The organism is Halorubrum coriense DSM 10284, assembly GCF_000337035.1.
GTDB lineage: Archaea > Halobacteriota > Halobacteria > Halobacteriales > Haloferacaceae > Halorubrum > Halorubrum coriense.
Genome location: NZ_AOJL01000026.1, coordinates 57438 through 169259, shown reverse-complemented (window position 1 = coordinate 169259; position 111822 = coordinate 57438). Strand labels below are relative to the sequence as shown.

At 66.9% G+C, this 111822-nt stretch carries 110 protein-coding genes, 3 tRNA genes and 2 pseudogenes (1 of these 115 cut by a window edge); 48 read left to right on the top strand and 67 right to left on the bottom strand.

The window, feature by feature from the left end; all coding sequences use genetic code 11:
• The first annotated feature begins 218 nt into the window (after positions 1-218).
• Together C464_RS05880 and C464_RS05875 are read left to right on the top strand one after the other, a co-directional pair.
• Complete coding sequence (locus C464_RS05880; protein WP_006112712.1) at positions 219-1544, top strand: 5'-deoxyadenosine deaminase; 1326 nt, start codon at positions 219-221, stop codon at positions 1542-1544.
• Between the two features lie 129 nt (positions 1545-1673).
• Positions 1674-2813 carry a DUF4382 domain-containing protein gene (locus tag C464_RS05875; protein ID WP_006112711.1) on the top strand — a complete coding sequence of 380 codons (1140 nt, stop codon included), beginning with the start codon at positions 1674-1676 and terminating at the stop codon, positions 2811-2813.
• Here the strand turns inward: C464_RS05875 and C464_RS05870 are convergent, their stop codons facing one another.
• The 4 genes from C464_RS05870 to hemC form a co-directional block, all read right to left on the bottom strand.
• Positions 2814-3215 carry a hypothetical protein gene (locus tag C464_RS05870; RefSeq protein WP_006112710.1) on the bottom strand — a complete coding sequence of 134 codons (402 nt, stop codon included), beginning with the start codon at positions 3213-3215 and terminating at the stop codon, positions 2814-2816.
• 215 nt (positions 3216-3430) lie between these two features.
• Complete coding sequence (locus tag C464_RS05865) at positions 3431-4189, bottom strand: uroporphyrinogen-III synthase (RefSeq protein ID WP_006112709.1); 759 nt, start codon at positions 4187-4189, stop codon at positions 3431-3433.
• Complete coding sequence (gene cobA / locus C464_RS05860) at positions 4186-5085, bottom strand: uroporphyrinogen-III C-methyltransferase (RefSeq protein ID WP_006112708.1); 900 nt, start codon at positions 5083-5085, stop codon at positions 4186-4188. The genes C464_RS05865 and cobA overlap by 4 nt, the downstream gene beginning before the upstream one ends.
• Positions 5078-6253, bottom strand: coding sequence for a hydroxymethylbilane synthase (hemC, locus tag C464_RS05855; protein WP_006112707.1), 1176 nt, complete (start codon positions 6251-6253; stop codon positions 5078-5080). The genes cobA and hemC overlap by 8 nt, the downstream gene beginning before the upstream one ends.
• A 165-nt stretch (positions 6254-6418) precedes the next feature.
• Here hemC and C464_RS05850 point away from each other — a divergent pair, with 165 nt between their 5' ends.
• From C464_RS05850 to C464_RS05815, 8 genes and pseudogenes are all read left to right on the top strand, one after another.
• Positions 6419-7450, top strand: coding sequence for a beta-ribofuranosylaminobenzene 5'-phosphate synthase family protein (locus tag C464_RS05850; RefSeq protein WP_006112706.1), 1032 nt, complete (start codon positions 6419-6421; stop codon positions 7448-7450).
• A gap of 56 nt (positions 7451-7506) precedes the next feature.
• Positions 7507-8343, top strand: coding sequence for an RAD55 family ATPase (locus C464_RS05845; RefSeq protein WP_006112705.1), 837 nt, complete (start codon positions 7507-7509; stop codon positions 8341-8343).
• Between the two features lie 133 nt (positions 8344-8476).
• Complete coding sequence (locus C464_RS05840; protein WP_006112704.1) at positions 8477-9469, top strand: hypothetical protein; 993 nt, start codon at positions 8477-8479, stop codon at positions 9467-9469.
• Positions 9466-10161, top strand: a complete 696-nt coding sequence (locus C464_RS05835; protein ID WP_006112703.1) for a hypothetical protein — start codon at positions 9466-9468, stop codon at positions 10159-10161. The genes C464_RS05840 and C464_RS05835 overlap by 4 nt, the downstream gene beginning before the upstream one ends.
• A 91-nt stretch (positions 10162-10252) precedes the next feature.
• Positions 10253-11335 (top strand): putative sulfate/molybdate transporter, encoded by a 1083-nt coding sequence (locus tag C464_RS05830; RefSeq protein ID WP_006112702.1) that lies wholly within the window; start codon positions 10253-10255, stop codon positions 11333-11335.
• Positions 11336-11410: 75 nt separating this feature from the next.
• Positions 11411-11740: a transcription factor S gene (locus tag C464_RS05825; RefSeq protein ID WP_006112701.1), complete on the top strand. Its 330-nt coding sequence runs from the start codon at positions 11411-11413 to the stop codon at positions 11738-11740.
• Between the two features lie 5 nt (positions 11741-11745).
• The gene (locus C464_RS05820) at positions 11746-12297 is read left to right on the top strand and encodes a ferredoxin reductase domain-containing protein (RefSeq protein ID WP_006112700.1); all 552 of its coding nucleotides are present in this window, start codon (positions 11746-11748) and stop codon (positions 12295-12297) included.
• Between the two features lie 187 nt (positions 12298-12484).
• Positions 12485-13729, top strand: a pseudogene (locus C464_RS05815) (glycosyltransferase family 2 protein).
• Between the two features lie 24 nt (positions 13730-13753).
• On the opposite strand, the gene C464_RS05810 reads toward C464_RS05815, so the two are convergent.
• From C464_RS05810 to C464_RS05795, 4 genes are all read right to left on the bottom strand, one after another.
• A complete protein-coding gene (locus C464_RS05810) occupies positions 13754-14377 on the bottom strand; it encodes an alpha/beta hydrolase (RefSeq protein ID WP_006112697.1) in 624 nt (207 codons plus the stop codon).
• Between the two features lie 34 nt (positions 14378-14411).
• Positions 14412-14810: a DUF5778 family protein gene (locus tag C464_RS05805; protein ID WP_006112696.1), complete on the bottom strand. Its 399-nt coding sequence runs from the start codon at positions 14808-14810 to the stop codon at positions 14412-14414.
• A gap of 73 nt (positions 14811-14883) precedes the next feature.
• Entirely contained in the window at positions 14884-15843 is a 960-nt protein-coding gene (locus C464_RS05800; protein ID WP_006112695.1) for an HhH-GPD family protein, read from the bottom strand.
• Between the two features lie 24 nt (positions 15844-15867).
• Positions 15868-16551: a DUF7384 family protein gene (locus tag C464_RS05795; protein ID WP_006112694.1), complete on the bottom strand. Its 684-nt coding sequence runs from the start codon at positions 16549-16551 to the stop codon at positions 15868-15870.
• 86 nt (positions 16552-16637) lie between these two features.
• Between C464_RS05795 and C464_RS05790 the strand changes: the two genes are divergently transcribed.
• Both C464_RS05790 and dpsA read left to right on the top strand, forming a co-directional pair.
• On the top strand, positions 16638-17474 hold the full coding sequence (locus C464_RS05790) for a carbon-nitrogen hydrolase family protein (protein WP_006112693.1): 837 nt from the start codon (positions 16638-16640) through the stop codon (positions 17472-17474).
• Positions 17475-17554: 80 nt separating this feature from the next.
• Positions 17555-18103: a DNA starvation/stationary phase protection protein DpsA gene (gene dpsA / locus C464_RS05785; protein WP_006112692.1), complete on the top strand. Its 549-nt coding sequence runs from the start codon at positions 17555-17557 to the stop codon at positions 18101-18103.
• 116 nt (positions 18104-18219) lie between these two features.
• On the opposite strand, the gene C464_RS05780 is transcribed toward dpsA, so the two are convergent.
• From C464_RS05780 to C464_RS05765, 4 genes are all read right to left on the bottom strand, one after another.
• The gene (locus C464_RS05780) at positions 18220-18765 is read right to left on the bottom strand and encodes a DUF1684 domain-containing protein (RefSeq protein ID WP_006112691.1); all 546 of its coding nucleotides are present in this window, start codon (positions 18763-18765) and stop codon (positions 18220-18222) included.
• An 88-nt stretch (positions 18766-18853) separates the two neighbouring features.
• Positions 18854-19555, bottom strand: coding sequence for a helix-turn-helix domain-containing protein (locus C464_RS05775; RefSeq protein ID WP_006112690.1), 702 nt, complete (start codon positions 19553-19555; stop codon positions 18854-18856).
• 61 nt (positions 19556-19616) lie between these two features.
• Positions 19617-19895, bottom strand: coding sequence for a DUF7521 family protein (locus C464_RS05770; protein ID WP_006112689.1), 279 nt, complete (start codon positions 19893-19895; stop codon positions 19617-19619).
• Positions 19892-20290, bottom strand: a complete 399-nt coding sequence (locus C464_RS05765; protein WP_006112688.1) for an ArsR/SmtB family transcription factor — start codon at positions 20288-20290, stop codon at positions 19892-19894. Before C464_RS05765 ends, C464_RS05770 begins: the two co-directional genes overlap by 4 nt.
• Positions 20291-20436: 146 nt before the next feature.
• Here C464_RS05765 and C464_RS05760 point away from each other — a divergent pair, with 146 nt between their 5' ends.
• The 3 genes from C464_RS05760 to rnhB all read left to right on the top strand — a co-directional run bounded on the left by C464_RS05760 (position 20437) and on the right by rnhB (position 23272).
• Positions 20437-22071 carry a potassium channel family protein gene (locus C464_RS05760; RefSeq protein ID WP_006112687.1) on the top strand — a complete coding sequence of 545 codons (1635 nt, stop codon included), beginning with the start codon at positions 20437-20439 and terminating at the stop codon, positions 22069-22071.
• A gap of 71 nt (positions 22072-22142) precedes the next feature.
• Positions 22143-22514, top strand: a complete 372-nt coding sequence (locus C464_RS05755) for a 30S ribosomal protein S8e (RefSeq protein WP_006112686.1) — start codon at positions 22143-22145, stop codon at positions 22512-22514.
• A gap of 50 nt (positions 22515-22564) precedes the next feature.
• Positions 22565-23272, top strand: coding sequence for a ribonuclease HII (gene rnhB, locus C464_RS05750; RefSeq protein WP_006112685.1), 708 nt, complete (start codon positions 22565-22567; stop codon positions 23270-23272).
• Positions 23273-23307: 35 nt separating this feature from the next.
• Here rnhB and C464_RS05745 read toward each other — a convergent pair whose 3' ends face one another.
• The 6 genes from C464_RS05745 to C464_RS05720 form a co-directional block, all read right to left on the bottom strand.
• Positions 23308-24009 carry a TMEM165/GDT1 family protein gene (locus C464_RS05745; protein WP_006112684.1) on the bottom strand — a complete coding sequence of 234 codons (702 nt, stop codon included), beginning with the start codon at positions 24007-24009 and terminating at the stop codon, positions 23308-23310.
• Positions 24006-24245 (bottom strand): metal-dependent transcriptional regulator, encoded by a 240-nt coding sequence (locus C464_RS05740; RefSeq protein ID WP_006112683.1) that lies wholly within the window; start codon positions 24243-24245, stop codon positions 24006-24008. The genes C464_RS05745 and C464_RS05740 overlap by 4 nt, the downstream gene beginning before the upstream one ends.
• Before the next feature lie 176 nt (positions 24246-24421).
• Positions 24422-26029, bottom strand: a complete 1608-nt coding sequence (locus C464_RS05735) for a preprotein translocase subunit SecD (RefSeq protein WP_006112682.1) — start codon at positions 26027-26029, stop codon at positions 24422-24424.
• Positions 26029-26913, bottom strand: a complete 885-nt coding sequence (gene secF / locus C464_RS05730) for a protein translocase subunit SecF (RefSeq protein ID WP_006112681.1) — start codon at positions 26911-26913, stop codon at positions 26029-26031. Before secF ends, C464_RS05735 begins: the two co-directional genes overlap by 1 nt.
• Positions 26914-26994: 81 nt before the next feature.
• Positions 26995-27465: a DUF5812 family protein gene (locus C464_RS05725; protein WP_006112680.1), complete on the bottom strand. Its 471-nt coding sequence runs from the start codon at positions 27463-27465 to the stop codon at positions 26995-26997.
• 60 nt (positions 27466-27525) lie between these two features.
• On the bottom strand, positions 27526-28119 hold the full coding sequence (locus C464_RS05720; RefSeq protein ID WP_006112679.1) for a hypothetical protein: 594 nt from the start codon (positions 28117-28119) through the stop codon (positions 27526-27528).
• A 75-nt stretch (positions 28120-28194) separates the two neighbouring features.
• Between C464_RS05720 and C464_RS05715 the strand changes: the two genes are divergently transcribed.
• Positions 28195-28818 carry an undecaprenyl diphosphate synthase family protein gene (locus C464_RS05715; RefSeq protein ID WP_006112678.1) on the top strand — a complete coding sequence of 208 codons (624 nt, stop codon included), beginning with the start codon at positions 28195-28197 and terminating at the stop codon, positions 28816-28818.
• Between the two features lie 29 nt (positions 28819-28847).
• Here C464_RS05715 and C464_RS05710 read toward each other — a convergent pair whose 3' ends face one another.
• The 3 genes from C464_RS05710 to C464_RS05700 all read right to left on the bottom strand — a co-directional run bounded on the left by C464_RS05710 (position 28848) and on the right by C464_RS05700 (position 31322).
• The gene (locus C464_RS05710; protein WP_006112677.1) at positions 28848-30014 is read right to left on the bottom strand and encodes an inorganic phosphate transporter; all 1167 of its coding nucleotides are present in this window, start codon (positions 30012-30014) and stop codon (positions 28848-28850) included.
• Between the two features lie 440 nt (positions 30015-30454).
• Positions 30455-30525: transfer RNA gene (locus C464_RS05705), tRNA-Gly, on the bottom strand.
• An 89-nt stretch (positions 30526-30614) separates the two neighbouring features.
• On the bottom strand, positions 30615-31322 hold the full coding sequence (locus tag C464_RS05700; RefSeq protein WP_006112676.1) for an enoyl-CoA hydratase/isomerase family protein: 708 nt from the start codon (positions 31320-31322) through the stop codon (positions 30615-30617).
• Between the two features lie 59 nt (positions 31323-31381).
• Between C464_RS05700 and C464_RS05695 the strand changes: the two genes are divergently transcribed.
• The 8 genes from C464_RS05695 to C464_RS05660 all read left to right on the top strand — a co-directional run bounded on the left by C464_RS05695 (position 31382) and on the right by C464_RS05660 (position 38716).
• Positions 31382-32047: a DUF7114 family protein gene (locus tag C464_RS05695; protein ID WP_006112675.1), complete on the top strand. Its 666-nt coding sequence runs from the start codon at positions 31382-31384 to the stop codon at positions 32045-32047.
• 98 nt (positions 32048-32145) lie between these two features.
• Positions 32146-32217 (top strand) — tRNA-Thr (locus C464_RS05690).
• A 137-nt stretch (positions 32218-32354) separates the two neighbouring features.
• Positions 32355-33356, top strand: coding sequence for a hypothetical protein (locus C464_RS05685; RefSeq protein WP_006112674.1), 1002 nt, complete (start codon positions 32355-32357; stop codon positions 33354-33356).
• A gap of 76 nt (positions 33357-33432) precedes the next feature.
• Complete coding sequence (gene lipA / locus C464_RS05680; protein WP_006112673.1) at positions 33433-34371, top strand: lipoyl synthase; 939 nt, start codon at positions 33433-33435, stop codon at positions 34369-34371.
• A gap of 146 nt (positions 34372-34517) precedes the next feature.
• Positions 34518-35639, top strand: coding sequence for a branched-chain amino acid ABC transporter permease (locus tag C464_RS05675; protein WP_006112672.1), 1122 nt, complete (start codon positions 34518-34520; stop codon positions 35637-35639).
• Positions 35636-36970: a branched-chain amino acid ABC transporter permease gene (locus tag C464_RS05670; RefSeq protein ID WP_006112671.1), complete on the top strand. Its 1335-nt coding sequence runs from the start codon at positions 35636-35638 to the stop codon at positions 36968-36970. Before C464_RS05675 ends, C464_RS05670 begins: the two co-directional genes overlap by 4 nt.
• Entirely contained in the window at positions 36963-37874 is a 912-nt protein-coding gene (locus C464_RS05665) for an ABC transporter ATP-binding protein (protein ID WP_049910889.1), read from the top strand. The genes C464_RS05670 and C464_RS05665 overlap by 8 nt, the downstream gene beginning before the upstream one ends.
• On the top strand, positions 37871-38716 hold the full coding sequence (locus tag C464_RS05660; RefSeq protein WP_006112669.1) for an ABC transporter ATP-binding protein: 846 nt from the start codon (positions 37871-37873) through the stop codon (positions 38714-38716). Before C464_RS05665 ends, C464_RS05660 begins: the two co-directional genes overlap by 4 nt.
• Positions 38717-38782: 66 nt before the next feature.
• Here C464_RS05660 and C464_RS05655 read toward each other — a convergent pair whose 3' ends face one another.
• The 5 genes from C464_RS05655 to C464_RS05635 all read right to left on the bottom strand — a co-directional run bounded on the left by C464_RS05655 (position 38783) and on the right by C464_RS05635 (position 44892).
• Complete coding sequence (locus C464_RS05655) at positions 38783-40183, bottom strand: ABC transporter substrate-binding protein (protein WP_006112668.1); 1401 nt, start codon at positions 40181-40183, stop codon at positions 38783-38785.
• Between the two features lie 279 nt (positions 40184-40462).
• Positions 40463-42121, bottom strand: a complete 1659-nt coding sequence (locus C464_RS05650; protein WP_006112667.1) for a gamma-glutamyltransferase family protein — start codon at positions 42119-42121, stop codon at positions 40463-40465.
• A gap of 76 nt (positions 42122-42197) precedes the next feature.
• Entirely contained in the window at positions 42198-42503 is a 306-nt protein-coding gene (locus tag C464_RS05645; RefSeq protein WP_006112666.1) for a putative quinol monooxygenase, read from the bottom strand.
• Between the two features lie 204 nt (positions 42504-42707).
• The gene (locus C464_RS05640; protein WP_006112665.1) at positions 42708-43658 is read right to left on the bottom strand and encodes a glycosyltransferase; all 951 of its coding nucleotides are present in this window, start codon (positions 43656-43658) and stop codon (positions 42708-42710) included.
• A 577-nt stretch (positions 43659-44235) separates the two neighbouring features.
• The gene (locus C464_RS05635) at positions 44236-44892 is read right to left on the bottom strand and encodes an HVO_0476 family zinc finger protein (protein ID WP_006112664.1); all 657 of its coding nucleotides are present in this window, start codon (positions 44890-44892) and stop codon (positions 44236-44238) included.
• Between the two features lie 129 nt (positions 44893-45021).
• On the opposite strand from C464_RS05635, the gene prs reads away from it, so the two are divergent.
• A complete protein-coding gene (prs, locus tag C464_RS05630) occupies positions 45022-45876 on the top strand; it encodes a ribose-phosphate diphosphokinase (RefSeq protein ID WP_006112663.1) in 855 nt (284 codons plus the stop codon).
• Between the two features lie 10 nt (positions 45877-45886).
• Here prs and C464_RS05625 read toward each other — a convergent pair whose 3' ends face one another.
• Positions 45887-46459 carry a maltose acetyltransferase domain-containing protein gene (locus C464_RS05625; protein WP_006112662.1) on the bottom strand — a complete coding sequence of 191 codons (573 nt, stop codon included), beginning with the start codon at positions 46457-46459 and terminating at the stop codon, positions 45887-45889.
• A 421-nt stretch (positions 46460-46880) separates the two neighbouring features.
• Between C464_RS05625 and C464_RS05620 the strand changes: the two genes are divergently transcribed.
• Together C464_RS05620 and C464_RS05615 are read left to right on the top strand one after the other, a co-directional pair.
• Positions 46881-47531 (top strand): LysE family translocator, encoded by a 651-nt coding sequence (locus C464_RS05620; protein WP_006112661.1) that lies wholly within the window; start codon positions 46881-46883, stop codon positions 47529-47531.
• A gap of 357 nt (positions 47532-47888) precedes the next feature.
• Positions 47889-49580, top strand: coding sequence for a Na+/H+ antiporter NhaC family protein (locus tag C464_RS05615; RefSeq protein ID WP_049910914.1), 1692 nt, complete (start codon positions 47889-47891; stop codon positions 49578-49580).
• Positions 49581-49675: 95 nt separating this feature from the next.
• Here the strand turns inward: C464_RS05615 and C464_RS05610 are convergent, their stop codons facing one another.
• The 5 genes from C464_RS05610 to C464_RS05590 form a co-directional block, all read right to left on the bottom strand.
• Positions 49676-50827, bottom strand: a complete 1152-nt coding sequence (locus C464_RS05610; RefSeq protein WP_006112659.1) for an ATP-NAD kinase family protein — start codon at positions 50825-50827, stop codon at positions 49676-49678.
• A gap of 459 nt (positions 50828-51286) precedes the next feature.
• A complete protein-coding gene (locus tag C464_RS05605; protein WP_006112657.1) occupies positions 51287-52042 on the bottom strand; it encodes a competence/damage-inducible protein A in 756 nt (251 codons plus the stop codon).
• 78 nt (positions 52043-52120) lie between these two features.
• Complete coding sequence (locus C464_RS05600; RefSeq protein ID WP_006112656.1) at positions 52121-52897, bottom strand: DUF5803 family protein; 777 nt, start codon at positions 52895-52897, stop codon at positions 52121-52123.
• A 13-nt stretch (positions 52898-52910) separates the two neighbouring features.
• Positions 52911-53606, bottom strand: a complete 696-nt coding sequence (locus C464_RS05595; RefSeq protein WP_006112655.1) for a DUF2110 family protein — start codon at positions 53604-53606, stop codon at positions 52911-52913.
• Positions 53606-54130: a transcription factor TFIIE subunit alpha gene (locus C464_RS05590; RefSeq protein ID WP_006112654.1), complete on the bottom strand. Its 525-nt coding sequence runs from the start codon at positions 54128-54130 to the stop codon at positions 53606-53608. The genes C464_RS05595 and C464_RS05590 overlap by 1 nt, the downstream gene beginning before the upstream one ends.
• 149 nt (positions 54131-54279) lie before the next feature.
• On the opposite strand from C464_RS05590, the gene C464_RS05585 reads away from it, so the two are divergent.
• Entirely contained in the window at positions 54280-55245 is a 966-nt protein-coding gene (locus C464_RS05585; protein WP_006112653.1) for a hypothetical protein, read from the top strand.
• A gap of 30 nt (positions 55246-55275) precedes the next feature.
• On the opposite strand, the gene C464_RS05580 is transcribed toward C464_RS05585, so the two are convergent.
• Positions 55276-56808, bottom strand: a complete 1533-nt coding sequence (locus C464_RS05580; RefSeq protein ID WP_006112652.1) for a PAS domain-containing protein — start codon at positions 56806-56808, stop codon at positions 55276-55278.
• A gap of 73 nt (positions 56809-56881) precedes the next feature.
• Between C464_RS05580 and C464_RS05575 the strand changes: the two genes are divergently transcribed.
• A complete protein-coding gene (locus C464_RS05575) occupies positions 56882-58372 on the top strand; it encodes an ATPase domain-containing protein (RefSeq protein WP_006112651.1) in 1491 nt (496 codons plus the stop codon).
• A gap of 33 nt (positions 58373-58405) precedes the next feature.
• Here C464_RS05575 and C464_RS05570 read toward each other — a convergent pair whose 3' ends face one another.
• Positions 58406-59053 carry a tRNA (cytidine(56)-2'-O)-methyltransferase gene (locus C464_RS05570; RefSeq protein WP_006112650.1) on the bottom strand — a complete coding sequence of 216 codons (648 nt, stop codon included), beginning with the start codon at positions 59051-59053 and terminating at the stop codon, positions 58406-58408.
• A gap of 168 nt (positions 59054-59221) precedes the next feature.
• Here C464_RS05570 and C464_RS05565 point away from each other — a divergent pair, with 168 nt between their 5' ends.
• Together C464_RS05565 and C464_RS05560 are read left to right on the top strand one after the other, a co-directional pair.
• Positions 59222-60289, top strand: coding sequence for a phosphoribosylaminoimidazolesuccinocarboxamide synthase (locus C464_RS05565; RefSeq protein ID WP_006112649.1), 1068 nt, complete (start codon positions 59222-59224; stop codon positions 60287-60289).
• Between the two features lie 95 nt (positions 60290-60384).
• Positions 60385-61089, top strand: a complete 705-nt coding sequence (locus C464_RS05560; protein ID WP_006112648.1) for a DUF47 domain-containing protein — start codon at positions 60385-60387, stop codon at positions 61087-61089.
• A 16-nt stretch (positions 61090-61105) separates the two neighbouring features.
• On the opposite strand, the gene C464_RS05555 is transcribed toward C464_RS05560, so the two are convergent.
• On the bottom strand, positions 61106-63802 hold the full coding sequence (locus C464_RS05555; protein ID WP_006112646.1) for an AAA domain-containing protein: 2697 nt from the start codon (positions 63800-63802) through the stop codon (positions 61106-61108).
• 148 nt (positions 63803-63950) lie between these two features.
• Here C464_RS05555 and C464_RS05550 point away from each other — a divergent pair, with 148 nt between their 5' ends.
• Positions 63951-64502, top strand: coding sequence for a hypothetical protein (locus tag C464_RS05550; protein WP_006112645.1), 552 nt, complete (start codon positions 63951-63953; stop codon positions 64500-64502).
• 86 nt (positions 64503-64588) lie between these two features.
• A complete protein-coding gene (locus C464_RS19160; protein ID WP_006112644.1) occupies positions 64589-64756 on the top strand; it encodes a hypothetical protein in 168 nt (55 codons plus the stop codon).
• A gap of 54 nt (positions 64757-64810) precedes the next feature.
• Here C464_RS19160 and C464_RS05545 read toward each other — a convergent pair whose 3' ends face one another.
• The 6 genes from C464_RS05545 to C464_RS05520 all read right to left on the bottom strand — a co-directional run bounded on the left by C464_RS05545 (position 64811) and on the right by C464_RS05520 (position 69822).
• Entirely contained in the window at positions 64811-65209 is a 399-nt protein-coding gene (locus tag C464_RS05545; RefSeq protein WP_006112643.1) for a hypothetical protein, read from the bottom strand.
• 65 nt (positions 65210-65274) lie between these two features.
• Complete coding sequence (locus tag C464_RS05540) at positions 65275-66453, bottom strand: DUF7118 family protein (RefSeq protein ID WP_006112641.1); 1179 nt, start codon at positions 66451-66453, stop codon at positions 65275-65277.
• A 3-nt stretch (positions 66454-66456) separates the two neighbouring features.
• On the bottom strand, positions 66457-66840 hold the full coding sequence (hisI, locus tag C464_RS05535) for a phosphoribosyl-AMP cyclohydrolase (protein WP_006112640.1): 384 nt from the start codon (positions 66838-66840) through the stop codon (positions 66457-66459).
• A 43-nt stretch (positions 66841-66883) separates the two neighbouring features.
• Positions 66884-67375, bottom strand: a complete 492-nt coding sequence (locus tag C464_RS05530) for a GNAT family N-acetyltransferase (RefSeq protein ID WP_006112639.1) — start codon at positions 67373-67375, stop codon at positions 66884-66886.
• 1 nt (position 67376) lies between these two features.
• Positions 67377-68711, bottom strand: a complete 1335-nt coding sequence (locus C464_RS05525) for a DUF92 domain-containing protein (RefSeq protein ID WP_049910887.1) — start codon at positions 68709-68711, stop codon at positions 67377-67379.
• Between the two features lie 331 nt (positions 68712-69042).
• On the bottom strand, positions 69043-69822 hold the full coding sequence (locus C464_RS05520; protein ID WP_006112636.1) for an HAD-IIA family hydrolase: 780 nt from the start codon (positions 69820-69822) through the stop codon (positions 69043-69045).
• A 161-nt stretch (positions 69823-69983) separates the two neighbouring features.
• On the opposite strand from C464_RS05520, the gene C464_RS05515 reads away from it, so the two are divergent.
• The 4 genes from C464_RS05515 (at position 69984) to C464_RS05500 (ending at position 72698) form a co-directional block, all read left to right on the top strand.
• Positions 69984-70757, top strand: a complete 774-nt coding sequence (locus tag C464_RS05515) for a GTP cyclohydrolase III (protein ID WP_006112634.1) — start codon at positions 69984-69986, stop codon at positions 70755-70757.
• Positions 70758-70861: 104 nt separating this feature from the next.
• Positions 70862-71101, top strand: a complete 240-nt coding sequence (locus C464_RS05510) for a hypothetical protein (RefSeq protein WP_006112633.1) — start codon at positions 70862-70864, stop codon at positions 71099-71101.
• A 197-nt stretch (positions 71102-71298) separates the two neighbouring features.
• Positions 71299-72210: a 1,4-dihydroxy-2-naphthoyl-CoA synthase gene (locus C464_RS05505; protein ID WP_006112632.1), complete on the top strand. Its 912-nt coding sequence runs from the start codon at positions 71299-71301 to the stop codon at positions 72208-72210.
• 44 nt (positions 72211-72254) lie between these two features.
• Entirely contained in the window at positions 72255-72698 is a 444-nt protein-coding gene (locus C464_RS05500; RefSeq protein ID WP_006112631.1) for a CBS domain-containing protein, read from the top strand.
• 481 nt (positions 72699-73179) lie between these two features.
• On the opposite strand, the gene C464_RS05495 is transcribed toward C464_RS05500, so the two are convergent.
• The 4 genes from C464_RS05495 to C464_RS05480 all read right to left on the bottom strand — a co-directional run bounded on the left by C464_RS05495 (position 73180) and on the right by C464_RS05480 (position 74509).
• Positions 73180-73264, bottom strand: a tRNA-Leu gene (locus C464_RS05495).
• A gap of 55 nt (positions 73265-73319) precedes the next feature.
• A complete protein-coding gene (locus C464_RS05490) occupies positions 73320-73676 on the bottom strand; it encodes a ferredoxin (protein WP_006112629.1) in 357 nt (118 codons plus the stop codon).
• Between the two features lie 109 nt (positions 73677-73785).
• On the bottom strand, positions 73786-74025 hold the full coding sequence (locus C464_RS05485; RefSeq protein ID WP_006112628.1) for a DUF7508 domain-containing protein: 240 nt from the start codon (positions 74023-74025) through the stop codon (positions 73786-73788).
• A 25-nt stretch (positions 74026-74050) separates the two neighbouring features.
• Positions 74051-74509 (bottom strand): DUF5796 family protein, encoded by a 459-nt coding sequence (locus tag C464_RS05480; RefSeq protein ID WP_049910886.1) that lies wholly within the window; start codon positions 74507-74509, stop codon positions 74051-74053.
• 157 nt (positions 74510-74666) lie between these two features.
• Between C464_RS05480 and C464_RS05475 the strand changes: the two genes are divergently transcribed.
• The 5 genes from C464_RS05475 to C464_RS05455 all read left to right on the top strand — a co-directional run bounded on the left by C464_RS05475 (position 74667) and on the right by C464_RS05455 (position 78430).
• A complete protein-coding gene (locus tag C464_RS05475; RefSeq protein WP_006112626.1) occupies positions 74667-76025 on the top strand; it encodes a hypothetical protein in 1359 nt (452 codons plus the stop codon).
• Positions 76022-76483 carry a hypothetical protein gene (locus C464_RS05470; RefSeq protein ID WP_049910884.1) on the top strand — a complete coding sequence of 154 codons (462 nt, stop codon included), beginning with the start codon at positions 76022-76024 and terminating at the stop codon, positions 76481-76483. Before C464_RS05475 ends, C464_RS05470 begins: the two co-directional genes overlap by 4 nt.
• Positions 76480-77091 (top strand): hypothetical protein, encoded by a 612-nt coding sequence (locus C464_RS05465; RefSeq protein ID WP_006112623.1) that lies wholly within the window; start codon positions 76480-76482, stop codon positions 77089-77091. The genes C464_RS05470 and C464_RS05465 overlap by 4 nt, the downstream gene beginning before the upstream one ends.
• 119 nt (positions 77092-77210) lie before the next feature.
• On the top strand, positions 77211-78104 hold the full coding sequence (locus tag C464_RS05460; protein WP_006112622.1) for a shikimate kinase: 894 nt from the start codon (positions 77211-77213) through the stop codon (positions 78102-78104).
• A gap of 32 nt (positions 78105-78136) precedes the next feature.
• Positions 78137-78430, top strand: coding sequence for a chorismate mutase (locus tag C464_RS05455; RefSeq protein WP_006112620.1), 294 nt, complete (start codon positions 78137-78139; stop codon positions 78428-78430).
• A 41-nt stretch (positions 78431-78471) separates the two neighbouring features.
• Here the strand turns inward: C464_RS05455 and C464_RS05450 are convergent, their stop codons facing one another.
• A complete protein-coding gene (locus C464_RS05450) occupies positions 78472-78867 on the bottom strand; it encodes a CopG family ribbon-helix-helix protein (protein WP_006112619.1) in 396 nt (131 codons plus the stop codon).
• A gap of 133 nt (positions 78868-79000) precedes the next feature.
• On the opposite strand from C464_RS05450, the gene C464_RS05445 reads away from it, so the two are divergent.
• A complete protein-coding gene (locus C464_RS05445; protein ID WP_006112618.1) occupies positions 79001-79903 on the top strand; it encodes an MOSC domain-containing protein in 903 nt (300 codons plus the stop codon).
• Between the two features lie 70 nt (positions 79904-79973).
• Here C464_RS05445 and C464_RS05440 read toward each other — a convergent pair whose 3' ends face one another.
• Both C464_RS05440 and C464_RS05435 read right to left on the bottom strand, forming a co-directional pair.
• Positions 79974-80888 (bottom strand): hypothetical protein, encoded by a 915-nt coding sequence (locus C464_RS05440; protein WP_006112617.1) that lies wholly within the window; start codon positions 80886-80888, stop codon positions 79974-79976.
• A gap of 82 nt (positions 80889-80970) precedes the next feature.
• On the bottom strand, positions 80971-81840 hold the full coding sequence (locus tag C464_RS05435; RefSeq protein WP_006112616.1) for a CheF family chemotaxis protein: 870 nt from the start codon (positions 81838-81840) through the stop codon (positions 80971-80973).
• Between the two features lie 241 nt (positions 81841-82081).
• Between C464_RS05435 and fer the strand changes: the two genes are divergently transcribed.
• A complete protein-coding gene (fer, locus tag C464_RS05430) occupies positions 82082-82471 on the top strand; it encodes a ferredoxin Fer (protein WP_006112615.1) in 390 nt (129 codons plus the stop codon).
• Between the two features lie 382 nt (positions 82472-82853).
• On the opposite strand, the pseudogene C464_RS17405 reads toward fer, so the two are convergent.
• The 10 genes and pseudogenes from C464_RS17405 to msrA form a co-directional block, all read right to left on the bottom strand.
• Positions 82854-83150, bottom strand: a pseudogene (locus tag C464_RS17405) (ADP-ribosylglycohydrolase family protein); the annotation flags it as partial.
• Positions 83151-83486: 336 nt separating this feature from the next.
• Positions 83487-84851 carry a restriction endonuclease gene (locus C464_RS05425; protein WP_006112614.1) on the bottom strand — a complete coding sequence of 455 codons (1365 nt, stop codon included), beginning with the start codon at positions 84849-84851 and terminating at the stop codon, positions 83487-83489.
• 253 nt (positions 84852-85104) lie between these two features.
• Positions 85105-87381, bottom strand: coding sequence for a phospholipase D-like domain-containing protein (locus tag C464_RS18900; protein ID WP_049910883.1), 2277 nt, complete (start codon positions 87379-87381; stop codon positions 85105-85107).
• A gap of 735 nt (positions 87382-88116) precedes the next feature.
• On the bottom strand, positions 88117-88488 hold the full coding sequence (locus tag C464_RS17400) for a cold shock domain-containing protein (protein ID WP_152420897.1): 372 nt from the start codon (positions 88486-88488) through the stop codon (positions 88117-88119).
• 814 nt (positions 88489-89302) lie between these two features.
• The gene (locus C464_RS05415) at positions 89303-89851 is read right to left on the bottom strand and encodes a hypothetical protein (protein ID WP_006112611.1); all 549 of its coding nucleotides are present in this window, start codon (positions 89849-89851) and stop codon (positions 89303-89305) included.
• On the bottom strand, positions 89848-90924 hold the full coding sequence (locus C464_RS19590) for a hypothetical protein (protein ID WP_239640202.1): 1077 nt from the start codon (positions 90922-90924) through the stop codon (positions 89848-89850). Before C464_RS19590 ends, C464_RS05415 begins: the two co-directional genes overlap by 4 nt.
• Before the next feature lie 150 nt (positions 90925-91074).
• Positions 91075-91983, bottom strand: a complete 909-nt coding sequence (locus C464_RS05410; protein WP_049910882.1) for an ADP-ribosylglycohydrolase family protein — start codon at positions 91981-91983, stop codon at positions 91075-91077.
• A gap of 77 nt (positions 91984-92060) precedes the next feature.
• Positions 92061-92918 carry an endonuclease/exonuclease/phosphatase family protein gene (locus C464_RS05405; RefSeq protein ID WP_006112607.1) on the bottom strand — a complete coding sequence of 286 codons (858 nt, stop codon included), beginning with the start codon at positions 92916-92918 and terminating at the stop codon, positions 92061-92063.
• Positions 92919-93145: 227 nt separating this feature from the next.
• Complete coding sequence (locus C464_RS05400; RefSeq protein ID WP_080510409.1) at positions 93146-94288, bottom strand: FAD binding domain-containing protein; 1143 nt, start codon at positions 94286-94288, stop codon at positions 93146-93148.
• A 229-nt stretch (positions 94289-94517) separates the two neighbouring features.
• Positions 94518-95141, bottom strand: a complete 624-nt coding sequence (msrA, locus tag C464_RS05395) for a peptide-methionine (S)-S-oxide reductase MsrA (RefSeq protein WP_006112605.1) — start codon at positions 95139-95141, stop codon at positions 94518-94520.
• A 361-nt stretch (positions 95142-95502) separates the two neighbouring features.
• Here msrA and C464_RS05390 point away from each other — a divergent pair, with 361 nt between their 5' ends.
• Positions 95503-98619: a UvrD-helicase domain-containing protein gene (locus C464_RS05390; protein ID WP_080510408.1), complete on the top strand. Its 3117-nt coding sequence runs from the start codon at positions 95503-95505 to the stop codon at positions 98617-98619.
• 60 nt (positions 98620-98679) lie between these two features.
• A complete protein-coding gene (locus C464_RS17385) occupies positions 98680-99855 on the top strand; it encodes a PD-(D/E)XK nuclease family protein (RefSeq protein WP_239640201.1) in 1176 nt (391 codons plus the stop codon).
• Between the two features lie 236 nt (positions 99856-100091).
• Here the strand turns inward: C464_RS17385 and C464_RS05380 are convergent, their stop codons facing one another.
• The 6 genes from C464_RS05380 to C464_RS05355 form a co-directional block, all read right to left on the bottom strand.
• On the bottom strand, positions 100092-101189 hold the full coding sequence (locus C464_RS05380; RefSeq protein WP_006112601.1) for an HNH endonuclease: 1098 nt from the start codon (positions 101187-101189) through the stop codon (positions 100092-100094).
• 130 nt (positions 101190-101319) lie between these two features.
• A complete protein-coding gene (locus C464_RS05375; RefSeq protein WP_006112600.1) occupies positions 101320-101982 on the bottom strand; it encodes a 3'-5' exonuclease family protein in 663 nt (220 codons plus the stop codon).
• Entirely contained in the window at positions 101982-102926 is a 945-nt protein-coding gene (locus tag C464_RS05370; protein WP_006112598.1) for a hypothetical protein, read from the bottom strand. The genes C464_RS05375 and C464_RS05370 overlap by 1 nt, the downstream gene beginning before the upstream one ends.
• A gap of 442 nt (positions 102927-103368) precedes the next feature.
• Entirely contained in the window at positions 103369-104196 is an 828-nt protein-coding gene (locus C464_RS05365; RefSeq protein WP_006112597.1) for a hypothetical protein, read from the bottom strand.
• Entirely contained in the window at positions 104196-105113 is a 918-nt protein-coding gene (locus C464_RS05360) for a hypothetical protein (RefSeq protein WP_006112595.1), read from the bottom strand. The genes C464_RS05365 and C464_RS05360 overlap by 1 nt, the downstream gene beginning before the upstream one ends.
• Positions 105113-105703 carry a hypothetical protein gene (locus tag C464_RS05355; protein WP_006112594.1) on the bottom strand — a complete coding sequence of 197 codons (591 nt, stop codon included), beginning with the start codon at positions 105701-105703 and terminating at the stop codon, positions 105113-105115. The genes C464_RS05360 and C464_RS05355 overlap by 1 nt, the downstream gene beginning before the upstream one ends.
• Positions 105704-105903: 200 nt before the next feature.
• Here C464_RS05355 and C464_RS17380 point away from each other — a divergent pair, with 200 nt between their 5' ends.
• Together C464_RS17380 and C464_RS05350 are read left to right on the top strand one after the other, a co-directional pair.
• Positions 105904-106116 (top strand): MarR family transcriptional regulator, encoded by a 213-nt coding sequence (locus C464_RS17380; RefSeq protein WP_006112593.1) that lies wholly within the window; start codon positions 105904-105906, stop codon positions 106114-106116.
• Positions 106117-106255: 139 nt separating this feature from the next.
• Positions 106256-107500 carry a hypothetical protein gene (locus tag C464_RS05350; protein ID WP_049910879.1) on the top strand — a complete coding sequence of 415 codons (1245 nt, stop codon included), beginning with the start codon at positions 106256-106258 and terminating at the stop codon, positions 107498-107500.
• Between the two features lie 40 nt (positions 107501-107540).
• Here the strand turns inward: C464_RS05350 and C464_RS05345 are convergent, their stop codons facing one another.
• The 3 genes from C464_RS05345 to C464_RS05335 form a co-directional block, all read right to left on the bottom strand.
• Entirely contained in the window at positions 107541-109562 is a 2022-nt protein-coding gene (locus C464_RS05345) for a tRNA-guanine transglycosylase (protein ID WP_239640200.1), read from the bottom strand.
• 73 nt (positions 109563-109635) lie between these two features.
• Complete coding sequence (locus tag C464_RS05340) at positions 109636-111186, bottom strand: ATP-binding protein (protein WP_049910877.1); 1551 nt, start codon at positions 111184-111186, stop codon at positions 109636-109638.
• Positions 111187-111822, bottom strand: partial view of a tRNA-guanine transglycosylase gene (locus C464_RS05335; protein ID WP_239640199.1) — the 3' portion only. It continues 603 nt past the right edge of the window; 636 of the gene's 1239 nt are visible here — the last part of the coding sequence; its start codon lies off the right edge, out of view; it ends in the stop codon at positions 111187-111189.

The window sequence follows — 111822 nt, the reverse complement described above, 5'->3', positions numbered from 1 at the left end:
ACCGCCCCGCACAGCACCTCACACCTCCCCAACCTCGCGGCTCCCTCCGGTCGCCGCGTCCCTCGCGCGTGTTCCTCGCGGCCGCCGGTGGCGGCCGCTCGCAGGCACGCGCCACCGCACAATTAGTTATCGGCTATCTCAGTAGCCCAAGACGCCGATCGAACAGAAATCACCGAACGGACAGCCTCTTACCGGTCCACCGTCAGGAACGGACGGACATGCTGATCGCCGGAACCGTCGTGGCCGACTCCGAGACCGTCATCCCCGACGGCGCCGTCGTCGTCGAGGGGAACACGATCGCCGCGGTCGGCGACGAGCGCACGCTGCGGGACCGCTACCCCGACCACGAGCGCCGCGACTTCGACCTCGTCGCGCCCGGCCTCGTCGGCGGCCACGTTCACTCCGTCCAGTCGCTGGGCCGGGGGATCGCCGACGACGCCGCGCTCCTCGACTGGCTGTTCGACGCTGTGCTGCCTATGGAGGCCGCGATGGACGCCGAGGCCACCCGCGCGGCCGCCGAGCTCGGCTACTTGGAGTGTCTCGAATCGGGGACGACGACCGTCGTCGACCACCTCTCGGTGAACCACGCCGCGGAGGCGTTCGAGGCCGCGATCGAGACGGGGATCCGTGCGCGGCTCGGGAAGGTGCTGATGGACCGCGACTCGCCGGACGGTCTCTTGGAGGAGACCGACGCCGCGCTCGCGGAGAGCGAGGCGCTCATCCGGGAGTACCACGGGGCCGCCGGCGGCCGCGTCCGCTACGCGGTCACGCCGCGGTTCGCCGTCACCTGTACCGAGGCCTGCCTGCGCGGCTGCCGCGAGCTGGCCGACCGGTACGACGGCGTGACGATCCACACCCACGCCAGCGAGAACGAGGACGAGATCGAGACGGTCGAGGCCGACACCGGGCGGCGCAACCTCCTCTGGCTCGACGAGGTCGGCCTGACCGGGCCGGACGTGACGCTCGCCCACTGCGTCCACACCGACGAGCGCGAGCGCGAGGTCCTCGCCGAGACGGACACGGTGGTCACCCACTGCCCCTCCTCGAACATGAAACTCGCCTCGGGGATCGCCCCGGTCCAGGACTACCTCGACCGCGGGGTCACGGTCGCGCTCGGCAACGACGGCCCGCCGTGTAACAACACGCTCGACCCCTTCACAGAGATGCGGCAGGCGAGCCTCCTCGGCAAGGTCGACGCCCGCGACCCGACCCGCCTCCCGGCGTCGACCGTGCTGGAGATGGCGACCGAACACGGCGCTCGCGCCGCCGGCTTCGACCGACTCGGCGCGCTGCGCGAGGGACACCGCGCCGACGTGATCGGGATCACGACCGACCTGACCCGCGCGACGCCGCTCCACGACCCCCTCTCGCATCTGGTGTACGCGGCCCACGGCGACGACGTGGTCTTCACGATGGTCGACGGCGAGGTCCGCTACGCGGACGGCGAGCACGTCGGGGTCGACGCGGCGGCGGTCCGCGAGCGCGCGACGCGCCACGCCGAGCGCGTGGTCGACGCGGCCGGCATCGACACGGCAGAACCGTAGTCCGCCCCGCCGAGCGCGGGCCGCTCGCCGCGAACCGCCGCGGGACCCGCTAAAACCGACTTTATTGGCCTGAATCCGGCCGGAGTATCTCCGATTTATACCCGTCCGCGGCCCGTCCGTCGAATCACCATGACGGACCGATCGCGGACGACGGGCGGCGACGGATCGCAGCTGACAGACGACGGCCGGCCGGCCGACGGGGCCACCGGCGGCCTCGACCGACGGAAGTTCGTGGCCCTCGGAGCCGGTGCGACCGCGACGCTGCTCGCCGGCTGCGCCGGCGAGGGATCGCTCCCGTCGTCGGGGGGTTCGGGCGATTCGGACGGTTCCGACGGTTCCGACGGTTCCGACGGCGGCTCGGAGACCCTCACCGGCACCTTCCGCCTCCTCATCAGCGACGCCCCGGCCGACATCGGCGACTTCGACCGGCTGGACGTGACTCTCGACCGGGCCCGCGTGTTCGAGGCCGGTGACGGCGAGGGCGAGGAAGGTGACGAAGAGACGGAAGGCGAGGACGACGACGCGGGAGAGTCGGACGACGACACCGAAGGGAACGCCACCGAGACCGACGACGACACCGGTGAGAACGCCACCGAGACCGACGGTGACGACGAGTCCCCCAACGGCACGGCGGACGAGGAGGACGACGGGGAAGGGGACGAGAGCGCAGACGAAGACGAGGGAGACGCCGAAGCGGACGACGACGAGGGAGACGCCGAAGCGGACGACGACGAGGGAGACGCCGCGGACGGCGGGGAGGACCCCGGCTTCCGGGTCGTCGACCTCGACGGCGCGACGGTCGACCTCACGCAGGTGATCGACGAGGACGCGATCGCCGTCTTCGACGGCGAGCTCCCGGCCGGGAGCTACGAGAAGATCGAACTGGCGGTCTCCGCCGTCGAGGGGATCGTCGACGGGAGCGAGGTCGACGTGAAGCTCCCGAGCGAGAAGCTCCAGATCACGAACGGGTTCGAGGTCACCGCGGACGAGCCGGTCAGCTTCGTCTTCGACATCAACGTCGTCAAACGCGGGAAGAACAACGGCTACATCCTCCAGCCCGTGATCTCGGGCAGCGGGGTCGCCGGCCGCGACGTCGAAGTCAACGAGATCGACGACGAGAGCGAGGAGGCGGACGAAGCGGACGGGGACGGCGACGACGAGAGCGAGGAGTCGGACGACGAGAGCGAGGAGACGACCGACGGCTCCGGCGACGCTACCGGCGGTAACGAGACGGACGACGCGGAGAACGGCACCGAGACCGGAAGCTAACTACGAGGAGGGTTCGACCGACGACGCGGTCGAAGACGGGCACCTCGCCCATTGTATCGCGGCGTCGTCGTCGTTGAACGCCTCGGTGTCGACTCCCTCGACGTCGATGGTCCGCCGGAGGTACCGGCGCTTCGAGCGCTGCCCGACGACGGCGAACCGGTCGACGCCGCGGGCGACCGCTATCTGCGCCGACTCGCGGAGCGCCCGGCGGCCGGCGTCGGAACAGGGACGGCTCGTCCGCACGACGATCACGACGGCGTCGACCACGTCCGGGTCGGTGGCGTTCCGCCAGCGATCGAGGAGCGCCTCGCCGTCTGCGGGGCTCAGTCCAGTCCCGTGTGGGAACTCGACGACGAGGACGTCGTCCTCGACCCGCAGCAGCCAGCGCTCGCTCGGTTCCATGACGCGTCGTCTCGCGTACTGAGGCATAAATCACACCACCCGAATATCCCGTCTGATATTTCGTGATCGCAGGCGGGCGGCGACGCTCCGGTACCGTCACGGCCGAATTACTGAGTCCAGACCTTCGACTCCCGCCTCGTCGCGGTCCGTTATCAGGGGATAGAGTCGAACGGCGAGCGACGGGTCCCTCCGCGGGTGCGTCGCCGGCCGGGGACTCAGCGTTCTCGGCCCGATCCCGCGTCGAGCGCGTCGACGACGGCGGTCGCGAGCGCCTCGAACGACGCCTCCTCGGGGATGACATCGACGTCGACGCCGCGGTCCGCGGCCGTCTCCGCGGTCGGCGGACCGATGACGCCGACGACCGCGTCCGCGAGCCCGGCGCGCGCCGCCGCCTCCACGCCGCGGTCGGCGGCCGCCGCGAGGAAGTTGTCGACGGTCAGCGAGGAGGTGAACGCGGCCGCGTCGAGGTCCCCCGCGGCGGCCAGCTCCGCGGAGTCGCCCGCGCCGGCCGGCCGCGCGAGCCGGTACAGCACGGTCTCGGTCACGTCGGCACCCGCGTCGCGGAGCCCGTCGAGCAGCACGTCGCTGCCGTGATCGGAGCGGGCGACCGTCACGCGCTCGCCCGCGACCCGGGGGCGGAGCGCCGCGACGAGGCCCGCGGAAGTGTACTCCTCCGGGACGAGGTCGACCGTCCACCCCGCCTCGCGGGCGGCCGCGGCGGTCGCCGGGCCGATGGCCGCGAGGTCGGCGTCTCCGGGCTCCCATCCCGCCTCGGTCGCCAGTTCCACGCCGGTCTTGCTCGTGAACACGACGAGCGGCGCGGCGGCGGGGGCGGCCCCCGTCGGGTTGACCTCGAGCATCGGGTCGGCGACCGGCTCCGCGCCGAGCGACCGGAGCAGTTCGCCGGCCGACTCGATCCGCTCGTCGTCCGGGCGGAAGACGGCCACGCGCGGCCCGTCCGCCTCGTCGCTCACGTCCCGTCACCCCCGTCCGGGGCGTCGTCCGCCCCGGATCCGTCGCTCTCGCTCGCCGACCGGACCGGCGCGGAGCCGGCGTTTTCGAGGAGGGTCACGACCCGGTCTCGGGTCGCCGCCACGTCGCCGATCACGGTGATCGCCGGCGGTTCGATCCCCGCCTCGTCGCGGACGTCGACGATGGTGTCGAGCGTCCCGGTGGCGACGCGCATGTCCGACCACGTGGCGCGCTCGACGAGCGCGACCGGCGTGCCGCCGTCGAGGCCGGTGTCGCGGAGCTCGGCGGCGTACGCCGGCAGCTTCCCGACGCCCATCAGCACGACGATGGTCCCGCCGGTCGCCGCGAGCGCCTCCCAGTCGACCGCGGACTCGTCCTTCGTCGGGTCCTCGTGGCCCGTGACGAACGAGACCGACGAGGTGTGGTCGCGGTGGGTGACCGGGATCCCGGCGACCGCGGGCCCCGCGATGGCCGAGGTGACGCCGGGCACGACCTCGAAGGGGATCCCCGCCTCGGCGAGGTGTTCGGCCTCCTCGCCGCCGCGGCCGAAGACGAACGGGTCGCCGCCCTTCAGCCGGACGACGCGGTTCCCCTCGCGGGCCAGCTCCACCATGCGACGGTTGGTGTACTCCTGTGGCGTCCACTCGCCGCCGGCACGCTTGCCCACGTCCTCGCGCTTCGACTCGGGGATCTCGCCGAGGATCTCCGGGCCCGGGAGCTTGTCGTGGAGCACCACGTCGGCCGACTCGATCAGGCGCTTCGCCTTCACCGTGAGGAGGCCCGGGTCGCCCGGCCCCGAGCCGACGAGGAAGACGGTGCCGACGGCGTCGTCGCGGCTTCGCGTCGGCGGCTCGTCCGCGTCCGTCTCCGGGCCCGTCCCGACGCCGTCGTCACTCATCGGCCTCGGCCTCCTCGCGGGCCGCTTCGATCAGGTCGTCCGCGCCGCGATCCGCGAGGTCCGCGGCGAACTCCGCGGCGGCCGTCGCGTGCGACCGGATCGGGAGGTCGCGGGTGCCGGCCACCTCCTCGGTGCCGTCGGTCGAGAGCACCCGCGCCCGGACGTGGACGTGCTCGCCCTGAACCATCGCGGAGACGCCGATCGGCGCGACGCAGCCCCCGTTGAGCTCGCCGAGGACCGTCCGCTCGACGGTGACCGCCACGCGGGTCCGCGGGTGGTCGACCGCGTCGCGCACCGCCTCGACCACGTCGGGGTCGCTCGCCGTGACCGCGATGGCCCCCTGTCCCGCCGCGGGGACGAACTCCTCTCGCGGGAGCCGCGTCGTCTCCACCTCGTAGAAGAGGTTCGAGCGGCGGAGCCCCGCCTCCGCGAGGACGACCGCGTCGTACTCGGTCTCGACCTTGCGCTCCATCGCGTCGCGTTCGAGGTCGGACAGCGAGTCGAACCACTCCTCGACGGTCCGCTCGAAGTCGGCGTCGACCGCCTCGTCGCCTTCGTCGTCACCGTCCGCGTCGTCGTCCGCGCCGTCGTCGCCCGCGTCCTCGTCCTCCGCGTCTTCCACGCCCTCCGCCGTCAGCGCGCTCTCCTCGCCGGCGGCGATCAGCCGCCGCTCGTGTTCCGCCTGAAGGCCGGGCGCGAGCAGTTTCTCCAGCCGCGTGTCGACGTTGCCGCGGATCGGCTCGACGGTGAGGTCCGGTCGGGCCGCCCGGATCTGGGCTCCCCGGCGGAGCGACCCGGTTCCGACGACGGCACCCGCGGGGAGCTCCTCGACGCCGAGCCCGTCCGGGTGGACGACCACGTCGCCGGAGGGCGCGCGTTCGGGGATCCCGGCGACGACGAGGTCCGCCATCTCCTCGGTGGGGAGGTCCTTCAGCGAGTGGACTGCGAGGTCGGCGTCCCCGGCGAGAATCTCCTCGTCTAAGGCGCGCACGAACGCCCCCGTCTTCCCGAGGCGGTGGATCAGTTCGTCGGGGATCTGGTCGCCGCGCGTCTCCACCTGTCGGAGTTCGACGTCGCGGCGTCGGCTCGACAGCGCCTCGCGGACGGTCTCGGCCTGCCGGAGGGCCAGGTCCGACCCGCGGGTCGCGAGCCTGAGCGTTTCGGTCATACCCGGACCGAGGTCCCCCGCGTTCAAAAGCGCACCAGTTCGGCTCCCTCGGCGACCGCGGCGGCTCGCGCCGGATTCGCGGGGACGACGACCGCGTCGGGTTCCGAGGCAACTCCCGCCACCGTCACGGGCCCTTTATCACTCGCCGCCCTAGCCGGAGGCGAGATGGCACGCGCGAGCGCCGGGGCGCGGCTCCACTTCGGCTTCTGTAACCTCAGCCTCTCGCACGAGCGGCTGTACGGCGCGCTCGGCGTCGGGCTCGCCGGCCCCCGCGTCGTCGTCGACGCCGAGCGCGACGCCGAGGTGCGCGTGACGGTCGAGGAGGCGGCGGCGGGCCAGTCTGCGTCGACCGATCCGCCGCAGAGCGTGTGCGACGACGTCCGCGGATACGCGACGGCGGCCGTCGACCTCCTCGGGGTCGACGGCGCTCGGGTCGCGGTCCGCGAGTCGCTCCCGCGCCACGCCGGGCTCGGCAGCGGGACGCAGTTGGCGGCGGCGACGCTCGCGGCGGTCGCGGCCGCCCACGGGCAGCCGGCCCGGGTGCGCGAGCGCGCTCCGGCCCTCGGCCGCGGCGGGCGTTCCGGCGTCGGCGTCGCGACGTTCGAGGCGGGCGGATTCGTGCTCGACGCCGGTCACCCGACCGCGCGCTTCACCACGGACCGCCCCGCGGACGGCGAGTGGACCGTGCCGCCGGTGGCCGCGCGCCACGCCGTCCCGGACGACTGGCGGTTCCTGCTCGTCGCGCCCGAGGCGGCCGCCGGCCGGAACGGAGCGGCGGAGGACGACGCGATGCGGACCGCGGTCGAGCGCGCGGAGCCGGGGCTCGCCGACCGCATCGGAGGCATCGTCACCCGGCGCGTCCTCCCCGCGGTCGCGGCGGGAAACGCGGAGGCGTTCGGGGCCGCGGTCGCCGAGATCGGCCGGCTCAACGGCGCGTGGTACACCGACGAGCAGGGCGGAGTGTACCGGCCGCCGGTGGGGGAGGTCGTCGACTCCCTGTCGGGGGCCGCGTCGGTGTACGGTGCCGGGCAGTCCTCGTGGGGACCGACAGTCTACGGCGTCACCGACGCGGCGCACGCGGACGCGGCCCGCGACGCCGGCGAGCGCGCGCTCGACGCGGCCGGCGTCGGCGGCGAGGTGGCGGTCGTCCGGGCGGCCGACGAGGGCGCGCGAGTCGACGAGGGCGCGGGCGAGTGAGGGCGGCACGGACCGGGAGAGGTAACACTAAGCCCCGGGGCGACGGGGCGTAAGCCATGTCTAGTCTTCCGTTCGGGGTCGCGCGCCTCGATTCGATCCTCGGCGGCGGCGCGCCGCCCGGCAGCGTCGTGTTGCTCGCCGGCGAGGCGGGCGCGGGCGCTCGGGAGTTCTGTTACACCAGCGCGGCGATGAACGCGCTCGCGCGGGCCGACGAGGAGCTGTTCGACCTGTACTACGGCGACATCGACGCGGGGGCCGCGCTGCCCGAGTCGGTCCACTACATCTCCTTCACTGCCGACACCGAGGCGATCACCCGAGAGATGGGGTTCACCATGGCCGACGAGATCGTCGACGCCGCGGTCGACGAGATATCCTTCCGCGACCTCTCGCCGGAGTACTTCCAGCTGTCGCCGGTGCCGCGCGACTGGTACGAGACGGAGACGGCCTCGATCACCGAACTCGGCGACCGCGGCGAGTACGAGGACGTCCTCACCGCGTTCGGCGACTACCTCTCCGAGCACGGGCAAGGGAGCCTCGTCTGCATCGACTCGGTCACCGACCTCGTCTCCATGGGCTCCGACGACACCGACTGGAGCGACGTCGCCATGGTGATGAAGGGGCTGAAGAAGGCCGCCTACGAGTGGGGCGCCCTCGTCCTCGTGTTGGTGAACACGGACTCGATCAGCGACCGCGAGTTCGGCACGCTGATGGACGCCGCCGGCGGGACGCTCCAGTTCTCTTGGGAGAGCGGCGGCTCGCAGCGCGCCCGGACCATGTTCGTCCGCGAGTTCCGCGGCGTGCTCTCGCGGCTGGAGGCCGAGAACATCGTCCGCTTCGAGACCGAGATCCACGAGGGCGGGTTCGACATCAGCGACGTGCGCAAGATCCGGTAGCGGGCGCGGCCCGGTTCGGTCCGCCGTCCGTCCCCCGATCAGACGACTTCCGCCCAGTATCGATTCGGAGAACGCCGCGGCAGGTTACTTAAGCCTCGCCGCTCAACGACACGTAGATGACGGAGGACCCGCGATGAGTGACCTCGACCCGGCGGCCGCCCTCGACGACGCCGCCGCGGACGCCGGCGTGAGCCGCGAGGAGTTCCTCAAGCGCGCGCTCGTCGCGCTCGCGGAGTCCGAGGAGATCGACGTCCCCAACGCCGAGGAGCTGGCGGCGGTCGAGGCGCGCCTCGACGACCTCGACGCGGAGCTAGACGAGAAGGTCACCGACCTCCGCGAGCGGTTCGTCGACCTCTACCGGGAGGTGGAGTCGCTCGACGCCGCGGACGAAGACGCCGGCGACGCGACCGCCGAGGGCGACGCGGAGCGCGCGACCGCGGCGCGGCTCGACGACCTCGCCGCCGAACTGGAGGAGGCCGCGGCGCGGCTCGACCGCCTCGACGCCGCCGTCGCCGACGCGCCGTCGTCGGACCGGGTCGCCGACCTCGACGAGCGGGTGACGGCCCTCGACGCCCGTCTCGACGAGCTGGACGCCGTCAGCGACCGGTTGGCGGCCTTCGACGAGCGTCTCGACGGGGCCGACAGCCGAATCGACGACGTCGACGAGCGGGTCGAGACCGTTGACGACCGGGTCGCCGCGGTCGAGTCCGACCTCGGCGACATCTCGGCGGACGAGCTGACCGAGATCGACGACAAGCTCTCGCGGGTCGCCAACGCGGTCGTCAGGGTCAAGCGGCGGCTCGACGCGGCCGAGCGCGACCGCGCGGACCGCGAGCGACTCGACGCGCTGACGCGGACGGCCAACCGACACGGAGTGCGGACCGCCGACTGCGACCAGTGCGGCGGCGACGTCGAACTGGGGCTGCTGTCGGCCCCGGAGTGTCCCCACTGCGGGCGGCGGTTCGAGGACGTCGAGCCCAGCACGGGCTTCCTCGGCACGTCCAAACTCCTCGTCGGCGACCGGCCGGCAATCGACGGCGACGTCGCGGACGGCGACCGCGCCGACGGCACCCGATCGCCGGACCGGACCGCGAGCGACGGCGGGGCCAGCGGGGAGAAGCGATGAGCGACGACGACCGGCCGGACCGCGACGACGGCGGGGACGACCCCTTCGACGACGAATTCTCTGACTCCGATCCCTTCGACGACGGAGCCACCGACGGCGACCCCTTCGACGACGAAGCCACCGATAGCGACCCCTTCGACGACGAGACGAGCGACGCCGTCGAGGACCCGTTCGAGGCGCTCGGCGAGGGCGTCGGTGAGGACGCGAGGCCGGCGGAGGAGAACGGTTCCGGCGGTGACGCGGAGGCGTCGCCCGCGGACCCGGAACCGGCCGCGCCGGCCGACGACCCGTTCGCTGAGTTGGACGCCGACGCGGGCGGCGCGGCGACCGACGGGGACCCCTTCGAGTCGATGGGGACCGGCGAGGTCGGCGACGAGGACGTCTGGGAGGCGCTCGACGAGGGGACGGTAGTCGGCCCCGACGCGTCTGCGTTCGACGCCGAGGCCGGCGGCGACCTCGGCGACGCCGCGGGACGGTCGGCCGATCCGACGGCCGGCGGGGCGGCGACTCCCGACGAGCAGGTGGTCGACAAGCGGAGCTACTGTCAGCAGTGTCCGCACTTCTCGGAACCCCCCGAGACCGCGTGTTCCCACGAGGGGACCGCGATCGTCGAGTCGGTCGACTTCTCGCGGTTCCGCGTCCGCGACTGCCCGATGGTCGACGCGGAGGGCCCCGCGTTCGACCGGGAGTAACCGGAATCGACCGCGCGACCCCGTGCGAGTACCCCTTCGACGTTTCTGAACGCGTTCAAGTGCGAGCGGTCGGTACGACGCACGTCACGCGATGGGACCCGTCTCAGGCGAGCGCCGATCGGTCGAGTTCGGAGCCGGTGCGCTCACCGGCGCGATAGGGGATTCGATTACGGTCGTCCCGCTCGTCGTCGCGCTGGCGCTGCTGACGGAGGTATCGCTGCCGCACGCGCTCGTCGCGTTCGGCGCGTTCCAGATCGTCTGGGGGGTCCGGTACGGCCTCCCGGTGTCCGTCGAGCCGATGAAGGCGCTGGCCGCGCTCGCAATCGCCGGCGCGCTCACGTACGCCGAGCTCGCGCTCGCCGGGATGGTCCTCGGCGGCCTCCTCCTCGTTTTCGGGCTCACGGGAACGCTCGCGACCGTCGAGCGGTGGATCGGCGAACCCGTCATCCGCGGCGTCCAGTTCGCCGTGGGGCTCGTGCTCTTGGAGACGGGACTCGGCCTCGCGGTCGACGACCCCCTCGTCGCGCTCGCGGGGGTCGTCATCGCCGTCGCGCTCGCGGGCCGGGGGAAAGCGAGCGCGCTGGCCGTCGCGCTCGTCGGCGTCGCGACCGCGCTCGTCGTCGCCGGCGTTCCCGCGCCCCGGTTGCCCGGCGCGCCGCCGACGCTCTCGCTCGGCGCGGCCGTCACGCGCGCCACCTTCGACGGGGTGATCGCGCAGCTCGCGATGACCATCGGCAACGCCGCGCTCGCGACGTCGCTCCTCTTCTCGGACCTGCTGGACGCCGAGGTCACGCCCGACGAGCTGTCGACGAGCATGGGCGTGACGAACCTGATCGCGGTGCCGCTCGGCGGGGTCCCGATGTGTCACGGCTGCGACGGGGTGGCCGGCAAGTACGCCTTCGGCGCGCGGACCGGGGGCGCGAACGTCGTCCTCGGCGTCGGCTACCTCGCCGCAGCGCTCTTCGCCACGCCCGCGCTGATCGCGGCGTTCCCGCTGGCGATGCTCGGCGCGCTCCTCGCCGTCGTCGCCGTCTCGCTCGCGCGCAACGTCACCGACTCGGGGAACCGCGCGCTCTCGGTCGGGATCGGGCTCCTCGCGCTGGCGACGAACCTCGGCGTCGCGTTCCTCGCCGGGATCGCGGTCCACCTCGCGTGGGAGCGGATCGGCCGGTGAAGTCCCGGCGAGCGCGACTCGACCGGGGCCGCACCCATCGGACCTAAACCGCTCGACGCCCTGTAATCCACCGATATGCAGTTCTGTGACGACTGCGGCTCGATGATGGTCTCTCGCGACGGGGAGATGGTGTGTCAGAACGACGACTGCGGCGCGACCACGGAGCGCGACGAGGCGCTCGCCGCCGAGTTCGAGTCGACGACCGAACAGACCGGCGACGAGGTGATCGAGACGGAGGAGGGCGCGAACTTCGAGGGGAAGCCGACCGCGACCGACGTGGTCTGCGACGAGTGCGGCCACGGGGAGGCGTGGTACACGATCAAGCAGACGGGGGCCGCCGACGAGCCCCCGACCCGCTTCTTCAAGTGTAAGGAGTGCGGCCGCCGCTGGCGGGGGTACAACTGACCGCGATGCCGCGGGGAGGCCCACGGACTCGGTCCGTCCGCGCGCTCGCCGCGCTCTCGGTTGCCGTCCCGCTCGCGTTCCTCGTCGGCCGCGGGCTCGGGTTCTGGCGCGTGCGACTCGCCGTCGGGAGGCTCCTCGCGCTGCTGCCAGACGACGGCGCGCCCGACCACGTTCAGGTGCTGCCGCCGCCGCCGGACGAGTACGCTGGGACGCTGCCGACGACCCCCGCAGAGACCCGCGAGCGACTCCCCGAGGAGGGCTTCTCGGAGCTCGTTCGGGCGTACTTCCACGCCTACGACCGCGACGGGGAGACGGTCCACGAGGTCGGGAGCTTCGTCCACCGCCCCGAGGGGCTTACCGGCGACTGGCAGGTCCACGTGCGGCTGTTCCCCGCGCCGGACGGCGCCACCGAGGTGTGGGCCCACTGGGAGCCGAACCCGTACGTGGCCCCGCTGGCGCACCTCCGGATGGAGGGGTACGACCCCGCCCGCGGCCGGCGGATGGCGGCCGAACTGATCGACGACCTCCGGTGCGCGCGCGGCGACGACGCGGCGTGAGCGGGCGCGGTCCGGCCGTTCTCGTTCCTCGGTGTCTCGTTACAGACTACCATCCACCACAGTGTCGCTGTCCGTCGATTTGTTCGAGTTAGTCGGATTTAACCCCGTGAACTCGGCCGAAACGCGACCGAATTCCGCTGTAGCGTTTGGACCGTTCATACGGCTCGGCGCGGGAGGTGGAGCCACGATGAACACCGAACGCATCGCACTGGTCGCGGTGACGCTGGCGCTCGTCGTCGGCGGACTCGCGACGCTGTTCGCACCGACCGTCGCCTCCGGACCGGGGGGCGCTCCCGGGCAGGCGGCAGTCACCACCGCCGTCGCCGACGCCGGACTCGGGTCGCTGTTCAGCGTCGCGCTGTGGGGCGTGACGCTCCTCTTCGGCGCGACCGCGCTCGTCTGATTCGTGCTCACCGGCGTCGTGGGCGCGGGCTACGAGTCGCCGCCGAACGAGTACGGTCTCGACGAGATCCAGGTCCGCATCATGACCGTCGACGCCGCCGACGTCGTCCAGGACACCGTCGACTCCCTGCCGGAGAGGCTCGACGACGTCCACGTGATCGCGGAGTCTCCCATCGACGTGCGCGGGGCGACGGTCCACGTCGTTCCGGACGAGTTCGCGTGTAACGCGGTCCGGAAGGGCCGGGCGCAGGAGTGGGCGCGGCGGTCGCTCGACTGCGGGAAGGAGTTCGTCCTCTACCTCGACGAGGACAGCCTCGTCGAGTCGCTCGACGGGCTCCCCGACGCCGACATCGTCCAGCTCCGCGAGAAGCCCCGGCGCACGGGGTCGAACCTCAGCTACCTGGCCGACATGTACCGGATGGGGGTCCAGATCGAGCAGCGCGTCTTCGCGCGCCTCTCGATCCCGCTGTTCGCGTGGGGCGGCGGCATCGCGGTCCGCAGCGAGGTGGAAGACGAGACGACGTGGGACCGCGAGACGCTCGTCGAGGACACCGCCTTCGTCTGGGCGGCCTTCCGGGAGTCGGACGTGACGTTCGCGCTGTCGGACGCGGTCTGTCGGAACGAAGCGCCCCCGTCGCTGTACGAGATCCTCCAGCAGCGCCGGCGCTGGGCGGCCGGCAACGTTCAGGCGTCGACGATGCTCCCGTTCCGCTACGAGCTGTTGACCAGGGTGCGCAACTACGCGTGGGCGCTCTCGCCGATCGTCACCCTGATCGTCGTCCCGCTGTCGCTTCTGAGCGTGACGATCGCGTACAGCGGGCTGTTCTTCGCGGCGTCGATGGGGCTGGCGGTGTGTACGCTCGGCTGGTTCCTCCTCGGCGTCGGCTACTACGGCGACGACCATCACCGGTGGGCGCTGGCCGTCCCGCTCGCACCCGTGATCACCGTCATCCACTCGATGGGGACGGTCGCCGGCATCGTCAGCCCGCCCGAGACGTTCCGGGTGACGACGAAGGTCGGAAGCGAGTAGCCGGCGTCGACTCACCGGTGTTTCCTACTCGTCGCGGAGCCGCGGCCCGAGAAACGCCGCGACCGCCTCTCCGACGCTCCCGCTCCGACCGACGAAGAAGTGGTCGGACTCGAACGCGACCGTCTCGACGCCAAGTTCTTCCGCGCGTTCGACCACCGGCTCCCACTCCGCCGTCGAGTCCCGCGTCGCGTACAGCACGCGGACCGGCACGCCGCGTTCGACGAGCTCGTTGAGCGCGGCGACCGCGTCGACGTCGGGGTTCAGGCGGGCGGTCGGCGCGAGCGCGCAGACGCCGGCGAGGGCCGGTCGAGAGGCGGCCGCGACGAGCGCGACCGTCCCGCCGAACGAGAAGCCGAACAGTCCGACGCGGTCGTAGCGGTCGAGCGCCCAGCCGACCGCCGCGTCCGCGTCCGTGGTCTCGCCGTACCCCTCGTCCCAGTCGCCGTAGTCGAACCGGAGGCAGTCGATCCCGCGTTCGGTCAGGGCGTCGCTCGCGGCCAGCAGGCGCTCGTCACCGCGGTGGCCGCGCTGCTGCGGGTGCGGCGGACAGGCGACGACGACCGCGTCGCTCCGAGCGCCGTCGCTCGCGGCGGTGTCGAGGGTGGCGCGCACGTCGCGGCCGCCGGGGATCAGAACGGTGTCGGTCACGGGAGGGAGAGTCGGCGGTCGTCGCCGGTCCCGCTCAGGGGACCTGCGTCACGCGGTCGACGTTGTCGAGGGCTTCGAGGTCGCTCGCGAGCGCCTCTTGATCGACGGTCGCCTCGTAGTAGAACACGATGTCGAACGTACCGCCGCGGAGCAGCTGCTGGCACTCCCAGACGAAGGCCTCGTCGTCGAGCGTCAGCCCCTGGAACTGGTTCGACGAGAAGTCCGTGTCGTCGTTGCCCGCCTCGATGTACGTCTCGCCCTTGCCCGCGTGGTCGGCGATGACCTCGTTGACGGCGACCGTCAGCTCGTGCATCTCCAGGTCCTGCTCGCCCTCGAGGTCCGTGTGGACGATACAGCCCAGCAGCTCGATGTCGCCGGGCTCTAAGAGGGCCTTCGTGCGGGCGTACAGGTCCGAATCGACGGTCTCGCTCATACGTTGCCTTCCGGCTCCCGTAATAAACGGGTGACGGTTCCCGCGGCGGACGGTGCGGGGAGACGACGCCGTCTCAGCGCCGGAGCGAGACGACGACGCCGTCTTCGCCGGCGTCGGCCTCGACCAGTCCGTCGTCGGCGAGGTCGTCGACGAGCCCCCGGAGCCACTCGCGGCCGTGTTCGCCGTCCGGCGCGTAGTCGACGCGGATCCGGTGGCCGAGGGCGTCGAGTTCCATCCCGTCGCGGTCGCCGAGAAGCCGGACGATCCGCCCGCGGAACTGCCGCCGACTCCCTTCGAAGCTCGGCTGCTCGGGCACGTCGGGCGCGGTGAAGTCGCCCGTCTGGTAGGCGTGACACCACTCGCGCCACGGGCAGCCACGCTCGTCGCAGCGGGGCTTCTTCCCGCAGGCGACGCCGCCGAGTTCCATGATCGCGTTGTTCCACACCCGCGACTCGCCCGCCGGCATGAGCCGCGAGGCGACCCGCTCGAACGCGTCGTCGTCGTCCGGCACGTCGAACGCGCGGTACAGCACGCGCTTCACGTTGGTGTCGACGACGGCGTCACCGTTGTCGAACGCGAACGACGCCAACGCGTTGGCGGTGTACGGGCCAACGCCCATCAGTTCGCTCAGCTCGTCCGGATCCTCGGGGAACGCGCCGTCGTACTCGGACTCGACCTGTCCGGCCGCCTCGTGGAGGTACTTCGCGCGGTTGTTGTACCCGAGCGAGTGATCCGACCAGAAGGCGACCACGTCGGCGCGGTCGGCGCCGGCGAGGGCCGCCGCCGTCGGCCACTCGTCGAGGAAGTCCTCCCAGGCGGACACGACGCGGTCGAGCTGGGTCTGCTGGCTCATCACCTCGCTGACGAGGATCTCGTAGGGGTCCTCGGTGCGCCGCCACGGGAACTCGCGGTGGTCGGCCGCGTACCAGTCGACGAGCGCGTCGCGGACCGCGTCGCGGTCGGCCGGGAGTTCCGGCGCGCCCTCGGGGCGGTCGCCCTCGTCGCCCGCGGTCGCACCGTCCGAGTCGGTCATATCCATGGTCCGGTCGGCGGCGGTTTATCGGTGCTGGTCCCCGTCGGCGGGGGGCGGGGCCATCGTTCGCGGGTCGCGGTCGGGACCGGGGTACTCCCCGCCGACCGCGTCCGGGTACAGCTTCGCCGGGTCGAACACGGTCGCGAACGCCCGCGGTTCCCGAACGCTCACGGGGAGGCGGTCGCGCAGCCCGGCGGCCGCCCGCGGCCCGGTCAGCGACGGGTCGAGGCTCACCACCTGCATCGCGCCGCCGCGGTAGGCGGACGCCAGCGCGGGGTGATCACCGGCTGGCTGGGCGACCGGTTCGCGCCACTCCTCGACGGCCGCGCGCCAGTCCGCCGCCAAGTCGGCGTCCGAGAGCGACCCGATCACCGCCTCGGCGTCGTCGAGGAGCGGGTCGCTGGCGACGAGCGTCGTCCACGCGTGCGACCGGAGCGCGTCGAGGGCCTCGCGGGCGTCGCCGCCGAGGAAGAGGTCGGCCGCGAGCGCGTCGGCGTCGACGACGACGCGGGCCGGACTGGGGTCGAGCGGGTCGGCGACGGCGCTCTCGTCATCGGAAGCCTCGTCACTCGCGGAGTCGACTTCGCCGCCGTGGTCGCCGCCCGCTCCCGGCGCCGAGCGCACGTCGTCGAGCGCGCGTCGCACGTCCGTCTCGTCGGGGTCGCCGCCGAGCGCGGCCGCGCGCTCGAACAGGTCGGCGAATGCCATACCCGCCGGTCGGTGCCCCGTCCGTATCGTCCTTGCGGCCGGGGCGGAGGCCGGACGTTATTGTCCGCCACGCCGAAGGCCGCGGCGTGAGCGACCGACCCCACGACAGCCCGACCGTCGCGGTCCCGCAGATCCCCGTCGACGACCTCGACGTCGACGCGAACCTCGATCGGATCCGACGCCGGGCGGCCGACTTGCCGGCGGCAGTCGACTTGGCGGTCTTCCCCGAGTACGCGCTCACCGGATTCGCGGCCGACGAGCGCCTCCGGGAGGCCGCACTTCCCAGAGACGCGGCGCGCGCACGGCTCGAATCCGTCGCCGAGGCCGCCGACGCGCCCGTGATCGCGGGGTACGCCGAACGGGACGGCGGGACCGTGTACAACGCCACCGCGTACGTCTCGCCGCCGGGGCGGTCCCCGAGCGACGGTTCGAGCGCGGACGCGACCGACGGCGTCGGAGAGTCCTCCGTCTACCGCAAGCGACACCTGTGGGACGAGGAGGCGGACTGGGTCGAGCCCGGCGGCGACCGCGCGGTCGTCGAGACGCCCGCCGGGTCGACCGGACTGCTGACCTGCTACGACCTCAACTTCGTCGCGGAGAGCGCGTGGTTCGCGGAGCGCGCGGTCGACGCCCTCGTCGTCGTCGGCGCGTGGCCCGCCGATCACGTCGCGAACTGGCGACTCCTCCTCCGGGCGCGGGCGCTCGACGGCGTCAGGTGGACCGTCGGTGCCGGCCGCACCGGGACCGCGGGCGGCGAGCGCCCGGCGGACGCGGCGACGTACGCCGGCAACTCCCTCGTCGCGCGTCCGGACGGGGGTGTGGCCGCCGAACTCGGCCGGGATCCGGCGACGCTGACGGCGACGCTCGACCGCGATACCCTCGCCGCACAGCGGGCGCTCGTCGCCGCTGTCGACGAGACGTAGAAAATAATTTTTCGAATACTGAAAGAGTAGTTTTCTCAGTAGCAACTATTAAGTAGGTTGCGCGCGTATGTATAGTTGAAATGAGTACACAGAAGCAGGCCCGTCAACGGTACGGCGACGTTCACGAGAGCGAAGCGCTCCGCGTCCCCGAGGAGAAGGCCGAACAGCTCGTCGACGCGCTCAACAGCGACCTCGCGGCGACGTACGTCCTCTACCATCAGGTCAAGAAGCACCACTGGCTCGTCGAGGGGGCCGAGTTCCTCGGCATCCACGAGTTCCTCGGCGAGGTCGCGGAGGACCTCGAAGAGGGGGCCGACATCCTCGCGGAGCGCGCGCAGGCGCTCGGCGGCGTGCCGCTCTCGGGCGGCGCGAACTACGAGGAACACGCGCCGGTGACCCCCGAGGACGCCGACGCCTACGACATCCGGACGTCGCTGGAACACGACCTCGAGATGTTCGGCGACATCACCGAGCAGCTCCGCGAGCACATCCAGCTCGCCAACAACCTCGGCGACTACAACACCGAAGAGCAGCTCCGCGGCATCCTCGAAGACGTCGAGGAACACGGCCACCACATCGAGCACTACCTCGAAGACGACACGCTCGTCACGAGCGAGACGCTCGAGTAGACGGCCCGCGGCGGACTGCTTCCGGCACGACCCGACGTTCGATTCTCCGTTTTTTCAGCACCGAGCGGCCGCACCGCCGATCGCGTCGCCGACCACACCGCCAGCCGCGTTCTCGGTCAGTCGAGGTCCGGAGCCCGCTCGCCCGCAGGGACGACGATCTCCAGCCAGTTCTCCTCCGGCGGCAGCGGACAGGAGAACGTCTCGCTGTACGCGCAGAAGGGGCTGTACGCGAGGTTGAAGTCGACCGTGACGGCGTCGCCGTCGTCGAGGTCGCGCTCGGGGGCCAGCTCCATGTACCGGCCCTGGTAGTACGTCTGCTGGCCGGTCGTCTTGTCGCGGAAGGGGACGAAGATGGCGCCGTCGTCGCCTTCCTGCCGGTAGCCGGCGAGCGTGTGTTCCGCCCCGTCGATCTCGAACGCGAACGTGACGACCCGGAGGTACCGGACCGGGTTGCTCGCGGTCGTCTCCATCTCGACCGGGTCCGGGTCGTCGTGGACGGTGACGGTCGCCTCGACGCGGTAGTCCGGGTCCGGCGGGAAGTAGTCCAGCCCGTCGAAGTCGTCGCGGTGTTCCGGCGGAATCGGGGACTGCGGGTGGTCGTCGAAGAACTCGTCTTTCTCCCGGCGATTTGCGCGGAGCCGCTCGGCGTAGTCCTCGCTCATGGGCGGTTCGACGGGCGCCCGCGGTTTCAGGCCCGCGGTTCCGGTGTCGGCGCCGGCAGCCTCCCCGACCGCGGCGGCCGCGACGCCGTCACAGCGCTTGGAGGTCCGCGAGACAGTCGTCGAGGTCGCGGTTCGACGTGGCCAGCGACACGCCGTCGACGCGGGCGAGGTCGGCGGCGTGGTCCCAGAGGTCGCCGTCCTCGATCCCGTGGAGCACGACCGCGTTCGGCGTCGGGCTCACGACCCGCAGCGCGACGAGCGGGGACTCGCCGCGCGTCACCCGGGTGAACACGAGCGCGCGGTTCGTCGACTGGCCGTACAGCCGGTAGAACTCCTCGCTGGAGAGCCGCGTGATCGCCTGGATCGAGTCGATGACGGTGTGGCCGTTCACGTGGTCGTGGTCGCCGCGGACGACCTCGGTCGCGCCCATCGCCTCGTAGAACTCCGACAGGGGGACCGCCGTGGAGTACTCGCGGAGGTCGTGGACGATGTCGCTCTCGAACCCGGCCGAGAGCACCCGGGCGTGCTGGCGGAGGCGGCCGCCCCCCCGACGCTCGTCGATGTCGAGCAGCCCCTCCACGGTCCGGCGGACGACGCCGATCCCCGGGCTCTCGCGGCGGCCGCTCTCGTAGTCGGAGACGACCGACGAGGAGACGCCGAGCTGGTCGGCCAGCTCCGTCTGCGAGACGTCGAAGTCGGTCCGCCACTTCCGGAGCGTCGCCCCCGGGTCGTCGCTCAGCGTTATCTCGCCCGCGATCCGGCGGGAGAGCTCCTCGCGTGCGTCGCTCATGCGGTGAACGGACGGCCGAGCGCCGCAAAAGGGTACCGTTCGTCGCGCGTCGAACCCGCCCTCACTCCAGGTACAGCGAGTAGACGATGACCCCGAACCCGACCGCCGTGAGGAGCCCGTCGATGGCGATGCCGACCGCGAGGTCCGCGCCGATGATCTGGTGGGAGACCCCGCCCAGAAGCGCGCCGACGGTGACGATGCCGAAGCCGACGCCGAGCTCGCGAAGCGACCGGTCGCCCGTCCGGTCGTACGCGCGGAGCGCGTAGTAGGTGATGCTGCCACCGAGTACCAGGATGGCGGTCTTTGCGGCGATGATAGTCAGGTCGATGTAGGGGTTCATGTTTCCTCTCGTAGCTCAGACCACAGGTCGGCCAGTCGCTCGTCTCGGGTCCGCTCCGGCCGAGAGAACTCAACGTCGAACTCGCGACCGTCCCCGTCGCCCTCCGCGCCCTCGTCGACGGAGACGGTGACGGCGTCGAACGACACCGAGTACCGCGTCGTGTGCTGTCCGTCCCGGCGGATGTCGGTCGACTCCGCCAGCAGGGAGGCGTCGGTGAGCTTCTCCAGCTTCCGGTAGGTCGTCGACAGAGGGATGTCGCACTCCTCGGAGAGCTCGCTCGCGGTCTTCGGCTCGGTGAGCGCCGCGACGATCCGACGGGCCGCGTCGTCGGCCAGCGCGTCGAGCACCTCGTCGACCGACGGGGGCTCCGGGTCTCGCGACGGGTCCCGCACCATAGGAGAGGGTTCGGCCCGCGGAACTTAAAGTATCGAACTTCGGTCCAGCGCCGACGCGGCGGCCGACCGCCGGACGCCGGACGGATCCCCGCTCCGAGCCGCGCGAGTCCCCCCGTTTTTGTACGGCCGCGTCGTACCGCGGACCGATGGACACGTGGAAGCGGCGAGTCGTGTACTACGCGGTGTTCCTCGGCGTCATGCTCACGTTCACCGCCGTCGCGTACCGGTGGGGGATGCGCGTCTACGAGAACGACCCGCGCACCCTGATCGAGTCGTTCCGGTTCGCCGTCGAGATGTTCTCGACGACCGGGTTCGGCGGCGACTCGCCGTGGCAGAGTCAGGAGATGAACGCGTTCATCGCCGTGATGGACCTCGTGGGCATGGCGCTGCTCATCGGCGCGCTCCCCGTCGTCGCGACGCCGCTGCTCGAGTCCGCGTTCTCGACGACGGTCCCCCGGTCGCTGGAGTCGGACCTGACCGGACACGTCGTGGTCGCCTCCGACACCACGCGCTCCGACGCGCTCTTGGACGAGTTCGAGTCGGAGGCCGTCCCCTACGTCGTCGTCGAGCCCGACCCCGACCGGGCGCTGGCGCTGTACGAGGCGGGTCACGTGGTGGTCCGGGCCGACCCGGAGACGACGGCCGGACTCGAGAGCGCCCGCCTCAGCGACGCTCGCGCCCTCGTCACCGACGTCTCCGACCGGGTCGACGCGAGCATCGTCCTCGCCGCGAAGGAGCTCTCGACCGACGTCCGCGCGATAAGCGTCGTCGAGGACCCGGCCCGCGAGCGCTACCACCGCCTCGCCGGCGCGGACGAGGTGCTCTCCCCGCGGTCGCTGCTCGGCGAGAGCCTCGCCTCCAAGGTGACGACGGCGGTGCGGACCGACCTCGACGAGGCGGTCGCCATCGGCGACTCGCTGCGGATCGCCGAGGTGTCGATCCACCACGGGAGCGGCCTCGCCGGATCGACGCTCGCCGGGAGCCGGATCGGCGAACGGACGGGCGTCGACGTGATCGGCGCGTGGTTCAACGGGTCGTTCGAGGCGGCCCCGCCGCCGGACGCGACGCTGTCGGCCGGGACCGTCCTCCTCGTCTCGGGGACCGAGGGACAGGTGGAGCGGCTCGTCGACCTGACCAATTCGGCGGCCCGCCGGTTCGGCGCGGGCGAGACGGTCGTCGTCGGCCACGGACAGGTCGGGAAGACCGTCACGAACGCCCTCGAAGAAGCCGACCTCGCGGTCACCGTCGTCGACCGCGACGACGGGGAGGCGATCGACGTGGTCGGGGACGCGACCGAGCCGGAGACGCTGCGGGCCGCCGGCGTCGCGGACGCGCGGACCGTCGTCCTCGCGCTCCCCGACGACACGACGGCCGAGTTCGCGACGCTCGTGGTCCGGGACCTCGCGCCGAACGTGGAGATACTCGCGCGCGTCGCGGACCCCGAGAGCGTGCCGAAGATGCACCGGGCCGGGGCCGACTACGTGCTCTCCCTCTCGACGGTGACCGGCCGGATGTCGGCGTCGGCCGTGCTCCCCGACCGGGAGGTACTCTCGCTCGACACGCACGTCGAGGTCGTCAGGACCGAGGCCCCGGCGCTGGTCGGGCGCACGGTCGGCGAGGCGGCCGTCCGCGAGCGCACCGGCTGTACCGTCATCGCGATCGAGCGCGGCGACGACCTCGTCACCGACGTGGGCCAGGAGACGCGGGTCGAGCGCGGCGACGAACTCGTCGTCGCGGGCACCGACGAGGGCGTCCGCGCGTTCGAGCGCGCGTTCGCCTGACCCCGCTCGCACCGGCGAACCCGCCGGGACGAGTCGAACGCTTCAAGTATTCGCTGGCTGTTCGTACCCGTATGAAAGACCAGGGACGCTCCACGCGCAAGCGGACCGGCGGCCGACTCAAGCACGCCTCGAACAAGAAGCGCCACCAGCTCGGCCGCGAGCCCGCCGAGACGACGGTCGGCGAGACCCGACTCCAGTACATCGACTCCCGCGGGACGGAGAAGAAGGTCCGTGCCCTCTCGACGGACGTCGCGCAGGTCGCCACCGACGGCGAGGTCAGCGAGGCGGAGATCGAGAACGTCGTCGACAACCCCGCGAACGTCAACTACGCCCGCCGGAACATCATCACGAAGGGCGCCGTCATCGAGACGTCCGCCGGCCGCGCCCGCGTCACCTCCCGACCCGGCCAGACCGGCCAGGTCAACGCGGTCCTGCTCGACTGAGGTCGCGGTCGTTCTGAAGGTATTTCCGCTCGCACACCCACTAGCCACGCGTGTATCTCGGCGTCGACGAGGCCGGCAAGGGACCCGCGCTCGGACCGATGGTCGCGGCGGCGGTGGTCGCCGACCAGGCGAGCCTGCCGACCGACGTGGACGACTCGAAGCGGATCGCACCGGACCGCCGCGAGGAGATGGCCGCGGCCTTCCGCAGTGACCCGGACGTCGCCGTCGGCGTCGCCCGCGTCGAGCCCGACGAGATCGACCGCCCGGACACCGACATGAACACCCTCACCGTCCGTGGACAGGCGCGGGCGGTCCGGCGCGCGCTCGCCGCCCTCCCCGCCGAGACCGACGGACCGATCCGCGTCGTCGCCGACGCGGGCGACACCAGCGAGGCGCGGTTCGCGCGGCGGCTCCGCGAGTTCGTCGCGGACGGCGGCGATGAAGCGGAACCCCGAGCCGACGGCGCACTCCCCGCGGTCGACGTGACGGCCGCGCACGGGGCGGACGAGGACGATCCGGTCGTCGGCGCGGCCAGCGTCGTCGCGAAGGTGGTCCGCGACGCCGCGATGACAGACCTCGACGCCGCCCGTCCGGAGTACGACCTCGGGAGCGGCTACCCGAGCGACCCGACGACCCGCGCGTTCCTCGCCGCGTACGTCGGGGACCACGGGACGCTACCCGACTGCGCGCGCGCCTCGTGGAGCACCTGCGAGGACGCGCTGGCGGCCGCCGAGCAGTCGGCGTTGGATGAGTTCTGACGGGAAACATCGGGGCCGTCAGGCGGGGAGGTTCCTCAGAACAGCCCGGCCACGAGCCCGCCGACCGCCCCGACGATGGTCTCCCACACCGAGAAGCCGGTCGCGATCGCTAACACGGTGTCCGCGCCGAAGAAGGCGAACAGCAGCGCGGAGGCGAAGTGCGCGAGCCGCATGTCGACCCGCCCGGCGAACGTGTGGAAGAAGTAGGCGTTCGCGAGGCTCACCGGGATGATCGCGAGCATCTCGCCGGCCCAGATGGCCGAGGTCGCGCCGTACTGGACCGCCAGCCCGATGGTGACGAGCTGCGTCTTGTCGCCGAACTCGCCGGTCGCGGTGAGCAGGAAGATGGGGAAGAAGCCGCCGAGCGACCCCGAGTACTCGTCGAGCCGCCCGGGGAGCGAGAGGTCGTCGAACGCCGCCAGCCCGCCGTCGGTGCGCTCCGACTCCGGGGTCGTCCCTCGCGACGGCGCGGACCGGTACAGCAGGACCGCGAAGACGAAGAACAGCACCGCGGTGATCGCGTCCAACACAACCGGCGGCAGCGCCGACTGGAGGGCCTGCCCGAACGCGATCTCCACGGCGGTCCAGCCGGCGAACGCCGACCCGGCGGCCGCGACGACGACCTTTGGATCGTACCGCGTGGAGAGCCCGGCGATCATCAGCTGTACCTTCTCGCCCGGCAGCACCGCGAGCTGCGTCACGAACGCGATCGCGACGATCTCGACGTAGCCGGTCATGCGTCGCCCGCCTCCTGACCGCCGGCGGCGGTCGACTCCGCGGCGCGGGTGAACTCGACGCCCTCGTACTCCTCGCGGGAGGGCAGTCCGTCGGTGAGCGTCTCGACCATGTTCGCCACCGTTCCGGGGGTCCTGCCGAGCGCCTCCGCGATCTGGGAGCTCGCGACGGGCGTCCCGCCCCGCGATTCGATCCGATAGATCGCCTTGAGATAATCTTCGACGGCGTCGGTCGGCATGTTCGTTTTTGACCGGTCTAAATTAACAGTTTGTCGGGTGCGTTTTCCGTTCTCGTCGAAGCCGCAACGCTAGTCGAGTCACTTCACTGATGACAACTGAGGTCGCCGAACGCGAGAGAAAATCGATCGAACGTCACATACGGTCGAGAATCGCGGTCTGCGACCCGCCCCCCGAGTTACCTGACCGTCAGCAGGCGACGCAGGATGTCGCCGTACGCGGGACGGGTGATCAGCACGCCGATCAGCACGCCGAGGACGGTGAAGATGGCGAACCCGGAGAGGTCGCCGAGCGACAGCACCATCAGCGGCGACATCGCGATGATGGTCGTGGCCGCGGCCGCGCCGATGACCCAGAACGCCTGTCGGAACCGGGAGTCGAACACCGTCCGGGAGTTCACGTCGCCCTCGCTCATCACCTGGTCGGCGATGATGACGAGGTCGTCGACGCCGGTCCCGACCACCGCGATGAACCCGGCGATGACCGCGAGTTCGAGCGGGTAGCCGAGCAGCGCCGCGAACCCGAGCAGGGCGTACACCTCCGCCAGCGCCGTGACGATCATCGGGAGCGCGACGCGGGGCTCGCGGTAGCGGAGGAACACCATGCCCGCGACCGCGAACACCGAGAGCACGCCGATGACGAGCGAGTACGTCCGGAAGTTCTCCCCCTGCGAAGCGGAGATGGACGAGGAGGTCCCCTCGCCGCTGATGTCGAGGTCGGCCGGGAGCGCGCCGGCGCGGAGGTTCAGCGAGATGGTCTGGGCCTCGGTGAACTCGCCGGTGGTGAGCCGGAAGTTCCCGGTGTCCGCCCACGACCCGGCCGCCATGCTGTCGGCGAGGCCGGGGTCCATCCCGAAGGAGTTGACGACCTCGCCGTCGACGACGAGCAGGAGACACGGGTTCCGGTCCCCGTTCACCGCCTCGATCGCACCGGTCTCCGGGTTGTACCCGCACCGGTCCGCCTGCGTCTGGTACGCGTCGGCGAACCCGCGCTGGGCCACGGCGTCTTGGAACGCGTGCGCCGGCGACTGCGATCCGTCCGCGGCGGTGTTGCGCACGGTGACGGGGACGTACGCGCCCGTCCCGCGGTCGCTCTGGGCCGCGGTCCCGATCTCCTCGAAGTCGTCTTGGATCAGCGCCCCGTCCTGAACGGCGGTCCCGTTCCCGTCGGGATACGCGACATCGATCCGCACGGTCCCGCGCTCCTCGAGGAGATCGATCACCTCCTGTCGGCCCTGCCCCGGCACTTCGACGAGGATGAAGTACTCCCCGGTGATCGACTGGATCTGCTGGACGCTCCCGCCCGAGAGACCCGCTTCGTTGATCTTCCCCTGGATGACGCTCATCGTCTCGTCGCGCGTCTGCTGGGTAACGCCCGAGCGAACGTCGGCGTACTCGTACCCCGCCGCGTCCATCGCCGCGCGGAACTGCGACTCGGTCACCGACAGCTCCGTGACCTCCACCGCGCGCTCCTCGGGGACGACGCCGACGTCCCGCGTCGACGCGTTGTCCAGTTCGGCGGCGACCGCCTCCGCGACCGCGCCCGGCGTGTCGCCGTCGAGCGCGACGTCGGTCGCGGTGTACCCCGAGAGGGGCGCGCGGACCCGCGTCCCGCCGGCCAGATCGAGGCCGTACTGGAGGTTCGTGATCCCCTGTTGGGCCTCGCTCGCGCTCTCGCCGGGGGCGGGCTCCGGACCGAACCCGGGGCCGAACAGCGCCACCGACGAGCCGATCACGACCACGACGAGCAGCAGGATCCGCCAGTTCTCTTTGATCGGTTCGAGCATCAGCGGGCCACCCCCTCGAACTTGTACCAGCGAAGCAGCGAGACGTTCATCAGGTACGTGTTCATGAGGTCGGCGCAGAGCCCGACCGCGAGGATGATCCCGATGTCACGGAGGAGTCCGATCCCGAACACCGAGGCGACGACCGCCATCACGATCATCGCCGCGATGGACGTGAGCGTCATCGTCACCCCGGTCCGCATCGCGCGGCTGACCGACTCGTAGAACTCCCCGGTCCGCCGCAGCACCGAGTCGTTCAGCAGGATATCCGAGTCGACGCTGTACCCGATGATCATCAGCAGCGCCGCGATCGTCCCCAGCGTCATCTGGATGCCGAGGAGGTTCATCGCCGCGACCGGGATGACGAGGTCGGAGAACGCGGAGGCGACGACCGCCAACGAGGGTACGAACGTGCGGAACAGCGCGAACACGAGCACGCTCATCCCGAGGAACGCGAGCGCCACGCCGAAGAGCGCGGTTCGCGCGGTGTCGCTCGCGAAGCTCGGCGACACCTGGTCGACCGCGGTCGTCGTCAGTCCCGCGGCGTCCGCTTGGTCTTGGAGGTCGTTCGCGAGTCCCTCCGGGTCGTCTTGAGCCGCCTGGAAGGTGACGACCACGACGTCGTCGCCGGGGATCGTGCGGACCGAGTCGGGCTCTCGGTCGAAGGCGGTCTGGATCTGTTGTTGGACGTCGCCGTTCGTGTCGTCCGCGACTCGCAGTTCGACGCCGCCCGTGAACTCCAGCCCTAGGTTCGCCGGCGCACCGGTGGCGACGACCCACCCGCCGATGATCGCCAGCGCGAGGACCAGGAACGCGAGCGGCACCGCCGCGAGCTGCCGGTTCGAGTAGTCGGTATAGTTGACCTCCGGCACCTCGATCGCTACCATAAATACCGCTTCCTCTGCGGGCGCGAATAAGCCTTCTTATCTACCGGGCCGACGGCGAAGACGGGGCCGTAACCGCCCGCCTCACGGCAGGTATCGCACGGCGACGACGCCCGGCTCCGAGCGGACCTCGACGCGGTTCACGCCCAGCCGGGCCGCCCGCGAGAGGGTCCCCTCGCGGTCGTCGATCACGTCGGCGACCGCCTCGGCCGTCTCCGGCTCCGGCGGCGTCAGCACGTGGACCTCGCCGACGCCCGCGCGTTCCTTCCTGGCGAGCTCCCCGGTCGCCGTCTCCGCGGCGAGTTCGCGCTCGTGGACGGTCGGCGGCTCCGGGCTCTCCTCGATCGACAGCGACCGGCGCTCCTCGACCTCGATCACCTGATACGTGACCTCCATCGGCGGATCGGGGGCGACCGTCGCCTCGACGGCGTCGTCGACGTCGAGACCGGGGTTCGAACTCAGCGTGTGTACCTGTCCGTCGTGGACGTCTTTCAGCACCGCGGAGTCGCTCTCGACGTGCGTGACGAGGAACGTGCTCTCCTTCTCATCGGTCATTGCGCCCGGGTAGTCGCTCGGGCGACTTCCGGCTTTCGAGCCGCGGGCGGGCGGCATCGCTCACGGCGAGCCGTCGGCGTCTGTCGGCTCCCCGGCGTCAGCGGACTGTTCGGCGTCGACCGCCCCGTCGTCGAGCGCCGCGTCGTCGGAGCCCCCTCGGAGTCTGAAGTGCGTCGCGAAGATGGCGAGCGCGGCCCCGACCGGGGGAACGAACCCCGCCAGCTGCGGGAGCGCGTACAGCGCGCCGATCACGACGGAGCTGCTCGGGTCGCGGAGGCCCTCGGGAGCCGAGATGATCAGCCCGAGGTACAGCGAGAGGAGGAACAGGAACCCGGCGATCCCCATCCACCGGTCGTACGTGGGTGCGACCCGGTCGCCGCGCCGGTGGCGGCGGGCGACGAACAGGATCGGTGCGAGCAGCGGGCCGACGGCACCGAGGCCGGCGACCACGAACAGCGACCGGGAGAAGAGGAACGTCCCCCCTTGCGCCGAGACGGTCTCGCCCATCCAGACGACTAGGGCGAGGGTGACGACGACCGCGACGAACCCCGCCGCGAGCGCACCGAGCGCGGCGTACGCGCGCATCGTCAGCGACTTCGTCGCGCGGAACGCGTACGGGATCGCGCCGAACACTCCGCGGTAGGCGTCTGCCATCGCCCGTGATAGGCGCGTCGGCGAATTAAACCCCTCGTCGGGAAGCCATTTATACGCCCGACCGGATCTCCAGACGTGGGCCTCTACGACGCGTACCTCGCGACGCGCCATCGCCTCCACGACGCCGAGCCGCCGGCGCACGTCGCGCTCGTCCTCACCGAACGCGACCTCCTCGCCGACGGCGCGTTCGACACGCTGTCGTCGGCCGTCGGCTGGGCGTTCGAGTACGGCGCGGACCGCGTCACGGTCTCCGTCTCCGTCCTCGACCGCGCGGTCGCCCCGACGCTCGTCCGGGAGCTCCGCCGCCTCGACGCCCCGGCTGAGACCGTGGTCCGCGGCCCCGACGAGGACGAGGCGGCGACCGACGCCGGCGTCGACGCGCCGGTCCGGATCCTCGTCGGCCTCGGCGGCAAGGCCGAGTTCGCGGGCGCGGTCCGCGAGCTCGCGAGCGACGTCGCCGCCGAGGAGATATCGCCCGACGCCATCGACGAGAGCGACATCGCCGAGCGGCTGCTGTTCCCGGAGGAGCCCGACCTAGTCATCAAGACCGGCGCGGAGCGGCTCTCCGACTTCGCCATCTGGCAGTCCGTGTACGCCGAACTCTACTTCACCGACGTGAACTGGCGCGACTTCCGTCGGCGCGAGTACCTCCGAGCGGTGTTGGACTTCCAAGACCGGCAGCGCCGGTTCGGTCGGTGAGCGGCGCGGGCGCGTCCCGCCGAGTCGACTTACCAGACGAAGCCGAAGAGGGCCGCGAACGTCACCAGCGCGCCGACCGTCGAGAGGATCGGCACGACGTTCTGCATCAGCACGACGCGCGCGCTCGTCCCGGGGTTGAACAGGTCGGACGCGGAGGGGACGTCGCTCGCGTCGCCCTCGCCGATCGGCGGCATCTCGTCGGCCGTCAGCGCGCCGACGGAGACCGTGGGCTCCTTCTCGCCTCTGATCCCCTGTCGGACCGTCACCGTGCGGGTCGCGCGGCCCCAGCCGAGCCCGACGATCGACATCGTCGCGATGATCACGAACGAGGCGGGGATGCCGACCGCGGAGAGGCTGATCACGATCCCCGACGAGACGACCGCGACGACGATGGCGGCCGTCAGCGGGAGGTCGGTGATGTCGTTGCCGAGCGTGTCGAGCGTCCGCCGGGCGATGGTGAACGCGCCGACCGCGACCGCGGCGCTGCCGAGGAGGATCATCGGGGTCATCTCCACGGAGTCGAGCGCGACGAGCGGCGCGATAGCGTTCGCGATGTTCGAGGTCCCCGAGGAGAACGCCATCAGGCAGCCAATGGCGATGACGACGATCCCGCCCGTCAGCTCGCGCCGCGTCGTGTTCGGGCCGAGGATCGGGCGCGGGATCGTTCCCGACCGGTCGAACTCGAACAGCGCGCCCTCGGTGCTCTCGATCGCCACCCAGCGGTCGATCGTGGAGTAGAAGTAGCGGCCGACGACGCCCGACACCCAGAACCCGATGATCGGCGCGACGAGCCACCAGATCGCGATCTCGCCCATCACCGCCCAGTCGAGGGTGTTCGTCGCGATGCCCAGTCCGGCGATGGCTCCCACCGCCGTCATCGATGTCGACGCCGGCACGCCGGCGAAGTTGCCGACGAACAGCGCGCCGCCGATGAAGAAGAGGACGATGATGCTCGTCTCCAGCGTGAACACGTTCGCGCCCGTGACGAGGTCCTCGCCGAGCGTCGTGACGACGCGCTGCCCCAACGTCCCCGCGCCGACGAAGAAGAACACGGACATCAGCCCCGCCGCGCCCGCCTTCGACAGTACATCCGCGCCGACCGCCGGCCCGAACGCCGGTCCCGTCGTCGCTCCACCGATGTTGTATCCGACGAACGCCGCCACCGCGACGCCGACGAGAAGAAGAACTTCGACCATATGAACGATCAGACGACGCACGCGCTGTTAAACGGACGGGGTCTGCCCCCGCCGGCGCTGCTCGTGTGACGCGCTCCGGTCGAACGGTTCGCGAGTTCGCCGAACGGCGCGACGCGAAGGCTACCCGAAACGGTCGCTCGCGGGGTTGTCGACTGAAAGGAGTGCACCGGCCGAGATTTGAACTCAGAATCAGACGTGCTCGCTCGCGGCTTCGCCGCTCGCTGCGCGCGACTGATAGCGTTCAAATCTCTCTCGGTGACTTCGCTCACTTCGTTCGCAAGTCCACCGAGCGAAGCGGACGCTGACCGGCATAGTCAGTCAGAAAATACACCGGCCGAGACTCCCGCGAGCAGCGAGGGACCTGCGGTCCCTCTGGTAGCCGGCGCGTAGCGCCGGCGACGCAGCGAGTGGGAGTCAGGCCGGGGCACGACTGAAAGGAGTGCACCGGCCGAGATTTGAACTCGGGTTGCAACCATGGCAAGGTTGCGTGATACCACTACACTACCGGTGCGTGCTTCGCATTTGCTAGTTTGTCGGAGACTCACTTAAGTCTGTCACATCGGGACGGCGGAACCGTACGGAACACACGGCGACCCCGTCTCACCGCTCGCGTCGCCGCGCGATCTCGTCGGCGTGGGCGTCGTGGAGGTCGGCGAACGCCGCGGCCTCCGCGGCCTCCTGCGTCTCGTCGTCGCTGCGGTCGCGGAGCCGCCGCTTGATCGCCGCGAGCGCGTCGGCCTCGCCCGCCGCTATCTCGTCGGCCACCGAGCGGGGGTCATCGACCACGCGCGAGACGAGCCCGGTCCGGCGGGCCGCCGCCGCGTCGAGGACCCGTCCCGAGAGCGCGAAGTCGAGCGCCTCCCCCTCGCCCATCACCCGCGGCAGCCGCACCGTCCCGCCCCACGCGCCGAACAGCCCCAGCGAGACGCCGGGCTCGGCGAGCGTCGCCCGCGGGGTCGCGACCCGGACGTCCGCGGCGAGCGCCAGCTCCACGCCGCCGCCGCGAGCCGCCCCGTCGACCCCGCAGACGACGACCGACGGCGACTCCTCGATCGCGGCGGCGACGCGCTGCCCCCGGCGCGCGAACGCCGCCGGGTCGTCGAGCGCGGCGACCGCGTCGAGGTCCGCGCCGGCGCAGAACGCCTCGCCCGCGCCACGGAGGAACGTCACCGGGGGATGACCATCGGTCTCCGGCGGTTCGAACGCCTCGCGCAGGGATGTCAGGTCCGCGGGTCGAAGCGCGTTGCGGGCCTCGGGACGGTCGATCGTGACGACGCGCACGTCGGCGTCGGTTCGGGTTCGGATCACGGGACGGAATCCCGTTCGTTTCCAAAGGTCTTTGCCCTTCGCTCGTCTACCGGATGACAATGGACGATGCCGCGCGAGCGCGTGACGCTGCGCGCGAGGCGCTCGCGGACGTCGAACCCGAACAGCTCCGCGAGGCCCTCGACGCTCGGATCCTCGACGCGGCGGTGACCCCCGGCGTACTGGCGCTGGTCACCGCTCGCGCGCTCGACCCGGACGTCGACCTCGGCGACGTGGCCGACCGCGCCGCGGGCGTGCAGCTCATCTACGAGGGGCTGCGACTCACCCGCACGGTCGCCCGCGAGGAGCCGTGGGTGACCGCGCCGACCGCCGCGGCCGAGGTCGACGCCGACATGGACATCCTCGCCGCCGACGTGCTCGTCTCTCGTGGCTTCTCGCTTCTGGCGTGTACCGACGCCGCCCGCCCCGCGGTCGACGTGGTGCGCGCGTTCGGCCGCGACCAGACGCTCCGCGACCGCGAGGAGACGGACGCCGACGCCGCGGCCGCGCTCGACCGCAACCTGGAGGTCGACGCCCTCGAACTCGCGGTCGTCGCCGGCACCACCGCGGTCGGCGGCGACCCGCCCGAGGAGCTGCTCGCGTACGCCCGCGAACTCGCCGCCGACTGCGACGGCGAGTTCCCCCCGGCCGGCCGGGCGCTCCCGGAGGCGACCGCCGACCGCATCGCCGACATCTCGGACCGCGCCGTCAGCGCGACCGATCGGTGACCGGCGGGACGGCGACGCCGGAACGGGTCCCGATTCCCGGACGCCGCGCCCGCGGATCGAAACCCATAAAGTCGAATCCGGTCAACGACTGATTGCGTGCCTGGGTAGCTTAGCGGTAAAGCGCGTCCTTGGTAAGGACGAGACCCCGAGTTCAAATCTCGGCCTAGGCTTCCTCCCTTTCCCGAACCGCGAGCGACGCGGCCGCGTCTCTCGCGTTCATCGACCCAGACCGGCGCCCCCGGCAGGCCGGACCGAACCCCGCCGCAGTAGGCGCTTTTTACCTTCCACTCTCTGACCGACAGACCACATGGGCAAACACGAGCGCGGTTGGGTCGAGGCCACGGAGAAGCTGACGGCGCGGCTCGCGAACGGCGCGGAGCCGGACGCCGACCTCGAAGACGAGGGCCGACCCGACCTCGCCGAGGCCCTCGCCGACCGGCTCCGGAGCGACTTCCCCGACCTGACCGCGGTGCGCCACGCCGGCAACTCCTACGACTCGCTGGGCGACCTGATCGTCGAGTCGCCCGACGGGGAGACGTTCGTCGAGGCGAAGTTCGTCGCCAGCGGCGGCACGCGGGCGAACCTCGGCCAGGACACGCTGACGCAGTTCGAACTGTTCGAGGACGCGACGGCGTGGAGCGACTTCCGCGACGAGATCGGGTTCCCCGAGGACCGCGAGGCGCTGCTCCGCGAGTTCGACGGCTACCCGGACGACGTCCGCGACTGGTCGTACAAGTCGGCGGTGTACGACCGCGCGAAACACCTCAAGAACGTCCTCGACGTCTCGCGGGGCCAGAACACGGGGTCGCGGGCGGACGAGGTCCTCGCCGACCCGGACGCGACGGAGACGGAGCGCGAGGCGGCGCGGATCGTCGACGCCATCCTCGACCTCGACCGCGAGGAGAAGCTGGCGTACTTCGACCACCTCCGCGAGGCCGAGCAGAACCCGCGCAACGTCGAGACGTTCGCGCACCTGATCGTCTGCGGCTACCACACCGCCGACGCGCTGGAGGAGCACTTCGACGACGACCTCGACGAGATCAAGCGGCTGCTCGAAGCCGACGCCTACCGCCTCTACGAGGTGAACAGGAACAGCGGAACGGTGTCGGTCGAGAACCCCTCGGCGCTGCTCGCCGGCTTCGACTGGGTCGACACCCGCGTCGAGATCCCGGAAGACGGGACCTCCGTGAGCGTGGTGACGGGACCGCCGGACGACCGGCGGCGCGTGCTGAACGTCGCGTACAACTGGAAGAACAAGTTCCAGGGGATCCAGACGCCGTCGATGAACGTGTTCGTCCCCGAGGCGTGAGCCCGCGGCCGGAGACGGCCATCATCGACGTCCGGTCGACCCGCACCCTTTTGCGCTCGGACGCCAAGGGACATCCATGTCACGCGGCCGCCGGAAGCCGGACTGGCTGAAGTCGCGCCCGCCGTCCGGGAGTCGGTTCACCGAGATCAAGTCCACCCTCCGCGAGCACGACCTCCACACGGTCTGCGAGGAGGCGAACTGCCCGAACATGGGCGAGTGCTGGTCTGGGAACGACGGTCCCGGGACGGCGACGTTCATGCTGCTGGGCGACCGCTGCTCGCGCGGCTGTAACTTCTGCGACGTCGAGACGGGCGGGATGGAGGCGCTCGACCCGGACGAGCCCGCTAACGTCGCGGACGCGGTCGCGGAGATCGGGCTGGACTACGTCGTCCTCACGTCCGTCGACCGCGACGACCTCGCGGACGGCGGGTCGGCGCACTTCGCCGAGACGATCCGGGCGATCAAGCGCCGCGACCCCGAGATCCTCGTCGAGACGCTCATCCCGGACTTCGGCGGGGACCCCGAGGCGATCCGGCGGATAATCGACGCCGAGCCGGACGTGATCGCGCACAACGTCGAGACGGTCGAACGCCTCCAGTGGCCGGTCCGCGACCGCCGCGCGAACTACGAGCAGTCGCTGGCGGTCCTCGATCAGGTCGACCGCGAGTCCGACATCCACACGAAGACGAGTCTCATGCTGGGCGTCGGCGAGTACGACCACGAGGTGTATCGGACGCTCGGCGACCTCCGCGAGGTGGGCGTCGACGTGGTCACCTTCGGCCAGTACCTCCAGCCCTCCCGCTCGCACCTCGACGTGTTCGAGTACGTCCACCCGGACGTCTTCGAGACGTGGCGGCGCGTCGCCGAGGAGGAGTTCGACTTCCTCTACTGCGCGTCGGGCGCGATGGTCCGGTCGTCGTACAAGGCCGGCGAGCTGTTCGTCGAGGCGCTGTTGCGCGAGGGTCGGTCGCCCGAAGACGCCCGACGCCACGCGCGGGCCGCGGGCGGCGACTGACCGGCGACGCCCCAGAGACCCGCGCGGAGCGCTCCCGGACCAGAGTGAACTTCCCAGCTGTCAGGCGTTTTTGAGGTCTCGATGTTTGTCCGAACAGCGAGTTATTTACCTCTCGGTACCTCACCCTGCGTCAGTGACACGCACACATGGGAACAACTGACTCGTCGATCGTCGACTCGGCGCGGGCCCGGCCGGGGCTTCTCTTCGTCGCCCTCCTCGGTGGCCTGCTCCTCGTCGACCTCGCGGCGAAACTCGCGGGCGTCGGCCTCGGTCCGATCGGGGGGTCGCTCTCGGTCGACCGGCTCGGCTCGAACCTCTGGAACGGCATCGTCATCGGCCTCGTGATCGGGCTCGCCGGCATCGGGCTCTCGATGACGTACAGCATCCTCTCGTTCGCGAACTTCTCGCACGGTGACCTCGTCAGCGTGGGCGCGTTCTCCGGGTGGGGCGTCGCCTTCCTGATCGCCGGCTTCGGTGACATCCCGGCCCGCGCGCTCCTGACGGTCCGCGACGCCGGGAGCGCGTCGCCGGGCGACATCGGCGCGCACATCCTCACGACGCCGGGCGCGATCCTCGTCGGACTGGTCGCGGCGTTCGCCGTCACGGCGCTGCTCGCAGTGGCGCTCGACCGCACGTTCTACAAGCCGATGCGGGACCGCGACGGGATCTCCCTGCTCATCGCCTCCATCGGCGCGGCGCTCATCGTCCGCTACCTGCTCCAGTTCGGCTACGGCTCCGACCGGCGCGGCGTGACCGCCAGCGTCGAGGCGTCGAACTTGGCGTTCGGCCCGCTCGGGCTCTCGGTGAACGCGCACGAGCTCACCATCCTCGTGGCCGCGGTCGGGCTGATGCTCGCGATGCACGGCATGCTCCAGCACACGAAGCTCGGCACCGCGATGCGGGCGATGGCCGACAACAAGGACCTCGCGCTCATCACCGGCATCCCGGCCGAGCGCGTCGTCACCGCCACGTGGGTCATCGGCGGCGGGCTCGCGGGGGCGTCCGGCTATCTTTACGTCCTGCTCCGCGGGACGATCCAGTTCGACTTCGGCTGGCTCCTCCTGCTCCTCATCTTCGCGGCCGTGATCCTCGGCGGGATCGGGTCGGTGTACGGCGCGATCGTCGGCGGACTCGTCATCGGGGTCGTGTTCACCACCTCGACGATCTGGATCCCGTCCGACTTCAATCAGGCCGCGGCGTTCGCCGTGATGATCCTGATGCTCCTCTTGCGTCCCGAGGGGCTGTTCAAGGGGGTGTCGACGGCGTGAGCGACGCCGACGTCCCCGACGGGGCCCGGCGCTCGTCGGACGCGCCGGAGAGCGCCACGGCGGCGCTGGTCGAGGCCGCCCGGGAGAGCGACCTCGGCCTCGTGGTCGGCACGCTGCTCGCGATCTACGCCGCCGCGACGCTCCTGACATTCACCGACGGCCTCAACAGCGTCGTCGGACTGTTAGAGACGCTGACGTTCCTCGGGCTCGTCTACGCGCTCACCGCGCTCGCCCTCAACCTCCAGTGGGGGTACACCGGGCTGTTCAACATCGGCGTCGCCGGCTTCATGGCCGTCGGCGTGTACACGATGGGGATGGTCGTGCGGTCGCCGGACCCCGCCTTCGGACCGCCCGGACTGGGGTTACCGCTCCCGGTCGGCATCGTCGCCGGGATGGCGACGGCGGGCCTGCTCGGCGCCGTCGCCGCCCTGCCGGCGCTGCGGCTCAAGGCCGACTACCTCGCCATCGTGACGCTCGGGCTCTCCGAGATCGTCCGCCTGTCGCTCCAGTCGAGCACCTTCGACAACTTCCTGCGCGACACGATCGGTGCCGGGACCGGGGGCGGTCGCGGGATGGGGATGCCGGACAACCCCGTCCGCGACCTGTTCCTCGTTGACGGCCAGGCGGGGACGCCGACCGCGTTCGGCGACCTCGTCTTCGGGATCTTCGGGACCGACGGCCTCGGGATCGCGCACCCGATCCTCATCGGGTGGGGGTACATCGCCGTGCTCGCCGGCTTCCTCGTCGGCTTCTACCTCCTGCTCGAACGCCTCGGGCGGTCGCCGTTCGGCCGGGTGATGAAGGCGATCCGCGAGGACGAACTCGTCGCCGACTCGCTCGGCAAGGACGTGAACCTCGTGAAGATCAAGGTGTTCGTCATCGGCTGCGCGCTGATGGGGCTCGCCGGGATCCTCTGGTTCGGCAGTCAGGGCAACGTCTCGCCGACGCCGCAGTTCCGACCGCTCCTGACGTTCTACGTCTTCATCGCGGTGATCATCGGCGGTTCCGGGTCGAACACCGGCTCGGTCCTCGGGGGCATCGTCTTCGCCGCGGTACTGTTCGAGGGGCCCCGGCGCGTCGGCGCGACGGTCCGGGGGCTCATCGACGCGCAGACGCCGGCGTCGTTCGCCGACGCCGTCGCGTCGCTGGACCCGGTGACGTTCCTCGCGTACGCGACCGACAACATCGCGCCGCTCCAGTTCGTCTTCCTCGGCCTCGTCTTGGTGTTCATCATCCACCGACGGCCCGACGGGATCCTCGGCGACCGGATCGAGACGGCCGCGGCCGTCGACCTCTCCGAGCGGCCTGCCGGAGGTGACGCCGATGAGTAGCGACGCCCCGGACCCGACCGACGGCGGCGCGCCCGACGCGGTCTCCGCCGCGGACGGCCCCGACGCCGAACCGGAGGCGAACGACAGCGAGGTCGAGGAGGCGGCGAAACACGTCCCGTCGGGGCCCCCCTCGGGGGATCCGCCGCTCCGCGTGGAGGGGCTCGTGAAGCGGTTCGGCGGCGTCACCGCCGTCGACGGGGCCTCCTTCGAGGTCGAGTCCGGGTCGCTGACCGGGCTGATCGGACCGAACGGCGCCGGGAAGTCGACGACGTTCAACTGTATCACCGGCGTCCACGAGCCGACCGCCGGGTCGGTGTACTTCGAGGGCGAGGACATCACCGGCCTCAGACCGCATCGGATCGCGCGGCAGGGACTGGTTCGGACGTTCCAGATCGCCCGAGAGCTCGCCGAGATGACCGTCTTGGAGAACCTCATGCTCGCGCCGCAGGGGCAGATCGGCGAGTCCGCGGTCCGCGCGGTCACGCCCGGGCTCCGCGGCGCGGTCGTCGCGGAGGAGACCGACCTCCGCGAGCGGGCGTGGGAGACGCTGGAGTTCTTCGAGATCGACCACCTCGCGCACGAACACGCGGGGAACCTCTCCGGCGGCCAGCGGAAGCTGCTGGAGATGGCCCGGGCGCTGATGACCGACCCCGAGATGGTGTTGCTCGACGAGCCGCTCGCCGGGGTCAACCCCACCTTGGAGGAGAAGCTCCTCGACCGGATCCACGAGCTGCGCGCCGACGGCTACACCTTCCTGCTGGTCGAGCACGACATGGACATCATCATGGAGAACTGCGAACACGTCATCGTCATGCATCAGGGGAGCGTTCTCGCCGAGGGGACCGGCGACGAGATACGGAGCGACGAGCGGGTCATCGAGGCGTACCTGGGTGAGGACCTATGACCGCCGACGCCGCGGCCGACGACGTGGGCGGGGTCGACGCGGGTGAGACGGGGGCGGCCGCCGACGAGGCTCCCGAGGGTCCCGCCGACGAGACGGAAACGGCCGCCACCGCCGGCACCGACCACGCGATCGACGGCGACGCGATCCTGCGTCTCCGCGACCTCGACGCCGGGTACGGCGACCTCCAGATCCTCTCCGACGTCGTCCTCGACGTGGCGGACGAGGAGTACGTGACCATCGTCGGCCCCAACGGGGCCGGCAAGTCGACGGTGATGAAGACCGTCTTCGGGCTCACGACGCACATGGGCGGTCGCGTCGAGTTCCAGGGGGAGGCGATCCAGGGGCTCGCGCCCGAGCAGATCATCCGCGAGGGGATCGGCTTCGTCCCGCAGAACGACAACGTGTTCCCCGGGCTCAGCGTCCGCGAGAACCTCGAAATGGGGGCGTACATCCTCGACGAAGTGCCCGAAGACCAGATCGAGACGATCTACGACCGGTTCCCGATCCTCCGGGAGCGCAGCGACCAGAAGGCGGGGACGCTCTCCGGCGGCCAACGGCAGATGGTCGCGATGGGGCGGGCGCTCATGCTCGACCCCGACCTGCTGCTGCTCGACGAGCCCTCGGCCGGCCTCGCCCCCGACCTCGTCGCCGACATGTTCGACCGGATCGACCGGATCAACGAGGGCGGGACGGCGGTGTTGATGGTCGAACAGAACGCGAAGGAGGCGCTGCGCCGCTGCGACCGCGGGTACGTGCTGGTGAACGGTGAGAACCGCTACACGGACCGCGGCGACGTGCTGCTCGCCGACGAGGACGTGCGGCGCGACTTCCTCGGCGGATAGCGGGGCGTCGCCTCGCGGACGGCGGTACCGAGTAAAAAATCGGTTCGGCGGCGGTCGGACGAGCCCTTACTGGTTCAGCACGCTCGACCACTGGCTGGTGTACGTCGCCTGGTTCGGCTCGAAGGAGACGCGCTGGTCGACCGTCCCGTCGCGCTCCTCGAAGGCGTTGACGTACGACTCCTCTAACGACTGGCCGTAGGCGTCGTTGAGGTACAGCGTCCCGGACGTCGACGCGCCGACCGTGTCGCTGACGGCGAGGTCGGCCATCGCGGGCCCCTGAAGCAGGTCGGAGGGCGCGGTCCGGAAGATGTAGCCGTTGTCCTCCAGATCGGTCACGTTCGGGTCGGTCGACGACGGCGAGACGCCGACGACGCCGTTGGGGATGAACACCTGCTCGGAGACCTGGAGGTTGACGTTCGACGACGCCGGGCCGACGACCGCGCCGAAGCCGGCGTTGACGAGCGCGTTCGCCCCCGAGATGCCCGCCTGCGGGTCCGTCTGGGTGTCCTCGACGCGGGTCTCGACGTCGACGTTGATCCCCGCGTCGTTGACCTGCGTGGCGGCGAGCAGCGCACCGTCGCGGATCGGGACGCCGAGCGGCCCGAGGTCGCCCGTCTCCGGCATCAAAACGCCGATCCGGGCGGTGAAGGAGTCGACGCCGACCGGGTCCGCGGCCGTCGCGTTCTGATCCTCGTCGGAGAGCTCGTTGCCGAACTCGACGGTGTCGAGGGTGACGAGTTCGCCGTCTTGGAAGTCGATGATGTCGTACGCGGCGGTGGAGATGTCGCCGTTGACGTCGAAGTCGACGCTGGAGGACGCGCCCACGTAGTGGACCGGGTCGCCGCCGGCGACCGTCTCGACCGCCTCGGGGAGGTCCGCGGGACCGAACTCCTCGCCGCCGGGGTTGGCGACGGTCCGGACCCGGTCGCGGATCGCCTCGCCGCTGTTCTCGCCCGCGGCGGTCGCCGCGAGTATCTCGACCGCCATCGCGTCGTACGCCTGCGCGGTGAACACGCCCGGCCCCTCGCCGTACTCCTCCTCGTACGACGACGTGAAGAACTCCGCGCCGGGACCGCCCGCCGAGGGGGCGGTGCCAATGACGTTGTTCATGTCGTTGTCGACCTCGCCGGGGAGGTCGCTGTCGATCAGCCCGTCCGGGACGATGATGTCCAGGTCCGGTGCGCTCCCGGCGAAGTCGGAGTAGAAGTCGCGGAACAGCTGGATACCGGACTGCGGGAAGCCGACGACCATCACGGCGTCCGGGACGTTGTTCTGGTCGCCGCCGTCGGAGCCGTCGTCGCCGTCCATCCCGTCGCCGCCGTCGGAGCCGTCGCCGCCGTCCATCCCGTCGCCGCCGTCGGAGCCGTCGCCGCCGTCGCCGCTCTCCGTCGAGCAGCCGGCGAGCCCCGCGATGCCGACCGCCCCGGCACCCTTGAGTACGTCGCGTCGCTGGATTCTTCGCTTCATCCTGTGAGCGTATACCATACGAGCCATTATAAGTGTATCCACGACCACAAATACCACCCCCGCGGAGTCGCCGGGGTCAGACGGCTTCTCACGCGGTCTGGCGTGCGCTCAGAGCGTTTCGGACAGCGCTGGCGACGGTCTGAAACGCCGGTCGTTCCCACCCGCTGATACGTGTTCGCGAGAGCGCGACGGGACGCGGACCGAACGACGTCTCGAACCGGGATCGACCGTCGCGGCGGCCGACACCGACGCCGCCGCTCTCCGCCACCCGCGGTCGCCTCAGTACCCCTGCGCGTTCCCGTCCTTCCGCGGCTCGGTGGCCGCCGAGAGGACCCCGTCGCGGTTGCGGGCTATCTGCGCCCCGCCGAACATGACCGGGGAGAGCGTCCGCACGTCGTGGTCCCTCCGAACCAGCTTCGCCGCGGCGTCGTCGTCGAAGTGCGGTTCGAGCGCCAGCTCGCCGCTCTCGCGGTAGCGCCACCGCGGCTCGTCGAGCGCGCGCTGGAGGGGCATCCCGTAGTCGACGAGGTTCGAGATCAGCTGGACGTGGCCCTGCGGCTGCATGTACCCGCCCATCACGCCGAACGCCGCCCAGTCGTCCTCGTCGAACCGGACGACGCCCGGGATGAGCGTGTGGAAGGGCCGCTTGCCGGGTTCGAGCGCGTTCGGATGGTCGGGGTCGAGCGAGAAGGACGCGCCGCGGTTCTGGAGCGCGATGCCGGTGTCGCCGGCGACGAGCCCGGAGCCGAAGCCCGCGAACCGGGAGTTGATGTAGGAGACGACGTTGCCGGCGTCGTCGGCGACCGTGAGCAGCACGGTGTCGGCGTCCTCCGCGTTCGCGTTCGGCACGCCGAAGGAGACGTCGTGGGAGGCGGTCTCGCCGACGCCGGCGGCGCGCTCGGCGGCCCAGTCGGCCGACGCGAGCGGTGGGACCTCCTCGTACTCGGGGTCGGTGATGTAGCGGTGGCCGTCATGGAAGGCTCGCTTCAATGCCTCGGCGAAGTAGTGGACGCGCTCGGGGGAGTCGTAGTCGTACTCGCCCGCGCCCAGCTCGGCCGCGACGTCGAGGGCCTCCAGCGCGATGAGCCCTTGGTTGTTCGGCGGGAGCTCGTACACCTCCGCGCCGTTGTACGTGGTCGACACCGGGTCCGGCCACTCGACCTCGAAGCCGGCGAGGTCGTCGACGGTCATGAACCCGCCCTGCGACTGGACCTCGTCGGCGATCGCCTCGGCGATCTCGCCCTCGTAGACGACGTCCGCCCCCTCCTCGGCGATCCGCTTCATCGACTCGCCGAGCCGCGGGAGCGTCACCGTCTGGCCGACGCCCGGCGGCTCGTCGTCGAACAGGAACGCCTCGCGGGCGTGGTCGTCGGTGAACAGCGCGTCGGCGCTCGCCCAGTGGGAGGCGATCACCTCGGACACCGGGTACCCCTCGGTCGCGTAGCGGATCGCCGGCGCGAGCGCGTCGGCGAGGCCGAGCCGGCCCAGTTCCTCGACGGTCGCCTCCCAGCCGCGAGCGGTTCCGGGGACCGTGACCGCGTGGGGCCCGTAGAACGGCATCCCGGCCTCGCCGGCGTCGTCGACCGCGTAGCCGCCGTCGTCGGGGTAGTACGAGTCCGCGTTCTCGTCCTCGGCGAGCGCCGCCCGAACGTTCTCGATCGTCGCGTCCGCGGGCGCGCCGCCGCAGGAGCGCATCGCGCCCACCTCGCCGTCGGCGGTCCGGTACAGCGCGAACACGTCGCCGCCGAGCCCGGTCGAGGTGGGCTCGACGACGTTGAGGGCGGCGGCGGTCGCGACCGCGGCGTCGAACGCGTTCCCGCCTTCGCGCAACACCTCGATCCCCGCCTGGCTCGCCAGCGGTTGGCTGGTCGCCACCACGCCGCGCTCCCCGTACACGGTCGATCGCCGCGAGGTGAACCGATCTAAGTCTGGTTCCATGGGTCTCCGTCCGACGCGCGGGAGGATAAACCACCGACCGGATCTATCCGGTCTCTGATACCGGGGGCCGCGCGGCTCAGGAGTGCTTCGCCGCCAGCACTTCGACCTCGTCGATCTGCGGGTCCTCGACGAACAGCTCGTCGGCGCGCTCCATCAGCTCCGCCGCGATCTCGCCGTCGAGGTGCGCCTGTCGCCCCGCCTCGTCGGGGAACGTGTCGAAGATGCCGAACGCGGTCTCGTCTAAGCGCAGCGCGAACCACGTCGTCGTCTGCTCCTCTGCCTCGGCCGCGGGAAGCGCGGACTCGAGGAACTCGGCCACCTCGTCGGCCTTCTCGGGCTTCGCTTCGAGCCGCGCCTGAAGCGCGTATTCGGAGTCGGACATTTCGTCTGAACGGTGGGCTGCGACGCGTAAAACCCCCGTGGCGCCGGGTATCCGGACGCGGCGACCCGGAAACGGTCGGCTCGGCTGACGGCCGACGACGGGCGGTGGCCCGTCGACCCGTCGACCCGGCTCACGCCGGCGCTCGATGCGCTCCGAACGCGTTGCCTCGGGACCCGCGGCTCGGCCGGGGGCCTCAACTGTCCGTCACTCCGCGTCGCGGTCGAGGACGTCCACGTCGTACAGCCCCGTCCAGCGGTAGCGGCGGCCCTGCCAGTCGAACTCCGTCCGCGCGAGCCCGTACACGAGCATGGGAAGGCTCAGGACGTAGGCCGGGACGGCGAGCAGGAACGTCCACCGCCTGAGGCCGAAGTAGGCGTACGCGAGGCCGGCGACCGCGGTCACGAGCGGCACCGTCACGAGCGGGACCAGCAGCGTCCCGGTCACGACGGCGAGCTGTATCAGCGCTCCGAAGGCCAGTCCGCCGGGATCGAGGTACAGCGCCGTTCGCGTCCACCGGACCTGACGATCGAGCGTCTCCTCGAGCGTGCCGGAGACCGGCATTTCCCGGACGAGGTCCGGGACGGACTCGACGCCCTCGACGCGGTCCGTGAGCAGGGCGTCGTCGCTGACCGTCCGCCTGAGGTCCGCGACGTACTCGTCCACGTCGACCGCCTCGCGGCGGAACGCCATCGTTCCGCCCCACGCGGTCGTGTTCAAAAGCGTCGTCAGCGCCGCGCCGATCGCGCCCGGCCCCTCCAACGGCTTCAGCAGCGGGCCGTCGCTGATCGGGACGGGAGCGGTCGAGACGACGCGGTCCGGCGGAGCATCGGCGAGGTGGCGCAGGACCCGCTGGAGCCACTCCGGGCCGTGTTCGAAGTCGGCGTCCGTACAGACGATGTGCTCGCCCGTCGCCCGCTCGAGGGCCGCGGCGAGCGCGTTACACTTCGCGGAACACCCTTCCGGCTCGCCGGCGACGACTACCTCCGCGGGGGTGCCCGCCGCGTCCTCGACCACCGGATCGTCGGGCCCGTCGCACGCGAGAATGAACTCGTCGTCCCGGGCCACCTGTTCGACCAGTTCGTCGCAGGCCGTCGTCCACCGCCGGGTCGGGAGGACGACGCTCACGCTCCCGTCGACCGCGCTCCGGTTCGACATCCTCTACCTGTGGATACGGCCGGAGCTACATAGACGTCCGGCCGCTCCCGGCGTGATACCTCCCGTCGCTCTCGGGCGACGAACGGGCACCCTTCCTCACGGGGGTGCGGATGAAAAGCGACGGCCTCGGTACTCATAGGGCTCGTCGTCGCCGGGTGCCGAGTCCGGCTCGGAGCGGTGGTTCGTCATCGGCCGCTCGTCGGTAGTCGCGCCGGAGGATAAAAGGATCCGGCCGCGCGGTCAGTGCGACGAACCGGCGTACTCGTTCCAGCGGTCGGTCCCGTTCCCGATCCGTCGAGTGTCCGACGGGCCGAACGTCGCCGCCGCCTGCGCGACCGCCTCCGCGGCGGTCGGAAGGTCGTCCGGCGCGTCGCTCGCGGCCGATTCCGTGGATGGACCCGATCGGTCGGTGGGCTGTTCGGTCCGCGTCGCCTCGCGCGTGCTCGGACCGCCGGGACCGGTCGTCCCCGCCGTCGAGCGTGCGTCAGTCGTGTACTACGGGCGGCACGTCACACACAACGTGCGTATCCTTCATAATTGTTTATGTTGGTATGAGGATCGCCGCGGGGAGGGGCTCCTACCAGGCCGACCACGCGGTCAGCGTCTCGTCGCGGGCGTACACCCGCTTGAGGTCCTTCGCGTAGGCGAGGTCGCCGGGGTGGTCGAGCTTCTCGTGGCGGTACTCGGGCGCGTCCTCGCGGATGTGGAGCCCCTCGACGGTGAACTCCTCCCCGCCGAACTCCACCGTCTCGTCGACGGTGAACTCGTAGTCGCCGGGGACGTTCACGCGCAGCGACCGGGTCTGGTCCGCGTCGCCGTCCTTCGGGTGGAGCGTGACCGGGACCGCGACGTTGTCGACCGCGCGGGTCCACAGCGTCTCCACGTCGGTGATGTCCGCCTCCTCGACGCGGTTCTCGGGACCGAGTTCGATCCCCGTGATCCGCACCTGCATCAGCGCCTCGTCGGTGTCGACGACGAACTCCTCGCCGGTGCCCACGTCCCCCTCGGCGGGCACGTCCATCGTCGTCGTGAACGAGTCGCCGTCCTGCGAGACGACGATCGTCACGGCGACGGTCTCCTCCTCGGGGATCTCGGTCTTGTGGGTGTGGTCGCACTCGGTACAGCGCACGGTGGCCTGCCCGCCCGGGCTGAGGACCTCGTGGACGGTCGGCTCGGCGGGCGAACACGACGGGCAGGGGAGCCCGACGCGCGCGCCGGCTTCGGTGTCGCTCATTAGGCGGTCGTATCCGCCGCGTCCGTAAATATCCGCCCCTGTGCGGTCGGTGTGGGCCGCGCTCGCGTGGCGCTCGGCGGCCGGCGCGGTAAGGAAACTGGTTTACCGGAGTCCGCGGAACGGTCGCCCATGATCGTACCCGGGTCCAGCTCACAGCAGCTCGCCGCCGCGCTCGCGGCGGAGGCGGGCCGGGCGCTCGCGACGCCGACCTACGACCGGTTCCCGGACGGGGAGCGGCTCGCGGCGGTGCCCGACTTCGACGCCGACGAGGCCGTGATCGTCGCCACGACCGACTCCGACGAGGCGTGGGTCGAACTGCTCCAGATCCAAGACGCCGTCCGCGAGGCCGGCGCGACCGACGTGACGACCGTGATCCCGTACATGGGCTACGCGCGACAGGACGCGTCGTTCGGCGACGGCGAGCCGGTCTCCGCCCGCGCGATGGCGAGGGCCGTCTCGACCGGGACCGACCGCGTCCGCCTCGTCAACCCCCACGAGGCGAGCGTCGCCGACTTCTTCGACGTCCCCGTCGAGGCGGTCGACGCCGCGGCCGCCCTCGCCGACCCGCTCCCGACGGACCTCGCCGACCCGCTCTTCCTCTCCCCCGATGAGGGGGCCATCGACGTGGCCGCGACCGTCCGCGACGCGTACGGCGCCGGCGAGACGGACTTCTTCGAGAAGCACCGCGACCGCGAGACCGGGGCCGTCGCGGTGTCGCCCTCCGACGCGACCGTCGCGGACCGGGACGTGGTCGTCGTCGACGACATCATCGCGACCGGGTCGACGATGAGCGAGTCGGTCGCCGTCCTCGCCGACCGCGGCGCGGCGCGGGTGCTGACCGCCTGCGTCCACCCGGTGCTCGTGGCCAACGCGGTGACGAAGCTCCGCGCCGCCGGCGTCGACCGGATCCTCGGCAGCGACACCGTCGAGCGGGGCTGTAGCGTCGTCAGCGTCGCGCCGGCGCTGGCCGACGCGCTGGACTGACGCCGCGCGACTACTCCCCTTTCTCTCCGTCGACGCGCCGGATCGCCTCGGCCGGGTTGCCGCCGACCACCGTCCGCGCCGGCACGTCGTCGACCACCACGGCACCGGCCGCGACGACCGCGCCGTCGCCGACAGAGACGCCGGGCGCGATCACCGCCCGCCCGCCGATCCACACGTCGTCACCGACCGCGACGGGGTCGCCGAACTCGCGGCCGGCCGCGCGCTCGTCGGGGTCGATCGGGTGCGTCGCGGTGTAGACGTGGACGCCCGGGCCGAGCAGGCAGTTCTCGCCGAACGAGACCGGCGCGACGTCGAGGAGGACGCAACCGCAGTTCGCGAAGAAGTCGTCGCCGACCCCGACGTTGTACCCGTAGTCGCAGCGGAACGGGGGCACGACGGTCGCGTCGCCGCGGATCTCGCCGAACAGCTCCCGGAGGAGTCGCTCGCGGCGCTCGGTCTCCGTCGGGGCGGTGGCGTTGTACCGGCGGCAGCGGTCCCGCGCGCGTTGGCGGTCGGCGGCCAGCTCGGGCGCGGACGGGTCGTACGCTTCGCCGGCCAGCATCCGCTCCTTCTCGCGTCCCATACGACTCCCGGCGCGGCAACCGACAAAGAGCTGTCCGTCGGCGGCGTCAACGGTCGGAATTTATAAATTGAGTCGCGTGTCGCCGGCCGATATTTATGATCTACCGCAATCTCGTGACGGAGTCTCAGCAGGGAGACACGAAGTTCGGGGCCACCGAACTGATCAGTGTATACTTCAACGACCGAGACACGAACAATCACTCCCTCAGAGACCGCGATTGCCGAGTCGTCCTCGGAACCAATAGAGCAGACTGCTCCCATGGATCGTGAGAGGATCAAGCCCTTTTTATTTGGCTTCGCTGAAATCCGCGGTAGCTGATAGAATATCTGTGCTGAATACAGATCCTCACCCCCAGTTGACCGTTTTGACAGGAAACCATCCCGTATTGCCGGGCTGAAGATCCCGCAACAGCCTCTTTTAAATGAACGTACTCGTTTTTGACCACACGACCCTTGTCACGTTTGTTTCGGCGGCGATGGTGGTCATTATCTCTCCCGGTCCCGATACGATATACACCTTGACGGAGAGCCTCCGTCACGGGCACTATGCTGGAGCGGCCGCCGCGTGTGGAACGGCAACAGGTGTTCTCGTTCATACGACAGCAGCGGTACTCGGCTTAGCTGCGGTTCTCCGAACGTCGGCGCTCGCCTACACCGTCGTGAAGTACCTCGGCGCCGCCTATCTCGTCTACCTCGGCGTTCAGAGATTCCGACACGACGAGGACTTCGAGATTCGGAGTACACTCTCTGAAAACAACACCTCACTCAGACGGTCATACAGGCAAGCAGTGACGATCAATGTCTCCAATCCCAAGGTTGCCGTCTTCGTCTTGGCCTTTTTCCCACAGTTCATCTCACAAACCGCAAGCGTATCTCTCCAAATTTCGATCCTGGGTGTGACCTACGCCGCTCTTAGCGTCTTGTACCTCCTGATCGTGGTGGCATTCGCCAGTCGGGTACGACACGTTATCGTGGACTCCAAGAGAATTTCCAGATTCATACAGTACGCGAGCGGTAGCGTACTGATCGGTTTCGGGTTAAAGTTCGTAACCGAGAAGCAGCCTGGTGCGTAACCCCGAAAATCGTGATAATCCTATTCGCACGGCGCTAGCGCGCGAGACCCACGCTCTGTCTCTCACACGGCCAGAGCGAACGGCGGATTATTGGTAGAAACACCACACACGATGTGGACGTGTCCACAGAGCGATATACATATCACCTGTAGAATACATGACTAATATGGCTGTTTAGGAAACATTCTTCATGATTTACTTCGACCGGAGAGAGTTCAGGATATTCCGGAATCACACGGAAGCCGTTGTAGATATATACGAATATTTTTCATGGACCAATATTCAATCCTGTCTGTGACCACCACAACTTACGGTCTCTTGGCATTGGCACCGCCGCTTCTGGCGATCGTACTGGCGATGACGACACGGCAGGTGTTAGTCTCCTTGTTCGCCGGCGTCTGGATCGGCGCGATGATTGTGGCGGGCTGGAATCCCATCGCTGCGACATCACTCACCATGGACTGGCTTGTCGAGGTATTTCGGACACCGTTCAACACGAAGTTTATCATCCTCATCATGTTCATGGGAGCGGGCGCGGCGTTCATTCACCGCTCCGGCGGCATACTGGCACTAGAGCAATGGATCGGCGACCGAGTCGACAGCGCTCGCGAGTCGCAGATCCTCACCTGGCTTATCGGGGTATTCATCTTCTTCAGCTCATACACCAGCACGATTGTCACGGGCAACGCCACACGGGATCTCGCTCAGGAGAACCGCTCCTCCCGAGAGATGCACGCCTACGCACTCGACTCGACGACTTCGCCCGTGGCGACGTTCGGGCCGGTGTCATCCTGGATCGGCTACCAGGTATCGATGATTATCGCCGGCTTCGAGGCCGCCACGGTCACCGCCTCGGAACTCGGGATGACCCCCTTTGGACTGTTCCTCCAAAGCATCCCGTGGAACATTTACTGTTTCATGGCGTTCTTCATGGTCGGGTTCATCGCGATCACCCAGCGGTTCTTCGGCCCGATGCTCGACGCCGAGTGGCGGGCGCGTTCCACCGGTCGGACTATTCGGGAGGACGCGACGCCGCTGTCGGACGTCTCGCAGGACGTCGGCGAACCCAGCGATACGAATCCGACGCTCGTGAATTTCTTCGGCCCTATCCTGGTGTTGCTCGTTGTTAGCCTGGTCTCCATGTGGTGGCTCGGTGGCGGCCACAACCCTGGCGTCAGCATCTCGAAGGCGTTCCAAGAGACTGACGTGGCTCTCGGTCTTCTGTACGGTTCCTTCGCGTTCATGATGTCGGGCTTTATCGGCGCGCTCGGCTACCGGACAATGGACCTCGAAACGGCCAGCGACACCATCATCCAGGGATTCAAAACGATGAACATCGCCATCGCGATCATCGTGTTGGCGTGGTCGATCGGTTTGGCTGCCGAGGAGGTCGGCACCGCCCAGGTTATCGTCGATGCGATGGTCGGCAGCGGCGTCCCCGGGAGCTTCCTTCCAGTAATTATCTTCCTCGCGGCGATGTTCGTCGCCTTCACGACCGGCACTTCCTGGGGAACCATGGCCATCCTGACTCCGCTAGCAATCCCGCTGGGGTATGAACTGGTCGGTCCCTCTATTCTCCCCGTACTCGTTGGAGTGCTGTTCGGCGGCGCCATCTACGGTGATCACAGCTCGCCAATTAGCGACACGACCGTCATGTCGTCGATCTTCTCGGGCTCTGATCACATCGACCACGTAAATACCCAGATACCGTTCGCGGGAACTGCCGCGGTAGTCACGGTGTTCGTGCTCATACTATACGGTCTGGGTCTCCAGACGGCCTACATCGCTCTGCCACTAGCGCTTGTTCTGACGACGGTCCTAGTGTTCGCGCTGAATAAGTTCGACGCCAGACGCAAGGGGCTCCCCGAAGTGATGCCGTCTGCCGACGCCATCGAATCCGGCGAGGTCGACGTTGACGCCATCGAACGCGGTGAGGTCGACGGCAACAACGGAAGTCACGACCACTTCACGCTGGTCCCGGTGCTGGCGGTTGTCATCGTCGCTGCGTACCTCGCGCTCGTGTTCGCATTCGCGGCGGTAGGTACCTGAATCGACATCGCCCGCTGACTCCTTTCTGCCCACCGGCTGCGTTCCGACATCCGCTTCGCATCTACGTCTTCGACCCGCGCGAACGACCGGCCGCGTCAGACGATCTTCATCATCCGCGTCTCGAACTTCCCGACGCGGACGCGGACCCACCCCGCCAGCTCGTCGTCGAGGTCCGGGTCGTCGGTGTCGACGCGGAGCGCGCGCACGTCGTCGAGTTTGGCGCGCGACGCGACGACTCGGAGGTCGCAGCGCCGGATCACGGCCGGCGAGATCTGCGGGTTGCCGCGCCCGAAGACGAACCCCTGCCCGCCGATGGGCGAGACGACGATGACGTTCTCCTCGCCGAGCGCGTCGAGTATCTCCGCCTCCGTCGCGTCGCGGACGACCACCTCGCCGTCGCGCCAGACGTCGACGCCGATCGGGGACGGCTCGAAGCCGAGTTCGTCCTTGATCGCGCCGACGGTCGAGCCGGGACCGAGGACGAAGGTGATCCCCTCGCCGTCGCGCTCGCGGACGTCCGCCGCGACGCCCTCCGCCAGCGACTCGACGGTCCCGCTCGCCGTCTGCTTCGACGACTGGAGGTCGTCGGCCACCGGCACGTGCGCGACCCCGCGCAGCTCCGGGTGGACCTCGCCCTCGCGGTAGGCGTCCTCGTCGATGTCCATCACCTCCCTGCGCTCGGTCCGCGAGAACGAGGCGGCGACCTCCGCGGCGTCCTCCGGCGACACCGCGAACACCGACGAGTACACCTTCACCCCGGCCGGGACGCCGAGCATCGGCACGTCGGTCCCCTCCAGCGCCGCCGCCACGTCGCTGGCGGTCCCGTCGCCGCCGACGAACAGGACGAGGTCGACGGGGTCGGCGGCGGCGGGCTCGTCGCCGTCGCTCGCCTCGTCACCGACATCCGCCCCGCCGTCGTCCACGTCCGCGAACGCCCGCACGGCCGCCGCGGTGTGCGCCGCGGTCGTCGCCGTCGGGTCGGGCGTCTCGCCCCCGAACGGGTCGACGACGCTGACCGGGTCGAAGCCGGCGTCGCGGACGGCCGACTCGCCCATCGGGTCGGCCGCCACGGAGACGGTCGCGTCGGGCGCGACCGCGGCCAACCGGTCGAGCATCCGCCGCGCGCGGTCCGGTGCCCGCGGCTCCGCGCCCCGCTCGACCGCCTCGGCCACCTTGCCGTCGGTTCCCTTCAGTCCGACGCGGCCACCCATCCCGGCGACCGGGTTCACCGCGATCCCCACGTGCATGACAGACGTTCGCCGCGCCGGCCCCTTAAGACAGACGCGTCCGGCCGCGGCGCGGCGGCTCCCGAGACCGGCGGCTCGCCGGATCGACTCATAAAGCCCCGCAACAACGGGACACGGGAACCAACCGGTGTCCGCTCGTAGGTGTGAGCGCCGGTGGAACGAGCCCGCCATCGGCGACCTGCTCGTCTCATCGGGACTGGATCCCTCCCGCGGTAGCCGCCCCACGCCCACGTCTTCCGGTCCCGTTTTCGCGCCCGTACGGCCCGACCGCGACGGCGCGCCGGCCCGCCGAGAATCAACGCTTAATACGCCCCGGGAAAACTCCGAGATATGATACTCGAAGCCGCCGTGACGGAGCCGCTGCCGATCAGCGCGACCGCGGGCGCGGTCCTGCTCGCGAGCCTCGCGCTCGTCGCCGTGTGGGTCGCGTACCTGTACCGCTGACCGAGCCGGCGGCCGTCAGTCCGTCTCGTCTCCGACGTCTTCGGCCCGGTCCTCGACCGACCCCGACCCTTCTCCGACCGGCCTCGGCTCGACCGCGTCTGTGTGCTCGCGGACCCACGCCGCGGCGCGCTCCGCTTCCGCCTCCCTCTCGGCGGTGATCTTCACGCTGACGACCTCCCCCGGGTAGGAGCCGACGCGCACGTCGAAGCGCTCCCGGAGCGACGCGAACCGGTCGAGCAGTTCGCTCTCCGGCTCGTCGACATCGACCGTGAGCACGTGGGTCAGCGTCCCCGCGAACTCGTCTTCGACCAGTTCGAACATCGCCTTCATCTCCCCCGGTACCCCGGGGAGGACGTAGACGGACTCGACGACCGCGCCAGGGGCGACTCCGGCCTCGTTCGGCAGCGGCCGGCAGTCGGCGGGGAGGTGCGTCGTCTCCGCCGCGAGGTCGCCGCCGCTGTACCCGCGCTCGGCGAGCCACGCGGCGGCCTCCGCGTTCTCGGCCAAGTCGCGGCCGAACGCGGCCGCGACGGCCTCCATCGTCACGTCGTCGTGCGTCGGGCCGAGGCCGCCGGTGACGATCACCGCGTCGTACTCGGCGTGATACTCGTTGACGACGCGCGCGATCTCGGCGACCTCGTCCGGGACGACGGTCACCCGCCTGACGGCGACCCCGCGGGCGTCGAGGCGGTCGCAGAGCCACGTGGCGTTCGTGTTCTCGGTGTCCCCGACGAGGAGCTCGTCCCCGACGGTGACGACGGCGGCGTTCATACCCGACTCAAGCGGGGCGCGGTAGAAAAGGACCGCGGCGCGGGCGGGGGGAGCGGCGACGGCGACCGGGCGCGCCCGTCAGAGCAGGCCGTCGTCGTCGTCCTCGTTGACGCCGAGGCCGAGGTCGCGCCGGCGCTCCCTGAGCGCCTCCAGCTGGCGGCGGAAGTAGAGCGTCCCCGCGACCGCGGCGACGGCGGCGATGACGAGGATGACGCCGAACACAACGAGGTCGCCCTCGCGGTACGACTGGACGACGATCGACCCGCCCGTCACCTCGTCCCAGACGATCCGGTCGCGGTCGCCGACCGTCTCGACCGTGTGGTCGCGCGGCGACACGTGCCCGACGATCGGCACCTCGGTGCTGAAGTCCGGCGGCAGCGTCACCGCGTACGACCCGTCGACGTACGCGCGCATGCTGAACCGACGGGGCGACCCGGCGCCCGAGAACGCCGCCTTCCCGCCGCTCATGTCGTCCGCGAAGCGGATCCACGTCTCGTCGGTCGTGCGCTCGATCTCGCCGCCGCGCTCGCGGAACTCGCTGCCCGTGATCACCTCGCCGTCGGGGTACTGGTAGCGGAACGCCTCGAACTCCAGCGGCTGGTCGCCGGCGTACGGCGTCTGTCGGTACAGCCGGATCTCCTCCCCGTCGCCCACCGCGTACACGACGGTGTACGTCGCGTCGGTGGTGAGGTTGAACGCGGCGTCGCGGTTCGTGTCGAAGTCGTACGCGTGCGGCGGCTCGGCGTCGAGGGTCTCGTTGGTCACCTCGCCGCCGCCGGTCGCGTAGCCGAGACAGCCGGCGCTGACAGCGAGGAGCGCGACCGTCGCCACCGCGAGCGCGAAGCGTCTGTTCACGTATGTTCTCCGTTCAAACGACGCAGCGCATCTCCGCCGGGAGGTACGAGCCGATGGCCGCGAGCAGCCCCGGCGGGTCGGTCCCTTCCGCGCAGACGATGCTCTGCTCCAACAGCCCCAGCCGATCGACGGTGACGATGTCCTGCGCGTGGCCCGCGCGGTTCACCGTCGCGCGCGTCTCGCCGCGGGTCGCCGAGTTGACGTTCACCCGGCCGTCGCCGCGCTGCCAGTCGTACAGGCGGTCGCGCTCGGCGTCGGCGAGTCGGGTCGGCTCCGCGTCCGGGTCGCCGGCGTCGCCCCCGTAGACGAACCGCATCGGGAGGTGTTGGACGAGGCCGAACCGCTCGACGACCTGCTCCGGCGAGCCGACGCCGAGCCCCAGCTCGTCGGCGGGGACGAACACGTCGACGCCGGCGTCGAGGGTGATACCCACGTCGTCCCACGATTCGAGGGTGCCGACGTACGTCTCGCCCGCTTCGAGGCCGCCGTCGTGGGCGACGATCTCGCCCCACGTCTCCGCGAGGACGTTGCGCGCGACCGGGGCGTCCTCGCCCGTCACGTCCACCTGGACGAAGTCGTCGTCGCGGACGCCGACCTGCCAGTCGACGTCGAGCTCGCCGACGTCGTTGGCGACGAGCGAGGTCATGCCGTCGAGCGCGCGGTCGCGGGCGTCGCCCTCGACGTAGCACTTCGTTGCGAGGACGACCATCAGGCGGTCACGTCCGCGTTGAGCTCGTCGCGCAGCTCCTCGATGCGCTGGTCCATCGCCTCGCGGAGCCGGTCGTTGTCCATCGCCTCCAGCGGCGAGCCGCACTCGGGGCACTCGAAGCCGAAGTCCATCGCCTCGCCGAACTCGAACCGGATGGAACACACCTCACAGAGGTAGAATTCGTGGGTGCGCTCGTACTCCTCGCGCTCCTCTAAGGCGTCGAGCAGCCGGTACATCTCCTCTTGGAGGTTCTCCGGGATGTTGTCGTAGTGGAACGTCCACAGGTACGTGAGCCACCCGGAGTCCTCGTCGCGGACGCGGCGGTACGTCGCCAGGTCGTTCTCGTACAGGATGAACAGCGCGCGCCGCACGTCGTTGAGCTCCAAGCCGAGCTCCTCGGCCAGCTCCTCGTCGGTGACCTCGCCGTCGGGCGGCGCGGCCGCGACCGGCATCCCCGTCGGCCCCACCAGCTCGTGGAGGTACTTCTGGATGACGGGGTCGTTCAGTAGATCCTCAAAAGCCATTACGAGAATCTGGTAGTGGAATCGGGTTAAAACCTCCGAAAGGCGCGGTCGCGACGCGTCCCGTCCGGCCGGAAATCGGGCCCCGAACCGCTCGCGACCGACCCGCGGGTCCGGCAGAGCTTTACGCGCCGTGGCTCACACTCGCCCGTATGACTGACTCGGTCGACGGCCGGGGCCGACGCGCGCTGGGGACCCTCGCGCTCCTCGCGGTCCCGGCGGTGCTGGCGGCGGTCCCGCTGGTCCCGCTCGCCGCGCTGCTCGGCCCCGACGGGCTCGGATTAGTCCCGCTCGGCGCGCCGGCCGGGCTGCTCGCGGCCCTCGTCGTCGGCCCCGCGCTCTCCGCGCTGCTCGGTCCGGTCCTCGTCGAGCGACGGGTCGAGCGCCTCCCGGACGCCGACCTGGACGACCGCCGCGCCGACTTCGTCGCCGACCGCGTCGAGGCCCTCGCGGCCGAGGTCGGCGTCGACGCCCCGGCGGTCACCGCGGTCCGCGTCGACGCCGCGAACGTCGCCGTCGCGGACGGCTACCGCGGCTCGCGGCTGGTGGTGTCGACGCGGCTGCTCGCCCTCCCGAAGGCCGACCGCGACGCCGCGCTGCGCCACGCGCTCGTCAGGCTCCGGTCGCGGCAGGCGCTGCTCGCGACCGCGACGCTCCCGGCGCTGGCGGCCGTCGAGACCGCGGCGCTGCTCGCGACCCTGCTCGTGGGACGCCGCGGGGACCGCACCGCCGCGGACCGCCGGGTCAACCGGATCCACGGGTACGAGCCGGACCGCGAGCGCGTCCCGTCGTGGGCGTACGCGGCCGCCGGCGTCCTGCTCTGGGCGGTCCTCCTGCCGGCGTGGGTCCCCGCGACGGTCGGGGATCGGCTCGGCGTCGCCGGGGGCCGCCGCGCCGCGGACGCGGTGGTCGCGCGGGCCGGGACCGAGCGGCGAGTCGGGCTCGGGAACGCGGTCGCGTTCGCCAGCGACGCCGCGGGTGCCGGCGACTGGCCGCCCCTCCTCGACCGGCTCTCACTCGTCTCGATGGCCGACGCCGAGACGGGGCGGGTGCGGGGGACGAGCCGGCAAGAGGCGCGGACGCGGCTCGCGCGGCTCCGCTCGAAGCGGACGCTGTAGGCGGCGGGCGTCCGGACGCCCTCGGGTCGCTCAGGGCCGCGCCGGGACCTCGAGGCGGATCGTCGTCCCGTCCTCTCCCGTTTCGATGTCGAACTCGCCGCCCGCCTTCGCCACGACCCAGTACATGAGCCAGATGCCGAGGCGGTCCGCGTGGGTCAGCGAGGTCTCGCCCGCCTCCAGCACCTGCGTCTCGTGGTCCGGGATCCCGGGGCCGTCGTCTTCGACCTCGATCGCGATCCACCCCTGCGGACGGCGCTCGACGCGCACCTCGACCGACGGCGTCTCCCTCTCGTTGTGTTTCACCGCGTTCTCGGTCGCCTCGGAGACGGCGACGGGCAGGCCGACGGCCGTCGTCTCGATCGGTCCGTCGCCGGGCAGCGACAGGGTCACCGACGCGTCCGGGTAGCGGCTGCGGATCCGGTCTCGGAGCTCGACCAGCTCGTCGCGGAGGTGTATCGGCTCGTCGAGCCCGGGCGCGGAGACCGTCTCGTCGACGGTCTGGACGGCGCCCGCGATACCGGTGAGGTCCGCGGCCGTCTCGGTGATGACGTCCAGCGACCGACGCCGCGACTCCTCGTCGGGGTCGTCCCGGAGGAGGTCCGCGTACCCCTCGATGAGGTTCATCTTGTTCCGGAGGTTGTGGTTGAGCACCCGGGCCATCACCTCCAGCCGCCGCTCCCGGATCTTCCGTTCGGTGATGTCGGACTGGAACCCGACGTAGCTCGTCACCTCGCCCGTCGCGTCGCGCAGCGGCGCGATGGAGAGCCGGTTCCAGAACTTCTGCCCGTTCGCCCGGTAGTTGAGGATGTCGACCTCCACCGGGCGCTCCTCGTCGAGCGCCGCCCGTATCTCGGCCGGCGACTCCTCGCCGGTGTCCGGGCCTTGGAGGAACCGGCAGTCCTCGCCGAGCACCTCGTCGCCGTAGCCGGTCAGCTCCTCGAACTGCCGGTTACAGTACACAAGGGGATTGTCGTCGCCGTCGGTCGCCCGCGCGAGGGTGATCCCGAGCGGGGCCTCGTCCATCGCCTGCTCTTTGCGCCGCAGGTCCGCGACGGTCCGCCGGAACCGGAGCGACGTCCGCCGCCGCTGGATCAGGTTCGAGACGCGCGTCACGAGCGCGCGGCGCCCGACCGGGAGTTCGACGACGTCGTCGACGCGCTCCCACGCGGCGTGACCGAGCCCCGCCCGCGACCCCTCGCTCACCAGCAGCGCGAACGGGAGGAACGCGGGGTCGGCGCGCTCGCGTCGGGCGTCGACCGCGTCCGCGGCGGCCTCGAAGGCACCGGCGTCGAGGAGGCAGCAGTCGAACTCGCCCGCCAGCGCGTCCGGCGACTCGGCGGTCCGGACGGCGTACCGCTCGGACAGGGCCTCGGACAGGAGCCCGCGGTCGCGGTCGGCGTCCATCAGGAGGAGGACCGTCGCGCGGTCGCGGCCGGGCTCTCGGCCGACGGCGGGGGCGGTGTCGTCGCCCGCAGCGCGGTCCGCGGACGCCTCCTCGTCGGGACGGCCCGCGGCCTCGCTGCCGTCGCCCGCCCCGGACCCCGGGTCCGACTTCGAGTCCATCTCACCGTAGCTGAGGCGGGGAACCACTAAGAACTACCCCATATATATCACGGTCGCCGTCGAGTACCACGATATGACACCGTCGCTATCCGAACGGGCGTCGACCGGCGTCGCCGGCCTCGACGAAGTGCTGTCGGGCGGGCTCGTCCCGACGCGGAGCTACATGGTCCGCGGACAGGCCGGGAGCGGGAAGACCATCCTGGGGTTCCACTTCCTCCAGCAGGGCGTCGACGAGGGGGAGACGGCGCTGTTCGTCAACCTCGAAGAGGACCTCCGCGACCTGAAGGCGAACGCGGCCGCGCTGGGCTTCGACGCGGACGCGATCGAGTTCCTCGACCTGAGCCCGGGCGCGGACGCCTTCGTCGAGGACGAGTCGTACGAGGTGTTCGCGCCGTCGGAGGTCGAGCGGGAGCCGCTGACCGACCGGATCGTCGAGGGCGTGACGGCGGTCGACCCCGACCGGGTGGTGGTCGACCCCCTGACGCAGCTCCGGTTCCTCCTCTCCGACGACTACCAGTTCCGGAAGCAGGTGGTCGGGTTCATGCGCTTCCTGAAAGACCGCGGGGCGACGGTGCTGTTCACCGTCCAGAACACGCCGTCGCTACCGACCGACGACCTCGAGTTCGTCACGGACGGGACGATCCGGCTCGACGCGGGGCCGTACGGGAAGACGGTCGGCGTCCCGAAGTTCCGCGGGTCGGCGACGCAGAGCGGCGACCACGCCTACCGGATCACCGACGCGGGGATGGAGGTGTTCCCCGCGCTCCAGCCCGGGACGCGCGACGAGGACCTCGCGTTCGAGCAGGTGTCGTCGGGGATCCCCGAGATCGACGAGCTGCTCCACGGCGGGATCGAGCGCGGCACCGTCACCATCGTGAGCGGCCCGACCGGCGTGGGGAAGACGACTCTCAGCACCCAGTTCATGAAGGAGGCGGCGGGGCGGGGAGAGCGCTCCGTGATCTACCTGTTCGAGGAGAACCGGGAGACGTTCCTCGCTCGGTCGCGGGCGGTCGACATCCCGGTCGACGAGATGCTGGCGAAGGGGACGCTTCAGGTGATAGAGGTGGAGGCGCTAGAGCGGTCGCCACAGGAGTTCGCGCGGATGGTCCGCGACGAGGTCGAAGGCGAGGGGGCCGACATCGTCATGATCGACGGTATCGCCGGCTATCGGCTGACGCTGCGTGGCGAGGAGGAGCAGATGCTCCAGCAGATGCACGCGCTCGGCCGCTACCTCAAGAACGCGGGCGTCACCGGCGTCTTCATCGACGAGACGCGGAACGTCACCGGGGAGTTCCACGCGACGATGGAGAACATCAGCTACCTCGCCGACAACATCGTCTTCCTCCGGCACCTGGAGGTCGGCGGCGAGCTCCGGAAGGCCATCGGCGTGTTGAAGAAGCGCACGAGCGACTTCGAGCGGACCATCCGCGAGTTCAAGATCACGGAACACGGGATCACCGTCGGCGAGCCGATGTCCGGCCTCCGCGGCATCCTGAGCGGGACCCCGGAGGTCGTCGAGCGGGACGCGGGGCAGGTAGAAGGGCCCGGCGATAGCGACGAGTAAGCGAGGGTCGGTCGCGGCGCTCGGACCGTCACCTCACTCGTCTTCGGTGGGGTCGTCGTCACCCGGGCCGTCACCGCGATCATCGTCGCCGCGCTCGCCTCCCTCCGCCCCGTCCGCGTCGACCACCGTCTTGCCGGTCGCCTCCGGCACGACGCGGCGGTCAGCGTCGGCCCACTCCCGATCCAACTCCTCGCCGTCGAACAGGCGGTCGAGGAAGACGGCGAGCCCCGCGACCTCCGAGTGCGGCTGGTTCGTCACGCCCACGTTGAAGTCGGCGCGCTCGTACAGCGCCCACGGCACCTTCTCGCCGCCGACCACGACGAGGAGGTCGCGCGGCGGCGACGCCTCCCCGAGCGCGTCCGGCTCGTCGAGGCCGACCGCCTCGCGGATCGCTCCCTCCACGTCCTGAACGCGTTCGCCGTACATCGTGAGGTGGACCACGACCCCGTCCCAGTTCCGGACGATCGCCTTCTGGTCCTCGCGCAGTTCGACCGCGAACGGCCCGCCGAACCGGCCGGTGATGTCGCGGACCGTCTCCGCCGACTGTCCGGCGTTGTCGGGGAAGATCACTCGGTCGGCCCCGAGCGCCCGGGCCGTGAGCCCGACGTGCGTCGTCATGCGGTCGTCGCGCCCCGGCCGGTGGCCGTACCGGAGGACGACGACCTCGCGCGCATCGTTCATGCCACCGACTGCGGGGGCGAGTCGGGTGTCGCTTTCGATGCGAGCGCGCGGCCCTGCGGTCTCGTTCTCCTCGATCTGATCCGTATCTATGGATCAAAGAGAGAATAAACGGATGGATGTGACCACGTAACTGAAAGCTTCATGTGGGAGGCGGTCGCGGTGTGACGCATGACGAGCGTCAAGGAGTTCCGCGTCGACGAGCCGGCGACCGCCGACGGACTCGGTCGGGGGCGGTTCGCCTTCACGGACGCCTACTCGGTGTTCGACTGGGGGCAGATGCCCGACGCGATCCCGCACAAGGGGGCGAGCCTCTGCGCGATGGGCGCGTTCAACTTCGAACTGCTGGAGGACGCCGGCGTTCCGACCCACTACCGCGGGGTCGCGGACCCGGGTGCCGCGGCGGACGACCGAGCCGAGCCGGACCCCGTCCCCCTCGCCGAGGCGACCGCGCCGCCGACGGAGATGGCCATCGACCTGACGCAGGTCCCCGACCTGCCGTACGAGGGCCTCCACGCCGGCTACGACTACGACGCCTTCCACGCCGCGGGCGGGGAGAACTACCTCGTCCCGCTGGAGGTCGTCTTCCGCAACCGGGTCCCGATCGGGTCCAGCCTGCGGACGCGCGCGGAACCCGCCGAACTCGGCCTCGACGACCTCGGCGGGCCCGACGGCGAGTGGCCCGACGAGCCGGTCGACCTCCCGGAGCCGGTCGTGGAGTTCTCGACGAAGTACGAACAGCAGGACCGCTACCTCGCCCGGGCCGAGGCCGACGGGATCGCGGGGGCCGCCGACGTCGACGCCCTCGAGGCCCTCGCGCGCGACGTGAACCGCGTCGTCACCGAGCGCGCCGAGGCGGCCGGGTTCGTCCACGAGGACGGCAAGATCGAGTGCCTCTACGTCGACGGCGAGCTCCGGGTCGCGGACGTGGTCGGCACCTTCGACGAGAACCGGTTCTCCTACGGGGGCCGCGGCATCTCGAAGGAGGTCGTCCGCCAGTGGTACAAGGCGAACGACACCGACTGGGTCGAGGCTGTGAAGACGGCGAAGACCGCGGTCGCCGACCGCGACATCGACGACTGGCGCGAGCTCTGCGAGCCCGACCCCGACCCGCTCCCGCCGGCGGTCGTCGACGCGGTCTCGGCGCTGTACGCGGCCGGGACGAACGCGTACACCGACCGCGAGTGGTTCGACGTACCCGACGTCGAGGCGGCGCTCGACGCGGTCGACGCCCTGTAGGGCGGTCCCGAGAATCGGGGAAAGCGACCGTCGAATCATCACGATCGACGACACGCGAGGGAACCTCTTTACCGCCGACGCGCGTGGATTCGCGCATGTCCACCGACGCGAATTTCGGGGAGCGCCTCGAATCTCAGACCGTCGCGTACCTCGACCGGATCGACGACTGCGTCGCCCTCCTCCCGCGGGCGCTCGACGAGTACGCGAGCGACGGCGCGTACGACGAGACGGTCGCCGAGATAGCCGCCGTCGAGAGCGAGTGCGACGACCTCGTCCGCGGGCTCACGGCGCTCATCACCGACGCCGGACCCGACGACATCGGCCTGTTGAACACGCGGATCAACTTCAACGAGTCCGCGCTCCTCGACTTCTACAACGAGCTCGACGTGGTCGCGAACCACACCGAACGGATCGTCGAAGAGGTGGCGATGATGCGCCCCGACGCGGACGTCGAACCGTTCGCCGACATGCGGGAGATGGCGACGCGGATCGCCGAGATGACCGCGGTCCTCGGCGACGTCGTCGAGGGGTTCGTCAGGGGGCTCGCGCGCGCCGACGCCACCGAGACGCTCGCCGAGGGGATCGAGGCGATCCGCGCGCTCGAAAGCGAGTGCGACGACCTCCGAAACGACGCCATCGATACCGCCTTCGCCGACGAGTCGATCGACCAGCCGCTCGTCCACCGCGAGCTCGCGATCCTGCTGGACGAGCTCGCGAACACGATCGAGGACCTCACCGACCGGATCGTCGTGATCGCGAGCAAGGAGCCGGGGATCGTCACGGACGCGGACGAGTCGTAGGCCGCCCTCCGCCCGCTCACCGCCGCGCCCAGTCGAGCATCCGCGCGTAGAAGGGGTCCGTGCCGAGCGCGTCGGCGTCGCCCACCAGCGTCAGCTGCTTCTTGGCCCGTGTGAGCGCGACGTTCATCCGCCGGTGGTCCTCGAAGATGGGGCCGTCGAGGTCGCCGGTCGCGACGAGGGACACGACGATCACCTCCTTCGAGGAGCCCTGGAAGCGGTCGACGGTGTCGACCGTCGCGTCGGTCCGGCGGCCGATCTCAGCGACCTGCGCGCGGAAGGGGGCGATCACGCCGATGTCGTCGGGGTCGACGCCGGCGGCGACGTAGGCGTCGACGATCGCGGCGACGCGCTCGGCCTCGCGGACGTTCCGGTTGCCGTCGCGCTCGCCGCCCGGGTCGACGAACCCGACGCCGCCGGTCAGGTCGGGGGCGAGCGCGTCGGGATCGACGCCGAGGTCGGCGAGCGTCTGCCCGGCCACCTCGGGGGTCGCGGGCCGGAGCGCGCCGTCGTAGAACTCCGCGGAGGCGAACGCCTGAATCCGCTGGCTCATCCGGTACTGGCGGTCGAGCATGACGCTCGCGTCGGGGTACGCCTCGATGAGCCGCTGGAAGAGCGAGGTCGTGAGGTCGTTCTCCGCGCGGACGACCGGCGGGAGCTGCTCGTGGTCGCCGACGAGGACGAACCGGTCCGCGAGGTTGATCGCGGCGTGAGTCCCCGGCTCTGTGAGCTGAGAGGCCTCGTCGACCAAGGCCACGTCGAACTCGCACTCGCGCATGACTCGGGATCCGCAGGCCGCCGTCGTCGCGGCGACGACCGGCGCGTCCCGCAGCTCGGCGGCCTTCGCGTTCGGCTCGCCGCGCTGGACGAGGCGCACGTCCCGCATGTCGTCGCGCACGCCGGTCTCCGTCCCGACTCGGAGCACGTCGTCGAACCCCTGATCCCGCAGGGCCTCCAGCGCGTTGTCGACCGCGCGGTTGGTGAACGCGGAGAGCAGCACCCGGTTGCCCTCCGCGACGAGCGCCCGGATCGTCCGGGCGATGGTGTACGTCTTCCCGGTTCCCGGCGGGCCGTGGATCAGCGCGCAGTCCTCGGCGTCGACCGCGAGCGAGACGGCCTCGTTCTGCGCCGCGTTGTTGTCGATGTACGTCTCCGGAGCGTCGACGGGTCGGTCCGCCGGGTCTCGGAACTCCGGGTCCCGCCGACCGAAGACCACGTCCTTGCGGTCGGGGTCGCCCTTCAGCACGGCGTCGTGGAGCGCGGTCAGCGAGCGGTCGACGGATATCTCGGAGGGGTAGACGTCGAGCCGCCGCAGCTCGACGGGCTCGTCCGTCTCGACGACGACCTCGTCGCCCCCGAGCGCGGTGATCCGGCCGAGCTCGGCGTGGCCGGCGACCGGGTCGCCGTCGCTCGCGAGCGCCACGTCGCCCTCGCGGAGCTTCGAGACGGCGTCGCCCGGTTTCCGGGCGCGGAGCTCCCACCGGGCGTCGTCGATCTCGGTCTGCGCGACCGGCTCCAAGCCGATCAGCGCGCGGTCGTCGGCCGCGCGCTCCTCCGGGGTCTGCTCCCACAGCTTCCGGTACTCCGCGTGGGTCTCGCGGCGCTCCTCTTCGAGGGCGACGTAGAAGCGGTCGAAGTAGTCGCGCTCCGCGTCCGGGATCGGCGTCCCGATCTGGCCGGCCTTCGACTCCTGGTCGAGCCGGCCGGAGACGACCATACAGGCGTCCTGCTCGAAGCAGTAGCTACAGGTCGCGTCGGCCTCGTACCCCGTCGGCACCGTGGGGCGCTCGCCGGGGTCGTCGAGCGCGCGCCACTCCATCGCGGCGAGGGCGTTGCGCTCGCGGACGACGAACTCGAGGAAGCCGCGCCCGACCGTGAACTCCTTGGCCGGCGCTAAGTCGCCGGACTCCTCGTTGCGGTCGAGGGCGGTGTTCTTCGTGTACAGCAGCGTCCCGATGTCGGGGTCGACGCCGCGCTCGTCGAGCATGAGCGCGTAGCACGCCGCCTGAACCTTGTCGTGGAACCGCGGCTCCCGCTTGGTGTTCTTTCCCGTCTTCAGTTCGACCGGCGTGCCGCGTCGGAGGGCGTCCGCGCGGCCCTTTAACCCGAACGTGGGCGAGATGAGGGAGAACTCCGAGCGCCACGTGTCCTCGTCGGCGAGCGTCCCCTGCGCGAGCCACCCCTCGACCGCGGCGGCGTTGCGCCGCACCTCGTCTTCGACCTCCGCGGTCTCGTAGCCGAGCAGTCCGAGTTCGAGGCCGGCCTCCGCGACGCGCTCCTCGACGGACGCCTCCAGCTCCATCCCGCGGAGCAGGTCGCCGAACACCTCGTGGACGATGGTCCCCTTGACGACCGGGTAGTTGAGCGGGATCCCCGAGAGCTTATTTAAATAGTACATCCGCGGGCACTGGACCCACGACCGGATCCCCGTCACGTCGACGAGGAAGTCGGGTTCGAGGACGACCCACGACTCGTCGCTCGTCGCGTACCCCGTCTCCCCGCGGTACTCGTCCTCCTCGGGGTCGGTGACGAGCAGCTCCATCCCCGGCTCGGCGTGCTCGGCCGTCTCCGTCCACTTGCCCCACAGCGTCACGTCAACCGGGTCGCCCGCGCCGCGGTCGGGCCGGATCCGCACCTCGCGGAGGTCGCGCTCGCCGTACGACGTCGACACCGTCCGCGCCTCCCCGACGGAGAGGATCGGCCCCCGAACGTTCACGTCCCCGCTGGGCGGCGACACCGAAAAACGCTGTCGGTGGGACCGGTGGCGGCCGGCGCACGACGCCGACGAGTCGAGGGGCGAACGCCCGTCAGGCCCGCCGCCACCGACACGCTCTTGCGCCCGCGTTTCCGAACTGTCGACCGACATGCGCGTACGAGACTGGGACGACATCCTCGCGGACGTCGCGAGCGACTCGACCGACCCCGACGGCTGGCGCGCGGTCGCGGGCTCCCGCCGCGGCGGCCTCGGCGAAGACCTCTACTTCGGCCACCCGAGCGTCGGTCTCTACCACCTGAAGACGTACGCCAAGAACCCCCGCGACCTCCGCGGGGTCGGGGCGCAGATCGCCCGGAAGGTCGACGACGGAATCGACCCGCTCCTCCCGGACGCCGACAGCGACGGCCGGTTCGCGGTCCGGTCGGCCCCGGAGGACGAGGACCACGCCGAGGAGATGGCGACCCGGCTCACCGAGACGCTGCGGGTCCACGCCGAGGCGCCGACCGACCCGGACCACCTCTTCGAGGACGTGATGGAGGCCGTCGAGTCGCCCGCGTTCGGCCCGATGGACTACGAGTTCGACGGGCGACCCGACGAGCTCGACGAGCTGTCCGACACCTTCGAGGAGGCCGAGGAGCTGCTCACCAGCGAGCTCGACGACCTGATCGAGGACGACGACGTCGACCGCGGCTTCCACTGAGCGGCGGCGGGACCGCGCCGCCGCGGCGGGCCAAGCCATGTCGGACCCGCCCCATCGGTTTTGTCGCTCCGACGCCAACGGGGCGCATGGGAGTCAAAGAAGACACGGTGAACGGTCTGATATCGCTCGGTATCGGCGTCGCAGTCACTTGGTTCGCGGCCGACGACGGGGACCACGACACGACCGATCTCCTCGTCGCGGTCGCGATCAGCTCCTTCCTCTCGGGCTACTTCACGAGCTACTTCGCGAAGTGACCGGTGACCGGTGACGCCCGGGCCGCTCGGTGACGTCCCGGTGGACCGCCCGCGTCAGATCGCCGTCACCCACGCGCGGTACTCGTCGTCGAGCTCGTACACCTCCCGGAAGGCGCGCTCGACGAACCCGGCGACGCGGTTCGCGTCCGACCGCGCGGTGACGACCGCGTTCGTCCCCTCGGCCTCCTCCGGGCTGACGAGCTCGTCGATGCGGAACTCGGGGAACTCGGAGAGGAGCGCCTTCAGCCGGTCCAGCTCCGCGTCGGTACAGTCGAGGATTAGCTCCGTGCCCGCGAGCTGGATCCACGGCGGGACCTCGCCGCCCTCGGTGTCGTCGCTGTCGGGGTCGACGTCGACGGTCATCACGTCGCCGGAGCGCGCGCGGTGCGCGGCCGCGGCGTCGGCGAACAGCTTCAGGCGCTCGTCCCCCGTCGCGGCGTCGAATCGGGTCATACCCTCGCTCCGCTACGACGGGGCTTAAAAATCCGGACTCCGCCGCCGCGCGGTTCGAGCCGACCCTACTCCCGCTCCGTCTCGCTCAGCACGTCGTCGACGACCGAGCGCGTGCGCTCGGCCTCGGCGAGCCGGTCGTCGGCCTCGCCGCGCTCGATCAGGGCGAGGTCGTCGCCGTCGAGCGCGTGGCGCACCTCGGCCGCGCGGCGGAGGCGCTCGTACTCGTCGGTCCGCGCGAGCTCGCGGACCGACCGCAGGGTCGCGACCGCGTCGTCGTCGGCGATCCGCCCGACGAGCGGGACGAGTTCGTCGATCTCGTAGGCGAGCTCGTCGCCGGGCTTCGGCGGCCAGTCGAGCGTCAGCGGCTCGCCGTCGAGGCGTTCGAGGTACGTCCGATGGACCGCGACCGCGGTCCGGAGCGCGCCCGGGTCGTCGACGTAGTGGTCGAGTTTGGAGTTCGTGTAGTCGGCGTACTCCAGCAGCGTGGCGGGCGGCTCCTCGCCGGCCGCGTGTGTCTCGACGTACTCCGCGAGGTCCGTCGGCGGCACGTCGACGTCCACGAAGGGGGTCCCGTCGGCGCGGTCGAGGAAGTCGAACACCTCGCGGGCGGACGCCGACTTGAAGAGCTCCCGGAACGCCTCCAGCACCGCCTCGTCGTACGACTCGATCGGCTCGCGGAGGCGACCGAGGTCGGCGTCGAGGTCGGCGTCGGCCATCTCGGCGACCTCGCGGAGCTCGTCGAGCCGCGAATCGAGGCGCTTCAGGGCCTCGCGGGCCGCCTTCCGGCTCGCTCGGTAGTCGTCGACCGCGTCGTCGTACGCCTCCAAGAGGTCGACGAACTCCCCCGCCGGCTCCAGCGCCTCGCGGGCGGACGCGAAGTCCTCGTCGGAGAGGCGGCGCTTGTCGACCGCGTCGTCGGCCGCCTCGAAGGCCTCGCCGGCGGGGAGGTCGTCGTCGACGTCGACCGCCTCGCCGAACTCGCCGCGGAAGCGGACGTACGACTCGAAGTCGCCGGAGCCGACCGCGTCCTCCTCGTACCGGTCGAGGATCCGGTGCGCGCGGCGGTACGCGTCGGCCACCGCCTCGACGCGGTCGCGCCCGTGGCCGTCGATCCGCGACTCGATCCGGCGGAGCTCGTCGTAGCGCTCGCGGAGCCGCGCCGCCGCCTCCCCGGCCTCGTGAACCGGGTCGTCTCCGTCGCCCGCGCCGCCTCGCCGCGCGGTTCCGCCGGCGCTCTCGACCATCGGTCAGTACACCTCGTCGGGGTCGAAGACGCGCTCGCCGACGTGCTCGCCGTCGACCGTCCGGTGGAAACACGACCGGTGGCCGGTGTGGCAGGCCCCGCCCTCCTGGTCGACGAGGTACAGCAGCGTGTCGGCGTCGCAGTCGACCCGGACCTCGCGGACCGTCTGGGTGTGGCCCGAGGAGCCGCCCTTGTGCCACAGCTCCTCGCGCGACCGGGAGTAGTAGTGGGCCTCCCCGGTCTCGCGGGTGCGCGAAAGCGCCTCGGGCGAGACGTACGCGAGCATCAACACCTCGCCGGAGTCGGCGTCTTGGGCGATCGCCGGCACCAGCCCGTCCTCGCCGAAGTCGACCTCGATCGACTCGGCCTCCGCGTCGGCGTCACTCATGGCTGTCCGGAGGCGTGGCGCTCGAATAGTCCTTGTGCCTGCGCTACCCGCGCCGCAACACGAGCGCGTCGCCGTCGGCGTACGCGTCCGGCCGCCGCTCGACGACCTCGAAGCCGAGCGACTCGTACAACGCGAGGGCGGCGTCGTTCTCCGGGTGCGCCTGGAGCGTCACCGGCCCGTCGGCGTCCGCGATCGCGGCGCGGAGGAGCCCGCGGGCGCGCCCCTCGCGTCGGAACCCGGGCGCGACGACGAGCTCCGCGACGTGGACGCCCGGCCGGTTCGGCGCGTCCACGGGGAGCAGGTAGCCGACGACGCGCCCCTCGGCGACGCTCACGCGGGCGGCTCCCACCGCCAGCCCGTACTCCAAGAGGTCCGGGCTCGGCTGGCGGAGGTGCGACTGGAGCTCGCGGATCCGGTCGGCGTCGGCGGTGCGCCCCGGACGGACTCGGGGGTCGGGGCCGTCCCGTTCGTCGGCGTCCGGTCCGTCGCCGTCGGGTCCGTCGTCCCCGGCGTCGGACGCGTTCTCGCCGGGCATCTCACACCACCGCCCAGAGCGCGACGGCGACGACTGCGCCGCCGAGCGTCGCGAGGAAGTTCACTGTCTGGTTGCCGATCCGGTCCCCCTCGATCAGCGCGCCGAGGAGGCTGTCGAGGGTCATTCCGGCGACGCCCGCGGCGACGACCGCGCCGCCCGCGGCGACGCCGCCGGGGACGACCGGGTCGAGGAGCGGCGCGCCGCCCGCGGCCAAGACGCCGACGAGCAGCGCGCCGGAGAGGCCGGCGAGCTCGCCCTGCCAGGTGATCGCGCCGTCCGTGCCCGGCTCGACGCGCCGGAGGGTCGTCACGAGCCGCGGCCCGTCGTAGAGGCCGCCGATCTCCGAGGAGAGCGTGTCGGCCATCGCGGTCGCGGTCGCGCCCGCGAAGGCGAACCCGAGCGGCGCGGCCGGGACGGCGAGGTGCGGCGCGACCGCGTAACCGACCACCGCCGCGAGCGCGACCGCCGAGTTCGCCAGCACGTTGCCCGTGCCGCGGGCCCCCTCGTTCTCCTGAGCGACCCCGCGGGCCGCCTTCTCGTCGAACCGGTACTTCGAGGCGAGCCCCCCGAACGCGTAGAAAGACATGAGGGTGAGGAACCACCCCACGCCGCCGAGGACGACGGCGAGCAGCGCCGAGACGACGCCGGTGAGCATCCCCGCGACCGACGCGGTGCCGATAGCGAAGGAGACGTAGCCGAGCGCGCCGGTCACCGCGAGGCCGACGACGATGAGGGGGGCGTCGACGGTCGGCTCGAGGGACATGAACCCCCAGGTCACGAACGCGACGAGTATCGTCGTGATGTGCGCGTCCCGGGAGAACACCAGCGAGCGGACGAGCGCGGCCGTCAGCGCGGCCGCGGCCGCGAGGAACGTGAGCAGGGGGACCGTCGTCCCGTCGACCGGGGCACCGGTCTGGAGCCGGACCGCGATCTGTCCGACGAGCGCGCCGGCCGTCCCGGCCGCGACGTAACCGGCGACGAGGGGGAACTCGTCTTCGGTCCGGCGGGAGACGAGCGTCCGACCGAGGCGGCCGACGCCGACGGCGAGCGCCGCGGCCGCGAACGCCTCGTACGGCAGCGGCGCGCGCGGCAGCGACGCGAACAGCGCGAGGCCCGCGCCGGCGAGCGCGAAGGAGACCAACCCGTAGAGGCGTTCTTCTTCGCGGTCGCCGGGAAGCGCGAGCGTCTCGAACCACTCGCCGTCGCGGACGCCGAAGAACGCCACCCCGGCGACGGCGAAAAACGGCACTGCCGCGGCGACGTCGAGCGCCGGCGCGAGGACCGCGATGGCGGCGACCGCGGCGAAGATACCCGCACGTCGGAGCCTCCGTATCACACCCTCGGCTACCCGCGACGCCCACTTAACGGTCCCGACAGCCGTCGGGTGGTCGGCCGCGAGTCGCGCGGGGTTCGGCACCTCCGCGACGACGGCCCCTCGGCGGCAGTACTCGCTCCCGTCAGCGGCGGTACTCGCTTCCCTCAGTACCGGTACTCGTTGAACTGGACCGCGTGCCCCTCCAGCACGCGCACGGACTCCTCCGGATCCTCCTCGTCGTCCCCGGTCCGGTCTTCGTGTGAGTCAACCCCTCTCATATGAGAGCGGTACACTCGCTCGTATATAAATATTGTCCACGCGGTGAAGGTTATACCTCCGCTTTGGGCGACGCTCAGCCGATGACGCGGTCGATCTCGCCGAGGTGGTCGAGGACGTGGTCCGGCTCGACGTCGGACGATTCGAGGACGGCCTCGTCGGTGACGCCGGAGCGGACGAGGACGGTGGTCATCCCGGCGCGCTCGCCCAGCGCGATGTCCGTGTCGAGTCGGTCGCCGACCACGAGACACTCTTCGGGGGGATAGGGGAGCCGCTCGCGCACCATCTCGATCGCGGTGTCGGACGGCTTGCCGAGGACGGCGTCGGGCTCGCGCTCCGCGACGCCCGCGACGGCGCTGATCACGGCGCCCGATCCGGGCACGTCGCGCTCGGGGGCCGGGATCACCACGTCGGGGTCGGTGCCGATGAACGGGATGTCGCGCTCTAACGCCCACAGCGCCGTACAGAGGTCGTCGTAGTCGAACTCGCGGTCGATGGACGCGACGAGGGCGTCGGCGGCGTCGACGTCGTCGGTCGTCGAGAGGCCCGCGTCCGCGAACTGGTCGAGCAGCCCCGCCTCGCCGATACAGAGCAGGTCGTCGTCGCGGTGGCGTTCCCGCAGGTACCGCGTGGTGACGCTGCCGGCGGTGAAGACGCGGTCGGCGTCGACGTCGTACCCCGCCGCCCCGAGGCGGTCGACGTACGCCGGCGGCGCCTTCGTCGGGTTGTTCGAGACGAACAGCGTCTCGATCCCGGCCGCCCGGAGCCGTCGGTACCCCGCCGGAGCGCCCGGGATCGGATCGTCGCCGCGCACGACCGTGCCGTCGACGTCGATGACGGCCCCGCTGAATTCCATACGCGACGTGCGAGCGCCACGGCCCTAGTGGTTGCGCCCGGGGACACGGGGGACCGCGAGGGGGTCGTCGTCGACCGCGCTCCGAATCACGAATACGGGACGGTTTTCACCTTCGAGATAACGGAAGGGTAAAACCGCAGCGCTGCGTACCGATGTCCACTGTGACGACGACCCAGGTGACCCTCGTCCAGATCGACAACTACGGGCCGTGGACGACGACGCCGGAGCCGCGCCGCGAGATGGATCTCCAGACGCTCCAGTCGCGGCTCTTCGCGGACGTGGCCCAGTTTCTCGGGCACCGCGACGCCTACGTCTTCTTCACGCGCTTCGACAACATGATCGCGGTGACGAACGGTGTCGACGGCGCGGCCCACGCGACCCTCCAGGAGTCGATCGGCAACCGCTACCCGGTCAGCGTCAGCCTCGGCACGGCCGTCGCCGAACGCCCCGTCGACGCCCTCGAAGCGGCGAACCGACGGCTCCAGACCGCGGGTAGCGCCCAAGACGAGAGTCGGACCGAGGTGCTCGCCGGCGAGTACCTCTCCGAGACGGACCGCTCGGACCTCCAGATCGCGCACTTCGACGTGGTCAACGCGACCGGCAAGTACACCGACCGACTCAACGAGTTCGACACGTTCATCAACATCGAGCGGGCGTTCGGCTCGCTGATGCGCCACCTCCGCGAGGCGCACGGCGCGCTCTCCTTCTTCGTCGGCGGCGACAACGTCGTGGCGGTCTGCCCGGACCTCCCCGAGTCGGCGTTCTCGTCCGCGGTCTCGCACGTCGAGGCCGACGTCGACATCGAACTTCAGGTTGGCGTCGGTCGCGGCGCGTCCGCCCACGAGGCCGGCTTCGCCGCCAAGCACGCCCTCGAGGACTGCCGGCACGACGGGACGAGCGTCGAGCTGTTCGGCGCGCCCGCCGCGAGCGACTGATCGGTTCCCGGCGCCGTCGGTCGAAATCGCTCGGCGCGCAGGGAATCATATCTGATAATCTCGGTGCGGGATTTTTATACACCGGTCGGGAACTGCCGGTTAGCATGTCAGAGGAGATAGTGTTCGTCTGTACGGCGGACGGCTGTGACGAGGGCCCGTGGGAGGGCTCGCACGACGCGATGGCACACTGCTCCGAACATCCGGACCACGGGTACACCGGGATGCCGCGGTCGGAGATCGGGCCCGGCCGCGAGGTCATCCCCGCGACCGCGACGCGGAAGCGCGACAACCGCAACCTCCAGCACAAGGGCCATCCGAAAGGTGCGTACGCGCAGAACGACTGACCGGCCTCGACGGGCCAGCCGCGACACCCGCGTCCGCCCCAGACGCTGACCCCGGCTCCCCGTCCTCGTCGTGCGGCGCACCGAGCGCGCACCGCTCTGAACCGATCGTCTTCTCTTCCCCCTCGATCCGGGCGCGGTCGCTTTCTCCGCCCGTCGATCCGACGCCGTTTATCAACGGCCCGGGCGTACGGGCCGGTATGGTCTCGGAGATCTTCGATCCCGACGCGTGGGAGCCCGTCACCGACGAGTTCGACGACATCACCTACCACCGGGCCGTCGACGTCCCCGCGGTCCGGATCGCCTTCGATCGCCCCGCGGTCCGCAACGCCTTCCGGCCGGGCACGGTCGACGAGCTGTACGCCGCGCTCGACCACGCGCGAAAGCAGGCCGAGGTCGGCTGCGTCCTCCTCACCGGGAACGGTCCCTCCGAGAAGGACGGCGGCTGGGCGTTCTGCTCCGGCGGCGACCAGTCCGTCCGGGGCGGTTCCGGCTACGAGTACCGCGACGACGACGAGGCGGGCGACGACGACGACGACCTCGTCCGCGAGGCGCGGGCGGGGCGGCTCCACGTCCTCGAATTCCAGCGGCTGATCCGGTTCATGCCGAAGCCCGTCGTCGCGGTCGTCCCCGGCTGGGCGGTCGGCGGCGGCCACTCGCTCCACGTCGTCTGCGACATGACGCTCGCCAGCGAGGAGCACGGGAAGTTCCTCCAGACCGACCCCGACGTGGGCTCGTTCGACGGCGGGTTCGGCTCCGCCTACCTCGCGAAGCAGATCGGCCAGAAGAAGGCGCGTGAGGTGTTCTTCCGCGGGAAGACCTACTCCGCCGAAGAGGCCGCGGACATGGGGATGGTGAACGAGGTCGTCCCGCACGACGAACTGGAGGACGTGGCCCTGGAGTGGGCCGACGAGATGACGCGGAAGTCGCCGACGGCGATGCGGATGCTGAAGTACGCGTTCAACATGGCCGACGACGGGATGGTCGGCCAGCAGGTGTTCGCGGGCGAGGCGACGCGGCTCGCGTACATGACGGAGGAGGCCCAGGAGGGCCGCGACGCGTTCTTGGAGGGCCGCGAGCCGCAGTTCCGCGAGTATCCCTGGCACTACTGAACGGCGGAGACACCTACAAGTACGCCGGGGCGATACTCGCTCCCATGCTCGTCGAGGAGGTGATGACGACGGACCTCGTGACCTGCGACGTCGACGCCGCGGTCCGAGACGCCACGGAGCTGATGCTCCAAAACCGGGTCGGCAGCGTCGTCGTCACCGACGACGGGACCCCGGCCGGGATCCTCACCGAGAGCGACGTGCTCCGCGCCGGCTACGCCACCGACGACCCGCTGTCGGCGATTCCGGTCCGGAAGGCGGCCAGCGCCCCGCTCGTCACGGTCCGACCGAGCGCGACGCTCCGGACGGCGACGGAGCGGATGCGGTCGGAGGGCGTCAAGAAGCTCGTCGTCGTCGACGGGATGACGCCGGAGGGGATCGTCACCACGCAGGACATCGTCGACAACTACGCGGGGATCCGGAAGGAGGTCCGCGACCTCGCGACGGACGCCACGGGATGGTCGGAGCGCTCCGACCGGCTCCGCGACTGAGCGGCGTCCACTCGGTCCCGCCCGCCCGATGCGCTCCGTTATGTACGCGAGCGTCGCGCGGCTGATATGACCCGGTGGCGTCGAGTCGAGCGTCACGTTCCGGGACACGCGACGGGCGCGGGGCTCCTCGCCGGCGTTGCGGCGCTCGCTCCATTCCCTGTTTCGAATCCTTTCTGTTCCGAGCGCTATCGCTCACGGTGTGTTCGCGACAGCATGCGGGGGAAGGGATTCGAACCCCAGTCGCTCCCGTTCGCTCGCCGCGTCGCGGCTCGCTCACCTCCCGCTCCTTGGCTCGAATCCCTATTGTCTGATTGCTGTCGCTCACGATGTGTTCGCGACAGCATGCGGGGGAAGGGATTCGAACCAATGAAAGACGGTCCGGGCATGCGGCTCGCTTCGCTCGCCGGTCCGGGCTGCGACTTTCTGGATTCGAACCCTCCTTTCGCTACACCTGCGGCTCGCGAAGTGCTCGCCGCAGGAGTGCGGGGGAAGGGATTCGAACCCTCGAACCTCTACAGGAGCGGATCTTAAGTCCGCCGCTTTTGGCCAGGCTCAGCCACCCCCGCGCGAGTCGGGCTACCCGCGGCGCGGTGAAACCCCTTTCGGAAGTTCGACCGAACCCTACCAGTCGACCGAGAGCGTTCCGTCGCCGTGCGGATCTGGCGCGATCTCCTCGTCCGTCCGCCGGTCGACGACGTGGATCACGCCGGCGTCCTTCTTTGCGGGACACGCCTCGGCCGCGCGGACGTTCTCGTCCAAGTCCTCCTCGCCGATGTAGTACGCCTCCGGCTTCGCCATCCCGCTCACGACGTCCATCACCCAGTTGTCCGCGACCTCGGCGCACTTCCCCGCTCCGAAGCACTTGTTCGCCTCGAAGACGATCTTGTAGGGCTTCTCCTCGATCGGCGGCCCCTCGCCGCCGATGTCGCTGGCGCGAAGCACCTCGTCGCCGCCGTCGGCCTCGACCTCGTCGCTCATATCGCCCCCTCGGCGGCCGCCGACCTTTCCTCTGTCGGTCGTTCCCGTTCGGTCGGGACGCGCGGGTCGGCTCGCGGGGGCGAATCGGTCCCCCCGAACGGCCGCGCCGTCAGCCGTCCGCGTGTTCCGCGAGCAGCCGCTCGGCGTGGTCGAGCGAGTCGGCCGGCTCCCAGCGCACCTTCGCCGCGTCGCCGTAGGCGAGCGCCTCCTTCAGCTCGTCGCGGAGGACGCCCGCGCCGAAGCCGATCGTGTCGCCGTCGGCGTCGCCGAGCTCGTACAGCCCGTAGCGGTCCGGCGCGCTCCCCACCGTCGACCGGTCGAGGTCGCGCCACGGTTTCGCGAGGCTCATCGGAACGGTCCCGTCGGCGTCGGGTTCACCGGTGCGCGTCGAGCCCGTCTTCCGGGCCCTCGACGATCTCGTAGCTCCCCTCGGTCCAGCCGTCCTCGACGAAGACGAACACGCGCCCGCCGGCGACCTCAGGGTCCGCCACGACCTCGTTGCGCTGGCCGTCGCGGCCGACGATCACGCCGGGGAACACCTCGTCGCGGTCGCCGTCCTCGACGATGACGCGGCCGACGCCGGACTCCTCGAGGATCTCGTCGTCGGTCTTGTAGTCGTTCACGTACGTCATCACGCCCTCCGTCTCGGTGGGGTCGGTGACGAGGACGTGGGTCTCCTTGCCGGGACCGGCGGTCACCGATCCCTCGGCCGACTCGGGGACGCCCCGGTAGAGGGTCGTCCGGCCGTCGAGGTACTCGACGACGACGCCCTCCTCGCGGAGGTCGACGCCGATCGAGGTCGGCGGCACGTCGCTGCGTGATGGCGCGGACATACGCGAGGCTCGGAGTGCCGGCCTCAAAAGGGACGCGCTCGGGCCTCGCGCGGAGCGGTTCGGACCGCCGACCGCCGGACCGCTGAGCGACCGGGGCGAATTCAGCCGCGAGAATCGGCGTACCACATTTAAGTTCCTGCCGCGGGGAGTGCGTGTCATGCAACGGACGCGACGGTCCCTGCTGGGCGTCGGCGCGGCCCTCGTCGGGACCGCCGGGTGTCTCGGCGTTCGAGGCGTCGAGTACCCCGACGCCGCCGCGGACGCCGACCCGCCGGGCGACGGCGACGACCCCGGCGGAGACGACCCGCCGGACGACGCGGGCGACGCCGACGCCGACCCGCCGGTGACGAACGCCGCGCTGGCGGCCGCGACCCGCGAGGTCGTCGACGACGCGGTGTGGTTCGCGACCGAGTACCCGGACGCCGTGGCGACCTACCGCGACGCGATCGCCGAGGCGGTCGCGACCGTCCGGTCGATCCGCGCGACCGTCGACGAGGAGGCGGCGATCACGGCCGCGCAGGTCGACGCGGTCGCGGCCGCGACCCGAACGGCGATCGACCGCGCGAGCGGGGCCCTCGAACCGCACTTCTCGCCCGGGCCGCGGATCCGCAGCCGCGTCGACCGCCACGTCGAGACGCTGCGGACGTTCGCGCCCCGCGGCGACGTCGACCGCGCCCTCGAAGAACTCGACCGCATCCGGACCGGACTCGCGAGCATCGGGACCGCGCTCTACGTCGAGGCGGAGTTCTCTCGGGACCCAATCCACAACCGACTGTTCCGGCGGCTGCTCGCGCCGCTGCCGACCGACGACCGCGAGCGGGGCCGGGTCACGAACGGCACGCTCGTCGAGCTCGCCGTCGCGAGCCGGGACTTCTCGACGTTCGCGCACCGGCCGTACGACCGCGATACGCTCGACCGCGACCGGGTCCCGCGCATCTACGGGGACGCCTTTCCGCCCGAGCGCCGGCGCGAACTGCGCGCTCGGCTCGGCCCGATCCCGCAGCCGGCGGACCGCGTCGAAGAGGTGTTCGTCGCCTTCGCGGAGCGCCCTCCGGCGGGGAACCGACCCAGCGAGACGTTCCGCGGCTGGGCCCGCGAGCTCGACGGCGTCCCGGTGTACGTCCAGCGCTACCCGGACGCCGAGACCGCCGAATCGCGGCTCTCGACGGCGCTCGACGGGGGCTCGACCGACGGCCGCGCGTCCATCGACCCCGAGGCGACGCTCGCCGGCTCCGACTTCAGCGGGAACGCGTCCGCCGACGGAAACGCGTCCGCCGACGGCAACGCGTCCGAGGCGGACGCCGAGACCGACGTCGGACCGACTCCCTGGCACCGCTTCTACCACCGCGAGGCAGAGGGCGAGCGGTACGGCTTCGACGAGCACGCCGGGGTCCAGTACGGCTACGTCGTCCGGGCCGACGAGTTCCTGCTGGCGGCCGGCTTCTCCGGCGACGCGTGGGAGGAGCGGGCCGGCTGGCACGGCCGACTACGGCACGGGTGGGTGACCGGCGCGTGAACGCGAACCAGGTCGGGCTCGTGGCCGCGGCGTTCGCGCTCGTCGGCGTCGGCGCGGGCATCGTCGGCGCGGCCGCGACGGGGTGGGCCGAGGCGGCGCTGGCGACCGCCGCGACCGGCGAGACGGCGCGGTTCGGTCCGGTGTTCGTCGCGCAGTCCTACCTCGCCGCGACCGCGACCGTCCTCGTCGGCGCCGTCCCGCTCTCCGGCGTCTTGGGCGTCCTCGTCGGCTCGCGGGCCCGCGGCGTCGTCTCCGCGGCGACGACCTGCGGCCTCGGGACCGGGCTCGGCGCGCTGGCGTACGGCCTCGTCGCGGTCACGGTGATCGTCGTCTCGCAGGGCGACGCCGCCGCGCAGGCGCACGGCATCGTCGACGCGCTCGTGCCGACGCTCGCGACGGCGTTCGTCTCCGGCGCCGTCGGCGCGTCCACCGGCGTCCTCGGGACGGTGATGCGATGACCGCAGACCGAGGCGGCGGAGACCGCCCGCTCCGGCTCGCGTCGCGCCGCGGGGTCCTCGCGGTCGGTGCCGCCGGGCTGCTCGCCGGCTGTCTCGTGACTTCCGAAGAAAGGGATTCGACCACCCGACAGACGGACGACGGAACGAGCGGCGACGGCGACGACGGATCGGGCGGCGGAGCGGGAGACGACAACGACGACGGGACGGACGACGACGAGACGGACGCCGACGGCGAAACGACCCCGGACGAGGTCGGACCGGACGGCTCCGGGCTCGTCGTCACCGACGCCTCGGTGCTGCGCGTGAGCGAAGGCGGTGGGCGGACGACGATCAGCGCCCGTTTGACGGTCGAAAACGCCGGCCGGTTCGAGTACGGGACGGTCGAGTTCCGCGTCGACGCGTACGCCACGCCGGCGGGGTCGGACGCGCGCGAGGCCGTCGGATACGACTACGTCTCGCGCCGGTTCCCGCGCGACGATCGCTTCGACGGCTCGCGGTCCCGACGGTTCACCGTCGAGGTCACGTTCCCGAGCCGACGGACGGGCGCTCGGTCCGACCCGGACCGGTACGCCGTCGACGCGGCGGTCAGGCGCGCCGAGCCGCTCTGAGACGCCGCCGGCTCGGGTCTCCGCGGCGGTTCCGCTTCGGGGCGGCCAGTCGCGGTCCGCCCGCCGAGAGACTCGCCGTTATCGCTACCTCTTTGTCCGCGCTCGCGAGCCGTGATCCTATGGAGGGACGGGCCGCGGCGCTCGGAGCCGGAACCGTGTTGAACGCGCTCGCGACCGGTACGGGCGCGGCCTTCGGCATCGACATCGAGACGCGCGCGACGGTCGAACTCGACCCCGCGGCCGACGGCGTCGAGGGCGAGATCGCCGAGGACGCCGACGCCGACACCGACCTGATCGAGCGCTGCGCCGCGCTCGCGACCGAGCGCTGGGGCGACGGCGAAGGCGGTCGCGTCCGGACCGACAGCGACGTGCCGCTCGCCGCCGGGCTGAAGAGCTCCAGCGCGGCCGCCAACGCGACCGTCCTCGCGACCTGCGACGCCCTCGGGCTCGGCGTGGGCGACGACCCCGACGCCCCCGCGGTCGACGTCACCCGCCTGGAGGCCTGTCGGCTGGGCGTCCGCGCCGCCCGCGAGGCCGGCGTCACGGTCACCGGGGCGTTCGACGACGCGACCGCGTCGATGCTCGGCGGCGTCACCGTCACGGACAACGACGCCGACGAACTCCGCGTCCGCGAGACCGTCGACTGGGACGTCCTCGTCTGGACGCCGCCCGAACGCGCCTACAGCGCCGACGCCGACGTGGCGCGCTGCGAGGCCGTCGCGCCGATGGCGGACCTCGTCGCCGACCTCGCGCTCGACGGCCGGTACGGCGAGGCGATGACGGTGAACGGGCTGGCGTTCTCGGCCGCGCTCGGGTTCGACGCCGGCCCCGCGGTCGAGGCGATGCCGCACGCCGCCGCGGTGTCGCTGTCGGGGACGGGACCGAGCGTCGTCGCCGTCGCGGACCCCGAAGACCCCGAGACCGACCTCGACGCGGTCGCCGACGCGTGGACCGACCGCCCCGGAACGCTGCGACGAACGACGACGAGAGCCGACGGCGCGACCGTCGAGTGAGCGCCCGCGACACACCACTCACCACACTACCAATGAGCGACACACCCAACGCGGACGACCGGAGCCTCGACGAACTGCGACACGAGATAGAGGACATCGACCGCGAGATAGTCGAGCTGATCGCGCGCCGAACGTACGTCGCCGACACGGTCGCGGCCGTGAAAGACGAGCGCGACCTCCCGACCACCGACGAGGGGCAGGAGGAGCGCGTGATGGAGCGCGCCGGCCAGAACGCCGAGCGCTTCGACGTGGACGCGAACCTCGTGAAGGCCATCTTCCGGCTGCTGATCGAGCTGAACAAGGTCGAGCAGCGAGAGAGCCGTTAGGAGTCGCTCGGCCCGAGGCCCTCCCCGAGCGCCTCGTCGCCCTACTCCGCCCCGTCTCGGATCAGCATCACCTTCACTCGGCGAACGGCGTCGAAGTCGCGGAGCCGGTAGGTGAGCTCCCGGACGCGCTCGGCGTCGCCGCGGCAGAACAGCGATTCGAGACACCACTCGCCCTGATGGGTGTGGCTCGTGTTGAGGATGACGTCCTGATACTCGTGTTGCGCGCCGTGGAGCTCGCGGATGACCTCGTGGTGTCGGTAGTCGAAGCCCACCAGCGCGACCACCTCGCCGGTCGTGTCTTCGAGCCGCGAGTGCGCCTCGACGAACTCGCGCATCGCCTCGCGGACCGCCCGCGACCGGTTCTCGATCCCCTCCTCTCGCCGCGCCCGATCGAACTCGTCGACCAGTTCGTCGGGGAGATTGACGCTCGTTCGCATCGCCTCGTCGTGGATCCCGCGAGTACAAGAGGCTCGTCATGCCGATCAGCAGTTCGATACCACCGATCGCCACACCCGCCTCCGCCCGGACCGTCGGCCGATCGCTTTTGATTCGGCCCGCCGAACCCCGGATATGACACGCGTCGCCGAACTCCTCGCCTATCCCCTGAAGTCCTGTGACGGCGTCGCCGTCGACCGCGCCGCGATCGGTCCGGAGGGCGCGCTCCGCGGCGACCGTTCGTACGCGCTCGTCGAGGCCGGCGTCGACCCGGAACGCGCCTCCGTCGGCGGTGGCGGCGGCTACGTCAACGGGAAGAGCGAGCCGGCGATCCACGGGCTCCGCGCCGAGTACGACCTCGCCGGCCCAACCGACGCCACCCCGACGGCCGTGACGCTCTCGCGCCCGGCGACCGAGCGCGCCCCGGCCGACGAGCGCACGTTCGTGCTCCCCGAGGAGGGCGACGCCCTGGCCGACTGGGTCGGCAAGTACCTCGGGTACGCGGTCGACCTCGTGCGGGACGACGCGGGCGGCTTCCCCGACGACCGCGCCGCCCACGGGCCGACGGTGGTCTCGTGGGCGACGCTGGAGACCGTCGCGTCGTGGTTCGACGACGTGGCGGACGCGACGGAGATGCGGCGACGGCTGCGCCCGAACGTCGTCCTCGACGACTGTCCCGCGTTCTTCGAGGACCGGCTGTTCGCCGACCACGGGGAGGGGGTCCGCGTCGCGGTCGGCGGCACGGAACTGATCGGCGTCAACCCGTGTCAGCGCTGCGTCGTCCCCTCTCGCGACCCGGACACCGGCGCGACGATCGAGGGGTTCCGCGAGCGGTTCGTCCGGAAGCGCCGCGAGACGCTGCCCGAGTGGACCGGGAGCGACCGCTTCGACCACGACTTCCGACTGATGGTCAACACCGTCGTCGCGGAGCGCTCGTGGGGGGACGTCCTCGCCGTCGGCGACGAGGTCACCGTCGACGGCGTCGTGGCCGTCGACGAGAGCGGGACGCCCGTCGCGGGCGGGGACGCGGCGGAGTGATCGGTCGGGCGCGGCGAGCGAGCGGCGAAGAACAGAGCGGGGAGATGCGCGCGCCGAGACGGCGACCGCGTCAGCGCCCGCCGTCGGTCATCGCGACCGGTTCGTCCGCGTCGGCGTCGGCCGGCTCCGCCGCGGACTCGCCGCGCGACGCGGGGTCGACCGCGGTGTCCGTGACGCCGAACTGCGTCCAGAAGGTCGCGACGACGACGGCGTACGCGACCAGATCGTAGTGGACCGCGCCCTCCAGACCGGTGAACGCGGTGAGCGTGCTGTATCCGTAGAGGGCGGCGACGCCCCCGACGAACGCGACCTCGTTGGTGAACTCGCCGTCGCGCACCGCCGCGGCCGCGCGCCGGATCGTGGGGCCGCAGGCGACGAGGAACGCGAGCCCGGAGAGCGCGCCGAGGTTGATGAAGAAGTGCGTCGTCATCTGCGAGTCGAGGATCGACTGGAGGTACTGGACCGTCACGGGGTCGTAGAACAGCCACTCGACGCGGGTCGGGTACAGCACCGCGATGTACGGCGTCGCGACCATCAGGCCGAACAGGGTCGCGACCGCGACGCGCGCCGACGCGAACTGTGAGGCGCGCCGCGACTCGAACGCCTCGTCGCCGGAGGCGACGACCAGGCCGCACTCCGTCAGCACCTCGCGGAGCGCGTCCCGCGAGAGCGACGGGTCGTGGTGAACGCCGACCGTCCCGTTGCGTCGCGTCGCCGAGGCGGCGCTGACGCCGTCGACGTCGCGCAGGACCGCCTCCAGTAACCCCTCGCGTCGGTCGGTGTCGATCCCCTCGACGGAGAACGTGTCGTGGGCGTGGTCCTCCGGGACGCGGGCGACCCGCGGTCCCGGACCGCCGGCGTCGCCGGGAGGCGTCTCGCACTCGGGCGAGCCGGGTTCTCCCACTCCGCCGGGCGCGTCGAGTCCCCGGTCGCGGACGGCGGCGTCGAGCGCCGAGTCGCCGCCGGGGTGGTTGCTGTCTCGCATGAAAGATATCTACGGGTACACGACTATGAAACTTCCCCCGAGCGGTGGCGTCGCGTCCAGCCCCGAACCGCGCGTTCGACGCTCAGGCGTTGACGGACTCGAGGTACGAGCTCACGATCATCTGTCCCTTGCGGGTGAGCGCGGCCCCGCTGTCGCCGTCGGCGACGAGGTTCTCGTCTCGGAGCGTGTCGAGGATCATCGACGTCTGCGTGACGTCGCCGGTGACGACGTCGGCGATGTTCGCCTCGCCGCCGGCCGAGTAGATGGAGACGAGGATCTCCATCTGCTCTTCGGTCGGGTCGAACGAGTCCAACTCTTCCATCGCCTCGTCGTACTCGATCTTGATGTACCGGCCGAGGATGTTGAGCGCGCGCTCGTTCGGCACGGTCGTGATCGACGTGACCGTCCGCTCGTCGGCGACGTGCCGGAAGACGAGCGCGGGCCGCTTCTTTCCGCCGACGGTGCGGTCGGTGCGCTCGTAGTCGATCACCGACGAGAGGTCGACGGTGAAGGGGTCCGGACAGTCGTCGAACCGGATCTCGCCCGGCGACACCGACACCGAGGCGCGGTGATCGGTCGCGTCCGTGACGCGACCGCCGACCTTCGCCGGGTGCCGCACCGTGACGGTGACGTTCCGCAACAGGGCCGTGAACAGCAGCCTGACGAACTTGTCCATGTCGTCCGGTTCGCCCTCCACGAGCGCCGACCGGCGCGACCCGTCGCGCTCGTACGCGATCGTGACGCTGTCGTTGAAAAACGAGCGCAGTTCGCCGGGAACGCTCCCGACGACGACGTCGAACACCCGCGAGAGCGGGACCGTCTCCTTCCCGTCGTCCGTCGCGAGGACGAGCCGTCGCTGGCTCAACAGAACGCGACCGGTCGCCGGCTCGTCGGACCCCAGACTCGCCGCATGGACGCGGCCGACGAAGTCGGCGACGACGGACTCTCCCATCGATACGTCCTGAGCACCGTACGGTATTTATTATTACTCACGGCGTATCAGTCGTGATAACCGGTTGTCACCCGAATCGCCGCGGGCGACTCCGTCAGACGAGCGCGGCCGAAACGGGCCGTCAGACGGCCGATTTCGACGCCGAACCGAGACGAACGTGTTCGGTCGCGCCGCGCTCTCTCGGGGGGCACCGGCCATGGAACAGCAAAGCCTAATGACGTGGGCTTCAAACCATCTGGTGATGCCCACAGTAGAATACCTCAACTACGAAGTGCTCGACGACCACGGCTGGTCGATGGACGACGACGACCTCTTCGAGGAGGCCGCCGACGCCGGCCTCGACGGAGAGGACTACGGTACCCTCGAAGTGAACCAGGGCGAATACATCCTCGAATCGGCCGAGGCCCAGGGCTACGACTGGCCCTTCTCGTGCCGCGCCGGCGCGTGCGCGAACTGCGCCTCCATCGTCAAGGAAGGCGACATCGAGATGGACATGCAGCAGATCCTCTCCGACGAGGAAGTCGAAGAGAAGAACGTCCGTCTCACCTGTATCGGCAGCCCGGCCACCGACGAGGTCAAGATCGTCTACAACGCGAAACACCTCGACTACCTGCAGAACCGCGTCATCTAAGCAGCAGCGTAAAACCCTCGTTAAACAATCGCGGCTCTTCGGAATCAGCTTTGATTCCGCATCCGCGACATTCCCGCTATAGAGCCGATATGTAGCCGGTTCTCTAACCACTAGAAAACTCCGAGCAGAACTTTCTTTTGTAATCCACGACGTTTGGTCACCCTTGAGTCGATGTCAGATGCTCGCGCCCCAGCTTCCGATGTACTTGTAACTTCGCTCCGCTCACCCGAGATGTAGTCTCAACACAAAATCCTTTGAATAGCGCCACATCTCCCGGAAGTACACACCGACACAGAGTGAACTACCCTTCTTTTCTCGGCAGCTACCACTAGCTCATTGAGATAGGTGTTTGATATCCGACTCGCTGATACCTACCCAGAATTCACTCTGCTTCCACAAGCTGTGTTGCCACCGATTCGAGTTCCCCAACTTCATCGATGGCACTCATCCACCGCTCCGGAAGCTGTGACGCCCCGAACCGCGCACCTGCGGCCGTACCCGCAATCGCCCCAATCGTATCGGTGTCTCCGCCGCGATTGACCGCAGTCACGATTGCTTCCTCAACACTCTCAGTGAACAGCCCATCGTGGAGCGCCGTTTGTAGCGAGTGAACGACGTATCCCGACGTCTCCAACGTGTCTGGTGAATCGCCACGAACGAGGGGTTGAAGCGCCGTGAGAGGGCTACCTTTGCCTGTGCGGCATTGATCCCCCCTCGTTCAGATCCGACGTCTGAAACTCCGTTTTTTCGTCGTGTGAGCAACCATATGGTCTGCAGGTTAAAGAGGGACCCAGGTAATTGCCCTAGAGTAATATTCGACTCGGCGGATCGATTTCTGACCGGGGGATGGGCGACCCGCGTGACTGCCCGTCGAGACAACGACGGGCAACGATCCGGTTTCGGCGATTCCGTCGTCCGTTTATATAAGCGACGGGTTGTATTCGGTGCCCACCCCTGTTCCAATAACGAATTGCCGATTGCACTTATAAACGAAACTACACGCGGGCTAACCGGGTTATATCCCCCCGAGACTGATCAGGACTCCGAGTAAGACGAGTACGACTACGGCGGCCGTGCCGACGGCGAGCGGTGTGTTCTCCATCGCTTTCTCGTAGAACGGCATCGATTCGTACTCTTCGCGGAACGCGTCTCGATTCTCCGCGTCGTAGAAGTACTTGGTCTTGAACGCGAAGCGCTCGGTCACCGCGCACCCGGTACAGACGGGAGTTCCCTCCAACCGTTCGGTCTTGATATGCGAGTCGCAGTTGATACTCCCGCAGTTCGCGCAGTACGTGTAGTCGTTATCAGTGCCAGCTGTATCGCAGTGAACGCATCGATGAATCCCATCTTCGCTCGTGACGCGTGACGGTCCGGCTGTGAAGTACTCGTACGGATACGTGTATTCCCGTAGTTCAGTCGTCTGCCGAATCTCTGGGAGGTACACCGGTTCGATCGACTGTACCGAAATGTCGGAGCGCTTCGGTTCGCACGTTTTCGTGTACGTGACGTTGTTGTCTCCCGTGTAGGAGACCGTCGTCGTGTGGCGTTCTCTGACCCGGTCGACGGCCCAGTCTTTGTACTCGGTCTGTGTCTGCCCGAATCGGCGCTCTTCGACCACATCGAATTGATCTTCGAACTGCTCCGCGTCGAGATCGACGGTCGCGTGGAGGTTCTCCAACACGAGGTTCGAGACATCACCCGCAGCGGTTTTCGGGTGGCCGCGTTCGGCGTGGACAACGAACCGAGACCGGTCGTTGACCCGATGAATCACGCCGACCGACGTTTCGAAGACCCCGTTCGTGTCCGCTGTCACAGCAACGACCGGCCGGAAGGTGACGTGAGAGTGCGGCGCGGGAAGGTCCGCTGACTCGATGTTTTCGATGTCGTGGAACGCTTCCTCGACCGGTGCCGTCACCGACGTCGCCGGATCGTACGGCCGGAGCGTCTCGTCGCACAGGATTTCTATCCGACCGTTGTACAGGTCCAACCCGATCTCGTCAGCGATCTCACGCAGGTCCTCGCCGTCGATCAGTTCGATTGGGTACGGGTCGTCGTTCCGCCGAAGCCGCTGGGCGTACTCGATGGCCGGGCCGGTGAATCGACCGGTCGTTGCCACCATCCCGCGTTTCGGCCCGTCGAACTCGAAGGTCGCAATCGCGGAGTGTAGCTTCTGTACGACCGGTCGCCCGACGGTTCCCGTGTGCTTACACTCGACGACGACACCGCGCCGAGTCCCGTCAACGACCTCTTCCATCAGGATATCGCGCCCCTCGTCGGCGGTCCGTTCCGCCTGCCGGACGTTCTCGTACCCGAGGTTCCGGAAGACGTCCTCCATCACGTCCTCGAACTCGAATCCGGAGAGATCATCTAAGACGGGCATCTAGCGTACTCCAATTGTGTCAGTTCCGCTGTAAAGGGTCTATTGAAACCCTCTCCAAGTAACACGCCCTCACAGATGGAGTTCCCAGTTTCGGAAACGACGATTTCTGAAATCGTCATTTCTGAAATACCGTTCCGATTTTAGGACCAATATGAGGTCCCACGGTTGGCGGACAGAGAAGCGTGTGCGTGTATCGTGCCGAGTTCGAGGTATTCTGACGGAAACCTCCCGAAACGCTCCGACGCTGCGGTCGCTATGACCTGCCGAGAAGCCGGGAGAGGAACCCGCTTGACTCGTCGGCGTTACTGGCGTCAGTTTCGTTTTCTGCTTGGGGTTCTGGCCGCGTCTCGGTCTCCGCGGGATTCCCGAGGAGATCTTCGACGGAGTACCCGATCCACTCTGCGAATTCGTCCGGTGCGCCGATGTACACGCTCGTAGAGGACTTCTCCGACATGAACCGCTTGGGGAGTCGCTTCTCGTAGTCGTACACCTCGTACTCCTCGCGGTCGAAATCAGCCGTGATCGCGTCGGGCTCTGATTCGAACGTGACTCGACCGCCCTGAATGTCGCGTTGCCATTTGAGCCGCCCCGTGTCGTACGTTTTCTCAGCAGGTTCGTCGGCAGGGAAGTACTCCGGTTGCTCTCTTCCGGCCTCTTTGTAGAACTCCCGAACGATACCACGGACGTCTTCGATCGTACCGTTCCCGTCAGTCCACGGCTTGTCGGTGAGCATGCGTCGCGCGACGTAACTGAAGATAGGATTCTGCCGTTCGAGTACGTCTGCGAGGTCTTCTTGCGCCTCGCGGAATCCCGGATCCTCTGGGTTTGACGGGAACGACACGTCCATGCTGAGAATCTTCATTCTGTTCCGGAACTCAGATTTCGGGAGCGCATCGTTCGTCGTGAAAATCAGGCACGGCTGATCGACGCTCGTCGGCGTCCAATCGCCCCAGTAGTTCCGGATCGGGCTCCACCGCTGTATCTTCTCTTTCTCCGCGTCGATGATGGCGTACGGGAAGCTCGTGTTCCACTCTCGAATCCCGCGGATCTCTTTGACGCCGACGTCGTCGGCGTCCACCCCGGAAATCACGGTGTTGTCTGAGACCAGTCGGAGGATGTACTCGGTGAGTTTGTCCTTCCCGGCGTCGCTCTTCCCTTCGATGTACAGGTGTTGGAGTACGTTATCGAGTGTACGGGATGGCGATGACATGGCTTCGGCGTACTGGTTTGCGAACGGGGCCCAGAATCCGTAGAGAAACGCTTCGTACATCTGTGCCATCACCGCCGTCTCGGACTGCGTGTGACCGTGGTTTTCGACGGTCTCGATGTAGTCCTCGATCGTTTCGAGGCAGTGATCCAACACCGCAGGAGTCGGTTCCTCGGTAGCGACGAGGATCATCTCGTCTTGCTCACCGATCACGACTTGCTCCGCGTCCGGCAACACCGTCATCGTCGGAATCGCCGTCGATTCCTTCACCTGTGTGTTGTACGCGCTGAGCGGCGCGGTGATGCTGTGATCCTCAATGGTTGCGCCGCGATCCCGGAGACTCGCCCCGAACTCGTCCGCCGTGTCCTTATCGACCTTGCTCGTCCCCATCCGTATCCGCTCGTCAGGCGTCCTGACACGAGGACGATCGAGCGTGTCCGTCAGCCCGGTTTCGTGCTCTGATTCGACGAGCCCCACGTCCGGTTCCGTCTCCTCGCCGGCGGGTTCGTCGGACTCCTCTCCTTCGGTCTCCTCTGGTTCGACGACGGTTCGATCAGCGGTGTCCGGATCTTCGACGAACGCAACTGTTTCATCGGCCTCGTCAGGGTCATCAACGACCGCCGTGACGTGATCCGCGACCGCTTTCAGATCCTCCACGGCGTCCTGATTCAGCGCGGCCGTGTCACTCACGTCAAGGTCGCCGGCTCCGACCCAGTACTCGATCCGATTTTCACGCTCTTCGGGAGAATCCGCGTCTTCGAGCGCTTCGACCAGTCCCTCGAGCAGCGTCTGGCTACTGTACCCCTCTCGGTATTGATCGATGAACCGTTCGAACGACTCGTCCAACTCCGTGCCGAGTTCCGTCGTCATCACCGAGATCTGATTTGTGTGGTACTCCCACGAATTCCGCGACAGATTCGCCGACCCTTGAACGAGTTTCACCGTGTCGTCCGGCATGACGATCCGGTAGATCTTCGAGTGTACCGTCTTCCGATTCTTCAGACGCACGACGAGCCGGTCGTCCTGCCGGAGCTGTACCAATGACCGGGCCGTCGCCACTTCGTTCACCTGATCGGCGTAATCGTCGGCGTTTCCGATGAGCACGTCGAGCGACCCGATACCGTACTCGGTCAGCATCTGCACCATCAGTTCAGGCGTCTCCGCGTACGTCACTGCGTCCACGTGGTCTGCGCCTTCGAACAACTCTAAGAAGTCATCACGGCTTTTCACCATCGCTAACCGGTACTTCGCCGCACCTGACCCGTAGAATTCTGGCATATCTGCGAACCGATCAAACGAGATGTTCGCCGTCAGTTCGTCCATAAACATGCCATCCGTCTGCGACGAATAAACCCGTGCCGTGGAGTGGTAGTAGAGTATCTTCGGTCCCCCAAAGGCACCTCGACAAAATCAGGAAGGTCTGTAGAGAGCAGTTAAGCGACCTGAGAAAACGTAACTAGCCATCGAAAAGTCGCATATCATCATCGACCTGAACAAGGTCTCATTTTGGTAGAGTTCTGATGGAGATGATGCTCGAAACTGGTACTGATCGCGTTCGAACTGAATCTCTCCTCCAACGATTGTCTCCTAGGGGGAGGGGGGGAGGGGGTGTCCCGAGTGTAAATGGTTGTAAGCAGGCGACTCAAGCTATCCCTAGCGGATTCGTTTTGATAGGTCTGAATCACACTCTATCGGGTCTGTTGAAACCCTTAGGATGTGATACATTCTGACCGGAGTGTCGTCAGTACAGGGGACTCAAGTTGAAGTTGCATATCCATCGGCAAACATCAAGATGATTAATATGACAATCGGAACGATGAGCATCATTATTCCGTCGTTAGGAAATTGCCAAACCGCAGCAGGAACGCCAATAAAAGCAGAAATAGCACAGAATAGGAGGAACCGTCGATCAGTAAGTGTACTCATACATACGGATGAAGAGTAGTAACGATAATACTTATGATGGGATGGTAGATCCGGTCAGCACGCACCCTTCAGCGACCGGGTGTTTCATCGCAATTTATGTCTGAAAATAGGATTTCAACAGAGCCTCTGAAATCAATTCCCTCCCCAGCGCGTACGTGTACTGGCGAATGGGTCGGTTACTGACTCTGCTCGTTTTTTGTGCTCGATATCGACCGCTTCGTACCCACGATCGGTCTCACGGATATCATACTGTAGTAGGTCATCCTCTGTGGGGAATCGACCTGCAACGTTGCTCACGTGGAAGAAGACATCATCAGTCACCTCACTTGTCGAAATGAACCCATAGCCATCCTCCGGATTAGAGTGGTCAACAACACCAACATCGTCTCGAGCCACGAATTCGTCGTTCAGCTGCTGTCCACCAGTTGGTGCTGAGGAATCGTCCGTGTCAGCGGTATCGTTCGAGTGTCCCGTGTGACTCGCCCTGTGCCTGAGGAGATCCATCGGCGCATCGAACTCATTGCCACAGTCAGCGCAGCGATGCACTGTTTTCTCCTCTGGCTCCGGATCATGAGTGCGTTCGACGTGGCGGTCGACTGCGTGCTGAGAGTGGTATGTGCGGTCACAGTGGTCGCACCCGAAGCGAGCACCATCGGGCCGCTCAGTACACGACGTTAGATGAGACATCAACTCACGCTCCCTAGCAAATGGCTCCGCACAAAACTCACACTCGTAGTTTTTCTCAAGATTGTTTTGCCCGCCTTCGTCTTCGTGTATGTCCCCCGTAGTCGGGTTCGAACTATCGACGTTCGAGTCGACACTCTCGCCCGTCTCGCTCGTTTGGGCCCTCTCGGACTCAGACCCTTCTGGCGTGTTCAAACCCGAAGCGGAGAGTATCGTTCCGACCGCTTGTTTACGCTCCGTAGATAGTGATCCCCGAACCTCGCTGAGCAACCAGAGAGTTCGCTGAACCGTCTCAACGGGTACCTCAGCAGACGGTGGGTCTGTAATCGTCGCTGCTTTGTCCCGATGCGCTGACGGATCGACATCGACAGGGGTTAGCTCACGAGTCAGAATCCCGACTATCACCAACGCTTTCGGGACCGTCGAATCTGGGAGTGTCTCTAGAATCTTTTTGAATCGGTTCCCCACCTGGTAATCAGTACGGTCCGGATTTCGGATTCGATCTCCACCGTCATATTGGAGGGACATCGACTGTTATGCTAACTGACCAGTTCACATATAATATGTTTGTGACTGATTACCCTAATTGAGCTTGTTTCGCCCGAAGTCATGATCAACGGTAAACTGCCCGGCTTCAGTCCCCGCTGTACCGTCCACCAAATGTAGCGAAGTGGTCAACGAGCTCTGCCTGCGCCGCCTCAAGTTCGTCGACTGATCCGATATGTTTGTAGAAAACTGCGTTCGAGTCATAGGGGTTGTCGGAGGTTGAAAGCGACCAGTCTTCCGCTCTCGTGCGGTCAACAACCGCTTGGTCAACAGCTTCGTCAGCACCTTTGACTTTGTAGCCGAACGCTCGCAACGCACCGTCGACATCGGTCCGATCGTATTCCGTCGGGGACATCCAATACAGGTGTACATTCAGTCGCTGCCTGCGATCCGCCGGTGCCTTCGGCCCCTCCATCTCGTGATTAATGCGATGGATCGTGAGCGCCGACCCGGTGCTTCGATTGGTCTTCACGCTAATATCCGTCCCCGGGTCGAAAAGTTCCGGCTGTTCGTCGACCAACGCTTGGTCGAACACGCGGAGGCGTGCCTCGATCTCGTCTTCAAACTGCGAAATCAGTTGGAGTGCCTTCAGGTAGCGATCCGAACGCAACCCCTCGGTCAGAAACTCGTCGGTCATAAGTCGAGTCTCGACCGGAGATATGTTAACTGTTCGTCGAGTGCGTCTGAGACAACGATCGGTCGCACCGTCTCAACGACACCTGATGGGTCGACCATCCGGTCGATCACAGGCTGCGGTTGGAAGCCTGCGATGTGCTGTTCAACCGCCGCACAGAAGAGATACGCGTTTGCTGCCCAGTGATCGTCGACGACATCACCTCGCTGTAGTACCGCTCGAACCGCTGCAGCGACGTCCTGCCAGTACAGGACGGTAATTGGTCCCGATTCGTCCCACACGATCTCACGCGTCCCGTCCGCTTGCTCATCGATACTTGGCGACACAACTGCGTTGAGACGACCACGCTGCCGCTTCGGTAACAGGAGGGCGTGGTTCCATCCCACGTCATCGTAGTGCCGTTCGATGAGTCGCGCCGTCTCCGGAGTTTTCCGATAGTTCTCATCGCCGAGTTTCACTTCGATTGAGACTCCGTAGTCGGGATGCCGAACCAGAATATCTGCCCGGCGTCGCCCACCGTCCTCTTTCGGGAGTCGAGCCTCACGGAGTACTTCGTTCGGTGGGTCGTCACTTGGAACGCCAAACAATTCTCTGACGAGCGCCGCAGATGGTTCAAGTAACTGCGCGAGCCACTGTGACCAGTCTAGTTCACCGCTCGGTCGTACTGGCCCCCTAAGCGTTCGCGTCCCCGTTATGTCCGCAGCCAACGGGTCCGTCTCGAAGGGAACTGCGGATGTTGCCCACCACTCGTTGGATTGTTCAAGTAGGTCAGCGATCTCGATTGCCTTCTGGTGGCCTGCTTTACTGAAGGCATCCCACCAGGAATCGAGCTCGGTCCACCACTCGGTCAATTGGTCTTTGTTCGTGACTTGTAGGGGTGGACTACAGAACCGCGTGGGCTTCGAGTTCAATCCGGCTTGGGCCACTACATCAATCGCTCCCCACTCTTGTTTCGGTGCCCGTAGCACTCTCTCCCGGTCAGACCGATGCGTCCCCGCACCGCTTCCGGAGCCGAGGTACGCCTCAAACCACGGATCAAGACGTGCCCAGTCGCTCGGCTCAACGTCGCTGCTCACAACCCGACAGACTCAACGAAATTATAAAACTGCTTGCCAGGATAGCACACTCTTAACAACCAATTGTAGCTCCGACTAATCTGACTGGGACCGGGTCTTGTGTGCCAGTCAGTAATGATGTTCAAGAGAGGTTGTAGAAGCGTGCGTTCGTCATGCCAGCTCCACGAGTTGGTCTGCTATCGATTTGAGTTCGCCAGCCTCGTCAATCGCATCAAGCCACCGATCAGGAAGCGCCGATGCGCCGAACCGCGCACCTGCGACCGCACCCGCAATCGCCCCGATCGTGTCGGTATCTCCACCGCGATTGACCGCAGTCACGATCGCCTCCTCGGCACTCTCAGTGAACAGCCCATCGTGGAGTGCCGTCTGTAGGGAGTGGACGACGTATCCTGACGTTTCTAACGTGTCTGGTGACTCGCCACGAGCGAGCGGTTGAAGCGCCGTCACAAGCTCACCAGTCGCGTCTGAGCCGACGCTGTCAAGCGCGTCCTGTAGCGGCGTGTCCACGTCGTCGAGGAGGCCCGCCACCGTGAGGTTCAGCACTGCGCAGCCGTACGTACACCGCGGGTCAGCGTGCGTGATCTGCGAGGACTGCCGACTCACCCCCACAAGTCGTTGCCGGTCTGTCGCGTACGGAATGGCAAGCGGTGCGCATCGCATCACACTCCCGTTCCCCGCGTTCTGGCCTTCTCTGCTCTGCTCCCACACGTGCTGGCCTGCTTCGTCCCACTCGTCACCGTGTTTGAGTCGGCTCAACGACCGCCTCGTCATCCCCCCAATATCGAATGGGCCACTGTCATACCACGCGACGAACCGGTCGGCAATGTCCGCCGGATCGAACTTGTGTTGCTCGGCGAGGCTCCGTGCGATACACAGCGCTTGCTCGGTGTCGTCCGTGATCGTCCCAGCGGGCTGGTTCCACGTTCCGTGTCCGATCATCTCGTCGAGCCGCCCGTACTCAGCCCGAATCTCGGACGCAGACATAAACTCAACCGGCCGGCCAAGCGCGTCCCCACAAGCGATTCCACAGAGAACACCACGAGCTCGATCGATATCCATACGTCACACAACACAAGTCCCGACGGAAAGTGTCTGTTGCGAGTTGCCGCTTTGATTATGGTTTGTCGTGCTAGCGTTCAGATTTTGAAGTCAGCGATGAGTGCAGCGTGGTCACTGTAATCGAGTGACTCAGCGTCGTAATAGCAATCGGTCGGAGTCAACTCCTCGGATGCAATAATATGGTCGAAACGACTGTTTCCGAAGCTCTCGTCTAGCGTATCAACATCTCCGTATCCCCATTGATACCGGAATACGTCTACCATCCCGACGTGGCCTAGTCCCTTGAGGATGTTTAGCGCTGCATTTCGCCACCGGTCACGGATCTTTGGATCCTTATCATCAATGTGGAAGACAGCCTGCCCATCGGGTAACTCCTCATCCGGAGAGTTGAAATCGCCTGCGAGAATTCGAAGTTTCTCCTCGCCATTGATGATCCGCTGGAACACCGTCTCGAAGATCTTGATTTTTTCTTCACCCTTCATGCCCCCTGGAACGGCACGTACATTCCAAACCTCGATTTCTACCCCAGCGAGTTCACACGTCGTGACGAGAATTTTCTCAGGATAGTGCGTAGTGAGGTGCTTGATATCCTCATCATCGTAGACTTCATCAAAGAGTTCCAATGGAGAGTGTTCGATACAACTACTATCACGAACGGCCGTCAGATTGCCGTTCGTATGCCCGATATCGTGATGTGGGGGGATTTCACTCTCACGCAGCTCGTTCGCCCACGAGAGTGTGTCGACAACACCATCGTATCCCAACGTATCGGTGACGAGGTCGCGGATCAGTTCCCGTCTGTACTGATTCACCTCATTCAGCAGCAACAAATCCGGCTTCTGTGTTAGGTCGTTGAGATACTCGAACTGCGCCTCGATGTCCTCCTCTGCTTGGTATGGGAACGCACCCTTGACGTTCCACGTGAGAACTCGCATAGATGTGCTATGGTAACAAACTACTAATAACCGCACTTCGAGGGCGTATACCACGACAGGGTCTCGCTTATTTGTTAACCCAAATCTCTCTCAGATGTCCTGCGTTAGGTTTGCTACGCTGATGTTGATGACCACCCGCCAGTACTCACCACTGTATCGACAGCGGTAACTGACCTGCTCGAGGCCGCGACACGCAACACGCGTTCAAGCAGTCACTTCGAACCCTATCAGTCTAGATTCAGCCGCACGTCACCCATCTGCTTCCCACGGGCGACGAGTGTGGTACCGTACTCAGTGCGTGCTTGATCCCATGCCGCGAGCGCCTCGTTGATCGATCCGTGACTCGCAAGAGCTTCGGCGAGCGCGGTTGCATCACCAGCTGCCTTCGCGGTCCCCGCTGCCGTATGCGGGCGGGCAACGAACGCACCATCTCCGAGTAGACACACTCGACCTGTGACCATCGATGGGACCGTCAGGTCGTAAATCGCCTGTACGAAGAGGTCTGGTGTCTCACTAACGAGTGTCTCGAACACGGGCGGGAGCTTCGCTGCGCGATCGCGCTGTCGGTGACGAACCGGTTCGCGCAACTGACCCGGTGAGACGGAGAACCGTTGTTCGGTATCGCTCGTGTCTGTGAATATCGCACCTCGGTCCCGTCCGTCGAGGGTATCGTACCACACCCAGTTGAGCCGACGCGAGCCCGGCTCAGTCTCGCCGTCCGGGCCCGGAATGAAGTACGCGAGAATGAGCTGATCGGCCCCCTGGTAGAACGTGAACATCTCGTCGAACGCCTCGACACATACAGCTGGGAGGGTCGCTTCGTCGACGACGCCACGCCATGCGACGTAGGACGCGAACTCCGGTTCCACGTCGGGATGTAGTTGTGCGCGTGTCGCGGACTGACCACCCTCGGCGGCGACAACCACGTCCGCCGACCGTTCTGTCCCGTCATCGGTCGTGGCCGTGGCCGTCTCGGGCGTCACGCCTGTGACCGTTGTCCCAGTTCGGTACTGCTCGTCGGGGAAGGCGTTGCGGAGCTGTCGATAGAGCGCGTCCCACGACGTGAACACCATCGTTTCGGACACGGCGCGTTCGACGCCGCCGCCCTCCGTGAGAAACCGACGCTCGTGAGACCGCGTCGTGATCTCATCCGGGTCAACGATGTCGTGGTCGCTGAGAAATCGACGGATGTTCTGTTGGGCGACGATCCCGCCGCCGCGGCTTTTGAGCGCCCCTGCCGACCGCTCGTAGATCGTTGGACTGTGGCCCGATCGTGCGAGAGAAATCCCGGTGAAGAGCCCGCCCATCGATCCACCGGAGATGAGTACATCGAGACCGGACACAGACTGATGGGACTGGTCGGTGGACACACTAGTCCGTTACTGCGTGACAGGTGAAAGCCTACGGGTCCATCGAAGCCGCGAGGCTTCCCGTGGCGGTTGCCGATTCACTCCGGGACGTGGTATCTACGGTGCGAGGGGGTCTCAATCAAGCGGCGTAAGGGTAATCATGTCGGAACCGCCGCCGTCGGAGATCCGCGTTATCCACTTGACTAGCCCCTGTCGACGACGCTGTCCGTCGCCACCAAACTACTGGTGTCTATACTCTCCCGCGATCGGGTGCCTGGAGTTCCTCGTCAATGCCAACATCATGCCCGGCGGCGTACCCGTTCAGCTTGGCAGCGATTGGCGATTCCCGCAACTCATCGTCGCCGTATCCCGCCGCCTCAAACGCGTCCATGAGCGAGGAGACGGACCGGAGTTTGTACTTCTGATGGTACTCCTCAGCGGGGTAGAAGCGTGAGAGCTGCTCGATGCGTGTTCCGATCCCATCGGCAGTGAGCCCTCGCGTAGCGAGAAATTCGTCGAGGACTGCTCGTTGGTCTTCCGTCCCAGCAAACACGACATTCTGATACTGTGTTTTTCTGCTCTGGTGCTGTGGGTTGTGCGACTCGAACACCCGATTCAGAAGGTCTCGATACGCTACCGTGTCGGGATCGAACTCAACTTGGACCACTTCCGTGTGGTCGCCTAACGCGTGATACGTCGGATCGTGCTTTGTACCGCCGGCGTAGCCGACCCGGGTGCGAACGACGCCGTCCATCGCACCGAACTGGGCATCAGGCCCCCAGAAACAGCCGATTCCGAACGTCGCCGTGGCAGTCTCCGCACTATCCATCGCACGGCGGTCGTACTCGCGTATCTGTGTTTGTGTGAGCGTCATTGAAGTCACCAGCCTCGAAAGTCGCCGGAGCGCGGGTCGTGGATCCCACCGCATCTACCATCAGTTAGGCTCGCAGCCGTATATGCTGAGCGTCGAGATTCGGTGCAGTCGGCGGCGGAAAGACATTCTCGGCGTCGTGAGTTGCTGTGGGGGCACTCGGCAGATCGGAGCATCCTCACTACCCTTTTCGAGATCATATCCTAAGCTGGTTTACCCAAAGAACGCGAAACCTTAGCGGTTGAGGAAAAGGATTGATCGGTTGTGAAATCTGTCTCAAAGAGCTCGAACCACCTTTGAGGAGATAATGATCTGGAAGCAAACAGTTTATAGTCATGTGATCATCATCAACAATTCATGATTGATGACTGATTCTACTCTATCGTATGACTCTCTTCCTATCAGAAACATACGCCCCATTCGGAGAATCGGAGCAATTCTGTTTGTCGCTACCCTCCCATCTGTTATTGCGATTAGCGTATTTATCAGTGGATTCTCATTCGCCAACGAACCATCTTGGATTTGGAGTGGATCGCTGATTGTTCTGACGGCGGTTCTGATCTGGAAAACTGTGGTTGCAGACGCACAGGCAATCAGTGACGAAACCCACTGGGACATGTCTGCCACCCGATGGGCCGCGTTGGCTGTTGGAATCCCTATTATCGGCTCTGCCGTGTACCTTCACAAACGGGACTCTGTGGTAACGAGCGCCCGTGAGAAGCGGTTTCACGAAATGTGCGATCAGTTTGAGGACCGTCTGTTGAACCTTCTCAATCGTATGCAACCCTATCTTGACACGGAGTCATACCTAACCGGGCATGATCAAGAGACATTAACGTCAAGATCTGCCACGCTACAGGCGGAGTTGGGAGCGCTTCGGTCATCGGTCGAAGAGACCACTGGGATCGCAACCGCACACCCACTGATCCGGGGATTTGAACGTAATCTTGCAGAAGTTGGTCAGTTACTCACGAACCGCGACAGGTACAACGACCGCTTCGTCGAGAGTGAACTCAGACGGAGGCAATCATTTTTTGATGCTGTTGGACAGGATGAGACGACACTTGATCGGGATCAGCGGGAAGCAGTTATTCGAAATGATTCATACAACCGTGTTATTGCTGGCGCTGGGACCGGCAAAACGCTTGTACTGACGACTCGTGTTGCGTACCTTGTCAAATATCAGGATGTAGACCCCGCAGATATTCTCGTCGTGACGTTTCTCAACGAGGCTGCCGAAGAATTGCAACGGCGACTACGTGAAGAGTTCGATATTACGGGGATCAAGGCCTCAACGCTACACTCCTTCGGTTACTCAGTTATTACGAATACAACTGGTGGAAGACCAGACGTGTTTGATGGTGATGACCTGGAGCATCTCGTCGATGATGTTCTTGAGCAACGTACAGAACTCGTCCCGGAGACGTTCTATGAGCACTTCTCGAATTTTCTTCTCCAAAGTGAGTTACCCACCGTTAGCGAGACAGATTTTGAGACAAAAGAGGAGTTTGTTGAACACCTCCGACGCGAGGAGTATGAAACATTACGTGGTGAGAAGGTCAAATCGCGCGCTGAGAAGCTCATTGCCGACTTTCTATATGTCCATCAAATCGACTACAAGTACGAATATCGGGCAGACCTAGATCAGTCACATTCACAGGGAGACCAGACAGGGACTGATTCGGAATCTACAGACTCCGACGCTGATAGGCCTACGGAAATCAGCGCATATCGGCCTGATTTCTACCTCCCAGAAGCCGAGATTTGGATCGAACATTACGGTATTGACGAAGATGGCCAGGTCGCAGATTGGTTTACGCAATCAAGCGAAGAATACATCGAGAAAATCCACTGGGCTCGAGAGGTGTTCGATGACCGTGACGCCGTTCTCCTCGAAACGTATCAGTTTGAATTTGATACGGGCCGGTTACGCCAAGCTCTCACGCACCGACTCACACATCATCATGTCTCACTCGATCGACGGTCTCATGAAGAACTCGTGAATGAGACATACGAGATTCACAACCGCAATATCCCAATTCAGCAGATGTTCACCCGATTTATTGAACTTGCTCGAACGTTCGAAATTGAGCCTTCGGAAATCCCGTCCCGCCTCTCGATAGATCAATCCTCCCAGTATTATTTCGGCATGTGTGGGGGGCTCTTGTTGAACGCGTACGAAACTCGGTTGAGAGAATCAGGGAATATCGATTTTACCGATATGATCTACGAAGCAGCATCACTACTCTCAACCGGAGCAGACCCCGCTACTCCTGGCTATGAACACGTTCTTGTCGACGAGTTTCAAGACATCGGCCAAGACCAATTACAGCTTATCGCACAGCTATCTGGGCCAGATAATGCGCAGCTATTTGCGGTCGGTGATGACTGGCAGAGTATCTACTCGTTCCAAGGTGCTGTTGTCGACCTCTTCATTAATTTTGAAGAGCGGTTCGAGTACACTGCCACTACTACACTCGATACAAATTACCGATCCCCCTCACAACTCGTCAAAGCGAGTGTTGAGCTGATCGAACAAAACGAGAATCAACTTGTCAAGCAGACGACTGCGGCTTCAGACGCCCCTGCCGCCGTCGTCAAACACCTTCTGGGTGGCTACCGCGAGTATGACTACGTAAAGTACACTGCCGAGCTCGTGGCCCACCTCGTCGCCGATTACATAGACAGTGGTTGTGATCCAAACGAGATTATGGTGCTCTGCCGGTATGACGACGCCGTTAGCCACCTTGATGCTGTCCGCAAGCGACTTCATGACCGGTCAATTCCATATACAAGCGGTAGCGACCAGCAGGACGGTGTCACTGTTTGTTCTGTCCACCAAGCGAAAGGCCGTGAGGCGGATCACGTCATCGTGACCCACGCCTCTGAAGATGGCATGGGCTTTCCTGCCACTGATCGGAACTCAGAGTTACTTGAACCCGTTCGAGAGGTCGATATGAATACGCTTTCCGAAGAGCGTCGCCTCTTTTACGTTGCCATCACCCGGAGCGCACGGACGCTTGATGTCATCACGAAGTCGAATCAAGAGGACCAATCACGCTTTATCGACGAGATCGACCAGTACGTCGATACAGCGACAAATGCCGACCGTATTGTGTCGCTTGATCCCACGGGGAATCAAAACACGCTCCAAGCCCGAGTCGCCCATCTCTGGGACGACACACACGCGAAGAAACATCAAGGCGGTGTACTTGAGGACCACACTGATTCAGTCAAAGTCGTCTCCTGGGCAAGTGCTGACCCACCCACAGTAGAGAGCGATACTTGGTATCGGTTCGAGAATATCAGCGTTAACGAGTACAAAGGTGATCCGCAGGTAGTGATCAACGGATTCAGTGAACTAACTGAGATTGAGCCCGAGGATGCGCGAGTGGATGTCGAAACAATTCACTATCAATTGTCTCAGGACGATTCTTCAGGTGATACCCCTACCGAGCTGAAAGCAACTGAGGAGGAGTGAAGAGAATCTTCGCCGGCCCAGTCCACTGGTACTTTATGTGATCTGTAATATTATATATCTGTGTCAGAAACAACGCTAGAGACTCACCTCCAAGATATCGAGGAGCGGTTAGCTGGTGTTGATCGTCCTCCGACAACGACATTAGATATTCTCGGAGAAGCTAAACGCGAACGGTACTGGGAGGACTTGCTGGTTTACTTTCTAGATTCGAGTAATCCTCACGGGTTTGGATCAGATGTACTTCAGGCCTTCTTGAACGCAATTACAGCCCATGACAGTACGTCACTCTCGTCGACGCGATCTGATCTCGGGCAAATTGAGGTCCACTCCCAGGTCCCGACAGAAGACGGCGTCTTTGACATCCTGTTGTGGTGTGAGGATGCGTGGTATGTCGTTATCGAACTGAAAGTCGATGCAGCAGAAACAGGGGTCCAAACGAGACGATATGCCCAAGCAACTGAGCTTGGCGATCTCGATGTCAGCCAACACGATGGTGTGAGTGAGTATGTGTATCTCGCTCCCGGGAATGCGCGTTCATCAAAATCAGAGACGTTCGTCGATATCTCTTGGGAGTCTGTCGTTCCCTACTTTGAGGACGTATTACGAACGAGCCATGGGCAGTACCCATCGAAAAGCTACGCACAGTTCGCTGATTATCTCGATACAATCCAACAGACACTCAACATGGACGACTTCACCACCATCTCCGACGAGACGAAACTCTACACTGAATACGCAGACACTATCGACCGCCTAGTCCAAGCATACGAAGATGATAAAAATAAGGTGTTCAATCGCCTCGAAACAGCGTTCTTCGGTGAATTAGATGGTGATCATGAGGAATGGACCGTCAACAACCGGCCTAATACGTATATCAACTTCGCTAAAAAAGACTGGGGTAACGTTGCAGGCAGCGTGACAATCGAATATGAACTCCACGTCCATCTCAACCGTGACCACCCAGACATCCGCCTCCGACTTGACATTGAACGTGGAGACAAACAGCAGATTCGACAGCAACTCCACACCAAACTCAACGAAAATGAATTGGACCGTCTAGAGAATAATGGCTGGGAGATCGTCGATAGCAGTTACGCATACTTCGCCAAGTCTGTCCCATTAGACACGGAGCAGCCAGATGACTCAATTCGGAATGCCATCCAAACGCTCCATTCGTTCCGCCAGATCGTGGAGCCATCTCTCACTGATATCGTGGCCGACCACCAGACGCAATAGCTGATCTCTGGCTCTGTTGAAATCCTCTCCCTCAGATATACCCTCGCCTGAAACATCCGGTCATTGAGAGCTGTTTGTAGAATCTTCTAATGTAGTCGTAGCGACACAGCTTATTCAGTAACCGGTCCCTGTCTGCCTCAATTGGTTCCAACAGTACGGTATCCCTCAAACACGGCACACACAAGTCCCCCCGCGTTATCACGACCACACCACAAAAAAATCCGCCTGAACGCGGACTACTCCTCGGTATCGTCCCGCAACGCGTCGAGCGCCTCCTCTAACAGCTGTTGGACGCTCTCCGCATCAGTCGCCTCGTCAACCGCATCCTCTTGATCCACCTCGCCAACTGGCTCACCTGTATCTGACACGATCTCCGCGGCTGGGTCCTCGCCCCCATCAGCAGTCACCTCGCTCGCCCGCACCGCCGCATTCCGTATCGCCTCTGCTTCCTCCGGCCCTCTCGCCGCTGTCGACGAGTCCCCCTTACTTGACGCCTCCTTGGAGACCCGTGGCCGCCCGCCGCGACTGAACGCGTCAATCGGGAAATCATACATTTTCGAACGCTTCTCTTTGTAGATCGTCCCCCGCCGCGAGACGTCGAACACCTCCATCACCGTCTGTCGGTCACACCCACGGTCAAGCGCTCGCCGTACGAGCTCGTCTTCTGTCCGTTGCACAAGCAATTTGTGATCATCAGGAATGTGGCCACGAGCACCCGTCACGATATCATCGAGGAGTCCCCACTCCTGCGAAGCGATGTCTTTGGTCACGAGCGGCTCTGTTCGCTCAGGTACCTTGTTATCGAGGCCGCCTAAATGCCACAACCGCTCTCGAACCGCCATGAGTGACATCTCGGCTGTTAATCGCTCGGCAATCGCCCCCGTGCGGAGCGGGCCGTTGTCATTGAGGATCCGCAGAATCTCGTAATCGTGGGACAGCAACTCTTTGTCATCGGCCTCCGTCAGCCGGATGGGTACATCGCTTGACTTGCCCCGCTTGTGATGCCACGAGTGGCAACTCCGGCACAACGTGAGGAGGTTCGCTAGGTCGTGTTCACCAACATCGTCCGGGTCCCGATCGGCGTGGTGGACCTCGAGGTCTGCCAGGCCGCCAGCGGCTGGCGCTTTCGCGTTACAGGCCCGACAGCGATACCGATCGCGTTCAAGTACCTTCTTTTGGGTCGACGGATCAACCGTCTCGTTTCGTTCCGCGCTTGGGTTCATCGACGCCGTCTCTAACTGGTCCGACGGGGCGTCGCCGTCGGCACCCTCCTCGCCCGCGGTCTTCTCAGTATCTGTTCCGTCAACCGTCTTCTCGTCGTCTGAATTGCTCATGGATATCGCTCTGTGTTCGCTGTCGCACGCACTGCGACCGGCAGCATCGCTCCTCCCTGTGGTGTATCACTTCAAATCGGCACCCCCGCTGTGGGGACTACACGCGCCGCGACCGCTCACCGAGCCAGACTCACGCGTCCCGTGTCGGCGAGAGTGATTTGACGTTGAAGTCCGCTTTCGAGCAGTAGCGCTCAGCAACTCGGCCAAGCGCCCGTGTGCGAAGCACGTCCGCAACATTATGCAACACGAGCGGCGCGAACTGTCCGTCCTCGAACGCCGTCACCGCTTCTGCGCTGTCGTCGAACGGGTCCACCTCGCTGTCAGTTCCATCACACAACACCTCGTATGCCGTCACGAGTCCACTGTGCTCGGTCCCGTCAACCGTCGTGTTGAACCGATCTGTGACGAGCGGCATCACGTCCGCGTACGGCACGTCCACGAACGGCCACGCCAGCTCACGCTGCGCGTACCGCGTCCTGAGGAACGGCAGATCGAACCCTCCACTCCATCGCTCGCCGTTGTACGCGATGAGCAGTTGCTCTCCATCATGGATCCGCTCCGCAACGAACTCGGACACCGCGACTAGCAGCGCATGCTCAGACGCGTGCGTCGAGATACGGACAAGAGTCTCCGAGATACCCGCCTCGACAGCGGATTCAATACTGGCTGCCTCTCGCCCGTCAGTCTGTACGAACACCCGCACGCCCATCGGCATCGCAAACCCGACGACCGTTAGCTCATCGTCGACGTCGAAGCCGGTCGTCTCAATGTCGAACGCCACCTGCTCGAGCATCAGGCCACCCCCTCCCGCGCTGGCACACGATCGTGTTCGGCCGGCCGCACTCGCAGCTCACCGAAGCCGAATCGCGCGTGTGTTCCCAGCCGCAACACGCCATTCTTTGCCGTCTCTACTGGGTCGCTCCCGCCGTAGCCGACCATCTGTCCGTGATCGACCGTCGCCAGTTCATATGTGATCTCCCCAGCGAGTCGCTCCTCGCGGCGACGCAATCGGCGGTCGCGCGTCGGCGCATCGCTTCCCATGCCCGTAACCGACGTATCCCACCACCAGGGTACCGATTGGGCGTCCGCGTCCGGTGCCTCACTTTGGAGGACGTACGGTGTCACCAGCTCGATGGTGTACGCGTCGTGCCCGCGTAACCCGTCAAAGGAGAGGGCGTCGAGCTCAACAACCTGGGAGTCCACGAGCGAGACTTCCCCAAACCCGTAGTTCCGAGCACCGCCCAGCTGAATCCCATCGAGCACGGTCGCATCAAGCGGGAGTATGCCCTCGCGCTCGCTGTGGAGATACGCGTGGACGTACCATTTCACTCGGCGTTTTGAATTCCGCTGGTGTTCGGGGACGCCAAAGAATGACTCCGGCGCGACCGTCAGCCGTCCCCCGTGTGATTGGCGATCCATCGTGTTCTGCGCGTCGCGCGGCCGAGAGGGCTGTAGCCATCGCTGGGCCGCATCCCGAAACAGGAACAGGTCCTCGTACGACTCAACCGGTGGGAGTGAGCCGCCGAGTTTGCCGGCATACCCTTTCTGTGAGTGTGATTCTGGGTAGGAGCCGTACTCTGACGGCGCGAAGATGCCGTGGCTCACTTGGAGGTCGCGTCGCGTCCGGTCGTCGACGTCCCCCGCAATCGCCTGAAACAACGCGTGGCCCGACACGTGATATGGTCGCCCCGCATACGGGGTCGACAATTCGAACACCACCTGTTGGATCGTGGTCATGCTACACCCCCCTCTCTTCGAGTGGAGATTGTAACACGTTCACGTACCACTTGACCGTTGGCTGTGGTGGATCGACCCGCCCACAGCAGGCACCCACGATCGGTTGAAGCGTACAGTGGCGTCGCCCGCCATCGGCACGCACGCACCGGTCCGGCATGCTGGCTCGCAGCCCGTCCCGCGGATTCACGGCCCGACCATTTCGCTGGGGCGCTGGGGTGTGGGTTCGCTTGGCTTCGCCCGAGTGTGCGGTGATCTGCGCCCCCACCTGTCGGCGGACTTCGTCGAGTCGACAGTGGCGCGTGCGCTTCCGGGCGGGGCAGCGACCGTCGACGCCCACCTACTGGCGACACAAGCGGACCAACAGCCTGCCCAACGGACTCACCGCCTGACCATATCGGTAGGCCGGGGTCGGTAGCCAGCCAGTCACGAACGTGTCGGCGGGTCACTCGCTCACCCCCACAGTGCCGCGCGTATCCTCCGCGACAGCATCCTCGATGTACTGTAGCGCTGTCGACCACGATCTGATTCGGCGGAGTTGTGCGTCGACGTGACGCCACCACTGCGCTTCACGGCCCAAGGGCGACCCAGACACCCGATTCCACACGTCAGCAAACGATTCAGCCGGGGCCGGGCCAAGCCACGCTGCTGGTCCGTCTGGTGACGCCGTCAGTCGCATCGTCATCGCCTCCGTCCACAGGATGGTTCGATGTGGGTCTACGGCATCCGCGTCGAGCGCCGCCTGCTGTCTCGCTTTTTGATCTGCGTTCCGCGGTGGTGCGTCCGCTGCTGGCTCGACAGTCAGATACAACTCGCCGAACGATTGGCCGGCTTGGTACGCATCGAGCAACGCGGCCACCAGCAACACGTGGTACTTGAGCGATGAGTACGGGCAATACACTGACTCGTTCACCAGTGCCGCCGTCTCACTCGTCAGCCACGCTGCGTGGAGCTCGTCGGGGCTTCCATCGATCAACGGCTTGATCGCGGCATCTTGGACGGGGACCGCGTCGTCGGCACGTACTGATCCGGTGAGCAACGACAGCCGCGCCGGCGTCGCGTGATTCGCTACCGTCTGTTCGGGTTCCCCAACTGGCCGGCTCAGCAACGCCGCATCTCGATCTGCCTGCAGCGGGACTGAGTCGTTGACCGGGACGCCGAACAACGCGTCACGTCCTGATCCGTGCTGGCGGCCGCGCAGTTTGTGGACGTCGTGTCGGTACGCTCTCCGGAGATCGACACTCGTTGAGTCACTCGCCTCCGCCATCGGCATCAGGGCTCCCCCATGCCGTTCACGCGCTCTTGGAGCGGCTTCACGAACTGCTGGCGCACCGACTCTCGCCACAGGTCGTCTTTGTACGTCATCCCTGAGGTGGCGTCCTGCGCGCGATTGTACACCCGCTTGATTTCCGCATCGGTGTAGAGCGGGTTGATGACGCGCGCATCGACCATGCCCGCCCCGAAATTCCGCGCGCCGCCCAGTTGGAGTTCGAACTCCTCGCTATGGGCGTCCAAGTAGTCGACGGCCTCGACGAGGAGGCCGACGTACTCCGGTTTCAGCTCTCGTAGCGACAGTTTCCACGTCCCCACGAGGTTGCCGACGACGTCTCGGGACGCCATCCGCAGCGGTTGCCCGTCGTCCTCGCTGTTGCGTGAGCGCACCTGGGTGTTCAGTTGGCGGTAGTGCGCTTCCGCCTCTCCTTGGAGGACGTCGACCTGCCGCCGGATCGGCGAGAAGCGAATCGGGCGGCGGACGAGGCGTCCCGCCCGGTCGTTGAACCCGCCGAACAGGTCGTACAGGACGCAGCCGGCGTCCCCATCGACACACGAGCCTTTCTCGTGGTACCCGGCGTCGAGGTCGCGCTCGTACACGTCATCGAGCATGTAGTCCGCGTTCGCTTCGCCCGGGTGACACGCCGTCCCGCCCGCTACCTGTATCACGCGCTCACAGCCGTGTCGGAGCCAGCCCGACAGTGGGAACGGCGACACCATCCCGCCGATTTGGTTCTGTGGGTCGTCCGCCTCGTACCGATCCGCAGAGGCGTGCTGGCGATCAGTGACGATCCCATCACCTGGTGCGAGCAGTGGGATTTCGAGGCCCACGTACAGGTCCGGCAGTGTGAGCGCCTCGATATCGTCTGGGAGTGACATCTCGTGATCGAGGTGCGCCGTGTCGAACGTCGGCGGCATTACTCGTCATCCCCCTGGTTGGTCGCGTATCGATAGTCCTCCTCGTCGTGGTCGCACTGGTGTGTCGTGTCCACTTGGGAGTAATCGGCCGTGTGTTCACTCGTCCACTCAACCTGTTCCGACCACCTCTCGTCGGCTTTTTCAAGCGTGAGTGTCGGACCGTCCTCAGGGATGTCCTGGCGAAGGGGGTCGAGGTCGCGCGTCGGCACCTCACCGATCGTGTGGGCATCGCTTGATTTGGGTCGGCTCGCCACAATTGGTTCCGGTGCGATAACCACCAGCCACGATGATTGGGTCGCCACGTCGGTACACAGGCCGATTCGGCCCGTGATGATGAGTTCGTCCACGCCACGCATGAACTCCGTCGGATGCGCGTGCTCGTCCGCCCCGCACATCACGTATCCGATTTCAAAACTGGGGTTGCCAGCCGCCCGGAAGGCATACGCGGTCAGCTCGTCGCCTTCCCGGAGCTTGCGGTCGCAGACCTGACACGCCGCCGGCCCTTCCCCGAGCGCATAAAATTCTACTTGACTTATTTCTTCAACTAACTGATCGACGTTCTCTTGGCCGCTGAAGCTCTTCTTTGTCATGGGTTCTTACTTTCTAGGGTGGGAACCCGGTCCGCGTGCGCCAACACGCGGGCTTTCTAGCCGACTGCCCCATTGGGACCGAGTGTTCAACCTCTTCTACTATCTTTGCTCATTTATACTTAACGGATAGTAAAGGAGGTAAGTATTTACATATATGTATGATGAGAGATAATAGGAACCAGACAAGACATAACGTAAGTATGCCCCTGAGAATCGACGAGAATACTGAGAAAGTAATTGATGAGTTTGTATCCAAAGGCAATCTCACAACAGGTGCACTTGTTGATTTCACAGATTTATCGAGGCCGACCGTTACAAAAAGGCTAGATAGACTTCATGCTGCGGAGTTTATTGAATATGTTCACGAACCGACGGCACTCTGGCAGCTCATTGAAGACCCCAGATCGGATTAGGTCTCCTCTCAAACTCGCTTGCTCTCTTCGTGGAGTGGCTACCTCTGTGCTCGAACATTCACAAATCGATCCGTGTTACTGTTTATACGGATGTGAACCATTACGGACCTATTTCATGTAGGAACAGTTCTGCTTGTGTATGGAAGCACTGTCAATGACTGAACCAGAAGTGCTAGCAACGACAAAAGAGCAGTTGTTTTCAAGACCAAGACAGGATTCAGGATACGCAGTCGTCGACACTCAATTCTCTACCGACCAGTGGTTGAATGGTGTCCCAATCTCACAGGAGGTAACTGAAACGTTAGCACCATTTAATCATGTGCGTGTAGGCTCAGGATATCCGGATCTTGTTGGTGCCGGTTCGATTGCGAGTGACTCGTTTCGTGGTCACCATGGAGATCTAGATTCGCCGCCTCTGGTCGTCGTTGAAGCGAAGGGACATGGATCGACCGGACAGGTCGACACGGAGACGGGAATTGTTCAAGCTCATGACCGGCTACAAGAAGCGAATCTCGGGTTTTTAGCCGCTCCCCGAAGTTCTATCTCGTCGGAAACTCGAGCACTTGGTCGAGAGTTAAATATCGGTGTTCTCGGAGTAACGGAAGATCAGTCGGTAGATGTGCTTGAGAAACCGCGAGTAGTTGGCACACAGGTCGGTCGAGAGGCATCGACGATACGTTTTCAAGCCGGCCCGCAGCGTGTTGCTGACCAGTCGTTTCATCTCAACCGTCCGAAAAACTATCTCGGATATCCATTCTGTGTCTATCATCCGGAGCCGACTGAGAATGTTCTCGAAGAGTACGTAGTGAGGGATTTCAGAAGTGCCAGGGACGGTGCTGCATTCCTCGGGTTGATAGAGAAACAACCAGATGGCTCCGATGTCCTATCTCCTTTGGGTGAGGAAGTGGTTCGATTCGGGTTACAAAAACACGAGCAGTCATTGAACTCTGTTTTAGAAGAGTTCAAGTCATGGAAGAGGGAGCGGACGAGACTAACCCAGTTAGCATCAGACTGGGCGTATGTCGCTCGACGGGTCGTGTTCTCTTTTCCGGCAACACAGATGCTCGTAAAACACGTTCAAGAGCTTCAGAACAACGATCAGCCGCCGGTTCTTCCTGCCGTTGTGGAGCATCTGTTTGATACCTCACCTACATTCGCGGTCGAGTTCTTTATTCGGGATACGGAAGAGGCACGTTCTGCAGTACTGACTGGCGACGGTGATTTGATCACAGCCTCGTTGTTAGAGCCGCATGTGTACCGTTCGGTGGTCGCGTACCAGTTCAAACAGATGCTGTATCATTCCGGCATCCTTGCGGAGTCCGGATCCGATTCGAGTAATCTTGAACCGGAGGAGAGCAATTGGCGATTGGAACAGCCGATCTGAATTCCGCGAGTGTCGAAGTTGTCGATAGCGGGCGCAACGACTACTGGGGCGGTGTGGAGGAGAGCACATCGTCTAAGTGGTCGGACAGCTCTTCGAGATTAGTTGTTCTGAAGTGTTCAGTGAGCGCGCGCATTTTCGGGTCTTTTGGAAGGACAACGCCGTCTTCGTACTCGGAGAACGCTTGCTCTATTACCGTGCGGTAGGTTTTGCTGGTGGCATAGCCAACGATGGCGTCGAACTGTGAGCCGTATTCTTCGAGATAGGACACCAGACGGTCAACGACGAGCTGTTGGCGCTGTTTCTCGGCGTTGGTCAGCACGTACTCATATGATTTGATCTGCGAGATATTCTCGTACTGCTCAGGTACTGGCCCATACATGCCGGAGACAGTCACCTTGTGAATCTGGTCGTTCCACTCAGCGGTTGCATCTGCGACGACGCGGTGCGTTCGGGAGTTAGAATACGGCTTGGTTTGGCTACACGGGATAACGAGCAGTACGCGCTCATCGCCGACCTGGTAGTCCTTCCGCTGAAGGATGTTGAAATCCTCCGGTGTGTGCTCAAGCGAAATCTCTTGGTCATCGATTGGAATATCCAAGTCAAGCCGTTCCTGCTCTGCATCGCTTTGATCGGCGGTGAGTCGATTGTAGCCGCGCTCTTTGAGCTGCTGAGCTAATTCACGATCTCGGACTGTCGCCCGTTTTAGTGCCCGCTTGATGTTCCCGACATCGTTGCGAGCCATCTTAGCAACGTATTCAAGCAACTCTCCGCCACTGTCGTTGATCAGCTCCCGCACGTGATTCATCTCGTCTTGGTAAACACAGAAGTTGTGATAGCTCATTAGTGCGTAAAAATCGCTCTTCATATACTCGCCGTCCCGATCATACGACTCGCTGTCGTACATCGTACCCTGTACCTGCTCGAAACCTATGCGCCGTAGATTCTCACATGCGGGACATTGACACCCCCAGTCATCGGGAATCTGGTCCGCAGTGAATTTCGACCAGTCTGCTGCCCACCGCGCGTCGGCTGTCCGGTCGACATCAACGCCGAAATCACCCAGGTCGTGTGTCGAGGCGTTCGGATTCCGGACGAGCTCCTCATCTGAAACTCCGATCTCCCGGTTGATGAACTTCTTGAACTGTGCTGCTTGCATATAGCTTGACGAATCAAATGAATCCGCGCCAAGAAGCGTCAGGAGTGCCGTGAACTTCCCACTAATCCCGAACAGATGGAGACCTAGATCATTCTCTCGATCCGCAGGTATCGCGTCCTTCGCACCCTGTACGATGTCAACCAGCATTTCGACGTTCGTTCGGAGGGGGACGAGTGATCCGATCGCAAATCCTTCAAACGACTTGTCTATATGCGTCGCACGGTCTAGGAACGTCCCGACGTACCAATTGATCGTTTCGTAGTCGTGACCGTGAATAGCGACGTACACGGCGGGTGGATCTGGCTGATCCTCCAAGAGTTCGAGACAGCGAATGGCGCTGTCGATACTATCCTCCATTCGTTGAGTCGTCTCCTCATCATTCAGATTCGGTGGTATTGGATAGTCGAGAGTAGCGATGATGTCTGCGCCATAATCGAGCTGTAAGTCTAGAATACTCTCTGGGTTCGTGTATATCGACCAATCATTGTCATCCCCTCCCTCCGTTGGGGCATCGCCGAATGTGTCGGAGTTTAGAAGCTTGAACCCACCTGAGTCTACGAATAACGGCTTGGTGAAACTCTCTGGCTGTGGGTGATACGGCTTAACCGGGTCATGATCAGTGAAGTGGTCGTGGATCGGTTTCGAGCGCCAGTTCTCAAGCGATTTGGGAGTGATATTGAAATCCAAGAAACTCATCGCTTGGAACATCGCGCCTTGAAACTCGGGTTCACCGAAGAGATGATTACGCAACCGACTCCAAATTCCGCCAGACTTCTCGTTGGGCCCGCCGATGAAACTGACTACGGGGAAGAACGCTGGTGTTTGGACGTCGCCGTGCGGTGTATGAATCGTACCGCGGCGCGCGTTGCCAGCATCGTCAGTCGTGTCCGCCTCAAACGATGCCATTCTCTACACGTCATTGACGATGGGATGTGATAAGTTCGGTCGTTCCGCGGTGAGACGGCCTCAATCGGATCTGCTACAGTCTGTCTTGAACCGTGACGATATGGATGTTATGTCGACGGCCGTTGTTATAGATCAGTCGCTCGTTTTCGAAATCAATCGAGATCTCTCCGCTATGATATCCTGAACGCTCAAGCTCGCTCAAATCGTCTCGGTCGCCGTACGACCAACAAATGATTTTATCGACGCTTTCAAGCGGCTTATCTGCCTCAAAGTGATCCGTGAGCTGACAATGGATAGAACTCGCATAGAGGTTCGTATCCTGACGAACTAACGCGTTGACCTCTGCACTCGGGTCGTAATCTTCGACCGTAATTTCTGGCTCAGTCCCAAAGCGGTTCGAACGCTCTAACCCGAGAACGACTTCGGCGTCGTTCGATGGCGTGAATTGATTCCGCTCGTGAATCCGCTGTTCGCGTTTTTCGATCGATGATTGCTGAGACTCTGCGCGGCGAGTGAGTTTCGCCTTACGACGGTGAGACAAGTAGTCTTTGAACCACGGATCTGATGCAATCTTCGAAAGGTAGTGGCTGAGTTCCTCTACAACCGCCTGATACACCGGGCTAGACTTGTTCCGTATCTTTTCGCGGTTTGCCGATAACTCAAGATCTTGGCAGTTTGCGATGAAGAAGAAATGTAGGAACTCGTTGTCGTGCGAGATCGTGTCGTTGACCCGCTCAACCTTGATGTGGTCTTTTGCCAGCCAGACGCCGAACTGTGCCGAGTGCTTTCCGTAAGTAGGGAGTTCGTTGCGAGCGTCTTTGCCGCCCACCATCCCAACTACTTCTACAGTTGTTGTATTCCCGTTTTCAGTCTCAACGGTGAGCTCCCGTGGTGGGTAGTGCTTACACATCCGAGATTCCGAGAACTGACCCTCTCCGGGCTCTCGCTGCTCGGTCGGGAACTCAAGTTTGTTATTCATTGCCAGTTGGTCTCGTGTATCATCGATCTCATCGCCGAGAGTGACTGTTATTTCCATCTCTCGGAAGTCATCTGTGAAGAAGTGGCCCGTTGACCCGGCGAGCGTCTTCCATTTCAGGTAGTGTTCAATCTTGTTGTAGGTGAGCGATGCTGGCGAGAAACCGTGGCCAGATTTGAATCCGGTAATACGAATATGCGTCCCGGAGTTGCCCTCTTTGACTGCCTCCTCGTTCAGCACATACTCAGGCATGGTTCGGTTATTGAGCTTTTCCCACGGTTGCTCCATCTGTGCGCGTAAGTTGAGTCCGTTCTTCGTGGTATTGACGAGGACTTCCTCGCTCTTGTAGAAAATCTTCGTTCCGTGACCTTTGTAGCCGATCGACCCGTTTTGACGGCCGCGCTTCGTGGAATTGCCGAGGTCGAAGAACGACTCGAGATCAGCGTGATCCATCCCCTCACCGTCGTCTTCGATAACAATTTCAGATCCAATTGGCCGATCTCGAATGGTGATTTCGACTTCGGTCGCACCGGCGTCATAACTGTTCGACAGTGATTCACGGATCACCTCAAGCGGATCCTCAAAGTCGCTAGCGATCTCTAAAAATTCGTTTACTTCGTTGACTTGTGGTGTTTTGGTTGTTGACATTCAGAAGTATCCTCCAAGTGATTCGTTCACAACTCGATGTGCGTGCTGTTGCATCGACTTCTCTCGCCCTAATGACTGCTCGATGTACGAAATCAACGCGTCATCTCCCGGACTTTGAATCGCCGATTGGATTCTATTTATTTCCTCTTTTTGAATGATTAGGTTGTGCATCGCAACAGCCCCAAGCTTGTCTTTCTGATACTCCACGTCTCCTTTCATACGCTCTACTAACATCTCATCACTACAGACCTGACAGTCACACTCTGTAAAGTCGACATCATCTACGGGCTCCGAATTGTACAGCGACGTATCGTATTTCCCGTTAATCGCCGAGTGTATGTACGACGATGAATCAAACGTGTCTGCACCAACTGCGGCCAAGAGAGGGATCGCACTTGACGAGATACCGAGGACGTGGAGAGGCAGCTCCTCGAACCCCCAGTCACTCAAAACCTCACGACAATCGCTGACAGCGGTGATCAGTTTACCCTTGTTATCTTTGAGTGGAACGAGACTCCCCAATGCGACCCCGTCGAATTCACGATGGACACGGTCCCGGCCGATGACTTTCTCAACCTCTGTGAGAAACGTATCGAGCATCGAGTAGTTGTACCCATGGAGTGTCAGATATCGTGT

What these genes read in the sequence shown, in the direction of transcription:
- C464_RS05590 (WP_006112654.1), bottom strand. Translation starts at nt 54,130, where the DNA reads ATGGCTTTTGAGGATCTACTGAACGACCCCGTCATCCAGAAGTACCTC.
- C464_RS05485 (WP_006112628.1), bottom strand. Translation starts at nt 74,025, where the DNA reads ATGAGCCTCGCGAAACCGTGGCGCGACCTCGACCGGTCGACGGTGGGG.
- C464_RS05465 (WP_006112623.1), top strand. Translation starts at nt 76,480, where the DNA reads ATGACCGCAGACCGAGGCGGCGGAGACCGCCCGCTCCGGCTCGCGTCG.
- C464_RS05550 (WP_006112645.1), top strand. Translation starts at nt 63,951, where the DNA reads ATGCGCGTACGAGACTGGGACGACATCCTCGCGGACGTCGCGAGCGAC.
- C464_RS05820 (WP_006112700.1), top strand. Translation starts at nt 11,746, where the DNA reads ATGCCGCGGGGAGGCCCACGGACTCGGTCCGTCCGCGCGCTCGCCGCG.
- C464_RS05530 (WP_006112639.1), bottom strand. Translation starts at nt 67,375, where the DNA reads ATGCCCGGCGAGAACGCGTCCGACGCCGGGGACGACGGACCCGACGGC.
- C464_RS05800 (WP_006112695.1), bottom strand. Translation starts at nt 15,843, where the DNA reads ATGACCGACTCGGACGGTGCGACCGCGGGCGACGAGGGCGACCGCCCC.
- C464_RS05795 (WP_006112694.1), bottom strand. Translation starts at nt 16,551, where the DNA reads ATGGCATTCGCCGACCTGTTCGAGCGCGCGGCCGCGCTCGGCGGCGAC.
- C464_RS19160 (WP_006112644.1), top strand. Translation starts at nt 64,589, where the DNA reads ATGGGAGTCAAAGAAGACACGGTGAACGGTCTGATATCGCTCGGTATC.
- C464_RS05405 (WP_006112607.1), bottom strand. Translation starts at nt 92,918, where the DNA reads ATGCGAGTTCTCACGTGGAACGTCAAGGGTGCGTTCCCATACCAAGCA.
- C464_RS05540 (WP_006112641.1), bottom strand. Translation starts at nt 66,453, where the DNA reads ATGGTCGAGAGCGCCGGCGGAACCGCGCGGCGAGGCGGCGCGGGCGAC.
- C464_RS05345 (WP_239640200.1), bottom strand. Translation starts at nt 109,562, where the DNA reads ATGGCATCGTTTGAGGCGGACACGACTGACGATGCTGGCAACGCGCGC.
- C464_RS05445 (WP_006112618.1), top strand. Translation starts at nt 79,001, where the DNA reads ATGACACGCGTCGCCGAACTCCTCGCCTATCCCCTGAAGTCCTGTGAC.
- C464_RS05605 (WP_006112657.1), bottom strand. Translation starts at nt 52,042, where the DNA reads ATGAACGCCGCCGTCGTCACCGTCGGGGACGAGCTCCTCGTCGGGGAC.
- C464_RS05370 (WP_006112598.1), bottom strand. Translation starts at nt 102,926, where the DNA reads ATGACCACGATCCAACAGGTGGTGTTCGAATTGTCGACCCCGTATGCG.
- C464_RS05545 (WP_006112643.1), bottom strand. Translation starts at nt 65,209, where the DNA reads ATGACCCGATTCGACGCCGCGACGGGGGACGAGCGCCTGAAGCTGTTC.
- secF (WP_006112681.1), bottom strand. Translation starts at nt 26,913, where the DNA reads ATGGTAGCGATCGAGGTGCCGGAGGTCAACTATACCGACTACTCGAAC.
- cobA (WP_006112708.1), bottom strand. Translation starts at nt 5,085, where the DNA reads ATGAGTGACGACGGCGTCGGGACGGGCCCGGAGACGGACGCGGACGAG.
- C464_RS05735 (WP_006112682.1), bottom strand. Translation starts at nt 26,029, where the DNA reads ATGCTCGAACCGATCAAAGAGAACTGGCGGATCCTGCTGCTCGTCGTG.
- C464_RS05835 (WP_006112703.1), top strand. Translation starts at nt 9,466, where the DNA reads ATGAGCGACGACGACCGGCCGGACCGCGACGACGGCGGGGACGACCCC.
- C464_RS05875 (WP_006112711.1), top strand. Translation starts at nt 1,674, where the DNA reads ATGACGGACCGATCGCGGACGACGGGCGGCGACGGATCGCAGCTGACA.
- C464_RS05620 (WP_006112661.1), top strand. Translation starts at nt 46,881, where the DNA reads ATGAACGTACTCGTTTTTGACCACACGACCCTTGTCACGTTTGTTTCG.
- C464_RS05375 (WP_006112600.1), bottom strand. Translation starts at nt 101,982, where the DNA reads ATGCTCGAGCAGGTGGCGTTCGACATTGAGACGACCGGCTTCGACGTC.
- C464_RS05740 (WP_006112683.1), bottom strand. Translation starts at nt 24,245, where the DNA reads ATGCCGACCGACGCCGTCGAAGATTATCTCAAGGCGATCTATCGGATC.
- hisI (WP_006112640.1), bottom strand. Translation starts at nt 66,840, where the DNA reads ATGAGTGACGCCGACGCGGAGGCCGAGTCGATCGAGGTCGACTTCGGC.
- C464_RS18900 (WP_049910883.1), bottom strand. Translation starts at nt 87,381, where the DNA reads ATGGACGAACTGACGGCGAACATCTCGTTTGATCGGTTCGCAGATATG.
- C464_RS05425 (WP_006112614.1), bottom strand. Translation starts at nt 84,851, where the DNA reads ATGCCCGTCTTAGATGATCTCTCCGGATTCGAGTTCGAGGACGTGATG.
- C464_RS17400 (WP_152420897.1), bottom strand. Translation starts at nt 88,488, where the DNA reads ATGGATCTCCTCAGGCACAGGGCGAGTCACACGGGACACTCGAACGAT.
- C464_RS05355 (WP_006112594.1), bottom strand. Translation starts at nt 105,703, where the DNA reads ATGACAAAGAAGAGCTTCAGCGGCCAAGAGAACGTCGATCAGTTAGTT.
- C464_RS05685 (WP_006112674.1), top strand. Translation starts at nt 32,355, where the DNA reads ATGGGCAAACACGAGCGCGGTTGGGTCGAGGCCACGGAGAAGCTGACG.
- C464_RS05410 (WP_049910882.1), bottom strand. Translation starts at nt 91,983, where the DNA reads ATGGATATCGATCGAGCTCGTGGTGTTCTCTGTGGAATCGCTTGTGGG.
- C464_RS05510 (WP_006112633.1), top strand. Translation starts at nt 70,862, where the DNA reads ATGTCAGAGGAGATAGTGTTCGTCTGTACGGCGGACGGCTGTGACGAG.
- C464_RS05850 (WP_006112706.1), top strand. Translation starts at nt 6,419, where the DNA reads ATGGCACGCGCGAGCGCCGGGGCGCGGCTCCACTTCGGCTTCTGTAAC.
- msrA (WP_006112605.1), bottom strand. Translation starts at nt 95,141, where the DNA reads ATGACGCTCACACAAACACAGATACGCGAGTACGACCGCCGTGCGATG.
- C464_RS05570 (WP_006112650.1), bottom strand. Translation starts at nt 59,053, where the DNA reads ATGAACGATGCGCGCGAGGTCGTCGTCCTCCGGTACGGCCACCGGCCG.
- C464_RS05480 (WP_049910886.1), bottom strand. Translation starts at nt 74,509, where the DNA reads ATGTCCGCGCCATCACGCAGCGACGTGCCGCCGACCTCGATCGGCGTC.
- prs (WP_006112663.1), top strand. Translation starts at nt 45,022, where the DNA reads ATGATCGTACCCGGGTCCAGCTCACAGCAGCTCGCCGCCGCGCTCGCG.
- C464_RS05640 (WP_006112665.1), bottom strand. Translation starts at nt 43,658, where the DNA reads ATGTCGAACCGGAGCGCGGTCGACGGGAGCGTGAGCGTCGTCCTCCCG.
- C464_RS05460 (WP_006112622.1), top strand. Translation starts at nt 77,211, where the DNA reads ATGGAGGGACGGGCCGCGGCGCTCGGAGCCGGAACCGTGTTGAACGCG.
- C464_RS05655 (WP_006112668.1), bottom strand. Translation starts at nt 40,183, where the DNA reads ATGAAGCGAAGAATCCAGCGACGCGACGTACTCAAGGGTGCCGGGGCG.
- C464_RS05710 (WP_006112677.1), bottom strand. Translation starts at nt 30,014, where the DNA reads ATGGTCGAAGTTCTTCTTCTCGTCGGCGTCGCGGTGGCGGCGTTCGTC.
- C464_RS05350 (WP_049910879.1), top strand. Translation starts at nt 106,256, where the DNA reads ATGGAAGCACTGTCAATGACTGAACCAGAAGTGCTAGCAACGACAAAA.
- C464_RS05575 (WP_006112651.1), top strand. Translation starts at nt 56,882, where the DNA reads ATGACACCGTCGCTATCCGAACGGGCGTCGACCGGCGTCGCCGGCCTC.
- C464_RS05695 (WP_006112675.1), top strand. Translation starts at nt 31,382, where the DNA reads ATGGACGATGCCGCGCGAGCGCGTGACGCTGCGCGCGAGGCGCTCGCG.
- C464_RS05500 (WP_006112631.1), top strand. Translation starts at nt 72,255, where the DNA reads ATGCTCGTCGAGGAGGTGATGACGACGGACCTCGTGACCTGCGACGTC.
- C464_RS05360 (WP_006112595.1), bottom strand. Translation starts at nt 105,113, where the DNA reads ATGCCGCCGACGTTCGACACGGCGCACCTCGATCACGAGATGTCACTC.
- C464_RS05440 (WP_006112617.1), bottom strand. Translation starts at nt 80,888, where the DNA reads ATGCGAGACAGCAACCACCCCGGCGGCGACTCGGCGCTCGACGCCGCC.
- C464_RS05770 (WP_006112689.1), bottom strand. Translation starts at nt 19,895, where the DNA reads ATGAACCCCTACATCGACCTGACTATCATCGCCGCAAAGACCGCCATC.
- C464_RS17380 (WP_006112593.1), top strand. Translation starts at nt 105,904, where the DNA reads ATGCCCCTGAGAATCGACGAGAATACTGAGAAAGTAATTGATGAGTTT.
- C464_RS05380 (WP_006112601.1), bottom strand. Translation starts at nt 101,189, where the DNA reads ATGAGCAATTCAGACGACGAGAAGACGGTTGACGGAACAGATACTGAG.
- C464_RS05775 (WP_006112690.1), bottom strand. Translation starts at nt 19,555, where the DNA reads ATGAGCGACGCACGCGAGGAGCTCTCCCGCCGGATCGCGGGCGAGATA.
- C464_RS05780 (WP_006112691.1), bottom strand. Translation starts at nt 18,765, where the DNA reads ATGAGCGAGGACTACGCCGAGCGGCTCCGCGCAAATCGCCGGGAGAAA.
- C464_RS05435 (WP_006112616.1), bottom strand. Translation starts at nt 81,840, where the DNA reads ATGGGAGAGTCCGTCGTCGCCGACTTCGTCGGCCGCGTCCATGCGGCG.
- C464_RS05365 (WP_006112597.1), bottom strand. Translation starts at nt 104,196, where the DNA reads ATGCCGATGGCGGAGGCGAGTGACTCAACGAGTGTCGATCTCCGGAGA.
- C464_RS05520 (WP_006112636.1), bottom strand. Translation starts at nt 69,822, where the DNA reads ATGGAATTCAGCGGGGCCGTCATCGACGTCGACGGCACGGTCGTGCGC.
- C464_RS05565 (WP_006112649.1), top strand. Translation starts at nt 59,222, where the DNA reads ATGACGAGCGTCAAGGAGTTCCGCGTCGACGAGCCGGCGACCGCCGAC.
- C464_RS05870 (WP_006112710.1), bottom strand. Translation starts at nt 3,215, where the DNA reads ATGGAACCGAGCGAGCGCTGGCTGCTGCGGGTCGAGGACGACGTCCTC.
- hemC (WP_006112707.1), bottom strand. Translation starts at nt 6,253, where the DNA reads ATGACCGAAACGCTCAGGCTCGCGACCCGCGGGTCGGACCTGGCCCTC.
- C464_RS05845 (WP_006112705.1), top strand. Translation starts at nt 7,507, where the DNA reads ATGTCTAGTCTTCCGTTCGGGGTCGCGCGCCTCGATTCGATCCTCGGC.
- C464_RS05880 (WP_006112712.1), top strand. Translation starts at nt 219, where the DNA reads ATGCTGATCGCCGGAACCGTCGTGGCCGACTCCGAGACCGTCATCCCC.
- C464_RS05450 (WP_006112619.1), bottom strand. Translation starts at nt 78,867, where the DNA reads ATGCGAACGAGCGTCAATCTCCCCGACGAACTGGTCGACGAGTTCGAT.
- C464_RS05840 (WP_006112704.1), top strand. Translation starts at nt 8,477, where the DNA reads ATGAGTGACCTCGACCCGGCGGCCGCCCTCGACGACGCCGCCGCGGAC.
- C464_RS05765 (WP_006112688.1), bottom strand. Translation starts at nt 20,290, where the DNA reads ATGGTGCGGGACCCGTCGCGAGACCCGGAGCCCCCGTCGGTCGACGAG.
- C464_RS05455 (WP_006112620.1), top strand. Translation starts at nt 78,137, where the DNA reads ATGAGCGACACACCCAACGCGGACGACCGGAGCCTCGACGAACTGCGA.
- C464_RS05635 (WP_006112664.1), bottom strand. Translation starts at nt 44,892, where the DNA reads ATGAGCGACACCGAAGCCGGCGCGCGCGTCGGGCTCCCCTGCCCGTCG.
- C464_RS05755 (WP_006112686.1), top strand. Translation starts at nt 22,143, where the DNA reads ATGAAAGACCAGGGACGCTCCACGCGCAAGCGGACCGGCGGCCGACTC.
- C464_RS05475 (WP_006112626.1), top strand. Translation starts at nt 74,667, where the DNA reads ATGCAACGGACGCGACGGTCCCTGCTGGGCGTCGGCGCGGCCCTCGTC.
- C464_RS05390 (WP_080510408.1), top strand. Translation starts at nt 95,503, where the DNA reads ATGACTGATTCTACTCTATCGTATGACTCTCTTCCTATCAGAAACATA.
- C464_RS05825 (WP_006112701.1), top strand. Translation starts at nt 11,411, where the DNA reads ATGCAGTTCTGTGACGACTGCGGCTCGATGATGGTCTCTCGCGACGGG.
- C464_RS05560 (WP_006112648.1), top strand. Translation starts at nt 60,385, where the DNA reads ATGTCCACCGACGCGAATTTCGGGGAGCGCCTCGAATCTCAGACCGTC.
- C464_RS05725 (WP_006112680.1), bottom strand. Translation starts at nt 27,465, where the DNA reads ATGACCGATGAGAAGGAGAGCACGTTCCTCGTCACGCACGTCGAGAGC.
- C464_RS05580 (WP_006112652.1), bottom strand. Translation starts at nt 56,808, where the DNA reads ATGGACTCGAAGTCGGACCCGGGGTCCGGGGCGGGCGACGGCAGCGAG.
- C464_RS05645 (WP_006112666.1), bottom strand. Translation starts at nt 42,503, where the DNA reads ATGTCCGACTCCGAATACGCGCTTCAGGCGCGGCTCGAAGCGAAGCCC.
- C464_RS05720 (WP_006112679.1), bottom strand. Translation starts at nt 28,119, where the DNA reads ATGGCAGACGCCTACCGCGGAGTGTTCGGCGCGATCCCGTACGCGTTC.
- lipA (WP_006112673.1), top strand. Translation starts at nt 33,433, where the DNA reads ATGTCACGCGGCCGCCGGAAGCCGGACTGGCTGAAGTCGCGCCCGCCG.
- C464_RS05805 (WP_006112696.1), bottom strand. Translation starts at nt 14,810, where the DNA reads ATGAGCGAGACCGTCGATTCGGACCTGTACGCCCGCACGAAGGCCCTC.
- C464_RS05490 (WP_006112629.1), bottom strand. Translation starts at nt 73,676, where the DNA reads ATGAGCGACGAGGTCGAGGCCGACGGCGGCGACGAGGTGCTTCGCGCC.
- C464_RS05595 (WP_006112655.1), bottom strand. Translation starts at nt 53,606, where the DNA reads ATGGTCGTCCTCGCAACGAAGTGCTACGTCGAGGGCGACGCCCGCGAC.
- C464_RS05660 (WP_006112669.1), top strand. Translation starts at nt 37,871, where the DNA reads ATGACCGCCGACGCCGCGGCCGACGACGTGGGCGGGGTCGACGCGGGT.
- C464_RS05415 (WP_006112611.1), bottom strand. Translation starts at nt 89,851, where the DNA reads ATGACCGACGAGTTTCTGACCGAGGGGTTGCGTTCGGATCGCTACCTG.
- C464_RS05625 (WP_006112662.1), bottom strand. Translation starts at nt 46,459, where the DNA reads ATGGGACGCGAGAAGGAGCGGATGCTGGCCGGCGAAGCGTACGACCCG.
- C464_RS05760 (WP_006112687.1), top strand. Translation starts at nt 20,437, where the DNA reads ATGGACACGTGGAAGCGGCGAGTCGTGTACTACGCGGTGTTCCTCGGC.
- dpsA (WP_006112692.1), top strand. Translation starts at nt 17,555, where the DNA reads ATGAGTACACAGAAGCAGGCCCGTCAACGGTACGGCGACGTTCACGAG.
- C464_RS05585 (WP_006112653.1), top strand. Translation starts at nt 54,280, where the DNA reads ATGACTGACTCGGTCGACGGCCGGGGCCGACGCGCGCTGGGGACCCTC.
- C464_RS05340 (WP_049910877.1), bottom strand. Translation starts at nt 111,186, where the DNA reads ATGTCAACAACCAAAACACCACAAGTCAACGAAGTAAACGAATTTTTA.
- fer (WP_006112615.1), top strand. Translation starts at nt 82,082, where the DNA reads ATGCCCACAGTAGAATACCTCAACTACGAAGTGCTCGACGACCACGGC.
- C464_RS05665 (WP_049910889.1), top strand. Translation starts at nt 36,963, where the DNA reads ATGAGTAGCGACGCCCCGGACCCGACCGACGGCGGCGCGCCCGACGCG.
- C464_RS05505 (WP_006112632.1), top strand. Translation starts at nt 71,299, where the DNA reads ATGGTCTCGGAGATCTTCGATCCCGACGCGTGGGAGCCCGTCACCGAC.
- C464_RS05615 (WP_049910914.1), top strand. Translation starts at nt 47,889, where the DNA reads ATGACGACACGGCAGGTGTTAGTCTCCTTGTTCGCCGGCGTCTGGATC.
- C464_RS05675 (WP_006112672.1), top strand. Translation starts at nt 34,518, where the DNA reads ATGGGAACAACTGACTCGTCGATCGTCGACTCGGCGCGGGCCCGGCCG.
- C464_RS05610 (WP_006112659.1), bottom strand. Translation starts at nt 50,827, where the DNA reads ATGCACGTGGGGATCGCGGTGAACCCGGTCGCCGGGATGGGTGGCCGC.
- C464_RS05650 (WP_006112667.1), bottom strand. Translation starts at nt 42,121, where the DNA reads ATGGAACCAGACTTAGATCGGTTCACCTCGCGGCGATCGACCGTGTAC.
- C464_RS05830 (WP_006112702.1), top strand. Translation starts at nt 10,253, where the DNA reads ATGGGACCCGTCTCAGGCGAGCGCCGATCGGTCGAGTTCGGAGCCGGT.
- C464_RS05745 (WP_006112684.1), bottom strand. Translation starts at nt 24,009, where the DNA reads ATGACCGGCTACGTCGAGATCGTCGCGATCGCGTTCGTGACGCAGCTC.